Origin of the sequence: Paenibacillus sp. FSL H8-0283, assembly GCF_045040675.1 — a bacterium.
GTDB lineage: Bacteria > Bacillota > Bacilli > Paenibacillales > Paenibacillaceae > Paenibacillus > Paenibacillus amylolyticus.
This window is the reverse complement of record NZ_CP150295.1, coordinates 5014027-5129369: the sequence shown is the minus strand read 5'-3', so window position 1 is coordinate 5129369 and position 115343 is coordinate 5014027. Positions and strand designations below refer to the sequence as shown.

The following is a 115343-nucleotide window of genomic DNA, read 5'->3' as shown; positions in this document are numbered from 1 at the left end:
TAGACTGCATCAGCAGATGAAACACGAAGTCAGCGTAGCTAAGCGACAGTTGCAACCCATCATCCAATCCGCAGCCACAGTCATGTTGCTGAGGGTAGAAGCGTTTGGTTATCGATATCTGGGGGGGAATTCACACGGGGTATCACACTTGTTATATGAACAGCTTGGATTAACACTGCCGCAAGCACTGGATTCAGGTACAGCATGGTTTAACCCATGTTCGCTTGAACTACTCACACAAGCCAATCCCGATTATCTGTTTGTGGAGAAGCGGATCATGCAGCACTTCAGCGCTGAAGAGAATATGAGGAAACTATGGGAGAGTCCGCAATGGAATGACCTCAAGGCTGTGAAAAATAATCGGGTATTTTACGTAGATACTCACCTGTGGGTAGACGGTCACGGAATTACGGGTCACACTCTGATTCTTAATCAGATCATTCGCCATCTTACGGAATCTCTTCATGAGAGAGCACAATAATCCAACTGAATACGCACGATATGCTATGGAAGCAACACTTCTTATTTGATACTATTTGATAATAATTATCATTATCAATATACATAAGGGGCGAAGTATATCATGTCACGAAGATTTAAAGGGTTTGGTATCATGCTGTTGGTGATTAGTGTAATGCTGGCGGCATGTTCCGGTGGAACCAAGGAAGAGAACGCAACAGCTGGAACAGCAGGCGCTCCAACTGAAGGAGTAGCGAGTACTGCAAAAGAAACAGCGACTGAAAGTGGGACTAAGGTGGTGAAGGATCAGTTTGGAGAAGTAACGATTCCAACTCATCCTCAAAATCTGGTTGTGTTTGATTCGATCTATGCCGAGTATCTGATTGAGATGGGTGTTACACCCCAAATCGTTTTGTTAACTCCAGAAGTTGAAGCGGAATACCGCCCTGATTATTTGAAAGAACATGGAGTCCAGATCATTGAAGTCGAGCAATATCAATATAACTATGAGCAGTTACTTGCATTGTCACCGGATATGATCCTTGCAGCTGGCGAAGGTATGGAACAGGGCGTATATGACGAGTTGTCCAAAATCGCTCCAACGGTGGCACTGGATGCCAACAGTGAAATGAAACGTGCTATGCCAAAGCTGGCTGCCATATTTGACAAGAATGAAGAATCTGCCAAAGTACTGGCTGAATTCGATGAGAAAGCCTCACAAGCGAAAGAGAAAATCGCGGCAGCCCTGGGAGAAAAGACCGTATTGGTTCTCCGGGTTGAGCACAATCGTTACCGTTTCATGGGTCCCAAAGGAGGAAGTAGCAGTGTTTTCTTCTATGATATTCTTGGTCTGAATAGTCCTGAAGCGATCAAAGACTCTACAGATTGGTTTAGCCAGTTCTCCCTGGAATTCTTGCCTGAGATGAATCCGGATTATATTTTCCTGGAAGACAGAACCCTCGTAGGTTATGACACGAAGAAATCCATGGAAGATCTGAAAGCAAGTCAAGTGTGGTCGAATCTGGAGGCTGTGAAGAATGATCATGTCTTCCCGTTGAAGACAAGCCAATTTGTATCAGGTGTAGGTCCGATTGGCTCTGTAAAATTGATGGACTATGTTGTTGGAAAGTTGGTGCCTTAAATGACTGTAGAGCCTCAACTGGATATTTATGATATTACCATCGTTGGTGGGGGACCTGCTGGAATGTACGCCTCCTTTTATAGTGGCATGAGAGCCATGCGTACCAAAATCATTGAAGCCAAACAGGAACTGGGTGGATTCATGCGTACGTACCCGGAGAAGCTGATCTGGGATGTGGGCGGGGTTGATCCGATTCGCTGTGAGAAGCTGATTGAATCGCTGGAGAGACAAGCGAGAACGTTCGATCCAACGATTGTGTTTGGGCAGGAAATAGCCGAGCTTGAACGACGTGAAGATGGTGTATTTGTACTCATGTCTAAAACAGGGGAGCGCCATTACACACGTACCATCCTATTATGTGCGGGTAGAGGCATGACTCAGGTGCAAAAGCTGGATGTCGAGGGTGCTAATCGGTATGAGCTGTCAAATCTGCACTATACGATAACCGACTTGTCCCGATTTGCCGGGAAGCGTGTTCTGATCTCGGGTGGTGGCGATTCCGCAGTTGACTGGGCGAATGAAATGGGCAAGATCGCAAGTGAAGTTACGGTAGCACACAGACGTCATGAGTTTACTGGACACGAGTCGCCAGTTGCTCAGATGAAAGCTCAAGCCAACGTCATGACGCTATTTAGCATCTCACGCTTATACGGTACAGGTGACAAAATCGATCGTGTTGAGCTAGCCCATGTAGAAACTGGTGAGATCACATATGTTGAAGTGGATGAAGTTGTCGTAAGCCATGGGTATGATCGTGATTTCGGTAACCTTGTGCAATGGGGACTGGCGCGTGAAGATTACGGCGTATCCGTTGATCAGCGCATGCGTACCAACATTCCAGGCATATTCGGAGCGGGTGATTTCATCACTTATGGAAGCAAAGTTCGACTGATTGCAGGTGCTTTTAACGATGCGGTGCTCGCAGTCAACAGTGCCAAGACGTATCTGGAACCTGCTGCTTCCGATATGGCGGGTGTCTCTTCCCATAATGCCCGTTTTTATGAGAAAAACAAAGCTCTCTCTCCAATACGTAGATAGGTTTGCACGGAGGGAAGGCAATCTGAAGAGCCCGACACAATTTCGAGATCTCCTCGAAATTGTTCGGGCTTTTTTCAATAGAATGATGAAGTAAGGAAATGAAATACAAGTTGAAGAAATGATATAATCATAACAAAGAAATATGAAAGATCACTATGGGAGGTAGCAGATGAAAAAGATAAACAAATTTATATCTTCTCCTCTTGAATTTGAGGTCTTGGAGCATGACCAGGTGATTGCCAAAGTGAAGTTGGATTATAGCAATCAAACGGTTGATGTATGGCAAGATCACAATGTATCGCCTGTGTTTCTTCCTTTTCCAAACAAGTCCAAGGTGACCGTAGGGGATGTACTAGATTATTTCGAATCAAGATGTTTCCCTCGCACCAGACATCATGCCGATAAAATTTTGCAATCATTAGGTCTGAATGATTATGTAGCTTCGGAGATCGTAAAACAAACACATGGTGTGTTATATGATGATTATGTCTGGATTAGATTTTCTAATGAGGAGTTGTCTTGTGCTGATGTCCATCCCCGTTTTGCAGGTGAGCAAGGATTCTCGTAAGACTTTTGTCAGTAGTAGCAAGATTTTGAGATAGTTGCTCAAATTTTAAGATCCCAGATTCGAAAGTATGAACACTTATTTGTGTAACTAGATAAAATATGTTGACGTATCCATATTGAAAATAGCGACATATTCATACCAAATAAAACAGCGCCACCTGAATCGTTCTGGTGGGCGCTGTTTGTGTAACCTTTTTTGAGCTGGATAAAAACTTGAATCCCAGATTGCCGATCTTGGCGAATGGATAGATGATTTTCTAAGGAACTCAGGACATCTTATTTGGCCTTCAGCTCCTCTTCTTAAATTCTAAGGAACCTCAGACACGTTATCTACCAAAATGCCCTTATAAAAACACTGAAAACGGCTTGTTAATCGGATATAGAGTGTCTCAAGTTCCTTAGATTTCTGCACGCGCTTCAAATCGTTGAATAAGACGCCTCAGATTCGTTAGCGCTCGCTCCATATTTTGATCTAACCGGCGGCGAGCCGAGAGAACGACCCTGAATCCCGCCCAAAGCGAAGCTTTTCATTGTAAGGAAGAAAATCTGCTTTCACGACGTCTTGATCGCTTGCTCGTACTTGAAGGGCACGTTCTCATACATTCAGGATTCAGTGCGCTTGCCTACGCTGAACACGTTCAGGTTCGGTTTCGGGTCTCACTAGATTTGAAAACTCGCGCTAATTCAGCTCAGTCTGTCCACTTGCGAGTCGATCTGCGATCTCTTCGGCTTGTAGAATGGAGGTATAGGGATCAGCAGTGAAATATTTATGAATATCCAGTTTGTAGATATGGTCGTTCTGCACCGCAGGCAGATTGTCCCAGACGGTAGGCAACAGGGAGTGATCTTTCGTGCCTTCTGTAACCATCATCAGCAGGTAATCACCTACATACTCTCCAAAGACCTCCGCGCTAGCTTCCAGATTTTCTTTGCCTTGGTCCAGAAGATCTGATTTTACCTTGGGTGCCGGAGTTAGTCCAAGCAATTCATAGGCTGCTCTTTCACCACGATTGGCGCTGTTGCCGATAATGGCTGGGTTCTTCAAAAAGTTAAAATCGGCAACGGTGAAGGTGGCACCGTCCGGAATGACACCTTTAATTTTGGCCTGAGCTACTGCGATCCGTTGTTTAAATGATTCGTTCCAAGTTATAGCTTCTGCTTCGCGGTTCAGAATCTCGCCCATGGCTGTCACTTCTGCTTCCATGGAATCATACTGATCGGGTACGAATACGACAGTCGGAGCGATTTTGGAATAGGTCTGAAATTTCTCCTGGTCCCATGTGATAATCAGATCCGGTTCCAGCTCTACCATTTTCTCAAGTGAAACCTCACTATGGTTACCCAAATCGGCGCTATCGACAAGTTTGTCACGCAGGAAAATTCCATAATCCAGCAGGCTGCTTGGCACACCAACGGGTGTTACGCCGACAGCCAGAACATGTCCTATATTCCAGTCAACGACAACCCGCTCCGGGTTGAGGGGGACTGTAACGTCTCCCATCATCGTGGAGATTGTTCTTGTCTGTGGTGTGGTGTTTCCTGTTTCTGTTGCCCCAGGTTTCACCGTCTCTTTCTGGTTACAACCACTAATGAAAATGGCCATGATCAGCAAAGCAGGCAGGACGATACGATACCAAGCTTTCTTAGACAACATGACGAACCCTCTTTCTAATTGATAATGATTTTCATTTAATATAACTCTAGAGGCAATCTGACGATTGCACAATAACCGATTCGGAAGCGGAAGCATAACCATTTCAGAACTCAATCGACAGGTTGAACTGAGAATGATTATCATATATGATGAGGCGAAGCTTTGGATGTGGTAACGAGGAAACACAAAGAAAGGTCCATGACGATGAACATAGAAGAATACGGGGCATTATGGGAGCATATAACAATCCGATTACTGGATATTCGAATCATTACCGTTAACATCAGTGAAGATCCTAATACGTGGACGCTTCCCTCGAATGCTTTTTTATTAATAACGAATGGCAAGGGGCAGATCTGGCTTGGGCAGGTGATGCATCAGATTAAAGGGACATATATTCTGCACGCCTCCAAAGGAACGAGCCTGGATTGTCTGGCTAAGAAGCCGATGGAAATACATATGTTGTCTTATTCGTCACCAGAGTCAGAGAAGCCAAATACTGAAAGATCCCAAACATATACTGGGTCGGAGTCTTTGCAAGTAAGTTTTGGTTTTGAACCAGCATATCCATTGCCATTAATTGAGATCATGCAGTTGATATACAGACAATGGAATGAACTACAGTCAGCAGGCCGGATTCAAACCAAGGCGCTGTTCTACCAATGGCTCGCCGAGATGCTGAAACAAATGCAGGAGCAGAGGTTTAACGATGCTAAGCTGGATCGGGTAGATCAGGCGGTGCATTATATGAAACGTCACTACGGGGAACCACTCAAGATAGAACAGGTAGCTGAAATGCTGAATTGTAGTCCAAGGTATCTGAACCAATTGTTTCAGCTTCAATTAAATACGAGTCCCAGTCGTGTGCTGTCACAGATTCGGATGGAACAGGCATTAAAACTAATGGTGAGCACAAATGGGACCTTACAGGAAATCGCGGAGAGAGTAGGCTATGAGAACGGCTACACGCTAAGTCGTTATTTCAAGAAACATTATGGTGTATCTCCTGAGTTTTACAGAAAGCGTCGAGAGTGCAGTGCTCCAGATGTAGCCCTGCAAACATCCCCACCACATGCCCTTCTGGAAAGTCATTATTCGGGATGGAGCGAACGAACGGTACCTATAGTTGAAGCTGACAAAAACCAGCCAAAACAGAAGATTATAGATTTGAAAAGAGTCCAAGAGTGGAAATCCTCGGCAGCCGCGTTGCCAAGAGCCAGAACTCGGATACTTGCCACAAGCATGGGCGAGATTACGATACCTAACAAGCCTAGCCGTGTTGTCGTCGACTGGAATTTGGGAGAAGTGCTGGCATTGGGAGTGACGCCTCTCGGAGCGCCGCATTCACTCATTGAAAGTAACCAAATGCTGGAGCCTTATATCTATAATCAAGTACAGGATATCGGCAATCATAATTTTATCTCGCTCGAAAAAGTGCTTGAACTGGAGCCCGATTTGATTATCACCTGGAATCCTGCTGCCTACGCTTCGTATGCCCGGATTGCGCCTACGGTGGTCTATGGAGGGAGTGGTTACGGCTCTGTAGCAGAGGGGATTCGAGAGATGGGACGTATTCTGAATCGCCAGACAGAAGCCGAAACATGGATTAAGGAATACGGGCGGAGAGTACATTCTTTGCAGCAAACGATCCCGGGCAAGGTCTCGACAGAGAAGACATTTACCGTCATTGATCCGAACTGGGGAGAACATATTACCCTTGTGGGAAATACGGGAACTCGTGGAGGTAAGGCAGCCTACGGGTTACTGAACTTGAGGCCAGCAGGCAAGGTTCGCCAGGAACTATTGGAGCCGGGCCTGGAATACCTGGATATTGCGCGGAGTGCGGTAGGTGGGTACCTGGAGGACTACCTGTTGGTGTTGGATAATGGTCCAAGACACGGACTTGATCAAGCTTCAGGCAAACCATGGCAGAAGTCCATCGAGACAGATCACTGCCGGATTATTAGCCTTGACTGGAATAGATATTTCCTCTCCGACCCGTTGTCTGTGGTACTTCAAGCCGAGGAAATGGCAGACCGGATTATGGCATATTAATTGTCGCTCACGCAATGAGCAGTAAGACTTATCGACCAGATATCATATATGCATATCCCGAAATGAGCCAACCATATATGTGAATATCTGGTGAATTTCTCGATGTTTAAGTCCATCATAGTTTATTCTCTATTATACTTAATGAAAACGGACGAGGAGATGGACTCCAAATGAAGAAACAAATGTGGATCATTGCAAGTGTTGCAGTTGTAATTGTAATCGGAACCTATCTGTTTGCAAGCAATACGGGTAAGGATAAGGCGGGCACAGCCAGTGCGCCCAACATCCGAAAATTGGTGGAAGATATCAGCACAGGAAAAGAAACACCGGAATCTGCCTCCATTAATGCCAAACAGTTAATCGTCACCGATCAAGATGAAAAAACCATTACATATGATTTGCCTGAGAACGAATTTTTCCTTTCCATTGCACCCTATGTGGACCAGACCCATCCCTGTACAATTCATAGCTTGACCGGTTGTCAGGGGGAAATGATTAATAAGGAATTCAGTGTTACCATTCACGATTCTCAAGGCAACACTTTTATGAAAGATGAAGTGATGAAGTCTGGTGCAAACGGATTTATGGATTTTTGGGTGCCTAGAGACAGAACCTATTTGATTCGTATTGTTGGAGATGGAAAGGTTGCAGAAACGCAATTGTCTACATATGAAAATGATAATACATGCATCACTACGATGCAGTTGAGTTAACAGCAATCAATAGAAGGGAAGGATGGCTTTTGAGCTATCCTTTCCTTTTTTATTTGATAAAAGAATGGGAATAAGGTACTTTCCATTGACAAAAATCCATTCCTACGGCATAATCCAATAGTGATAATGATAATTGTTATCATATAAATACATATTAACAGGGGAGAAAAGAGATATGAAAAAAGGGTTGAATGGACTGTTGATTATGCTGGCCTTTGTGCTGGTTTTGGCGGGTTGTGGTAAAACCACGACTACAACAGATACAAGTCAAGGTAGTGACTCGGGTAGTGCTCCGGCTGAAGAGACAGCAGGTCCTGTTACCGTGAAGCATAAACGTGGAGAGCTTAAGCTGGACAAGCCAGCAGAGCGTGTCGTTACGCTTGAATGGACATATACGGAAGATGTTGTTGCCCTGGGTGTTCAACCAGTAGGTAATGCAGATAACGCTAACTATAAAGTGTGGGTAACTTCCGAAGCAGCACTGGATGACAGTGTAACGGATATCGGAACACGCAGTGAACCAAATCTGGAAGCTATTGCTGCATTGAAGCCAGATCTCATCATTGCTAATGCAGATAATAACACGGCGGTTTACGATCAGCTTAACGCTATTGCTCCAACGATTGAATATGATCCGTATGATGGTGACGGCTATGATTATGACAAAATGACAGAGATCTTTAATAACATTGCAACAGCTCTCGGTAAAGAAGACAAAGCAAAAGAAGTTCTGAGTGATCTCGATCAGCACTATGTAGAAGCCAAAGAAAAACTGGCTGCTGCGGGGAAAGAAAACTTCAACTTTGCACTGACACAAGCGTTCACATATCAAAATGCAGTCAGCCTGCGTATGTTTACCGATAACTCGGTTGTGATTGGTACCTTGGACAAAATCGGACTGGTTAACGATTGGCAGCCGGACAAAGTTGAAAACTATGGCTTCTCTACAGTAGGCATTGAATCCTTGACCGATGTGAAGGACAGTAACTTCATTTATATTACACAACCAAACGATGACGTCTTTGGCACAGCTATGAAAGATAACTCGGTATGGAACGGACTGAACTTTGTGAAGGAAAAACGCACATATCAACTCGATAGCACAACATGGACATTTGGTGGACCGATCTCCTCCAAAGTATTGGTTGATGGGGTAGTCGAGGCGATTACCAAATGAGTTCGGTTCAAGGATCTAAGCCAGCTATGAATTGGCGCTCAATTAGCATATATGGGGGCGGTCTAACCGCTCTCATCGTGCTTTTTTTTGTAAGTCTGTGTTATGGAGAAGCTTCCATTCCTTTGCATGTCGTTTGGGACGCTCTTACAGGCAGACAGGATTCATTAGAGCACAATATGGTCTGGGACTTGCGCATGCCGCGTACAGTGATTGGTATTCTTGCGGGTGGCGCACTGGCTGTTGCGGGCGCTTTGCTGCAAACGATTACTCGTAATCCATTGGCTGCTTCAGATACGCTGGGCATTAATGCAGGAGCGTACTTTGTGGTGGTGCTGGGAGCTATCGCTTTTCCAGGTCTATTAAGTCAGTCGCCTTTTCTTTTCGCAGCACTAGGTGGTTTGCTGGCAGCATTTGCGGCTTATTTCATGGGCGGCGGACGAACATCAAGCCCGGTTCGACTTGCGTTGTCCGGTATGATTGTATCAATGGTGCTTGGTTCATTTACAAGTGCATTACATATTTTTTTCTCCATGGAGACACAAGGGTTGTTCCTTTGGGGCTCCGGAACACTTGTCCAGAATGACTGGAGTGGTGTGTTTTATGCTTTGCCTTGGGTGGTTGGTATTACCCTTCTCGCGTTAATCCTGTCCAGACAGTGGGATATGCTGGAGTTGGATGAATCAACGGCTTCTTCCTTGGGACAAAAGGTTACATTGGCTCGTGCAGTAGGGTTAATTCTTGCTGTATTGCTGGCCGCTGTGATTGTCAGTGTAATTGGGCCGATTGGCTTCGTGGGACTGGTCGCACCACATCTGGTTCGATTGAGTGGTGTACGTTCTAACCGATTACTTTTACCCGGTGTGTTCATATGGGGCGCAGCGCTCCTGGTTGGAGCAGATGTCCTCGCCAAGATGGTGCATAACTCCAGCATGGAACTGCCAACGGGTGCTGTTATGGCGATCATTGGTGCGCCGTGGCTCATCTGGCTTGTTCTTACACGCATGAAGGCTGCGAACGGATCAGGCATGTCTACTTCAATGAGCACAGGAGGAGCTACGCGTCGTTTTGCATTTGGCCCGATGGCTGTATTATTCTCAGTCATAACGGTCGTGCTTATCTTGCTCAGTACGATGTTTGGCGGTATGCGAATTCCTCTGGCCGATTGGTTACCAAGTCTGTTCCAATCGGATGGACTGTTCTCCGCGCTGATTCAGCTTCGGATTCCGCGTACACTTGTTGCCGCAGGTGCAGGAGCTGCACTGGCAATCAGTGGTGTACTCATTCAGATGGCGGTACGTAACCCGCTGGCAGATGCTTCAATTGTTGGTGTGTCCTCAGGTGCAGGGCTTGGAGCGATGATGGTCATCATCTTATGGCCGGGTCTTCCGATATACTTGCTGCCAATTGCGGCAATCATCGGTGCAGCCATTGCTGCAGTGGTGGTGTTCTCCCTCGCCTGGAAGAAAGGACTGAACCCTTCGGCGGTTGTGTTGCTGGGGATCGCGATGTCTGCCATTGCTGGAGCAGGTATTCAGATTCTGATTGTCCGTGGTGCGGTATACGGTAGCAGCGGATATATCTGGCTGACAGGAAGCACCTATGCTCGTACCTGGGAACAGGTGAGGGTTATCGGATTATTTTTAGTTATTTTGGTACCGGTGGCTTGGTGGCTGGCACGCAGATTCGAACTGCTGGTATTTGACGACAACAGTGCATCCGGGCTTGGTCTCGGAGTACGTCGTACACGATTATTGGCCATGACAGTGGGTGTATTACTTGCAGCAGGTGCGGTTGCTTGTGTAGGAACCGTTGGTTTTATCGGTCTGATTGCACCACATATGGTACGGCTACTGACGGGGAATAAGTTAAGACGATCCATGTTCCTATCCGCATTAGCGGGTGCAGTCATGCTGGTGCTCGCCGATACAATCGGCAGAACCGTTATGGCGCCGACAGAGATTCCATCAGGCATACTCATTGCGATCATCGGAACGCCGTACTTCCTGTATCTGATGTATCGTTCCAACTGGCGCAAGTCTGTGTAAAAAAGTTCAAACCTGAAGCCTGCTCCCCGAGCAGGCTTTTTGCTGTCACGGTATGCCCTCCAGCCATGATCTTATGTTCCTGTTTAACCCGGTTGCATAGATATTGGATCATTGGACCTGACGTGGTACCCACAGATAACCTTACCCGATGAATGGCTAGTTCATCTGCAAATGACAAAATCCCCTCACGTCTACAAGAAGTAGAGACCACGTTATCAAACGTGAAACTCTTACTCTCTGTGGACCTTGAGGGGACTTTTTGCTTGAGCACATTCGAATCGTACTCCCGTTAGCTGGATTTCAGAATCCCGCTGTCATCGACGGATTGTACCGCTTGTTGCAATATTTCATTATCCTGAACGAGGGCGAAGCGAACGTAACCTTTGCCTGAAGGACCAAAGGCACTGCCTGGGGTTGCGATGACTCCTGCATGTGTAACCAGATCCATGGCAAATTGCTCCGAGCTGTCGTAGTGCGCCGGAATCCGGCTCCAGACGAACATCGTTGCTTCAGGTTTAGCGATGGGCCAACCGAGATTGCTGAATCCATCACAGAGGATGTCTCTTCGCTGTTCATAGATTGCTCTGACCCGTTCAACCTCGGATTGATCACCGGTAATGGCGGCAATTGCTGCTTTTTGGATCGGTAGGAACATCCCGTAATCCATATTGGATTTTAGCTTTTTCAGCATGGAGACCATGGTTGTATTGCCCACACAGAAGCCGATTCGTGCTCCGGCCAGTCCGTATGTTTTTGACAGGGAATTGAATTCCACACCAACGTCCATGGCGCCAGGGAATGCGAGGAAGCTTCCACATGACTTTCCGTCAAATACGAGCTCGCTGTACGCGTTATCGTGAAGCACGATAATATCATACTTCTTCGCAAAGGCAATCAGGTCAACATAGAACTGATCCGGTGCCATCGCAGTTGTTGGATTGTTAGGATAGGAGACCAGCATGAATTTTGCCCGATGAGCGATATCTTCCGGTATATCCTGAAGTTGAATAACATACCCGTTTTCTTCTTTTTGCGGCATATAATAGAGTTCTGCACCTGCCAGTAACGGTCCATCCGCGAAGACGGGATAGCAGGGGTCAGGGACCAGCACCAGATCACCTTCATCGACAATGGAGAGGGATATATGTGCCAGTCCTTCCTGTGAACCGAGCAAGGAACAGATCTGTGTTGCCGGGTCTAACTCGACCTGATAGCGCTGCTTGTACCAATCGCTTGTAGCTTGCAGCAATTCACTCTGATCATTCACAGCATATATATAATTAGCCGGATCAGCTGCGGCCTCGCATAGTGCAGTTATAATATGCTGCGCAGGTGGGATATTCGGCGTACCCACACTGAGATCAATAACGGGCTGACCGTTCTCCAGTCTGCGGCGTTTGATCTCCAGCAACCTGGTGAAAATTCCTTCGTTGAAATGATCCATTCGTTTGGCAAAGTTCATGATGATGATTCAGCCTCCAATCCTCTTCGTACGCATATTCATTAATAATAAATGGACAGCGACTAAAAGAGAAGAGCAGGGGAAAGCTTGCGGATCATGACTTTACTTTAAACTGACTTAGTTCGTCTTGCAGTTTGCCAGATAGCTGGTTCAACTGTTTCGACAGATCCGCTACCTGTTCGATACTATCCAGCTGATCCTGCGTGCTGGCGCTTACTTCTTCCGTCGATGCCGAGTTCTCCTCTGTGGTGGAGGAGATAATCTCCAGTGCCTGGAATATCTCATCTTTGTGTTTGTGTACATTGGCGGTATTAGTGGTAATCTGCATCATACGTTGCTGCAGATCTTTCAAGTCTTTGTTAATACTGAAGAAAACATGTTTGGTATCTTCTACGGATTTGGCATTCTCCTCTGCAATCTTCATACCGCGCATGGTATGTTCAACCGACAGGGTTGTTTTCTCTTCAATAACATTCACCTTTTTGTTGATTTCCTCTGTTGCCTGAGCCGTCTGTTCTGCAAGTTTGCGGACCTCTTCGGCAACGACGGCAAATCCTCTTCCATGTTCGCCAGCACGTGCAGCCTCAATAGAGGCATTCAGGGCGAGTAGGTTCGTTTGAGAGGCAATCTGTTTGACTGTATCCACAAAACTGGATATTTCATTCCGACTCAGGTCAATCTCCTGGATAATAGAGGACATTGCTTGGGTGGACTGGTGGTTTTCGTCGGACCATTTCGATAATTGTTCCACGACCGCAAGTCCTTGGCTGCTTTGATCAGCAGATGTCTGCACGACCGTTCCCATAGCCTGCGCATCGGTAGCAATTTCATCAATTTGGCTGGATAATGAGCCTGTTTTGCGTAAGATATTTTCCGTTTCGATGGACTGATAATTCGTTGCATTGGCAATCTCGTTGATGGCTGTTGATGTGTCATTCATGGTCACAGCCGTTCGTGAGGAGATGGCCTGCAGATCATTCGACGACTGGTTCAGGATTTGCGCCGAGCTGCCGACCATTTGCAGCATGCCCTGAATTTTCTGCACCATGGAATTCAAGCCTGTGGCGATCTGTCCAATTTCATTATTAGATTTGATATCCAGTTTGACAGTCAGGTCACCTTGTTCAATCTGTTTAATCTTGGCCAGCAGCTGTGGTATGGAGCGTAACAGACGGCGAAGGGTAATATAACAGATAATCACAAGCAGAAGGGTGGCTGCAGCAAAACCGCCAAGCGTAATCCACGTGAATGTTTTTAATTCCGCAAGAACTTCTTCTTCGGATATGGTCAGACCAACGGACCATCCCGTATCTTTGCTGGTAGCGTAGCCGATATATCGACGTTCCCCATTGTCGTTCATAAGTTGTACGCCGTTTTCACCGGCAAGCATTTTCTTGCCGATGTCTCCCATGTCCCCCGTACTGTTCAGGATGTTCTTCTTCAATACCTTCTCTTGATCCGGATGGTACAGAATTTCCCCGCTCTTGGATAGCAACATAGAATAACCTGTGCTTCCAAGGGAATAACTCTCCATAATCGCCGGGATATCCTTGAATGCAATATCCGCTGCGGCAAAGCCGATCGTGTTGTTGTTTTCGTCTTTGATCGGATAGAAGATACCCATGAGTACATCGCCTGCTGCAATATCAATGTACGGATCGGAGAAATAAAGTCCGTCTGCGTCGGTAACCGGCTTGTAGTATGGACGTGACTGGATATCAAAGTCCGGTGCAGATACGACACCATCATTTTGAATCCAAAAGCCTTTTCCATCCAGGCCCGCGACCCATGCATCGGCAAACGAAGGCTCTGCCTTAACGATAGCGGCGAGTGTCGCCTGTGTTTCCGCAGCGTAGGTTGAACTTTTCGCATCCGCAGCAGATGCTGTTGTTTCTATGTATTGCTGAAATAATGTGTTGGTGGACATTTGCTTGACCAGTGCACCTTTTTCCTTGAATAGTGCATCAAATTCACTAACAATGGCTTGTGTCTTGGTCTGGAGCATGGATTCCTGCTGTTTCACCAGAATGTTTCGTGTGCTTGCAAACATAAATGTTCCCAGCACGGCAAAGACAACTACGATAATGATGAGCAGCACAATGGACAACGTATTTGCCATACTGGATGTCCGTGCTCCCGTTTTCCCCCACTTGTTCAACATGTTCGACATATTCCATCTCCCCAGATGATTAATAAAAAGCTCAAAACGCCTAAGTTATATGTCGGCTTAATCTATAGTTTTATGTAGATTTCTGTCGAATAATCCTGAAAGCGACGGAAAGGAAAGGCATGAGTATGAGAAGGATGAAAGGGGAGGGATGAAAAAAGAGGAAAGGAATGAAAAAACGGGATCGGTAGTGGTTCATCCAGGCGATCTTGTTTATAATGGAATGAATTGGAACTATGGATGGAAAAGGGGGATTATTTGTGAGTGAGTTATGGCATGCTTCAATACAGGGGGTTCCATGGAATGCCGAAAAGATGCACCAGGCGGTGCATCTGTTGCGTCGCAGAGCAACGGTTCATTTTCGCGTTGACGCGGATACATACGAGGACCTTGCCGAGCTCGATGCCAAAGTATTCTTTGCCCGGCCGGATCTGATTCTACACATATCACATATGGACCCTAAAGGGGTATATTCATCCGGATTTTTGGGGCGACTGGCACAGTTGAAACATGTGTCTGCCTTGCAGCTTGATCTTTCGCAGGCTCAGGATTTGACGATACTGGGTGCGATGGAGCAACTGCAGTTTCTAAGATTGAATTCACCTGCAAAGGCAACCGTGCTCGATTTTATTAAACACTACAAACGATTGACCTTTCTTGAACTGCGTGGCAAATTCAACGGATTTGCTTCCATTGCGGCATGTCTCCAACTGCATACGCTCATTCTGAACTGCACGATCGAAAGTGCTGATGTGTTAGCGGAACTGCCTATGCTTCAGTATCTATCCCTGGATCACTGTGAGTTAAAAGGGGGACTAGATGTATTGACACAGTCGACCATCTCGATGTTGAAGCTCAGCTCTGTTCGCAAACTGACGAGTATTCAGGGACTCGAACAGATGCGCGGGCTGGAATATCTGCATCTGTCCTTGCCCAAGCTGGAGCAGTTATGCGACTTTTCCCTTCTGACCTCTCTCAGACAGCTCGAACTGGACTATATGAAATCGTTGCGGGATACCACACATCTATGGACAGCCCGTGCTTTGGAGTCTATTGAACTGAAAGAGATGAATACGGCGCTCAAGGCGGATTCGTTTGCTGGACTGACCGGGCTGGAGCATTTGCGCCAAATCGATTTTCGTTTCATTGATGTTAACAAAGGACGAATTGCAGCTATGCGTGATCACCTGGACAAGGCCGGAAAATCCCATTTGTTATATGAAAATATCCCTGAGCATGAACGCCTGAATTCCGCAGGTATTGCGCACTTATCGCATGTATTAATGTAAACGGGCTTCTGTCCAGCGTGTGTATACAGAGCGCACTCCGGTGAACGGACCGATTGAGGCGTGTAGATGTCATTGCTATCTAGGTGTTCGTATCCGTTAATGCGGGCATGTTGATCTCTTTCACGCAGGCCGCTTTGGACAAGCTGATGATACATCGAACGATGGAGACCATATCCTGCAGGGGAATGCGGGTCCCATCATACTCGGCCAGTGCACGTTCCATCCCGTCTTCATACGGAATTTCTGCCGCCAGTTCTCCCGGGTTGATGCATGTCACCGCGATGCGGTCATTCCTCGTATGTTCTCTTAGAGCTTCCGTAATACCCCGTATGGCAAATTTGGAGGCGACAAAAGAAACCTGGTTGCTGCCTGCATTGCTCAAACCGGCTGTTGAACCAATCAGGATGATCTTGCCTGCTTCAGACTGGCGGAGCTGAGGCAGTAAAGCCTGTATACATACAATTGTAGAAGTCACATTCACATGGATCAGCTGACTGATATCTGCGGGTTCATCCTTATCAAACGTGTAGTGCTCTTCAAATCCTTCCTTTTCCCAGATCCCCACGTTATAAATAAGCACATCCAACGTCTCGCCTTGAAGCTGGCTGGCAACTTGCTCTGCGGCCTGAAGCTCGGAAAGATCAGCCTGAATCCATATTCGCTCGACGCCATCCTCCACGGACAGACTTTCCGGCTTGCTGCGGGAGACCACCCAGACCTTATCACCGGATTGTGGCACACCTCTGACAAATGCATCGCCCAATCCCTTGCTTGCACCAAAGACAATTATATTTTTCAATTAAAGCCCTCCTTATCGATTAGAAATTAATAATATTTACATTAATCTATATCTTACTATAAAGGTGATATATGGAACATGAAGTTTACATGAGGTATGCTTCATCCTTATCAAGAAAAACCACCTCTGCCCCGCAAGGACGGGAGAGAGATGGTTGGAGAGATCATGATGACATTAATGGTAAAGTTTTAACTCGGCGATGGACCACCACCACTCGGGAGTGTCCGCGGTCAAGGCAATTTTGATGTATCGCGCCGTTTGTCTGGAGAACGTATGTGAGATGACAGGTCCTGTTCCCAGTGCTTCCGTAACCCCTTCCCAACGTTCGCCATCCTCAGAAGTGAAAAACTGGAAGTTGCGAGCATAATCGTTGCTGCTGCTGCCTGAGTCCATTGTCAAGCGGCTGAAGCTCTGCTTGCTTCCCAGATCAATCTGGACCCATTGATTGGCATATTGACCAGATGAAGAGGTCCAGCGTGAATTCAGATCGTCATCGAGCATCGCCGCAACATCTTCAGAGGTGGAGGCAGTCGCTGTCCATGATGTTCGATCCAGTTCAGCAGGTAACAGATGATCCTGTTCCCCGGATATCCAAGGTGTCTGATCAGCGGTATAGACCTCTAATTCAGCCACGGACCACCAATGAGAATCGGTGCCTGTCTGTACGACCTTAATATAACGTGCCTCATGCGGTGTAAAAGCGATAGAAAGTAGCGCATCTGATCCTTCACCCGAAGCCAAGGCTTTTCCCCAATGCTCTCCATCCAGAGAAGTATATATTTCATAGCCGCGAGCAAAGTCTTCCCGGCTGTGCGCGCTGTCCAGCACAATCCGATTCACTGGCTGCGAGGCTCCCAGATCAAGCTGAATCCATTCGCCGCCTGTTTGAGTCTGACCGGAGGTCCAGCGTGTTTGGTCCGAGCCGTCGAGTATAGCCACTGCATCGTCTCCGGAGGAAGCTGTCACGGACCAGCCATCTGGCAGCAGCCTCTTTTGTTTGCCCGTTCCATTATGATGAACAAACAACTCGGAGATCGTCCACCATTGATCGGAATCCCCGATCTGCACCATTTTCACATAACGTGCTTGCTGTTCAGGGAAAGTGATGGACATGCGTCCAGGCGTGCCTTCGCCGCCCGCAATGGATGTGCCCCAGTGTTCACCGTCATCCGAGACATAAATCCGATACTGTCTCGGATAGTCTTCTTTCGCATGGCCCGGGTCCAATTCTATGGCATCGAAAAAACTCTTTTGGCCGAGGTCAATGGTAATCCATTGTCCTTTGGTTTGCTTCCTACCGTTTGTCCATAGTGTATCTGAACTTCCGTCCAGCATGTTGGCTGTAACATCTGCTCCTTGAGTAGAGGAGGCGGTTACGATCCATGAAGAGCGATCTGGAGGCGCTACGGGCTGTGGGAGCTCTGGTGTTGCTTCAAGTTTGCCAAATCGGGCAAGCTTGAGTTCAGAGATCGACCACCAGCTGTCTGCAGAGGAAGTCAATACAATTTTGACATAACGGGCGGTTTGCATGCCCAAATCAACGGACAGACTTGGAGATGTTCCTGCTCCCTCTGCGATAGGCTCGCTCCAGTTCTCGTTATCTTTGGATACGTAGATTTCGTACCCGTGAGCATAATCACCGCCGTTGTTGCCGGAGTTCATGAATACCGTATCCATAAACTGTTCGCCACCCAGATCGATATGCAGCCAATCGCCAGGCTTCTGAATCTGTCCGGATGACCAGCGTGTAGTCAGATCACCGTCCACCATGCGCTCTACCGGCTCCGAACTGGAGGATGCCGTAATGGTCCATTGGCTCCGATCGAGATAGACTACACCCTGAGAGGCATCCGGCTGTTTAACGACGGAATGTTCCAGCGGGTTAACCTTTACTTGCGCTTTGGCATACACGGTAGCCGAACCCAAAGCGCCATGGGCATTGTAGAAATGAACTGTTTTGACAGTGTCGGACGGATTCCAGATTTGCGCTGTATAGACGCCGTCCTTTTCATACACGGTTGCTGCCGGATCATCTGCCCATATATCCATCGTGCGTGTTCCCGTAGAAGCCATGCTGTGCATGAACCAGTACGCGTTAAAGACTTCATTTTGCTGCATCTCACTCGTATTCCATTTGGCTAGAGCACCTTGCGGGTCTCCAATGGACTGGAATGGCCAGATAATATGCTGCCATGTGCGCTCCTGCTGAACACCCAGGTCCTTAATGAGACCATTGTAGAGAGCCTTAGTATTCTGCGGATCACGTCCATAATAGGTCATCCATTCCGCTGGCGGCAGCCAGTGAATACCGTAAATATGCTCCGCCTCATTAGAGAAGTACGTTCCATACAGGTAGGCGCTGCCGTACACATGACCTACCGTAGCGTGTTGGTAATCCTCCAGCCAGTTATCCCCGTCATAGTTAAACCAGTATTGCTCGGCAGCTTTCTCTTCGGTCATGAAGCCCCAGATCCCGGTGTCGCGATAGGCTTTGTTGCCTGTCACCTCACCCCACATATATTGGCCGACCCAACTAAAGAGCGCTTCTCCTGCGGCCTCCTGGTTATTCCCACTGCGATTATCGGCGTAACCACCTGCCCAGGAGTGACCAGCGTACGGGTCAAAATTGCGAAGCCATGGAAACTGATCATCTGTCTGTGAAGGATTGGCATAGTCCCGAATCAGAAGCTCAACCATGTCGCCGTAATCTTGCAAGAATGTTTTGTCATATGTGGCCAGTACAGCCGATGCAAAAACGTAATAACCGTAGGTGAAATGATGATCTGTCAATCCGGTATTAACACCAAATCCGCTACCGTAAGGGAAGATGGTTCCCCATTCATCCGAATAATAAAAATAATACGAGTGCAAAGGTTCGTCCGGCGAATAGGTATACCAATCTGTCAAAATGGTTCGAAGCAGGGACAGATAGTTTTCTCGTCGTACCGTATCTCCTATCTGGTCGCTGATGAGCACACCCAGCGCAAGCGGATGAAGCTTTTTCCCTTGCCAGTAAGGATCCTCGCTCATCAGATTGCCTGCCGTATCCGCGTCAAGCTGATCCAGATAGCTGATTAATTGTGCACGCGAGTAGGTTGGATCATCTGGCTCCACAAATTGCGGAATAATTCCATAGAATCGATCTTGTGTCGTAAACGTATTGCCTTCACTTACTTTCATCATGCCGCGAATGGAAGGGTAAGCAAGCTCCGTAACCGGAGTAGTCGCTAGTTTCCATTGGTGCGGCAACAAGGCCATCACTGTCTCGGATGAAAAGCCTGCCCGCTTCGTCCGGGTTACCGAGTTGAAGGTAGTCGTTACCAGTGAAGTGCTCTCATTATAATTGTAGTCCACTGTTGTATCGGTTACAAAGGCGTAGGCATGCCGGTAATAATAAGACAGTTCTGCCGCGGACGGCAGGGTAGCCAGTGACAGATAGTCTTCGCTCTGGCCCAGCTTGATTTTGAGCGTATTGCCAAGTTTCATAAATACGGTTCCTTCAGGTGCAAAGATCCCGTAGTTTCTTGTAAAGGTCTGAGGCGTGGGCGCTCTGTCCTGATTGGTTACTTCAACACCGATATGATCGGCCGTCAGCGATTCTCCATCATTCAGAACAATTTCACGGTTCTGATCATCGAAGAGACGTGTGATGTTGGGAGAACGAACAATAATGGTATCCGGGTTATCGAAGGTGTTGTACAGGAAAGGGGAACCTTTCACAAACGTGGTATTCATTTTGGCTGTGTCATCATCGCTCATGATGATCGTTGCGGAATAATCCCCATATCCCGCCACCTTGGTATTTACCTCCGCCGGGTTCATATTGCTGGTGCTCATGATCAGATCCGGTTCACCGTCAGCGTCCATAGAACCGCCATCAGCCGAAACGTAACCAGCTCCGGGATTCAGAAGTTGAAGTCCTTGTTTGGTATATCTACTTTTAAGCGGAAGTGTGACCAGACTGTTGCCATCCCCCAGATCGGATACAAGAATAGACTGCCACCAGTCATTGGAAGGGAGGGGCGCTGTGATGTCAGCCGTGCGATTTTTCGGGTTTTTCGGCTGCAGCATGGTGATGTCATTTACAGCGTAACTCCCGGAACCTACCTTTACCGAGGACGGTTCAGGGATATTCGGAATTGTATGCACAGGTTTGGCATCGCCTTCGATATACTCGTAGACATCGAATGCGTACAGGGAGTATCCGTTGGTTGTTCCTCTGCCAAGTCCGGCTAATTTCACATATCGTGCTTCGGCGTATACCGGAATCTCATCCCGTCCACCGTCGCTGTGCAGTTCCCGGTATAATGTAGTCCACTGGTCTGCATCATTTGATACTTGAATATCGTATGCACGTCCAAAAGCGTTTTCCCATTGTAGGGATACGTTCCCGATCTCCCGGATTAGTCCAAGGTCTACAACAATCCATTCCTGATCCTTGTAGATGGAAGACCAGCGTGTATCCGGACGGCCATCCGTTACATTCCGTGCTTCGTAATTCCCTTTTTCCATTTTGGCTTTATCCTCGGCTGAACGGCTGGGCTCATCAATTTCTTCCGAAGACGCTGTAACCAGTTGTCCTAGTGCAAGGTTCATTGCTAATGGTTTGGGAGGTGGATTTGCTCCGCCCGTCCCATATACATTGAATTCGTATACAGAGACGCCATAGGCTGGCTGTGCTCTTTGATGACTGAACAAGCGCACATATCGTGCCTCCGCTGTGACCTCAATTTCTGTCAGGCCGCCTTGCCCCTTTGTTGTCGAGTAAACAGACTGCCAGTTGACCTCGTCGTTGGATACTTCCAGATCAAAGGCGGAAGCATACGCATTTTCCCACTGGATGGAGATGCCCGAGATGGAGGCCACCGTGCCTAAGTCAACATAGATCCACTGCGGATCTTGCTGCCATATGCTTTCCCAGCGGCTGTTTTTGTTGCCGTCAACTACAAGATCTGCCGTATTGCCGCCCAGAGATGAGGAACTGTACACAGGCCGGTTCAGGGATAACAGATGATGTTCCTCATCTGCGGCGTTCACTTTTGAGACCGGCCACAGCGGGATGCTGCTAATCAACAACAGAACAGATAACAGCAAGTTCATGTAGATGTTGCGTGTTTTTCCTCTTTGACTCGTTCGTACCTTCATATGACTACTCCTTTGTTAGCCCTTGCCATCTCACCAGGCAGAGCTTCTCTTCTTCTCTTACTCGCGACCGTATGTATCATTTTGTTTCCCGTGTTGCTTTTGTGAGATGTGAATCCAATGCTCAACACGGGATATTCAGGTGTCCCATTTTGTATATCGATCATTTTGTCTGGAATATAAAGGTTTTTTAATCGTTTTCGTGGAAAAAGAGACATATGTCCTACATAATGTATGGGGAATGTGCAACTGTGAAATCAAGATACGGAATCGTTGTTCTCCAACAATACGATATCTTCGCCCCGTTGTTGCCTGAGAGCAATATTGTCCCTCCCCCAAGCACACATGACATCCACGATGGTGTTGGCGGTAACGCCATATTCTGTAAGTCCATATTCAATTAAAGAAACCAACACCCTGGATGGGAAGAAAGGAACTTATGATGAAAACACTTGTTATTCTGGCACATCCCGATATCGAAAGTTCAAGAGTCAATCGTCGCTGGAAGGAGGAGTTGTTGCAGCATACAGATGATATTGTTCTTCACGAATTATATTCGGCCTATCCCGATTGGAAGATTGATGTTTGCCGAGAACAAGAGTTGCTGGAGACGCATGATCATATGATGTTGCAGTTCCCGTTATATTGGTACAGTTACCCACCGTTGCTAAAGAAATGGTTTGATGACGTGTTTACCCATGGATGGGCGTACGGATCGAAAGGTAATCGATTGAAGGGAAAGCGGATGGGTCTGGCCATGTCCATAGGGGATAAGCAGGAGAATTATGCGAAAGATGGTTCCATCGGTTACAGCGTAGAGGAACTTGTTGCACCCTTCGTAGCAAGCATGAATCATGTAGGGGTTCAGGCGCTGCCGCATTATGCAGTCTATGGTGCCTCGTTCCAGGCTACGGATGAAGAGATTAACCGAAGTGCTGAAGAATACATGCGTTATATAAAGCAGTTCCGGGATTTTTGAAGTTAAAAGGTGAAGCTCTTCATAGAAAATGTACTGAAAAGGACCTGACTCCACACATGGTGAAGTCCAGGTCCTGATCAATAAACGAAACATTAATAACCGAATAAAACTACATTTATTCTACGCGGAAATAATCGAAATCTGCATATCCTCCGGTAGACTTCGTTGCATAATTGAATAGTGCAAACCGATATCCCATAAAGTGTGGCAGGGTGTAAGACATTTGAAGTGTATTGCCAATGGTTGTCCAGTTGCTGCCATTCAGGCTATAAGCAAAGTAGGCTTTGTCGGTTTGGTTCGTAAAATCACAGATGACGCGGAGATAGATTCTGTTCTGGTTGAATGGCACAGTTGCTACTTCAGTCATGGTGCCAGAACTGGCATTAGCCATAACGATGGATTTGGTGCTGCCCGTCATTTTTACGCCGACAAAACCATATTTCGCCTGAAAAGCAGCAAGTCCAGCATAATCACCATCCTTCATGCCGGCTGTATCCAAAGCGGTCATCCCCGTGCTTTTTGGACCAAAGGTTCGTTGTGTCAGGGTGTTGCGGGCTTCTAACAGGTTTTTGCTGATTTTGCCTGCGGTTAACCGCATGAAACCGGGCCGCTGGAGCAGGGACCAGTTGGCAGCATCAGGGTTATGATTCCACTGCCAGAAAGTACCGAGACTGGATGTACCAGAAGATGAATTGCTCGTCAGGGAGACGTCATCTACATAAAACGCCATCAAATCATTGGTCGGGTCCGGATTCGAGTTATACGGTGTTTCCACAAAAATAAAGCTTTGGGACAGGTCTGCATTCGACGGAACGGTATACGTACCTTGAATGGTACCCCACTGTCCACGGGTTAACGTCGCACTGCCCATAATGGTAATTCCGGTATAACTTGCACCGTTCTGGATGCTAAGATTGAACGTTTTGGTTGCAGGACCAGTAGTGTATTTGATCTTTGCCGAAAAAGAGTATGTTCCTCCCGGTACTAACTTCCCTGTAACCATCTGTTTGGCTCCGCCTGCTGTCTGCTGTCTGCCGCTGACGAGCAGGCTTTTTGTACCGCTGAATGCTTCGGCATTTGTTACGGTGATGTTCGCAGTATTGTTGCTGGTCCACGGCTGAATGCTGCTTTCCTCAAAGCCGCCGTTCACTAACAGTTGCGTTACTGAGGGTGTGCCTGATGTGGTTGCGTTGAACTCATCGGACCCGTAGATTTTGGCAGCAGGCTGACCTTCAACGGGCATATTCATGTTAAGGGGAACCTTGCCGTTCACCCCAAACACAGGCCAGTTATCAGACCACGTCACAGGAACGAGATAGGGGATGCGTCCAATGGCCCCGCTATCACGAAACAGCAAGCCGTACCAAGCGCCGGATGCGGTATCCACGATGCCTCCTTGGGCGATTCCCGAGTCTCTGAGTACAACTTTACCTGTGTATGGACCTGTCAATGTGTTTGCACGATAGGCAAGCTGAATGCGACCATCACCCGAAGGCCAGGCAATCAGGAATACATAGTACATACCATTGATCTTCTGAATGTGTGCTCCTTCTGCCTTTACAATCATGTTGGAGCCGGCAACACTGCTTGCGTTTGGAATCAGGACCTGATTGAGCCCGCCGGATTTAACGGCTTTGGCATCAGGTGTCAGCTCAACGATACTGATGTTATCACTGCCATGAACAAGAAAGGTTCGATTCCCGTCAAACAAAAGGGAGGGGTCATGGTAATAACTGTTCAATGTGTAAGGTGTCCATGGTCCTGTTTCAATATTGCTGGTTTGGTAAATATACGTCTTGCCCGTGGAAAGCGATCCAAAGGCCACATAATATATACCGTTGTTGTACCGCAAACTGCTCGCCCAGGAACCACGCCCATACTCGTTTTGTCCATTGTTCAGATTCTGTATATCCCCGTTTCCAAGCGTATCGTATACATAGTTTACGATGCTCCAGTTGACCAGATCATAAGACTTCATGACCGGGACTCCCGGATTCATATGCATCGTTGTGCTTGTCATATAAAATGCATTGCCTACCCGAATGACGTCACTGTCAGGAACATCCGCGTAAATAACCGGATTGCTGAACGTTGCGGCCGAAGATGCCGGACTTGTCAAAGGGAATGATGTTATAAGCAAAGGAAGAGCGAGTAGAAGAGCACTGATTTTTTTCCACATATTCTATCCTCCCAATTGATCATGTCCTAGGAATTAAAGCGAGTACTCCAGATAATCAATGTAAGCATCCCAAGTGCCATTATCCGTTGTTACGACCAGCTTGATTTCCTGATTGCCTGTACCGTGAGTGATGCCGGTGAGGGTTTGAACGGTCGGCTCCGTTCCCGTGAAGTAGAAAGAACCAGCGGTTACACCCCCGATGACCAGATCAACACGGGCTGTATTATTATTGTTGGAAGCGCCGCGGACAGAGAATTGATGGGTTGGGAATGCAAAATATTGATTGTATGCTGCATAATCATTGTTCCCGTAAAGAGCGACTCCATTAAAAGGGGAACTGACTACGCCAGCGTATTGACCGCCAAGCGTCATATTCTCGGCTTCGTAACGGGTAACGTTTGGATTGGGATTAGGATTTGGGTTAGGGTTGCCGCCCGAACCGGATGTGAACTGCCAGTAGTCCAGTTTGAACAGATTTCCATTGCCCGAGCCTGTAAACACCAGATACAAACGATGTACCCCTGTAGCATTGGTAACATTGGTCTCCATCTCGCGCCAAGTTTGCGAACCGCCAGTTGAACTTACGTTAAGTGTTCCAGCTAGTGGGCCTGTCGGACTGTCCAGTCGAACCTCGATGTTGCCATTTCCGGTAGAAGCGACATTGGCCTTGAACTTGGAGGCTCCAGCTGAGCCAAAATCAACATTGCCGACCGCGATCCAATCCCCGTTATGAATATTAGTGACATTCTGATTGGCTACAGGTCCACCGCTCGCTTGACTCGGTTCAGTGTTAATTCCTGCTTGCCAGCCAATGGTTTCGGCTTCCACGCGGACATACGGGTTGAGGTTAGTGGTCTGAGGTACACCTGTCATATTCCCCTGAACTTCCTGGATTGTTCCATCCGCATTATGTGTCAGTTTGTTGATATGTGTGGAACGGTACCCTTTACCATCACCGAGGAATGCCTTGCTTACCGTTTGCGCATGGTACGCCACATACCATTCGTTGTTGAATTGGAACACGGCATGGTGGTTATTGCCGCCTACACCGAAGAACGTGCCGGGATTTTTCAGAAAGTGTCCTTTATACGTGAAAGGCCCCATCGGGCTGTCGCTGACCATGTATCCGATCTCACCTTTTGGATATGCAGTGGGGTGTGTTCCCGCGAAGTTGATGCAGTAGGAGTAATAATATTTGCCGTTATACTTGTGGATGCCAGAATCTTCGAACATATAAGGAGAATCAATAGTCACAGCACTGCCCACCACACTGGTCATGTCGGCACCGAGACGAATGACCCGAGCTGTTTTGGGATTGGCAATGGAAGCAGCATTGGTATCGTTCGGGATGCCGCCTCCAGCATACAAGTAAGCAGAGCCATCATCATCGACAAGTACAGCCGGATCAAAGAGCCATGTTACGCCGGACATACCCGGTGTACCGTGAGTCAGGAGGGCACGACCAATTGGATCGGACCACGGTCCAATGGGGGAATCAGCCGTGAGTACGCCAATACCTCCACCCGAGTTGGCAAAGTACAGGAAAAACTTTTCTTTGCCAGCAATGGTTTTCTTCGCCATGGCAGGAGCCCAGGACTGAGTAGCCCATTTGGCAATTCCTTGTCCATTATTGGCATTATTCGCACCTGCTACCGGGATGGAACCATGGTCTGTCCAGTTCACCATGTCAGCTGAGGAGATGACGTTAATTTTCCCGATCGTGCTGTACTGGTTCTCTCGGACAGAGCCGTCACTGTTGTACAGATATGCATCACCTGTCATGTAGACATAGACCCGATTGTTATGGACGAGCACATAAGGATCGGCTCCCAGTTTATGATCGATGAGGGGATTAGAGTTTCCAGGAAGTTTGGCAACGGCTGCATTGGCTGCATGGCTCGATTCAACGGGCAGGGTGACAAAGATTAGCAGACACGACAACAACAAAACTAGCGGTTTACGAATCATACGTTTCGCCTCCATGAGATTGGATTAGTTGGTGAGCTGAAATTCAGGATAGCTGAGATGATGAAATGCCGAAAAAACGAAAAGATTTTCCTCATGTCACCCCCTTCTTGAAATAATGGTTAGGTTGGCTGTTAGGATAAGTCTTCATGTTGTCATGTATGGTTTAAGCCAGACAACCTGTGCACCGGGTACGTGGTCACGGCAGCAAGGGGAGTGGCTATAACCCGAAGTAAGCCTGCATCTGTGGGTGCGATTAGAAAAACTATAATCTGTCAGGTTTCTTTTTGTAATCGCTTTCAATAAAATGGGCTAGAACACTGAAATTTGGCGAAGAAAGAGGTTTGGCCACATTTAAATGTAATTATCTTTCATATTTTCATTTAAATGTTTATTAACTTGACGATATCATATCACAATTTTAAGATAATACAATCTTTTTCTATTTTTTAGTAGAGGATGAAGAAAATGATTATTCTATGTGTTTAACATTGGGCTTGATGGTAAAATACGATCTCATATTCTATAAAACTACACTTTCAAGCATAGCTTTACCCGGCCAACAATTAGATACGAGAAAAAGACGTCTTAAGCTGTGACCGTTTCCCTGGAATCTACCAGAGGAACGGTTATTTTCGTTTTTTTCTGGAATCGATCCTGGTTATATAACAAAATCTACTCTTACTTGCTGACCAACTTTGACATTGCATAATTTCTTCTCTTTGTTGTACATATCCAGTTTTTGTATAGCCAAAGCCCTGTGCGTAAAAGGTTGTTAAGTGATAATGGTGGGTTGCCCCCTGTGTTTTGTCCACACCGTTGATTGAGTGTTTGAATATTACTATCGAGTGAGCTTATGCCAAATACTGCTAGAGTCAGAGGTTCATAAAGGTGGGATGGGAAAAATGGCTATTTTGTCAACTGGGCCGATTGAAAACAATCCGGTTTCCGGGGTTAGACCGACCCAACAGGTAACGATTAGATTGGTAAGTCGGGCTGAGGTGGATTCTGTAACAGTATCCATTCAGGGGTATGTGCTAAGCACAACAAGAACGCTGTATGTGAGTGAAGTAATCAGTATTGCTCCTAATGAAGCAGTGACCAGAACTTATTTTGCAGATTTAGCTGCTTTTGAGTTTGTTTTTGGAACAGACGTGGAAGGTGTGGAGGAAGTAGGGATTTCAGTGTGGGGCAAACAAGCCTCTGGGCAATTGGTAGATGCACACCGGGTGGTGGAGCACGAAAAAACAGTTAATGACATCTAGGAGATCAGAAATCCCCAAAAGAGGAGATGTAGCGATGAGCTTTTTATCAACAGGGCCAATAGAAAATAATGCTGTTAGCGGTGTAAGGCCGACTCAGACAGTTACAGTTAAAATTGATAACCGTAGTGATGTGAGTACCTCAACCATACAAATACAAGGGTATTACATGAGTGGTGGAATGAGGGTTCTGTATGTCAGTGAGTCTTTTGACATCGCACCTAATCAAATAGTAACCAACAACTATTTTGCCAATCTGGATGCCTTCGAGTTTACTTTTACAACAACAGCGACGGTTAATGATCCTGTTCAAGTATCCGTATGGGGTAAGAGCAACACAGGCGCATTGGTAACAGCCCATCGTTTGGTTTCTTCCGAATTGCTGGGTGAAACCCCAAGCATCAACGGAGCTACAGGCGCAACTGGGGCTACGGGGGCGACAGGCACACCAGGGACAGCTGGAGTGACAGGTGCAACAGGAGCACAAGGCACAGCAGGTACAACGGGAGTAACCGGAGCAACAGGCACAGCAGGTACAACGGGAGTAACCGGAGCAACAGGCACAGCAGGTACAACGGGAGTAACCGGAGCAACAGGCACGGCAGGTACAACAGGTGTAACAGGAGCGACAGGCACAGCAGGTACAACCGGAGTAACAGGAGCGACAGGCACAGCAGGTACAACGGGTGTAACAGGAGCGACAGGCGCATCAGGTACAACCGGAGTAACAGGAGCGACAGGCACAGCAGGTACAACGGGAGTAACGGGAGCGACAGGCACAGCAGGTACAACGGGAGTAACGGGAGCGACAGGCACAGCAGGTACAACGGGTGTAACCGGAGCGACAGGCACAGCAGGTACAACAGGAGCAACAGGAGAAACAGGCGCACCAGGTACAACGGGAGTAACCGGAGCAACAGGCACAGCAGGTACAACCGGAGTAACGGGAGCAACAGGCACAGCAGGTACGACCGGAGTAACGGGAGCAACAGGCGCATCAGGTACAACGGGAGTAACCGGAGCAACAGGAACAACAGGTACAACAGGTACAACCGGGGCTACGGGTGCGAGTGGTTCTGGAACAATTATTCCTTATGCATCAGGACTTCCTGTTGTGTTGACTACAGTTTTGGGTGGACTTTTGAATACTTCCAGTTTAGTTGGTTTTGGTAACAGTTCTACCGGAGTAAGTGTTAACGGAGGAATTATTGATCTCACAGGCGCTGCAGGCACGTTGCTTAACTTTGCTTTCTCAGCATCGCGTGCAGGAACGATTACTTCACTGGCCGCTTATTTCAGCACAACAGCCGGACTAAGTTTGGTTGGATCTACAGTAACCTTAACTGCACAATTATTCCGATCCACTACACCTAATAACTCCTTTACAGCTGTACCAGGTGCATTGGTAACCTTAGCTCCTCCACTGACCGGCATTTTGGCACTGGGCACAATATCCAGCGGGGTGACTACAGGACTGAGTATTCCGGTATCTGCCGGTGACCGCCTGCTTATGGTGTTCTCAGCATCAGTAACAGCCGGAATTGATGTGGCTACAACGGTAGCGGGATATGCAAGTGGCGGCCTTACCATCACTTAACGGAAAATGGGCTATATAACAAGTTTAAAGACAGGGACTCTTGCCAACATGGTGAGAGGTCCCTGTTTATGTGTGTGCTTTTGTTTTCAAACTCTCTTCAAATGAAAGATAAGGACTATACAAAAACATAAAAAGACGAGGATTGCTCCTCGCCTCGTACATACCGTGGCCTACTCAATTTCACTCTGTTTTGGTTAGGCTGTCTACGACAAATTTAAGTTGGGCTTCCAACGAAATTGGGTCACTAAACACGAAGCCACGGCTTTCCTCGCGATAAACGTGATTATTCTGGACAGCAGGGAGGTTATCCCAGATAGGACCTTCAAAAACGGAATCTCCACTCTCATCACCTGTCCATCCACTTACAAAGATATAATCTCCTGCATATTGTGGTAACAATTCAAGTGATAACTTGGCCCAACCTTTGCCGCTATCGATGGCTTCCTTCTGAATGATCGGCGGTGCCTTCAGGCCAAACTCTCCATAAATAATATCTCCACCTCTACCAAAGCTCCCGTAGGCATAAAATTCTTTGGCACTTCCCGTATCAAAAATCGAAACCGTGCGATCACCTACCGCTTGCTCCACGAGTGGTTTATATTCAGCGATCTTAGCATCCCACTCTGCGATCCAGGCCTTCGCTTGCTCTTCTCTACCAGTCATCTTGCCAAAATCCATCAATTGCTCCCGTAGAGGTATTCCATATTCAACAGCGACGGTCGGCGCAATTTTGGACAGCTTTTCGATCGTTTCAGGGTCATTCCAAACGACAATTAAATCCGGTTGCAACTCCATGATTTTCTCGTAGGGTACATCGTTACCGATGTTGACAACGTCATCGAGCTTTCCTTCTGTATAACTGTTAAAGGACTCATCACCAGTTCCAACAGGCTTAAGGCCAAGAGCTAGCAAATGACCGGTAAAGGCTCCTGCAACCATTACTACCCTTTGAGGTTTTTTGGGGATTTGTACTTCACCGTTAACCGCAGAATAGGTTACCATCTCCGAGCTTCCGTTTGTGGTGTTACTGATATTACTCTCTGCACCTACAGTTGGACTTTGCGTACTGCCAGTGCTTCCATTCGTGTTTGCTGGCCTGGAACATGCGCTAACCAATAGAGTTAGGCACAACAGTAGGGTAATTCCTACAGGTAGTTTGCTTCTATACATCCGTAAATCTCCTTTTTCGCTATGTTGATAATGATTATCATCTCTGATATCAATATAACGACGGAGTTTACGCGGAGCAATGGATGATCGAAGCCTAAGGATAGGACGATAAGAACCTTTTGTCACTTGTCCGGACTTATCCTTGAATTGCTTTGGTGTGACTCCCGTATGTTTTTTGAACATTCTTATAAAATAGGATACATCAGCATATCCGACGCTTGCAGCGACTTCTTGCAGAGATAACTCGGTCTTTTGCAACAGCGTTACTGCTTTGTTCATCCTAATACCGATTAAGTAATCGATTAGACTTGCGCCAGTTTCACGTCGGAAGTACTTGGACAGATAAGGGACGCTGTAATGGAATGTATGAGCGAGGGTTTCCCGCGTCAGCGGCTTGGCGTAGTGCTCCTGCATATAGCGAATAAGCTGAGAAGCAAGGTTAGGCCTAACAATGCTTACCTGCTGTTGATCCATTTGTCTGAGCAATTCATATACAAATTGATAGAATAGTGTTTTGGTATGGAGTCGCTCCAAGCGTCCCGGTTTATTCCACTCGCCCAGCATTCGCTCAGTGATTTCGTAGAGGATGGCAGGATGATATGGAATAAAACCGTACTGGAGGTGGAATGGCAATGGTTGATCCGGTTGTTGAAGTGTATGCTGCTTGCCAGGTAGCGGTAAGGAGGCTTTGTAGAAAATCAGGTAATAATGAAAGGATTCGTCCGTTGGGATGATGTCCAGACGGGTGTTTTTGCCCCCATGAAGCATATAAAATGGTTTGGTAGCATGCTCATTTCCGTCTAAGATCAAGGTTGCATTACCATTCGTTACGTACAAAAAGGCGCTGGCAGGGAACAGGTAAGGATGTACGCACTCGTCGGCCTGTATGACAATATGTCGTACATCCATGATTTTGAGCGATGCACAATTCCAGATGAGTATGTGTTCTTGTACATTCAAGGTTGCTTTCAATAGAGAGTTGTCTTCCTTCCATGAGCTGTTGAAGCCAGCCTTTTATGTGGTGAGGTTATTATATAATAATATTAGTGGCTTTTTGTCACTTTCCAGAACGTTCCCCGTTTCCTTTATAGTCTTCCAAAGGCTACGGTCAACGCAAGAACTATAAAAAAGATATTTACGCCGAGCTCCCGGTACTCTTTACGCCGAATATGAAACAGCATTCCAAGCAGTGTAACAACAGCCAAAGCGATTGCGGCGATCGGCGTAAGCACCGGAGTGATGTTCAGCGCCCAAGGCAAAACAAGGCCCAGCGCTCCGAGTAGCTCCGCGATTCCGATCAAAATAACTAGACTTTTTGGCACATCATTGACCCAGGCCCAGGTCTTTTTTGACGACTCGATACGAATGGTTTTCATCCATCCTGAATATATGAAACCTAGCGCCAATATGATTTGTACGATCCATAACGTTACATTCATCTTTTCTTATCCCCTCACTTGCTCGATTTTAATATCTGCCTCTATACTAAAGTGAGAAGGCCCAATCTGGAAGTAGGCACTTAAACCTAACCAGGTAACCAAAAGTATACCCGGATATGGTCAGAAAGTGAGGAATAAGAATGACGGTATATTGCAAATTCGGAACGGCCTTGGATATTCTTACGGGTAAATGGAAATCTTTGATTCTTCTACGACTGCTGAGCAACGGTACAATGCGGTTCAGCGAATTACAAAAAGCCATTCCAGATATTTCGAAAAAAATGCTGACCCAGCAGTTAAAAGAACTGGAGTATCACGATATTGTACATCGCGAAGTATATGCTCAAATTCCCCCTAAGGTCGAATACTCGATTACGGAGTACGGACAGCTCATGAAACCTGTGCTCCAGACAATGAGCGACTGGGGAGCCGGCCATATGCAGCATATGGAGAAGCTGTACAGCGAAGAAGACGAAAAAGGAGCACACCCATCCGAACCTCGGAAAATCGATTCCTTGGGGTGATAGGGTGACAAGGGAGAGTTAGTTTTGAATAAACAAAAAATTGTGATTATTGGTGCAGGGATTGTTGGGGCGTGTATGGCCTATCATCTAGCCAAACGAAATCAAGATGTAACTGTTATTGAGCGGCACTCAGCCGCGGCGCGTGAAGTCACAGAAAAATCATTTGCCTGGATACATACGACGCATAGAGTGGCTCCTGAATACTGGCATTTGTACGATGCAGCTGTGGAAGAATATCACACACTTCAGCAAGAGTTGTCCGAACTGAAAATTCATTGGCATGGTGCGCTAACTTGGGACACTCCGCCTCTAAGGGAGCAACACTTTCAAAAATTAAACCGGGAGCAGCTTGAGGCATTGGAGCCCAATCTGAAGGAATATCCGGATGAAGCCATGTTTGTCAGCGAAGAAGGTGCGGTGGACCCTATTGCGGTAACGGAGCTGTTGTTGAGCAAAGCGCAAGAGTACGGAGCAAAGATTCAGTTCGACACCAACGTTACACAGCTGAAGCAAGAGGGTTCCCGTCTGGTTGGTGTTCATACATCCAAGGGTTTTGTGGAGTCGGATGTTGTGGTATTGGCTGCAGGAACAGGTACACCCGAACTTTGTAACCCGTTAGGTTGTCACGTGCCGGTAACTTCGTCACCTTCGATTCTGATTCGGATGAAAACTGCTAATAAACGGATACACACATTAATCTCCAATGCGCAATTTGAAGCGCGTCAACTGACAGATTATACGCTACTGGCTGCGGAAGACTATATCGACGAGTCGGAGGCAAATGGACCACAGGCGGTCGGTAAGCGAGCTTACGACACATTGCGTCGCAGTCTCAAGCACGGAAATCAACTGGAACTGGAGAGCATAAAGGTTGGATGGAGACCTATGCCTGAAGACGGTTATCCGATTGTGGGCTTCCATGATCACATGAATGGACTTTATCTGACGCTAATGCACTCTGCAATTACGCTGGCGCCACTGATTGCGCATCTGGCTGCAAGTGAAATTATTGATGGTAAATCAAGAAATGAATTAGACCCTTGCCGCCTCTCACGGTTTTAGATTCACCACACAACGAAAAGGACATCGCTCAAGTGGCGATGTCCTTTTCGTTGTGTATATTTGTTGGAGTCTTCTACACTTCCCCAGTAGCCACCGGATTCTCCTCATAACTGTATTCGCAGCTGCTGGCGATTGGCAATTCCTTGCTAGCTTCATCTACCTGTGAATCTCGCTAGCGGATTTGGCACCTTGACTTTCAAGCCATGGGATCAGTTCGGATGAAAAATTGCGTTTTGCTGTGTCCAGCGGAGTCATTCCATCCCAGCTGGCTGTCCAGTTCAGTTCGGCGCCTTGGTCAAGTAGGTACTCGGCTGCTTCTCTTTGACCTCCATGGCAAGCACACCAGAAGGCAACGGTTACTGCATCGGGAGGAGAAGGGGAGGTGCTTGTTTCCCAAGGATAACGTCCCGGGAGTTGGGCCCCTTTAAAATGTTCTTGTATGGCGTGAATATCTCCAAGGGCTGCCGCATGCCAAAGGGCAAAGATCGCGCCGCGCTCAACCAAGCGCCGTGCTGCATCCCATTGTGCAAAAGCAATAGCATCGTCCAGCGGCGTGCCACCGGTGATCACCGCGCCAGGCGCTTCAATGTTTGCTCCAGCATCAAGAAGGGCATCAAGTACTTGAACGTCATTGGAGCTTGCAGCCCAATGCAAAGGTGTTTCAATATTTGGACCGACAAAAGGAGCGTTCACTTCCGCACCAAACTTGGTCAATACTCGCACGGTATCCGCTCCATTAGGGAAGTGCCCCGGCCAATCCGTCACCACGTGCAGCAGCGTTCGAGAGATACTGGAGTCTGCATCTACGTTGTCAGGCTTTCTTTCTAATACTCTTATGTTTGCCAATCCCGGATTCTCTGCCAGCAGTTGCTCTAACGTTGGAATATCCCCAGTGTGAATGGCTTGAATAACGCTCACTGCAAGTTTTTCATCTTCGTAAATAAATTCCATGCGCCAATCTCCTTCCAGGCTTATATCCATATTCATGAAAGCATCTGAACTGCACATCTGGCATGATACTCTGCAAGCCCTTTAGCGAATTGCTGATCGGGGAATTGTCTGTGAAGCAGTTTCAGTCCTCCTGATATCAAGGACAAATGATGGCAAAATCGATAAAATGTCATCCGCTCCGGGTCGAGATCGTTATTTTTTAAGTAATGATAAAAGTCTCCAAATCGAAACTCCAGAAAGCTATGCTCATGTTCGAGATCGAAGAATCCTGCGCCCTCAATATCAATAAGGCATGGTTGCATAGCATGATCTATCCATATATGATCTGGACCTAACTCTCCATGAATGAAACTATAGAGATCTCTGGGTTGAATTGCTGCTTCCAATTCGCAAAGTTTCTCAAGCAACCTTTCGTCATTTTTCCTTATATCTGTCATGTGTTTGGATGCATAGGATAAGGCTGTTTCGGCATCCAACCGTTGAACTTGGTAGCAAGGCCCAGCTTTTTTACTGTTATCGTTGGCGTTTCCATAAACGTTTCTTTGGATTTTATGCATATTAGACAACATATCCCTGATCCGTTGAAACAACTCATCCCGATCTTTGTGATTTCTATGCTGGAAATACGCTTCGGCTTTCTGTCCATCCACATACTCAACAAGAGCAAAATCATAAGAGTGCCGGTCTCTATCGTTATTTAGATCATACAAGATTGGTGTTCGAATTCCATGTTGAGCGAGAAAGCGAGTATTCAAAGAGAAAAGTTCGCTGCTATAGGAACTGTGGAAAGTGGGTTCATTCAAGATCTCTTCCTGAAAATAGTTGCTGGAAATATCCCAAACGTACAGCATACAAGTGAAACCATTCGTGCAGTCAATTTTGTAAATGACTTTTTGTGCGCCTCCATGTATTCTTGCGATCTGCGTTATGAGGTAACTGGCACCAAATACATTGTGCACATAATCCTGTAATTCTTCATGAGTAAGATGGTTGTTGGACATCATCGACTTAAGCTCCGTTTCAACTGTATTTTGCCGGCCAGCAACCTAAATATATAGAATATTTTCCCAAAAATATAGACTGTTTCTTTTCGATCTGTTAAAGTGTTGATTAAGGTCTGTATATTCATATGTATATTAAAGAAAGGGGTCGGGTACTCACGTTAGTGGGTGATCCGGCCCCTATTTTGCATGCAAGTTGACTCTCTGTTGACTATATATGACCAATGATTTTAAGGAGCTGGGAAGCCATCTTACATTTCAATGAACATCTTTTATTATGGAACAAGGCATCTATTAAAATAATGGATATTCGCCATATAACTATGCAAATGAAGGAGGGACTTCACTCCTACCGATTCCCCCTCGTTTCAAGCGTTAACGAATCTAGCACATCTTAAATGGTGGATTATGAAAGACTACAAGGTTTAACAAACCTCAGTAACGCTATTCCGTCATAAAACGGTGTCAACACCTTGAAAATGGACCGAACTGACGAAATAACGTCTCTGGGATTCGTTAGAATTTAAACCTGTGCTAATGAGAGCAAATAGCGTGTGCTAGATTCATTAAAACAATATAACCCTAACGAAGGTCCTAATCGTTCGATGTGGGCCTCTATGTGGTCTATAAAAATGAAAAAGTACACCAACAAAAGATGAATCTAACTTGTCTTGGTGTTTTATTTATCGTTATTTGACCCGTATAATTGATTAAAATGCACTTCATTCGGAAGGAGGCATCATTCTTTTGAACTATTATTTTCTGGAATCTCAATATCCACGTAGAGGGTTTATTAGTGGCGGAACAACTTTCACTCCCCAATTAGATATGAATTATTTGGCGATAGAGAATCCGTTGCCTGAGGGGACAACGGCAGAGGTTGAGTTAGTGCCTACGGTGCGTAACCTGAACGTAGATTATTTTGAGACGATCACAGGAACGAGACACGTATCAGATCGTTTTAAAACGCTGTTGGAGGAAACGAAAACAAATACACAGTTTATTCCGACAACGGTGTGTTACCAAGATGGTCGTGCGGTTGAAAAAACCTATTGGACTGCACATCAGCTTGATCGTTTGGATATTTTTGATTATGAACGTTCGGAATATGGGCGCAAAGCGGTCATTGCTGCATCTGTACAACAGCCTCCACGTAAGATCGTCAAAGTTGTATCTCAAATCTGCTTTCATGAAGAACGAATTGGCAAGCATGAATTTTTTATGCTGGATTATATAAATATCTTCAAACCCATTGTTTCAAAAGATTTTTACGAAGTATGCCGAAAACATAGGCTGAATCTGAACGTTACAGAGGTCGGAAATGTAAGCATCTAAAATGCTACATGGATATAATGGAAGCACAAAGAAGCCCACGCAAAACGTGGGCTCTTAGTCTTTATTTTTCCCCAGTAGCCACCGGACTTTCTTGTGTATTTTGCTTGGCGCGGGTCAGCTGACTTAGCTCCCTGATCTATGCATCAAGTTTTCCTTTAACGTATAATCCAATTGATATAGTCTTGTATCATTTCTTTGCTTCGTGTTCTATTTATCTTATCCGGCTCTAGATACAAATTGAGAGCCATCCCATTCATAAAGGCATACAGTTTTTCTTGTTCCTTCTCTTCATCGGTTGTACGCAGAAGACCTTCATTTTTCAAGTACATGATGCAGTTCTTGATTGCGTTTTGCAGGTCCTCATAATTGGCGTCGAACCCTTTTTGCGTTTTTCCATAGCTTACAAATGCAAACCAAACCTCCATTTCCAATAATGTTTGTTCATCCGTCGGGACTAGTTCGAGCAAGTATTCAACAATTCTTTCTTGAGGCGCCAGTTCTCTTGCATTCAGATTTTTTATTCGAGTAAGTACCTTTTCCTTAACTAACTCCATTGTAAACGCTAATAGACTCTCTTGTTTTGAAAAGTAATGTCTTAAAGCGCCTTGTGATAATCCGGCCTCCTTCGCAATCGTTCTTGACGTTGCATGATGAATGCCTTTCTCACTAATGATTTTCCAAGTAGCTTCAGCGATAATATTCTTCATCTTCTCATGGTCCACGATTTTTGGCATACACACAGAATATCATATTATTTAACTCAACTGAAATAAATAGACGATGAAGAAGGGATGTGCTAGAATTTATTTAACTCAACTGAATTAAAAAAGAATGGGGCAAACGCAACATGCCACTCAAAGGAGTGCAATTGGAATGAATCAGCAATTCAAAGTAATTCTTCCAGCATGGGGAAAGGCAATCGGCTTATTATGTATGATCATTATATTTGCTGCTGTATTGTGGTTAGTGTGGACCGGAAATTTGAATATAAGGTACACGGCTGATCATGAGGAAGTGATTCCAATATGGCATAGTATGTTACCGGCATTCCTTGGTATTTTTCTAATCTATATGATTCCTTATCAAAGTCATGATTCCTCAATTTTCCAACAAATGGAGAAACAGCACTTGGTCGTTCAATCGATTGTATTATTGCTGTCAGGCGTTTTATTTACGGTTTCTCTGATAACGATAGACCAGCAAGGATTACATTTCCAGCTATATTATTTGGCGTTCAAGTTAACGACATTAATGTTCACTCCGTTGATTTTATTTCTGATTTATCGAAAAATGGCTGGCGGGCATCAAGACATTATATCGGCAAAGCCTCGCTCTCGCGGACACGTCATCGTACCACTAATCGTTATTTTGGTCTGGGGTTATCTAAAGTTCTATTCTCCAATTGCACAACCAGAAGGAGAAATCGTAGCAACCGATATGACAGAATTACTTCTCTTGGTGTTGATTGGTTTTATGATCAATAGCGTATTGGAGGAAGTTTTTTATCGGGTATGGCTGCAAACCCGATTGGAGACGTTGCTTGGAAGATGGCCCGCCATACTACTAGTTTCAATACTATGGTCCATTTGGCATGTCGCCATTCAAGGAAATGGTCATTGGGATATTGATGTGGCAACAGTAATTGCAAATCATGGGGTTACAGGTCTGTTTCTTGGTTATTTATGGGCCCGCTATCGTAAAATATGGGTGATTATCTTGATACATGGACTCATGAATGCTTCTCCTCATTTTCTTTTGCAGATCCTGTTTCATTGAGCGAGAAAGGATTTGGTTGGATCAGTCTTCCCATGAAACATGCCTCTATCTCGCCCATATTCCCGAGTGACGCTCAGGCACTAGAAAATACACCGCCCCAGGCATCAGCCTGCATGGCGGTGTATTTGTCTTTGAGATACTGTAGACCGGTGCTCCGTACCTACTCTTCCCCGGTAGCCACCGGATTTTCCTCATAACTAATTCAGTCAATACAGCTTCCGGAATACAACTTCACGTTTGAGCATCCCGCTTCTTCCAGCGCAATCACGTGCAGACAGGTGATTATGCCTGAACCGGAGTGCAGTAGTATTCCAGCGGCGGTATCGGATACATTAAAGATATACATAATTTCCATGTAACTTAATTTCGTTTGTTCAAATCTCTGAAGGAGAATCCTCAAGTTTGCTAAATGTATTTAAGTTTTACATGACTCAATTGTGGTAATTATACTTACATATCATTTATACTTGTAAGTTTATTCTTAATATTTAGAATTTTAATGTTACATTTGTTAACAAAAAAATATTGTTGTAAATGTATTTATATGTTAGTGTTTATTCATGTTATAAAATATTACATAGTACAGAGGGGGAGCGTAATGTTTATTAACCGAACGATTAGGAAATTTGGGGTTTCAGTAGGGATTATAAGTATGTTTACATTTGCTCTACCTTCAGTGGGTTTTAGTATGCCACTGCAACCAACAACCCTTGATAAGGTAGAAGGTGATTATTATGTAACGTCTGCGATTGAGAACATTCGCTGGGGATCACTGCCTAATCGAGACAGCTCTCCGATTCTTACTGTACCATCAGGAAGTGCTGTAACATTTGATACGGTATCGCATGAGGGAATGATAGAGGATCAAGGGAGAAATCCAGTGGAGTACTTCGGCAAATTCGGTATCTCACCCGATGGAGTGTTGGATGATGCGAAGGTAATTGCGGCTTCTCAGATTAAGCATGATTATGTAAAAGACGGACCTCATATTATCACTGGGCCAGTAGCGGTTGAGGGAGCGGAGCCAGGAGATGTTCTTAAAGTAGAAGTCCTTTCGTTGCAGACTCGAGTTCCATATGGTGTCATTTCTAACCGCCATGGTAAAGGTGCCCTTCCTAACGAATTTCCAGAAAATACAGGCCCACAAGAGGGAGCTAGCGCAACAAAACCGGAATTATATAATAATGTATCTATATTTACGCCTATTGAAGAAATCAACGGCAATTGGTATGGAGTATTACCAACAAAAGCTGGAAAAAATGTACGTTTCCCAATTAACCCGTTTCTAGGTGTTATGGGGGTTGCACCAAATACCAGTGAAGTTGTAAGTTCTATCCCACCTATTGAAACAGGAGGGAATATGGATATTAATGAGTTGGGTGTTGGTGCAACTATTTATTATCCGATTCAAGTTAAAGGCGGGTTATTCTATACTGGAGATCCACACTTTGCTCAAGGAGATGGGGAAGTAGCGTTAACTGCATTGGAAGCTTCCTTAAGGGGGACAGTTCGTTTAACGGTGTTAAAGAAAGGTGATCCATCACTACCACACAGTGGAGAATTTACGCAACCCTTTGCTGAAACAGAAGATTATTGGATTCCAATTGGACTGGACCCTGATTTGGATGAAGCAATGAAAGAATCAGTACGTGAATCGATTCAATTCTTATCTGATAAGCTTGATATGGATAGAAGTGTAGCATATGCGTACCTATCGGCCGCAACGGATTATGAAGTATCTCAGGTCGTAGACCGAACTAAAGGGGTTCATGGACTCATTCGAAAAACCGATTTCCTTGAACATGTTGACGTTGCAATGAACGTAGGTGGTACGTTAATCAAACCGGTTGTCCATAACAATGAGTTCTACGTACCGATTCGAACAATTTCGGAGCTATTGGGCGGTACAGTAGTGTGGGATAATAAGACGCGTACAACGCAAATCAAATTAGGTGCGAAAAATATAAGTGCGCAAATTGGTTCAGATGTGTATTCAATTAACGATAAACTAGTGTTCAATAGTAACGTACCAAAGCTTTTAAATGGCGAAACCGTAGTTCCGGTTTCTGTTATTAATGAAATACTAGGTGCTTATGTCAACTGGACGACGATCGACAAGACGTTAACAGCTAATGTATCGTTAAGTAAAAAACAATAATAGATTTCATTATTCAACCGCGGTGGACAGATATCCATCACGGTTTTTTTCGTTATCATGAATCAAAAAAAGCTACCACTTGATGTCTACTTCTGTGTGCTTTTAAATACTTACTGGGTTGTGTTGTTGAATTGATGTTGACTCCGAACATAGAAAAATACATCGCCGGGGCAGATAAGCCACCTAGCGATGTATTCCTCTTTGAGATAATGTGCACCCTCGCTACATTCTTAATTTTCCCCGGTAGCCACCGGATTCTCATCATAACTGATCCAGTCGCTCCAACTTCCAGAATACAACTTCACATTTGTATATCCCGCTTCTTCCAGTGCAATCACGTTCGGGCAGGCTGATACGCCGGAGCCGCAATAAACGATAATCGCACCATCCTTGTCCAGCTTACTGAAACGCTCTTCTAACACCCCAGTATCTGTCCAACGTCCATCCCAATCCAACACATCTTTCCAAAAATAATTCACCGCACCCGGAATATGTCCGGCCTTGGCATCAATCGGTTCCTCCAGACCTGCATAGCGGCGAGCATCACGGGAGTCAATTAGCACGACACTGCCACTTGCCGAAGCCTGCTGAACATCTTCAACACTTGCCAGCATGGCTGGCTGCACATTCACCTCAAAGGAAGATGGGATCTGAACCGGTACATCCGTAGTCACCGGGAATTTGGCGTTTTTCCAAGCGGAGAAACCTTCGTCCATGATATACACTTGTTCATGACCGATATAGCGAAGCAGCCACCATAGCCGAGATGCATTCATCCCGCCTTGATCGTCATAAGCAACAATACGACTATTGGAGCCGATGCCAGCTTTGGAGAGACGACTTGCGAGCGCAGCTGGATCAGGAAGCGGATGACGTCCTCCGTGCGCAGACACAGGAGAAGACAGATCTTTTTCCAAATCGAGATAGACAGCTCCTGGAATATGTCCAGCTTCATAGGATTGTCTTCCGGCCTCTGGCTGACCGAGCAAGAATCGGCAATCTGCAATAACTACATCCGGTTCATACATTCTGGCGAGCAGCCAGCGCATGGATACAATATTTTTCATCAAATACACCGCCTTATGAGAGTGGTAGAGTCGTTTATTACTATGCATTAAGAAAAAATACGTTATACCGTGGTAGGTTCAACAGGCCCTTTGCCAGCGATAGGAGCATCAGCAGGAATGGGTTGAGGTTTGGTTTTGCCATATCGAATGAAAATCCATACCCCGAATATAATGACCACCCCGGCAGACATCTGTAATGCACTGAGGGATTCGCCGAGCAGCATCCAGGCCAGTAATGAAGAGAATACGGGTTCCCCAAGTACGCCCATGGATACCGTCGTGGCATTCATATATTGAAGCAGCCAGTTGAAGAGATAATGTCCAAAGATCGTTGGCACAATGGCGAGCAGCAGGAAGATTCCCCACTCTGACGCAGCGTAACCTCCGAACGGATGGCCCATGATCAGATTATATACCGCCAGCGTGCAAGCAGCTACGAAGAAAACCCAGAAGTTATACGAAAATGCACTAAGTCCCGCTCGCAAAAATTGACCCAGCAGCATATGAACGGCGACTGCGATTGTGCCAAGTAAAGACAGGACATCACCTTGCAGGGCAGTACCTGCCAACTGGAAATCTCCTGCGCCAATGACGATTGATCCAAGCAGGGCGATGCCCATGCCGATGATCATCATGCGGTTAATTTTGGCTTTGAACAGCCATACCGAACCGGCAAGAATCAGTATAGGCTCCAGCGCGAGAATAACTGTGGAACTGGCAACACTGGTGAGCCGCAGCGAACCCATCCAGAGCAGGAAATGAAGGGCCAGCATCACACCGGATGCAAGCAGCAAGCCCCACTGCCGTAAGCTCAGACGCATCATCTCATGTCTGTATTTCCAGACAAACGGGAGCATTAGCAGATTGGTCAGAAATAGACGGTACATGGCAATGACCGCAACATCTGCGGTAGACCAGCGTACAAAGATCGAAGAGAAAGAAATGGCGATAATGCCGACAAAGAATAACAGATAGATGGATCTGCCGGCACGGTTCAAGCTTGTCATGGGTGTAGCTCCTTCTTGAAGTCTGATAGCGTAAATCACTTCATTATACAGGAGAAGGTAACCGTAGGAAAGATAAAGAGAACGAAGAGATAAGTAGATTGTAACCGGGCTTGTAACTATTCTGTCATTCTCCCGATCCATTTTTCTATTAATCTTCTATATAGAGACATGAAACGAGATAATATACCAATAATCGGGAAAAAATGAAAGTAAGGAAGTGGCATGACAGTGAGAGTTCAACAAGAGAGAGCGGGAGAGCGTGGCAGTATTCCGCCTAGCACAAGTCGCACGAAAACACATAAACGAAGAAAAATCCGGTATGGAAGGGTAATCATAGCTCTAATGCTCTTGGTACTGTTCGTTACCGGTATTACATATGTATTCTTTGGCATGACGCATTGGATCAAAAGCGTTGTGGCGCCGCCTCCGATTACTGTAATCGAACAGCCAGCCAAGCTCGGCATGATACAAGTTACTCCGGATGCGAAGGAGGAGCCGGCACGGTTCCAGGGCCAGGTTCGCAAATTGGCATACATAACGTTTGATGATGGGCCAACTGAATATACGGAACAACTGCTGGATATATTGAAGCAGCATGAGGCGAAAGCTACCTTTTTTATGATCGGACGTCAGTTGAATCAGCATCCAGAAGCAGTGAAACGGCTGTTGAAGGAAGGCAGTTATCCTGGACTTCACAGCATGACGCATAACTATAAAAAGCTGTATAAGAGCGGCAACTCGGCAAACTTTGTGAAAGAGTTCAAGAAAGAGCAGAAGATGGTGCAGGACCTGATTGGTTTTACGCCTCATCTGATTCGTGCACCTTATGGCAGCAGTCCACAGATCGGTGAAAAGTTCAGAGGTGACATTGCGGCGGCCGGATTCAAAATGTGGGACTGGACGACAGATTCACTCGATTGGAATCTTCCCGGTCAGCCGGACAAGATTGTGGCCCGGGTGAGCAAAAGTGTACATCGGGATAAGGAAGTGATTCTGATGCATGAGCGGGAGCAGACGGTGCAGGCTTTACCACGCATTCTGAAGTTACTCGAAGATCGGGGTTACGAGTTCGAAGTATACGATCCGGATGCACACTGGGTAGCCAATTTTAGCGGAGATACCCGCTTGTAATATAACAACAAGATGATGCAAGAGAGGAAGGACTTTGGTGCTAACGAGTAAAAAAGTGGCGCTTGCGGCAGTTAGTGTATTGCTAATTCTGCTGGCGAGTGGTTGTGGAGATCCGCAGGAGCCTGCGGCAAATCAGATAAACCAATTGGTGCTCAGCGGTCAGGAGATCGATCAGAGTTTGAAGACGCTGACCAGTCATGAGCAGGAAGATATGAAGTTATACAAGTCTATTTTAGACAAAGGCAAGAACAAAAACAGTGATCTCGAAGCACTGCTGGATCAGGCAGCAGATCATATCCATGAACGAAGAACGTTGTTGAAAAAGGCGGAAGAGGCCATGGAACAGACCAACGAGAAGACGGTGGCCCTGCGCGGTTCATTGAAAGAACTATCATTTGAAAAAGAAGAAACGTTGGCACAGGCTGAAAAGGTGCTGGATCAATATGAAGCAAGAGCACGTGCATTGGAAAATTTTGTTGCTTCGTATCAGTTGAGTCTGAGTGCCGATGAGCAGTTGTATGATCTGATGAGAGAAAGTGCAGAACCTAATCTGGTTAAGATTAAGCGAGCCATTCGGGTACGGAATAGCGAATATGCGAAGCTTGCTGAATTCCGAAAGAAATTTAACCTCCAGACCAAAGCGTTTAACGGAGCCAATGCCAAACTGGTACAGATGGATCAGGCCAGCTGAGCAGAGGATCTGAGCAACGATTCAGATATTTTGCATGATTGAGCTGCCTGTCTCCCGTGTAAGTACTAGTATACAGCCAAGCCAATGGATGAGAAGCAACATGGACAAGCATCATTGCGTATAAGCTAACGGAGGTGTTCATATGCGAAAAGGAAATACAATGAAAGTCAGTACATCACTCCTGGTTTTACTTATGGGATTCTCGCTTGTGGCCTGTGGGAACAGTAATCCTGCTGCACAGCCACCAGTGAATAATACGGAAGAACAGTCACCAGCACCGGAGCAACAACCAAATGAAAGTGCTGCAATAGAAGCAGAAGGTATCCTGACTGGATGGGCTGATCCGCATACCGTTGAGATTCGAGTGAATGAGAAGCCGATGTCATTCCAGGTGAGCGAAGATCTGCAGAAGTCTCTGGATGATATCGATGACGAAGATTCCGTTCGTTTCAAATATGTAGAGAAAACAATTGATGCAACAACGAAACAGTTGGTACTTACAGAGATTGCAAAGATTGAATCTAGTGATGACAATAACGGTTCCAATGCAGGCGGTACAGTAACGTCCGATCGTCCGAAGACATCAGAGCTGGAAGTGACGGTAGAAGGAATGACCGAGAAACGTCCAGTGACATTGGCACAAGCGAAAGGTTATTCACTTTATGTGTTTGAACCGATGGCTTTTGACGCCGAAGACCATGAATTAACAATGAAGATTGATCCGGATTATGAGGTAGAGATTGAGAAGCTGCCGGCGAATTACAATCTGGATGCGCTGAAGATGGATGCCAAGGAAGAGTTGTCCGAGACCGGAGAAGTGAAGCAGTTAACGGCTGAACAACTCAGCAACGGCCCGATGAAGGATGCAAGATTATACATGATGTCCCAGAATGATAAGAAAACAGAGTACTTTATTGTCAAAGAACTGGACGGCAATGGTTTCATTTTCCACATCCAAGCACCTATTGGTGAACCTTCGGAAGGTTTCCTGCCCATGGCATATGCATCCCTCAATTCCATTATGAATGAGTAGAAAAGGGATGAGCTACAAGGCTGAGCCAAACGATGTATTAAATTAAAAAGATTCCCCAAACAGCGTGTTTCCTTGAGAGAGGAGATACGCTGTTTTATTAACGTTACTACAATATAGATAGATGTACCGTGCCGTGCCACGCCGTGCATAGACAAATAGCCGGAAGGAGCGATGCAACTGCATAGGTTCCTCCCGGCTTCTTGGCCGTGCTTCTATTCAGTTTGCAGGATCAAACCCATGCCCTGATCCGTTACTCAGGTTAGTATGGTCGATTCCTTGCGCCCTTTGAGTTCCTGATAACGGGCGATTACATTCTGATGAACGGGATGTTCGTCGGGAATTCCCATGCGTTCACGTATGAAGGCGGAGACGCCATCTTCGCGAATCATGTGTTGTAGCTTCATGGCTTCCTCGTCGCGCTTGTAATTGAACAGCATTGCGGCCGCCATGGCAGAAGTTAAATGAGGAATTTCAATTCCGAATTCACTGGCCTGCATCGCTGGGCGAACAAGCCGATCATGAGGCGAAAGCTTGCGAAGGGGGGAACGTCCGACCCGGGTGACCTGATCCGTCAGGTTGGGATTGGCGAAGCGTTCCAGTATGGTATCGATATATTTGTTATGCTTCTGAGCGTTGAATCCGTGCTTCTGGATAAGCATCTGACCGGTCTCTTCCATAACATGGCGCACTTTGGCCCGCAGGGTGGAATTACTCATCACCTGTCGGATCGTCTTGAATCCTTCGAGATAGCCGAAGTATGCGGCGACACAATGGCCTGTATTGACCGTAAACATTTTACGCTCGATATAAGGTTCAAGCGAATCCACATAGTGGACGCCATCTATTTTCTTAAATCCATCCAGAAGTGCTGGACGATGAACGACCCATTCGTAAAAAGGTTCAACAGTGACCTGCAGCGGGTCTTTGTGGTTTTGAGCCGGAACAATCCGGTCCACAGCTGCATTGGGGAAAGAAACATAACGTTCGGCTTTTTTGCGAGTTTGTTCATCCAAAAATGGATAAATGCGTTTCTTCAGCCTGGTGCTACCACCGATGGCATTTTCGCAAGCGATAATATGCAGTGGAGCCTGATTATTGTTTTTCATGCGAAGTTGAATGCCTTTGGCGATCGGTTCGGCGATATCTCCGAGTGCAGATACCCCCACCGCGGTTGTGATCACATCGGCTGAAGCAATCTCTTCAGCAACCAAATTCTGCTCACTCACATTGATAGCCGTCACGTTGTTGACAATCGTGGTGTCCTGATCTCTATTGGCAAGTGTAATCGGATATTCCTGCCTCTCTTGAAGCATGGAGATTTTCTTCGGGTTACGTGCGACAAAGCAGACTTCGTAGTTGGAAGCGGACAACATATGACCGATAAAACCGCGGCCTATATTGCCCGCACCAAAATGTACAGCTTTCATGTGTGAACTCCCCCTTTAAGGATTGAATCGCGAAATTCGTGCAGACCTTAGACGGTAGTGACGAGTGGCTTCGAAATCAAATCATTAAATGTAAGGTCGGTCAAGCAAGATAACCGTTGGTGAGGCATATCGAATTCCAGTGTTCCTGTGATGGTATTCGAGATGACTACGCAGTGCATACCAGCCGCAGCAGCTGCACGCGCGCCGTTAGGTGAATCCTCAATCGCTACGGCTTCGTCTGCAGTTACTCCAAGGGCTTCAAGCGCTTGAATATAGAGTTCCGGGTCAGGCTTCACATTTGCAACATCATCTGCCGTACGAATGACTTCAAAATAATCTTTCAGTTTCAGTTGTTCCAGATGTTGTTCAACCCACTCCCGTTTGGAGCTGGATGCTACAGCCAGTTTCAGTCCAGCTTCACGTGCTTGTTCAAGATATTCCTGAATACCAGGACGCACCTTTTCTTTGTTCATCAATGCAGCGTGCTGCAACTGAACGGATTCCCTGAACGCTTCCCGATCGATCGGAAGATTCAAATCTGTGATGAGGTACTCATACGGATTAAATGTTTTCAGACTGGTACCGATGCATTGTGAATACATCTCCAGGGTTAAATCTACGCCGTGTTCCTTGTAAGCATCACGAAAAGCAATATACCATGCTGTCTCTGTATCAATAATCGTTCCGTCGAAATCAAACACCAGTGCCTTAATCATAAATTTGTTCCTCCTGTTTCAGAATTAGTTTGGGGATAAAACGAAAAATGAAAATTTTCTGCAAATTCATTCCCTGTATTCATTAACCTGCGGGATATTAGTTGACGCAACAAACCGAAAATGAATATTAATTTGGGAAAAAATATGCGTTTGAAGCTAATAAAACCGTAACATAGGACAAACCGAAGGGTCAAGCGCGTCATGATTGTTTACATTGAAAATTTTCACATGTATGATTTGTTTTCAGAAAATGATGAACGTTGCAAACCGTTAACCCTTTTGCATGTAAGCGGTGTACTGAATAAACTGTTTTTACAGCTCGAAAAAATAAAACTTTTTTTATGAAAATTGGATAGTCTGGCCGTTCAACAGCTCTCGACACTTTTATAATAGAAGAAATGGAGCTGAATTTATTGGATTTTATTAGCTTTACGCCAGATCAGGCCCTGTGGGAGAATGGAAGAAAGATTCTGAAAGTATATGGAGTAAGGGAGGAAGACAAGCATGTTGCAAAAGGACCGTTTCAATGGCTGCTTCATCGGGCTTGCAGCGGGTGATGCGTTGGGAACTACCGTGGAATTCAGCAGCCCGGGCACATTTGAACCCGTAACGGATATCGTGGGTGGAGGTGTATTTGGGCTGGAGGCAGGGCAGTGGACAGATGATACATCCATGGCTCTGTGTCTGGCAGAAAGTTTGGTACGTAAAGCAGACTTTGATCCTGCGGATCAGATGCGCAGATACACCAATTGGTACAAGGTCGGGTATATGAGCAGCACAGGCGATTGCTTCGATATCGGCGGGGCCACACGAAGTGCCTTGGAGAGGTTTGAGATAACTGGAGAAGCCTACAGCGGATCAACTGACCCGATGACGGCGGGCAATGGCTCTATCATGAGGCTTGCACCTGTCGCGATGGCTTATGCTAATCAACCAAACGAGGCGGTTCGTTATGCCGGGCTGAGCTCCCGGACAACACATGCTGCAACAGAAAGCGTGGAAGCATGTGAAGTGCTAGCCGCCATAATTGTTGCCGGTCTGCGCGGAGCGGACAAGAGCGTCATGCTGATGCCGGAGACATGCAGACAGTGGAGGGAAGAACCTACTTTTTCGCCTGCAATTGAAGAGGTTGTGATGGGTTCTTATCAGAGCAAAGAACCTCCCGAAATTAAGGGCAGTGGTTATGTGGTTCGTTCACTTGAAGCAGCACTATGGGCGTTTCATAAGTCATCAAGCTTTGAAGAAGGCGCGTTGTTAGCTGTTAATCTGGGTGATGATGCGGACACTACAGGTGCGGTGTATGGGCAGATCGCAGGTGCTTATTATGGATTGAGTGGTATTCCGGCACACTGGCGGGACAAGCTGGCTATGCGTGAAACGTTCGAACAACTAACAGATGCCTTGTGGTTGAAGGCGACAGAAAATCGTTGATTAGAGACAGGAGAAGAGAACATCTATGAGCACCACAGGACACACAACAGAACCACAGGCTTCGCAGTCAGGTAAACGAGGGGCGTTTCCATTATCCCTGTTATGCCTGACGATAGGGGCTTTTGCGATTGGTATGACTGAATTTATTATTATGGGCCTGCTGCCCAATGTGGCAACAGATCTGAATGTAAGTATTCCGCAGGCGGGACAACTCATTACGGGATATGCGCTTGGTGTAGCGGTAGGTGCGCCGATATTGACCGTATTTACACACAAGATTCCGCAGAAAAAACTGCTGGTACTGCTGATGTGCATTTTCATTATCGGGAACGCATTGTCCGTTATTGCTCCCACCTATGGGTTGTTAATCTCAGCACGGATATTAACGGCATTTGCCCATGGCACGTTCCTCGGTGTAGGTTCAATCATGGCGACGCGGCTTGTTGCGCCCGAGAGAAGGGCAGGAGCGGTATCGGTTGTTCTCGCGGGGCTAACGATTGCCAACATTATTGGCGTTCCGTTTGGTACGTTTATCGGGCAACAGCTTGGATGGCGGTCATCTTTCGGGGCGATTACGATCTTGGGCATCATTTCGTTGATTGGTATCATTCGTTTCATTCCCGTCCTCCCGCAAGGAGCACCAGCAAACCTCGGACAGCAATTTCGGAATCTGGTTCGTCCACAAGTGTTGCTGGTTCTGCTTATTGGGGCGTTGGGGTGCGGAAGTTTGTTTACAGTCTTCACCTATATTACGCCGATGCTTGTGGATATTAGCGGCTTTGCAGAGCAAAGTGTGACCTGGATTCTGGTGTTGTTTGGCTTCGGTGTAACCTTGGGCAATTTGGTTGGCGGCCGTCTGGCAGACTGGAAGCTGATGCCTTCGTTAATCGTCAACTTTGGGATCTTAGCTGTTCTGTTAGCTGCACTTACGATTACACTAGAGAATCCTTATCTCGCGGTAATCACCATATTCTTCTGGGGTGTAGCCGCGTTTGGTATTATGCCGGGACTTCAGATTCGGATTATGAATATGACCCGCGAAGCGCCGCTGCTGGCGACAACCTCAAGTCATTCGGCATTTAACCTGGGAAATGCCGCTGGTGCCTATATGGGTGGGTATGCAATTACGCATACAGGACTTATCTCAGTGCCTTTGTATGCTGCAGTAATTGCTGCACTGGGTTTGCTGGGTTTGTTCATCAGTCTGTTGATGAAAGACAGACTGGCTTCACCCGAGGGTGCAGAGGTAGTTAATCCAGTATCCGTACACTAAACAGATGTCAAGAAAGCCTCAGCCATCCTGTGTAACCAAGGGCTGAGGCTTTTTGGGTATGCTGTTTTAATAGATTTCAAGCTCATTGATTCGCACATAGGTTGGCTGATGGGAAGGACCTTTACTCGCTACGACACGGATCTTGGAGGTACTGACTGCTGAAAATGTGTGTGAACGCGTTAACTCTTGATTGCCTGTAATCTGTACAAGATTCACCCAATTTGAGCCATTCCAGTATTGCAGATCATAATTGGCAAGCGGGTATCCCTGGGTGGTGTACAGATCAATTCGCTGGATTGAACTCGATGCCGGCAAATCAATGACGACATATTGGGGAAGTGAGGAATTACGGTTATTGGCCCAGCTATAACTTTCCCCCAAGGCCGTGTTACGATCTCCGTCATTGATTCGGGCTGCTGAATACCCGGGATAGGTGGAAGTTACCGTTATGGCAGCATTTCGTGCCAGGTTCTGTCCGGTTCCCGGATTGGTAGGGGTTTTCACCAGATTCACCAAATTCCAGCGCAGCTCGAAGAGTTTGAAGGACTTATTAAATACAGCTCCTTCTCCTTTGACGAGAGCATCAATCTTTAGAGACATGGTACTGGGTACATTATTGCTGCTTGTCCATTTCCCTGTGCCTTCAATGCCGGCAAAAACACTTACCTCAAGTATTTTTTTGCCGGCAATTTTCAGACCGACTTCCGCTTTGGCTCCTGCCCAAGCAGTGATCTGTCCTTCAATTTTATGGGTTACCGTAAGATATCTGTTCACACTGCTGTAAGGCTGGATCTTCACGGGAATAAAGACACGTGTTTTCCCTTTGACTCCCGCGGTAACCGTGTATCCCTGATCGACCTGAAATTCAAAGGTGACGTTGCCGTCAATACCAATGACCAGAAAAACGCCGACAGATACGGCTCCAAGATTGCCAGCACCAATGTTGAAGCCCATGATTGGAACTTTGACTTCTTTTTTGAACTTGGCATCACCTTTGATATAGATGTTGGCTTTTTCACCAGCGGTAAATTTCAGATCATATTTTCCCCAAAATCCGTATTTCCCCGTAACTTTGGGTGCAATCAAGGTGAGCTTGCCACCTGCTTCAACGAACACTTTGTTACCGTTTGCATTTTGTTGATTTACAAGTACCTTCTTGAAATCACAGACAAACTCATTGCCGGATTTTTTGCAATTGGCAAAATCACCTGCTCCAGCAGCACGAATCACATCATTCAGATCCGTTGAATTAATATCAGTTAATTCCGTGGAGTTTATTTCATTCAGATCCATATCATTTGTATCATTCATGTCCATGGAGTTCACATCATTCAGATCCATGGGTGCGATATCCGTGGAAGCGATATCCATTGTTTCTGCATCCGCAACAGTGTCCATATTTGCATCTAAATCATTTTGAATCGTGTTGTCGATGTTGAACTGTCGCATTTCAGCATCGTCAGTTATATCGGTCTCTAACAAGGAAGGGGTTTCCTGAACAAGCCATTCCTTGCTATCCAATACCATCTCAGGATCAGGCATGACGATATTACGCTCTTCGAACGAGACCTCCTGCTCGGGAATATCATAGTAATCGAACAATTCCTCCACACCCGGAGTGGTGTAATCTACCCGCATACCACCAGAGCTTCTATTGACGCTTGTAACTTTGATAGCCCGGGCAGAGGACTGATCGAGAAAGATCTGACCAGGAGCTAGGTTATTACCGATCTGGGCAGCCTCTTGGGTGCTAAGTTCTATAGAACCTTTCTCTTCCACCGTTTCAAAGACGGCATTTACCACGGGAAGTCTCTTCACCATGGAAGCAGGCATGGGTTGGGTTGGTTTTAACTGATAATCGACTTGCTCGAATTGACCTGAAGAAGAAATGGGGTTGCTAACAGCCAGTCCATCTTCGGAGACGTTAAATGAGATTCGAAAATATGCTTCTGAAACTGGAGCATTCACATTGGTCTTGCCTGCCCAGATCCAGCGTGCACTGGTCTCCTCAGGCATGCCACTAATCTGTTTCCAAGGATCACTGCCATACCGTCCGAAGTCAGTAGCACGTGACCATGACGAATCATCGAATTTGGGTTGCTCCCAACCTTCGATATATCGTTCAGATACTTTCCAGTTGAAATCCGTAACCAGATTCTCATCTCCGTAGCTAAGGTCTGCCAGCAGTCCCGCATAGAGGCCTATATCCTTCGCTTGAACTGCAATCACATTGATGCCAGATTGAATGGGCACAGGGAACGTATAGGCTTTGGCCCAGTCGGTGCCTTTTCCCGTCTGTCTGCCGTTTATAAAAAGTGTGAACTCATCATCTGCGGTTATAGATATTTTTCCTTCATTGTTAGATGCAGCATAGACATTGGATGGCCATAATCCTACAAGTAAAGGCAGCAATAATGTAATAACCAGGAATGAAGCCCATGCTTTTTTGATCGACAAGCGTACATTGAACATCATCATTTTCCTCCCAGAAAATAAAGTAGTTGCAAAAGATATTGGCGGCCGAAACGTTGAAACTTTTTCGTAAGCATATCTCAGAAGAAAAATATTATGAATCTATTGAAATTGTTCATAGACACCCCCCTATGGAAGCTATAATAAGGTAAAATATTCAATTTAACAACATTATTTTACAATTTTAAATTATGATTCGAGAATAAAGAAGAAAGAAGAAAAACTCTGATGCTCTAAGATCATTGAATTGAATCGCTAGAAATGAAAATATTGTTGCAAAAAATGGATAAATAAGTTTAAATATACTATATAAGTAATTCTATGTCGGAAAAACAGAGTGAAATCTACAGGTTCAGTGTTTTCTGAAGGGAAGGGAGGTGATCTAACCTGTTTATTGTAAGGGCTTTCAATTTTGGGTTGAGAGGAAGCTTGCTTCACCGCGTTAGAAAAAAGTTGAACTTCAGCATCAAGCGTAATCCAGTGAAACTTCGAGAAACGCATACTTAAGTTTGACAAAATTGAGAGGAGAAATTGAGATGAAAAAACGTATTACAATCCTTTTAAGTCTTTCGATGATCGTTGCCATGATTGCCCCAACAATGGCTTTTGCTACGGATTCCAGTGAGGTTGGTGCTCAGAACACAGCGTATGAATCTATGAATGTATCCAGCAATGACGCTAACAATGCTCTGGCTAATACTCCGGTGGTGCCGGCACCACCGGGTTTTGATGGCTATCGAAACAATATTCCGCACGGAAATACCAATCTGATATCCTATTACTCCACAACGGTGGGCAATACACGGAAAGCGACGGTGTATACACCGCCAGGATATTCTCCGAATAAAAAGTATAACGTCTTGTATCTCCTGCACGGCATCGGCGGGGATGAGCATGAGTGGGTCAATGCAATGAAACCCAAGAACATTTTGGACAACCTGTATTCGGAAGGCAAGCTGTCCCAGATGATCGTTGTCATGCCGAATGGCCGTGCCATGAAGGACGACCGTCCAGTCGGTGACATTTTTGCTCCGGACAAAGTGGCTGCGTTTGAACGGTTTGAGCAAGACCTGCTCAAGGATCTGATTCCTCATATCGAGGCCAATTATCCGGTATACAAAGACAAGAATAGCCGTGCGTTGGCCGGTCTGTCCATGGGTGGTGGGCAGTCGCTTAACTTCGGATTGAAAAATCTGAATACCTTCGCTTGGGTAGGGGCCTTCTCGGCTGCACCGAATACGCAATCTGTATCACAGCTGGTTTCCAACCCGGGACAAGTAGCCAGCCAACTCAAATTGTTGTGGATCTCCTGTGGATCAAGTGACGGTCTGTTATGGGTCAGCCAGAACTTCAAAAACGGCTTGAGCAGCATGAATATTCCGCATACCTTTTATCTGGATGTAGGTGGACACGAACCATCTGTCTGGAACAGCGGCCTGTATCAGTTCTCACAACGAATCTTCAAATAATTTAATTTGAATTAGCTTCTTGAAGCAATCGACAGGAGAAACAGGAATTCATATCGATATGCAGCCTCAGTTCTGTTCTGCACAGGGCTGGGGCTTTATGTTGGTTAGTGTGCGAATATGACATGATGAATGAGAGAGAATATGTTAGCATGAAGGAAGCAGATCCACATGGAGCGGGTAGTTAATTACATAGGTAGATACATGAAGGAGAGAAATAGGATGTTCTATTACAAAGGTGCATTCCGGGAAACGGACAATGTGATTTATTTCAAAAGCGATGTTTCATTAGCCCAGAATGATGTTGTCCTATTTGGTGAAAAGAAGTATTTTATCGAAAGTGTGGAAAAAGAATTTCTCCTGCTTCAGCGGGTGGGCTCCATAGTTTCTGTGAGTCTGTGAAATCTTCGCAAGATCATCCCCTTTTTCAAGTGTACGTGCACTTCTGGGCCTCTGCCTACATACAATAGATCGACCCTGTTCCCACATGTGCTCAGGCCAGATCGTTGTAAAACTGCAGGAGGTGTCATCTGTGCCCGGATTGTTTACCGCAATTGCTCTATTCATTAAAGAGTTAACGTTACTCGTCTCGTATGTCAAAAATAATGCCTTCCCCCAGCCACTGGCTGAGGGTGATGAAGCCAAACATTTGCGCCTTATGGCTGAAGGCAATGCTCACTCTCGCAATCTGCTCATTGAACACAATCTGCGCCTCGTCGCGCATATCGTCAAGAAGTTCGACAATACGGGTGAAGATCAGGAAGACCTGATTTCCATCGGAACCATTGGTTTGATCAAAGCGATCGAAAGTTTTCAACAAGGCAAAGGTACAAAGCTTGCCACATTTGCGGCGAGGTGTATTGAAAACGAAATTTTGATGCATCTCCGTTCCCTGAAGAAAACACGCAAAGACGTATCCCTGCACGACCCCATTGGTACGGACAAAGAAGGCAATGAAATTACATTAATCGATATCCTTGGCACAGAAGCTGATGATGTTGTAGATCGAGTACAGCTTAAGATTGAAAAAAGCAAAATTTATCGCAATCTAGATATCCTTGATGACCGGGAGAAGGAAGTTGTAATTGGTCGATTTGGCCTGGAAGCAGGCGGGGAGGAACGAACTCAACGCGAAATTGCGAAGGAACTGGGCATCTCACGTTCTTATGTATCAAGGATTGAGAAGCGAGCGTTAATGAAGTTGTACCACGAGTTTTATAAGCAAAAGTAGTTGTTGGATAGACCAGAGGGCGCCTTTATCGGGAGCCCTTTTTACTGTGAAGATACTTAAATTGGATCTAAATAGTATTAATTATTTGGGGTTATGACCTAAATAAAGGAATTTTCATTCCTGATGAAGAATATCTTATACACAGACCAATTTAATATTTAAGGAGTACATCATAATGAAGCAGCTTTTTCGGAAAACTCCACTGTGGTTTTTGTTAATCTGGATCGTAGGATTTATGATGATTGTTTTCAACTCGTTTCAATCGTATTCGAGTGTTATTAACTTTATTGCGTTATTGATGATTAGTGTTGCTAATGCTATTCGAATTTGGCGAACCGAACGTTCATTAGCGATTACCTTTTTAGTCGTTGCTGCTCTATGCTTGGCTTTTATTTTAAAATACTTCTATAGATATGTATTATCAGCATAACGTGGCATGAGAATAACAAAGGAATGTACATAGGCTGATGATAGTATGGATCGGATGCAACTTAAGATTAATAAAAGCCAAGGGCATGAAATAGGAGCATATGAAGTGGTCACCTCTTACAAAGGTGGCCTCTTTGCTGTGCAAAAAAATATATAAAAGAGGATATGTATTCTGGACAGATTATTTTATATGATGAGTAATAATATTTTGCATCGTAGAGAGCATGTACAGAAAGAGAGTAGTGGTTGATCATGCAGCAAGAAACGTTAACAAGGGGATTAAAGAACCGACATGTGCAGTTGTTGGCGATCGGAGGTGCGATCGGTACAGGTCTGTTTCTTGGAGCAGGCAAAACGATCCAACTGACAGGGCCGTCCATCTTGCTGGCCTACATCATTACGGGGGTTGTATTATTCCGTGATCATGCGTGCATTGGGGGAGCTGCTGTTAAGCAACTTGCAGTATCATTCCTTTTTCGATGCTTCTAAGTGTTCCATCTTTGCCTCCAGTGTCCATTCACGTTTCAACGGTTGACCTGAATTGGTTCTGTATATATCCTTCTACGTCTGCTTCATGATACGAGGCAGGCCAACGTTTTCCACAAGAACGGTTACGCTCTGAACTAATTTATTTGACATCTAAACGCTTTTGGGAATTTCATTTGGATCCTAAATATTCCATTTTATTTAAATGCATCGGTGTATGTAACCGGCTAAGCATTGAAGCCTAACATAATCATATTAACCCTAATATTACCATATAGAACTAGTGTATCTCTGGTGTTAGAATGAGGATTATATTTATTTTTAATTTTGTTAAAATGTTGGTTCTAATCAAATAAATGGAATAACCCTTTAAAGGAGTGAATTCGTGAATAAAAAAGAGCTTCCTATACAATATCCATTAGTATCTAATTACCCACAGCATGCCTATTATTTTTCGATAATATCAAATAATGAGAATTGTTTTCCGTGGATTTATAGTAATTATTTAAATATGTGTTTGATGCAATCTGGGGAAGATTGTTTTTTAGACTATTATGCACAATCCCCTGAACATCATTTTCACCCTTGCTTTACACATACTCAACGGATGTTAAGATCGACGGTATTGAAATTCATGCCAAATATAGTTGAATTCTTAAAAGAACAAATCCAACAAGACAATTACATATGGCTTCATGTAAATGAATATTACATTCCAGGTTCGCCAGCGTATCAAAAGTTCTCATTTCCACATGCCATATTTATATATGGATTTGATGATCTTGAGAGACGATTTAATATTTCTGGTTTTTTAGAAAACAGAAAGTATACAACTGCCTTCGTTTCGTATTCAGATCTAGATAAGTCATTTCATGATTTTGGAAAAAAACATATTGATAATGATGTTACTCAACATGTTAACTATATGCACTTGCTAAAATTACATCCGAAACATCATCAAGGATTGCCATATCTATTTGATATGAAATTTGTTGCAGAACAAATCAAAGATTATTATGAATCAAAAAATCTATCCTTAAATTATCAATCCTTTTATAGTCATAAATCATATTCAGAGTGGACTTACGGAATAGACATTTTACCTAAGTTAACAGAATATTATTCTTCACACTTGGAGCACAGCGCTCAGTTCGATGTGAGACCACTGTACACGCTATATGATTATAAAAAACTCATGGTATCAAGAATTAAATATATAGAAGAAAACAAACTTTATGATCTTAACCCTGTGTTCTTGGAGGGATTCATTAAGATTAGGGATAAAAGTCAGAATATACTCAATCTATATATAAAATATGCATTAACACAAGATAAGCAAGTCCCTCCTAAATTGATAAGTCTCTTTAATGAATTGTATCTTAATGAACAAGTGCTTCTAGAACAATTGCTTAATGATTTCTCTAAGAACTCTCTATTGTGAAATTACTTGACCTTTATAAGCTATTCAAATGATTAGCGTGTTTTTGTATCAGCGATATGTTGAAGATATCTCTGTATGGTCCGAATGTTTAACGTCCAATCTTTAATTGGTCATAGCTCTGTTAAGTAGCGAATAAAAAAGTGTTCTATTAAACGGCGACTTTTTCCCGGAATTTAATCGGGGAAAGTCGCTGAGTTTGTCTTGAAAACGTTCCTCGTTATAAAACTAAATATAATTCATAATTTGGATCCTTGCTTGCTCCATATGTTGAGGTTTTTCCGATTAGTACTCCTCGGTTTTTAAATGGTAAAAGAACGATTCAATAAAAGTGTTGTAGAATCAATTTTCACGGCAAGAAAGGCTTCCTGTCATCTTTTTTCTTCAACAGGTTTAGCATAGGGGCGGATGATTACTGAAGTCCCTGATCTAAATGGAGAAAATATGGTCGCTTTTAACGGCTTCACCGAATCCTTCAAGAGTTTCAAGTCATTCTGTTCCGAAAGTGTTCCGAAGACACAATCTCATTGTTATCGTGATACGTACGAAGTCGGGGAATCCTTAGAAGCTTGCTTCCATATCCGCTCGCGCACTGTTCGCTTCTCTCTACAGGCAGTGTTCTTAGCTCGCTTAATCTACAGTGAGATTTCAGTAATTCTACACAGTCATACTACGCGGCCCACGTGCATATTTCTCGTATGGACCGGCACCGGGCTTATAAATCCGGCTTCCCTCTCCGTGCTAGTTCGGATTGAGCTTTTTTTAGATATTCTACCTGTCCTTTTAGATAAACATTTTCTTCTTCGGCACTGCTAAAATTTTTCTTTGTACAAGCGTCCCGGGTAACCCTTAAAACACACACTCCGTTTTAGCTTTTGCGTCCCCATGAGATATCTGGCTGGCATTTTTAAACTTCCCTATGATCCGGCTTTATGCCTAACCTTCCTCACTCGCAGAAGAATAGCCTCTTTCTTCGTTTCTTCAATGTATCGATTAGAAGCCTATCTTTTCTTTGCAAGCATAGCAAATATATCCTCCATTTTTCAGTATTTAGATCATTCCAACATGCTTTTTTCATCCCCTACCTTGAGGCGGTGAGACCAACACCGTTCAATTTCACAAATCTTTTGTTTATCGTAGGGCACTGCTGCAATGGGAGGCGATGTGTACTGAGCTGGTCCGCCGCAGTGTGGTTGTAAGCCAGATCAAGGTCGCGCCCGAAAAGGCAGGGTCATGACTGGCATTGGGATTATGATCGTTGGAACTGTACTTGTGATCCGGGCTCTTATTTTGTCGGACGGCGGGATTATACTCATCCTTCTCTCACAAATAACTTAAGATTATAAAAGCCAAGAGCATGAAATACGGGTGTATCAAGTGGTCGCCTCTTACAAAGGTGGCCTCTTTGCTGTGCAAAAAAATATATAAAAGAGGGATATGTATTCTGGGCAGATTATTATATGATGAGTAATAATATTTTGCATCGTAGAGAGCATTTGCAGAAAGAGAGTGGTGGTTGATCATGCAGCAAGAAACGTTAACAAGGGGATTAAAGAACAGGCATGTACAGTTGATGGCGATCGGAGGTGCGATCGGTACAGGTCTGTTTCTCGGGGCAGGCAAAACGATCCAGCTGACAGGGCCATCCATCTTGCTGGCCTACATCATTACGGGTGTTGTGTTGTTCCTGATCATGCGTGCATTGGGGGAACTGCTGTTAAGCAACTTGCAGTATCATTCCTTTATCGATTTTGTGCGTGATTACCTGGGAAATATGGCGGCATTTATTACAGGCTGGACCTATTGGTTCTGCTGGATATCCATTGCCATGGCTGATATTACGGCCGTTGGTTTGTATACGCAGTTTTGGTTTCCGAATGTACCTCAGTGGATGCCAGGGTTAATTGCGTTAGTCATTTTGCTAATCATGAACTTGGCAACGGTCAAGTTGTTTGGGGAGATGGAATTCTGGTTTGCCCTGATTAAAGTCGTGGCCATTCTGGCACTCATTGTTGTAGGTTTATATATGATATTCAAAGGTTTTACCACGGATCAGGGTCCAGCGAGCTTCACCAATCTGTGGAGTCATGGGGGATGGTTCCCGAATGGACTGCATGGATTCATCATATCGTTCCAGATGGTGGTGTTCGCCTTTGTAGGCATGGAACTGGTGGGACTCACAGCAGGGGAAACGGAGAACCCGGAGAAGGTTATTCCGAGAGCAATTAACCAGATTCCGATCCGGGTACTGCTCTTCTATGTTGGCGCACTGCTGATTATTATGAGTATTTATCCGTGGAACGCCATTGTGCCTACTGAAAGTCCGTTTGTACAAGTGTTTGCCGCTGTGGGTATTGCAGCAGCTGCGGGCATTGTGAACTTTGTGGTACTGACTTCCGCAGCGTCAGCGTGTAACAGTGCCATTTTCAGTACAAGCCGTATGGTGTTCTCCATGGCAAAGGATCACAACGCACCCGAATCGTTTGCACGACTGAATAACAGGAAGGTTCCTTCCAACGCGCTGTTTTTCTCCACGATTGTTATTTTGATCGCGATTCTGCTGAACTATATCATGCCAGAAGGCGTATTTACGCTGATCACGAGTGTGTCGACCGTGTGTTTCATCTTTGTCTGGGCCATCATGGTGATCTGTCATCTCAGATATCGTCGTACTCAGCCGGAACTGGCGAGTCGTAGCCGCTTCAAACTGCCACTATATCCGTTTTCGAACTACTTAATCCTGGCGTTTCTGGCGTTTGTGCTAGTGGTATTGGCATTGGCCGAAGATACGCGTGTTGCACTGTTTGTCACGCCAGTGTGGTTTATTCTTGTTGCGGAGATCTACCTTCTCAAAAAGAAAAATTTGAGTAATAACAGACAGTAGTCTTACCATCGTTGCCAAATAAAGCAGCCCAATGATATTGGGCGGTTATTCGTATTTATATTCTTGCAGCCTCTTTGCCTTCACGAATGCCTGCGTAGACGGCATCACAGATATCGGTGGTATACTGGCCCGACATCCCTTCAAGTGCCGTTTTGGTGAATGCTGCAACACTAAGTTCTTCTTTTGGATCAACAAACCAGGAATGACCGTAAGTTCCACCCATCCGCCACGTACCCGGGGATTCCGGTGTACCGGCTGCGACAGGATCTTTAAGTACGGTAAAACCAAGGCAAAACCCTCTGCCTGGCCAGTATGGCATCACGAGATCACCGATTTGATTGGTAGACATCTCAGCCGCAACGGCTTCTGTAAGGAGAGGCTGTCCTCCTTGTCGCAATGCTTCAAGTAAAGTAAGAAAATCTCCGGTAGTTCCAACCATACCCGCTCCGCCCGACAAGTAAGCAGAAGTACGATTCGCACGATTGGGTGACAGTCGGAAGCCAGCAGTACCCTCAATAAAAGGAATCAGCTCCAACTCCTTATGAAGGAGACGCGGTTCTTCAGAACCATTAGCGTATGCGGCTGTTAATCGTTCCGAATCCACCGCAACAAAGTCAGTGTCGGTCATGTGGAGTGGATGAGTAACCAGCGTCTGAACGGCTTCTCGTAGTGACATCCCAGTTACCTTTTCGATAACGGCACCAAGTACATCAGTCGCAATGGAATATCTCCACATGTTGCCTGGCTCATACAGAAGAGGAGCAGAAGCCAGCCTCTGCAGATTCTCCTCCAGACTCATTTCAGACCAATCCATTCCGTCCGTTACTCCTGCAAGCTCATAGGTTCCCTGATCTTCTTGGAAGAAACGGTATGTCAAGCCTGCGGTGTGTGTCATCAACTGATGTACTGATATTAAAGCGTCCTGACCATTGGCAAGTTTGGGCCGGAATGCAGGAAGCCAGCGTGTCACCGGATCATGTAGACTCAGCTTTCCTTGTGAGATTAATGCCAGAGCTGCTGTCGAGACAATAGGTTTGGTTACGGAAGCAAGTCGAAACAGAGCGTTTTCCGACATGGTGCGTTTTTGCTCCCTGTCTGCGAAACCAGCAGCCCGGCTATATACCAGTTCCCCTCCTAATGCAACCTGTACAACTGTTCCTACGATTCTTTTTTCGCTTAGAGCGCGGTCAATGGCTTCATCCACATAATTATGCAATGTCGTCATGTCTTTTTTTCTCATGCTTATCTTCCTCTCACCAACTGATGTATTTGATTTCTCGTGATAACTGTGTTTTATTATATAAATGATTGATCTTGTATTATATGGTTTGTTAAAGGCATTATAATTAATTGGCGAATATACTTAAGGTAATTTCTGAATATATCTTATGTATTTAAAGGAGTGGATCACATGGACGAAATAGATCAGCATATTCTGTATCACTTGGAGAATCAGGCGAGATTATCCATGACCGAACTCGGCAAACTGGTGGGGTTATCTCAGCCCGCCGTTACTGAACGAGTCAAACGAATGGAAGAAAAGGGAATTATCGAGGAATATCGAACCGTAATCTCCCCATCCAAATTGGGCAAGCAGAGCACAGCCTATGTTCTTTTTCGTACGCGGGATTGTTATCCTTTCCTGGATTTCTGTCGTGCGTCACCTGAAGTTGTGGAATGTTATCGGATAAGCGGAGAGTACAATTACTTGCTGAAAATCCTCACAGATACCATTCAGGGACTCGAGGAGTTTCAGAACAAGTGTGATCCGTACGGTACTTACATGACTTTAATCACCATGTCTTCTCCAATTGCACATAAGAATCTAGTGGAAGGACCAAATCTGTTGGCACAGGCAGAATAAGATTCTGGTCTTTAAAATGAAAAACAGAAGAGGAGTCCACATCAAGTGAACTCCTCTTTTCTCCTGCGTGTAACTCATGCAAAATGCCTTCCTGTTATTTTACTTACTTAGGAAATCCATATTTATAAGCACGCATAGCTACAAGCAACGCAGGAATGAGCAAGATAAACAGTGCCCCAGAAAGGTATCCTGCTCCAAATACTTCAAGAAGAATGGCCCCGATGATGCCTCCTCCACCAATTGCCAGATTCCATGCTGTAACCAGCATCGATTGGGCGACATCTGTGCTTTTGCCTCCGGCTTGAGCGATGGCAGTCTGTAACAGTGTCGCGGCCCCGCCAAACGTAAGTCCCCAGATCATGACGCCAAGGATAATAATCACAGGTTGATGAGTAGCGATTCCCATCGCGACAGAGGCCAGAGCGAATGATCCCAAGCTAATGATTACTAATCTCCTCAAAAATCGGTCAATGAGCATTCCGGTTAACCAAATTCCAACAATGGAAGTAATACCGAAAATGAGCAAAATCAAGTCGACTCTGTTAGCAAATGCGGTCTGGGCAAGGTAGGGAGAAATATAGGTATATAGGATGTTATGGGCAAGCATCCAGGCCAGAACAACAAACAGAATAGGCCTAACTCCCGGAATTAAAAACACCTTATGCAGCGGAAGACGTTCACCAGCTGGCTCTCCGGCAAAATCCGGCATTCTCCAGAGAACCCATACGATTAAAGCCACGGTTAGAAGAGATACCATCCCGAAGATGAGGCGCCAGCCGACATAAGAACTGAGAAAACTACCGATTGGAACACCCAGGGCTAATGCTAACGGTGTGCCGACCATAGCCACAGCCATGGCTTTACCTTTTAGCGAATCCGGGACCATCCGACGTGCATAACCTGCAGTCATGCCCCATAACACACCCGCAGAGACTCCAGCCATGAAACGAGCAGCAAGTGTCAGGATATAATCCGAAGATAAGGCGGTAACGGTGTTAAAGACAAGAAAACCACTAATGCATACTAACAGTAGAGGTCGGCGTCTCCATCCGCGTGTAGCAGCAGTCAAGGGAATGGCAGCAACAAGTGATCCAATGGCATAAAGAGTCACTAATTGTCCGGTGAGGGCTTCTGTGATCCCCAAGTCTTTTGCGATTTGCGGCAACAGTCCCGCAGGCAGGCTTTCAGTGAGGATGCAAATAAAACCCGCCATGGCTAATGCAAGAAGCCCAGCCCACGGAAGGCGTTTTGAAGATATGGAAGGAATCTCCCCTTGGTTTGAGAGGGATGTGTGAGCGGTCATGAATAAAACCTCATTTCTTATATTTTAATCCTATCCAGAACTATGCATATAAGCTTATCTAAAAAAAATAAACTTTTGCATACAGGATTAAAGGTAAGAAGGGGGTCTTAACATGGTATTTATTTTATTTTGTGAGTTTTTCCGTTAATTCAAAGGGGAGATGTCTGTTCACCCATCCAAGGATGATATCGACAGGTTCCATGTACCGTTGGCCTACCAGCAAACCCGTATGGGTTGTATCCCACAGTCCGGCATATTCAGCATCCAGCTGTTTGGCAGTTAACTTGCCTCTCTGATCTTCGTCTTCACATGAAACAGCCTTAATCACCAAGCTGGGGCAATGGATCAGGTCGCCATTAATGGATATTCCATCAGCTCCACAAAGAACTGAAAAGGTAGCAAATGCCTTCGCGGACTCCGTTTGCAGATATTTACGCTGAAAAGCAATGTCTTCTGCCGTCTCATCTATACTGGTTAGTTCATCACGGACAGGTGCAGGCATGATAATTCCAGGTGTGATACGATTGCTTTCCGGGTAGGGAATTAGCTCATGCACTTCCTTGCTCAGACTGGCGTCGATCACAACCAGGCCTGCCAGAGTAACGGTTTCCGCAATCTTTTGACTGAGAATCCCACCCATGCTAAAGCCAATGAGGACGGGAGGCTCGTTGAACTTGACTAACACTTCACGAATATCCTCTAAATAATCGTCAAACGTAATCATCGTCATATCCATGACCCGACTCTTGTAGTGACTTCTCAGGTTCATGACATAACAGGTCCAACCGTGCTGGACAAAGTGGGGGATATATTTGCTCCACATCCAGCTGCCTGTGTATGCACCGTGAACGAACAGTAGTGGGGGCTTCTTGGTCGTTGTTTTTTCGTCAAGAGGCGGGGTTCCTGCGAATATCTCCAAGTGTAAATCATGTTCTCCGATCTTCTTTACCTCATGTTCCGGTAACAATTGAGTGTAGTCCATCATACCAAAAACCTCCTCTAAACTATTAGTTTGATATAAAACTATTTCTCCAAAAAAAATTAGAAGTTGCTATGGATTTTCATTAAAATTCGCAGCAGTTCTTTTTTCTCCGCTTCCGTAACGTCCGCATAGAACACGTCCAGCATGCGCTGCGATATCTCTTCGAACACAGGCTTTAATTCTTCTCCTTTTGCAGTCAAAGCCACATGAACAACTCGTGAATCTGTTGCATCACGCTCCTTAACGACGTATCCTGTCCGCACCAATTTGTCCACAAGTGCAGTCACCGTGGATTTATCCTTGCCAATTTTTTTGGCGATTTCAGCCATAGTCATCCTGTGATTATTGTACAGGGCATAGATAATATCCCCATGGGACGTAGCGAGATCCTGGATTCCCTGCTCAGCCATCTCGGCCAGGATAAAGCGGTTGACCTTCTCTTTAATTTTGGATATGAGTGAAATAGCGTCTCTTGTTTTCATACGTGTAATATAGTTTGTTATCAAACTAATGTCAAGCTTTGATCCATCGTTTATTGCATGCGCGGTATAAAAAAAGAGCAGTGAGAATGTCTTCTCCTGCTCATTGGCTCAAGTTATTACTTGATTGGATTTGCTTTCATTTCCTGTCCCATTTTCTCAATGCCATCCAGAATTTGATATCCATAACCCCAGAACTGGCTGAAATCTGTGACATAGATCTGTTTGTTTTTGATTGCGTTCATACTTTGCAGGGCAGGGTTGGCATACAGATTTTGAATCAGTTTATCGATATCCGGTGAACCGGCATACGCGGACAAGAGCAGGTAGTCCGGGTTCGCTGTGATCAGTTGCTCAACACTTACCTCACCTTGCACACCATCAAACGTATTTTTCAGCCTCAACAGGCCAAGTGCATCAAGCTGATACGTATCATTTTGCATGCTGCTTACCGTAATGGTGTCTTCCGTAGCGGGTACGATATAGGCAAAACTATGCTCAGGCTGATCGGCTACACTTGCCTTAATAGCTTCAACACGAGTCTTCAGACTTTCGGTGAATGTTGCGGCATTATCCTGAACGTCGAAGATCTTTCCAAGTTGTGCAATATCGCTATAGAGGGTTTCGAGTGTGCCTTTGTGATTCGTCGTTTGCAGGAACGTACGGATATTCATGTCATTCAATCCATCGACGGTACCCACGCCCCAGTCTGCATCAGCGAAAAGGTCGCCCCGTCCGAGTACCAGATCCGGGCTTGCGCCTACAACCAGCTCTTTACCTACATAATCCTTGGACAATACCGGAATTTTGGCGAAATCATCAGCCACATCGGGTGTAACGGAACCGTATAGAGCAGCAACACCGACCATTTTATCGGTCAGACCTAATTTGATGAGCATCTCAGCCGCAGATTGGGTATTCGCAACAACACGTTCAGGTGCTTTATCGAATACTTGCACTTTGGGTTTCCACTCGCCGCCCTCACCCGAGATCGTGAAATTCTCAATGGTGAGCGGGTACGTCGTTTTATTTGTATTCTCAGCAGGAGCTGAAGTTTCTGTCGTGTTAGTAGTTGAAGTTGTTTCTTCGGCAGGGGAAGAAGTTGAAGCGTTCGAACAGGCTGCAAGTAGCAGTAACAGGAGACTTAGAGCAGCGATGCCAATGGTTCTGGATGTGAATTTCATTAAATGACGAACCCCTTTTCTAAGTGTTATAAATTGACAAAGATAATCATTCTCAATTATAATCCGAGAAAACATATTGTAAATAGCTAAATTTAATTTGTTCTACATTTTACGCGAATTAATGGGGGAAGAGATGGCACAGACGGTTCAGGTTCAGACACAGCGTATGGGGAAAAGAGAGTCTCTGATTCATAGTAAATCCGGGTTTGCTTTACTGATTGCAGCTTTAATCATGATTACGCTTATATCCGTAGGTATTGCAGTTTCCATTGGACAGGTACAAATTCCACTGGCGGAGTCATATCGTATTCTTTTATACAAATTAACGGGATTTCAGTGGGGGACAACACCGATTGAGACAGGTTCCTTTACCGATATCATTTGGCAGATTCGTTTCCCGCGTGTGCTGATGGCGATGTTTATCGGTGCAGGCTTGGCCTTGTGCGGTGCTGTTATGCAGGCTGCTGTGCAGAATCCGCTCGCTGATCCTTACATACTGGGTATATCCTCAGGCGCTTCACTTGGAGCAACCTTTGCAATTCTTATTGGGTTCGGTGCGATTGGGTGGCTTGGTCAGACGGGGGTGGCTTTCTGGGCCTTTGCCGGTGCGATGGGTGCGTCCTTACTGGTCCTGACTTTGGCAGGGATTCGGGGGAAAATGACGTCGGTCAAGCTGGTGCTTGCCGGAATGGTGATTAACGCGTTATGTAGCGCTTTTTCGAACTTTATTATTTATTTTGCCAACAATGCTGAAGGCATCAAAACGGTGACGTTCTGGACCATGGGCAGCCTGGCGGCTTCCGGATGGAACAAGCTTCCGCTCGTAGGTATCGTCGTGCTGGTGGCGATTCTATTTTTCCTTTTACAGTCCAGAGTTCTTAATACGATGTTGTTGGGGGATGAAGCAGCTGTTACGCTGGGCATTAATCTGAGTGTGTATCGCAGACTGTACATGCTGTTAACCGCTTTGGTGACAGGCGTTATGGTGGCGAGCTGTGGCATGATTGGTTTTGTTGGACTCATTATTCCGCATATTGTCAGAGGTCTCGTGGGTTCCGACCATCGTAAAGTGATGCCTGTATCCGTGCTGTTTGGAGCCATTTTCCTCATCTGGACGGATGTTATTGCACGATCCCTCATATCCAGCGTGGAGTTGCCAATCGGTATTATTACGGCCATGATTGGCGCACCAATGTTTATGTATATGCTGGTCAAAAAAGGCTACGGTTTTGGAGGAAATTAAACATGAAGCTGAACGTAGAAAATGTATCCATCTCTGTGCTGAACACGGACATCATCAAGGATATTTCATTACAGGTGAACGGCAAACAGTTCGTTGGGCTGATCGGACCCAATGGTTGTGGCAAGTCAACGCTGCTCAAGAGCATTTATAAAGTGATCAAACCGCAGCAAGGTAAGGTTTTTCTGGATAATACCGATATTCTCAAATCCAGTCCAAAGCTTGTTTCCAGACACATGGGCGTTGTTGGCCAGTTTAATGAATTGAGTTTTGATTTTACAGTACGTGAGATGGTCATGATGGGCCGTACCCCGCACAAAAAAATGCTGGAGACGGATAATGAACGGGATCACGAAATCGTGGAGCAGGCTCTGGAAAAAGTACATCTGACTGGACATGCAGACCGCAATTACGTGTCTCTGTCTGGTGGGGAGAAACAGCGTGTCGTATTGGCGCGTGTCTTGGCACAGCAACCCCAATTCCTGATCCTGGACGAGCCAACGAACCATTTGGACATCAAATACCAACTTCAGATTCTAAATATTGTCCGTGGACTCGGCATTGGCATATTGGCAGCGCTGCATGATCTCGAACTCGCCGCAGCATATTGCGATTATCTCTATGTGGTGAAAAAGGGTCAGATTGTGGTCCATGGTAAACCGGCTGATATTCTGACTCGCGAGATGATTGGTGAGGTGTTCGATGTCGATTGTGAAATCTATACAAATCCGGTTACGGGCGGCTTAGGCATTGCTTACCTGAGTACACGTTGATTGGGACTATATCTTCGTTTGGAGACCTGGAGCAATCTTTCGAAATAATCAATTGAAATGAACATAGACCGTACCTGTTGGAGCGATGTTATTGCATGCTCGCAGGGCCGGTCTTTTGTTTTTAGGTGGGGTAGGGATTAACTATTGAAGCTTAGGATCAACGGGATGAGCATGAGCACCTTTGCTGACTTCTTGAAAAATATCTGAGGAATTATCGCTATGCGTTGAAGACTTGCTGCTGTTGTCTTGTTGGGGGTGTTCTCCCGTTGCTGGACTACTACCTGTAATCGCATAACTTCGTAGGATCTCTTCCAGATCTCCAATCGTTACAGGACGAGCATGTCGTTTCAGGACATAACCAAGTTGACCATTGGGTTCCACCGTCGCCGTCTCCAGATCATCTACACTTGTAATTCCGTGCTGTCGCATATGCATCTCAAGCTGATCCATCGTATAACGCATACGTTTCAGATTCGGGATAATGACCTTTCCGTCCTCTACCACGATTTTGGAACTGCCACTCATTAACCGTTCAAAAATATTAAATTTCAATTGCAGTTGTTCCACTACAAGCAATGTCAAAATGAAGACCGATGCTGATCCAATCGCTTTGCCAAGCTCATGATTTGCGATGGGTTGTACAATCGTTGTTCCGATGGAGATCATGATGACCGTTGTGGCGACACTCATCTGTGAGATCGACTTGCGTCCTGCAATTCGCAGCAGAATCATGCCGATAAGTACAAGTAAAACGGATTTCCATATCCAGTCCATACGTATATTCCTTTCTATTCCAGTATGCGCTTTGTTTCTTAGGCTGTTCTGGAGTTGGAGGAATTATGCAGATGGCTAAATCCATAGCTTTCATTCCGCCCACCAGATCGTTTACAATAGGGTATTGATGAAGTGAACAAAGGAGCGGGTCACAGTGGCAAAACAGAAATATTATGTTGTCTGGGAAGGCAAGAAGCCGGGTGTGTATAACACATGGGCAGATTGCAAAGCGCAGACGGATCATTATACTGGAGCAAAATATAAATCCTATGAGTCCAAAGTAGCCGCAGAAGAAGCGTATCGTGCTGGCTGGAAAGGGAACTGGGGTTCAAGTGCAGGCGGAGCGTCGAAGAAAAATTCAGCTGGTAGCGGAAGAAGTGCTGGCATGGAAACGTCAGAGGAAGTGGATTACGACAGCGTCTCTGTTGATGTGGGCACACGTGGTAACCCCGGACCTGTAGAATACAAAGGAGTAGACACCCGCACCGGTGAGGTTATTTTCTCCGTCGGACCGATCTCCAAAGGCACGAACAATCTGGGCGAATTTTTAGCCATTGTACATGCCCTCGCACATCTTAAGAAAGAAGCCAGTACCAAAACGGTGTATACCGACTCGGTCAATGCCATGAAATGGCTAAAGCAGAAAAAAGTAGCCACAACGTTGCCAAGAGACAACTCCACGGAAGAGATCTGGTTGATGATTGATCGTGCGGAGCAGTGGCTCCAGACGAATACGTACAGCAATAAAGTGCTAAAATGGCAGACCAAGCAGTGGGGCGAAATCAAGGCAGATTACGGCCGGAAGTAGGTATTTATCCGTATTAATTTCATAATACCTTTCGCTGCTTCAATCAAGGCTAGATATAGATAAATACGGTTTAATTTGTCTATATCTAGTTACAAAAATACATTTTTAGTGAGTTATGAAATTGATTTTTCCAAAGGATGCCTCCTTAATTTCTGGTCTATTAGAATCGTTATTTACAATTTCCAGTTTCCGCTCTATAATCATCTGAATATGATTAGTTAAACATATGGAGGAGCCTGTCATCTGCAGGCCCTCTTTATCTTTTTGGTCCATTGATTAGCAAGTCCATTCAATAGAATGGGGTATTTGAGTATATATTGCAGGAGGCAGACATGAGTTCCATTTATAGAAGTGAAGAAGGCAAGAGCAGCATACTTGAAGAGTATGAGATTTATTTGAACGAGTTGGGTGAGGAATTTACTCGGGAGTATGTAGAGACGCGTTTTGGAAAGACACATGTTTTACTGACGGGTCCTCTAGATGGCAAGCCGTTATTTATTCTCCAAGGCGGTAATTGTGTGAATCCGATGACGTTGTCCTGGTTCTCTTCTTTATTTAAAGAATACCGGATTATTGCTCCTGATACGATTGGTCATCCTGGTTATAGTGAGGAAGCGAGTATCTCGACACGGTTTGATAGTTTGGCATTATGGGTATCGGATCTGCTGGATCACTATGATATCGAAAAGAGTGCATTTATCGGCCCATCGTTTGGAGGAGGCATTATTCTCAGACTGGCTACCTATATTCCGGAACGCATCTCGTGTGCTGTATTGGTTGCTCCTGCGGGTCTTGCGGTCAATTCCAAAATTAAAACAGCTCAGGATATCACGTTGCCACTCGTCAAGTATCGTATGACGTCTTCACCATCTTCTTTGCAAAAAATTACGGACAACATGTCGTGCAACTGCATGAAAGAAATGGATAAAAACATTATCGGCAAACTTTTTAAATACGTCAGCATAGATCAGGATCTGCCCAAGCTTACGGAGCGGGAAGAACTGGTGAATTATACGTCACCAACCTTGTTATTGGTAGGAGAGAAGGATGTCTTTTTCCCAGCTGATAAGTGTATTGAGCGAGCTCAAAAGATTATTACGAATGTAGAAGCCATCAAGTATGATACAGGACATTTCCCTTCACAGGACGTATTGGTTCAGATGAACGAGGAAATCGGGCGTTTTTTACAGAATAATTATTAATAAAAACTGTTAATGAAGGATGAGAAATGTTTTTCTCCAGTTTAATAAAGTAATTACATCCATCTGTCGATACTCTATATAAGAGAATGCTTTTCTTCTATAGAATAGTGTGGATAGGGATTAGCAGTAGAACGAAGAAGGCTTGATATCATTAATATTTAAATATTTCGCGTGAAGGTGTTTCAAATTGCATCATTTGGTTTATATGTATAGTTGGCGATGAATTGCTGACTGGTTAAACCAAGTGATGCATTTACGCGGAAAGTCTTCCGATCGACAAGGTTGAAAAGAGGTCTGTTATGAGAAAAGACAATTGTAAAATGACATTGCAGCGCAATGTGATTATAAATGATACATATCAGGTAAGACAGGTATTGGCCAGCAGTGAGTTGGCTATTGTATATGCAGGGCGAGATCGTAACACAGGTGCCAAAGTAGCCATTAAGGAATTTTTCCCACAGAGAATGGCTGAACGGCAGGCAGACAAGCGAGGGGTGTTCTGCTCTTCACGAGGATATGGTGGGCAATATCAGGAGTTACTGGCTGCATTTCTGCTCGAAGGTGAACTATTATCGAAACTGGATCATCCCCATATTGTATCGTATATGGATCATTTTGAAGCAAATGGTACGGGGTATCTGGTTATGGAATACTGCACGGGAATAACATTGACCGAGTATTTGAATGAACATAATCATGCTCTTGATGCTACTTTCATAACGGAGACGCTGCTTCCACTGGTGGATACATTGGATTACATACATAAGCAAGGCATTCTTCACCGGGATGTGAAACCTTCCAACATTATGGTTATGGAGGATGGTACACCCAAACTTCTGGACTTTGGCTCAGCTACCCGTTGGCCTATGCAATCCGGAGAGAAACAGGTGATATTTACATCGGCAGGTTATTCTCCACTGGAGTTTTATTCAGAGAAATCCAGTCAGGGACCGATGTCGGACATCTATAGTTTGGCGGCTCTGCTCCATTATTGGACATGCGGGCAACCCCCTATGGACGTGAAACAGCGGTTGTTCCAGGATGAATTGCCATCTGTTCGCTCACATAATGAGTATGTGAATCCTTGGCTCGCTCGTGTTATTCATTGGGGGTTGACGGTTCGTTCTGAGAAACGCTGTGCTTCCTTAGCTTGGGTCAGAAGCTCGCTGCGAGTTCAAGCCTGGGTATGGAAAGTGCGCAAGCCAGGTACAGTGGAATGGTCTTTAGCCGAGAATCAACATACGCAGGTCTATGAAGTGGAGCCGAAAAAGCAACATGAGACGGCGTAAGCAGTCATGACCTATGTTACTAAAGTAGATAGGCTTAAATGCAAGCATAACCGTTAAATAGGTGTAAAATAGAAACAAGCCAGTTCTTACCCGTACATATGGGGCGAACTGGCTTGTTTCTATTATATTTTCAGAGAGAACATACATCAGCGTGCTTCATTTCCACGTAGTTAACACGTAGTTTACTGTGGATCTCTCTTTTGTCCTACATAGATATTGGTACTTGGTTTGATGGCTTTGTAACGAATTTCGATCTCCGTAACACCATCCTCAAACGTGATATACAACTTTTCATTGTACTCCATAGCTTCCGTGTGTCTGCGTTTCACTGGCGTTCGGCCTCGGACAACCGTACAATTCGTATCGTGCCGTACCAATAACGTTTCTTTTTTACCCGCTTCCAGCCAGATTCGTCCCGCTTCTAGTACTTTGACCCCGATGTCCATGCGATCAAACAGTTCACTGAGACTTACTTTTCGGCGTTCCAATGAAGTGAGAGGCCAATTGGTCACTGGTATATCCTCGCCGTTCGCTGTCGCTAGAAAGTATCCTTCCAGTCTTCCCCGGAATACGGGTTTTGGCTTCATTACGAACCAATACAGTGCGAAAATACCACCAGCAAGAAGCAGGCCCAATCCTGTATATAGCAGTACCTTTTCACGTAAAGAATGAATTTGCAACGAAATGTCTGTAGTTATACTTGCTCCCTCAGAATCCGTTGCTGTCACCTTGATCGTTGAACTTCCGGTGTGTAGAGATGACCATCGCAACAGGTTGCCTTCAATGATGGCATCTCCAAGTTTGCGCTCACTTTCACCGTCTGCAAGGACATACGTTAATGGATCATTATTGGCATCCTTGAAGTAGTTGTTCAGGTCGACATCTGTATTGCTGTCGTCTTTGGATAACACCATGGATTCGCCGGTGGCTACGGGTGCTTGATTCGTAATGTCTACTTCAACCGGAGTAATTTCCCGATAAAAGTCCGGACCGTCGATTCGTAGTCCCCATGTGTACAAATCCGACTTGGGAAAAGTGTATTTTCCCGTAAATCCGCTACCTGTATTGGTCAAAGGGATACGTTCTGTTTTTCCATCAGATGGAGTTACAATGAGTTCCGCTTCCAGTCCCTTGTACACATCCAAGTCCTTAATGGGTTTAGGGTCCACAGCCTGATCGTAGAGTGATGCCTCAAATGTGATGCTCTTCCCCTTGACTGGCTGCTCCGTTGCCATATTTGCGACCGCAGAGACGTTGTAGTTCCCTAATAGGTTAATCTTCACCAGATCACCGCTACGGCCCTTGAATTTCAGTTTAAACTGTCCTTTGACCGGACGAATGATCTTCATCAGAGCATATTTATCAGACCGTATGAAGCTGACATTGCTCGATTGATAATAGAGCTGAGCTTCCGAGACAGCATGATCAGATAGCATGATAATGTTGGCATCCGCCATGCTGGAGTTAGGAATATCCACGGTTACTTCCTGCATTGCTCCTGTTGCAGTTACAGCCGCTACAGATACAAGAACGGATTGAATCTGATCTGCAAAAATCCGATTGAAGATTTCAGGCAGATCGTCCGCACTTCCGGTGATAAAGGAAGAACCACCCGTTTCTTTGGCGATACGCTCCAGTTCTGCCGGGTTAACGGTACCGTCGCGGTTTAGTCCCACAGTATAGATGGGATAACCAGCTTGTTGTGCCATCTCAATAACTTTGTCCACATCTTTGGAGGAGTCAGCAGGTGTTCTGCTCGTCGATCCTCGCAAATCCGTTTCTCCGTCAGAGAGCAAAATCATAAATGGTTTACGTTTGTCCGTCTGCGATTGTTCGAGCAGGCTAGCCCCTCGGCGTAAGCCAAGTCCGAGATCTGTATATCCCGAACGTTTTAAGCCATCCACACGGCTACGAAGATTATTGCGAGCTCCAGAGGATGAAATCTCCATCAGTGGTACGGATGAAGTGATCTTGTCATTATAAGCTACGAATCCCAATCGGGTCTTAGGTCCACTACTCATATCCATAAACATATGTATAACTTCTTCGGCAATGCGATCTTTGTCGGTCTCATTCATGGAGTAGCTAACATCCAGGACAAACATGGCATCAAGGCCTTCATACGTCTGGGTCTTGACGGATGATTCAGCGTATATGCTCCCCATGTCCCATGCTGGAATTAAAAAGCTGATTACCAAGATAGAAAAAAATGTTTTTTTGAATTTTGTTAATATCATACGATGCTTTGAATCTCCTTTCTGTTTTGGGCACTGCAATTGTTTTTAGAGGTCAAACTGATTTTTGTTAAAAAACTTTTGTTTCTACTCGACAAAACCCCGTTATGCGAGTTTTGATAAGCGAAGAATATTGCAACACCGCATACGTTAAGGCGATTTCCTCTTGATTAGGGGGAAAACTCCACTAGTTTTAAATCATTGAACATCATCCAGATTATAGGATATTCTTTATCATCGGCATGATTCGATGGGAAGTGAAGCGGAAATCGGAAATTAGTTCTATAGGTATATCGAAGTCACAAAAATGAGCTTTTAGACCTATATAGGGTAATATTGACAAAACATATCACTGATGATTAAGATGAATTCCATAAATCTCCAAAGCAAACGGCATAATCTGGTACATAAGTTCCAGTCATATGTTGACAGCTCGTTCTATTGGACTTGTGATCGCCTGAGAAGATGATTCTCTTAGATCATGACCAAAGACTGATAGAGCGTGCGGAGTGTCAAAAATTGATGGAGGGGGGGAAGCATTCGCCCGAATGAACCATCATTAGGGGGATGTTGCCTGAATGGATATTATTAATCAAACGAACCGAACGATGCTTTTCGAAGAGATCAATCCTGAGAAAATGGATTTGATTACGATTGTCGGTGACGTAAAAGGGATCGACAGTCTGAATGATGACAAGATCAAGGAGATCAATGAACACCTGCTTGTACGAAGCTTCGATGAGTTTTTGGACAAGTTTTCTCCCAGTGTGTATTCCTTTTTCAATGCGGTAAACCAGAAAGTCATGTATACGCTCAAAAAGCCCGAAGGGATTCCGGATGAAGCAATCTCTGAGATCAAAATTGATCATAGCAATGACTTCCTGAGAATGCTCTTTACCCTGATCGATACCAAACGTAGTCAGGGGATTACGAATGTAGATTTCAAGTTTGAAAATTTGCTGGATATGATTTCACCGAAAAAGGTTATGGATGACATTCGGCAGGTACGAAAAGAAATTCATTACATGTACGGCCAGCATGAGAAGCTGGATGACGGGGACCCGAAGAAGTTGGATATCGGGGATAAACTTAATGTCATGTTTGAAGATGCTAGCCGGAACTATAACAATGTTATGGCAATGCTGCCACTGGCCATCGAAGATATCAAAACCCGCTTGTTGCTGGGCCGTGCTCAAGAAGAAACTTCTTCCGAAGCGATTCAGGTAGGACAACTCACAATTGGTGAGAGCGGAGAATTGAAAATTATCGAAGCTCCAAAGAGTGATAACAACGAGTTGATGCTCCTGGATGAGTCGACAAGCACAGATTTGACTCAGGTGTTTGCCGAAGATTATGATTCACTCTCCGAGGCACCTTCACCGTATGTACAGGATCTGGTCGTTCGTACATTCTGCCCACTGCCTGCAGTTCAGACGGATGTTGATACGGCAGTTGAAGTACAGAATTACAATACATACCTGGAATTTTACAAGAACGCCAAGGATGACTTTGTAAAAACCGTAAAACCGCTGGTAGAGAAAATTTTGGGTGTCAAAATGTTCTTTGATCAATATGCGACCAAAAACAAAGGCATGCTTCCTTCCATGCTGATTGCCAATGCCAAGCTGGATATGCTTGTTAAGAGCAGTAATATTCCGCGGCTGGAGACCTATCTCAACACAGTCAATGCGAAGAATGATTTTACCGACACCATTTGGTTCGGAATTGTTCCTTCCGTTGAACTGGAGAATACGGGACAAGTTCAAGTCAGTCGAGCCCGTTTCCGTGGTAACGAGAAAGTGGTTAAACAAGACGGAAACAGTATGGAATCCCTGTCCATGCTTCTGCAAGTCGTTAAAGACTACAAAGTACAAGTATTCTTTAGCTTTGAATCTGGAGAAGAGACTACATTCAGCAGCATGGCTACTGCGGGCATCGATAAATATATTGATAAATGCGCGGTATTAACTCGCAAAGACTACAGCGAATTCGCCATTCCAAGTGCTCCGAATTTCACCATCATTCCGAAAGAGAAATCGGGTGTCGTTATCGACAGTCGTATGCTCCAGACGGAGAATGGTGTGGAGCTTTCCAAGGAGAAAGAAGACGTTCTGAAGCTGTGGATTGAAGGTGTGTATGTCGGTGCGTCTTATGTATCTGCCGGAATTGTGGCTGCATATCAGTGCCCCGAGTATCTACGAGGCGCATTCAAAACCGTGAACCGGGATTATCCAGGTGTGCGTTTTGATATTGAGGCAGGCGATAACAGTCTGCGTGTAGTGACTACGATGACCAAAGAAATTTCCGGATTCACGAACACCATCAAGGATTCGATTAACCGCAAAAACTTTGGATTTATTTTCTCATCGGAGAATGCCCAAATCCAGGATAGCGACATCAAGCGGATCACGGTATACAAAGCGAGAAGCATGGCGATGTCCGAAGATGGTTTTGATTCCTTGTATAAGACACTCGTAAGTACTTACATTGAGCGCTTGCTCCGTTTCCAGACGGGTGATTTCAAGCATGAAAATATCGTCAAATTCTTCAGCAACAATCCGAGCAGTCAGAAGAGCCGGTGGCTGGGAACCCGAGGGTCGATCAATTCGATCATTCAAGAAGGTGACGACATGAGCTTTATCATCGATGAGAAGAGCAATATGTGCCACATTGACCTGGTATTCAACGGCAACGTGAAGAACCTGGAGGTCATGATTACTAAAGGCACCAGCGCGATGAAGGTGTAAGAAACTGGAGTGGGTACAAGTTTTAGAAATGTCTATAATTCTTCAAACAACGAATTATAGAAATTGATTTTGGTGTTAGAGGCGGCCTTTATTGGCTGACCTTATACATATATTTCGGTACCTCTCCTCAAATGGAGAGCATGCCGGGCACATTGTTTTTTAATCTTAAGGAGGTTTTTATTAATGGGTTTTGTATTGAAAGTAGAAGGCGCAGAAACAATCGAATTGGGAATGGATAATATCCGCACAGTAGTGTATGACACAGATACACCGGATGATTCCAACGCTAGATCCACAGATGTAGGTGCAACACTTCGCATCAGTGGCAAAATTATTACAGCAACAGACGGTGACAATGCAGATGACACGATGAAACTTGCTCTGTGGTCCCTCGTTCCAGCTGAAAAAGCAGATTGCTACCGTAAAGTGACCCTTGAAGTGGTTGCGGCGGATCAAGTGGTACGCAAAATTTACATGCCTAACGCGTTCGTTGTGGATTACACAGAACGTTTCGGAGATACCGAAGGCGTAGGTGAATTCAGCCTGTTCATCAAACAGAAAAAAGACAAAACGGAATTCACTAAAATTGAAGGCGGCTTCCCTGTATAAAGGGAGAAGCTGATGTTCCGGGTCAGTTATGGCTGGCCCAGAATAATTCTGTCAAGTTAAGGGGCCTTGGTGCCCCTTAATCTTTATTTACGCCCGAATACGGCAGGGAGGCAGGTACGAATACCATGAATGATTATTATGCCGTGCTTGGTGTGGAACGTGAAGCTTCTCCGGAGCAGATCAAGAAGGCTTATCGTCAATTGGCAAAGAAATTTCACCCGGATGTTAATGGGGGAGATGCGCAGGCAGAAATGCGTTTCAAGCAAGTCCATGAGGCCTACAGTACACTCGGAAATCCCGAGTTAAGGGCTGCATACAATCAACAACCTCGATCTACAGGGAACCCAGGAGGGGCAAATGGAGCAACATCCAGTACTGCACGAGAAAAGAGTGGACAAGCCCAAAATGGACCTATGAATACCGAGAAGGTATGGTCTGATCCATCACGAATGCAGGAACAATTTGAACAATTTTTTGGCTATCGCCCCAAAGGCAAGGACAGCTCAAACAGTGGCAAAGCCGATCCCAACAAAGGAATGGATATGTCCGCCATGTTTGACCGATATTTCGGAGTTCGAAAAAAGTAAGCCGGTGGCCTGTAATGGATCGTGCCGGTTCAGGCGGAGGTTATGGAAGTGAAACGAGGAAGGTCGGTAATGACGATAGGGGTTGACGCATGCGTCGCCATGATTTCGTTAGCCGTGCTGTATTACATATTCATCATTAACCGGGACATGAGTGCCCAGTGGATAACTGGAATTATTGTGGTCCTCTCCGGGGGAGCATACTTGTTTTTTAAATACTTACCTGCCAGCAAGAGGGAAAAGAAGAAGTTGTCTTCACGTGTTGTGAAACTCGTACTGTTGGACGATGACGGTACAAGTGTGAAGGAATGGTACATTCAGGGTGAGACAAGTGTATTGATCGGAAAAAGTTCGAAGAACAGTGAGGCGGACATTGATTTGTCCGATACTCCATATGCTTCCCTCATCAGTCCGCAACATGCTGTGCTGAACAAAGCCTCGGGCCAATGGTTTATCGAGGATATTGACTCCGCCAGCGGCGTGGGTGTACGTAAGGGAAATCAAAGCAGATCATCCAAATTGGAAATCGAAGAACCCAGCCTGATTGAGGCAGGAGACTTAATTTATATTGCCAATACCCGCATTTTGGTGAAATAACGTTGGCATACCATCATACAAGCTTACGGGGGAATGAAAAGAAATGAGTCTTACAAGATGTGGAAACGGACATATGTTCAGCACGAGACGGCACGGAAACACCTGTCCATATTGTAATCTGGCCGTCGAGTCACCGCCTTCCGGCAATAGTGAAGCAGGGGGAGCAATCCCACGCGCGCCTCGCACGTCAGAGGATGACAGAACGATGCCATACCTGGGAGAAACGACAGGAATTGAACCGGTAACGGGATGGATGGTGTGTATCGAAGGTCCACAGATGGGCCAGGATTATCGGATTATGGCTGAAAAGAACTTTATTGGACGTTCGGAAGAGATGCATGTTCGAATCCTTGGGGATAACACGATTTCAAGGCGCAATCATGCGGTGATTGTATATGATCCCAAAAAACGGAATTTCTATCTGCTGCCCGGCGATGCTTCCGGCCTTGCCTACCATAACAACGAAGCGGTCTATTCTCCGGTGGAACTGGCTGCCTACGACGTCATTCAATTGGGACGCAGTAAATTTATTTTCATCCCATTATGTGGTGTGCATTTTGAATGGGAGCAACAGTGAATACCTTCATGATCTTGTGGAACGACAAGGAGCTAACGCCTTATTGGGTTCTGGCAGCAGGCTGTTTGTCGATCTGGTTGTTGTTATTCGTCCGAAGCCGGATTCCGGTAAGGCAACGTGACGATAGGCCGGTTGGCGTTCAGATCGGGAATGGACAGACCATTGGTGCTCGCAGTGAACAGGATGATTATTTTGCCTGTGCCGTGGAGCCTTATGGTGTGCTTGCGGTACTTGCCGATGGAATTAGCGGATTATCTGGTGGGAAAGTAGCCAGTACCACTGCGGTAGAAACATTTATCCGTGAGTTTGAAGAGTTGGAGCGGTTTCCTGATCCGGAAGAGTTTTGGGATGCTTCTTCCCATGCAGCAAACCAGGCGATTCTTCGTAACTTGCTTGGCGTTCCGGGTGGAACAACGTTGGTATCGGCCATGATCAAAGGCAGAGAGTTATATTGGGGCGCGGTAGGAGACAGTATTTTGGCCGTATTTCGTAAAGGAGAGCTGCTTGCTATCAATCATAAACATACACTGGAAACCCAACTGGAAGAACAGTATATGTCTGGAGAAATATCGGAGCAGGAGGCGTTGGATAATCCGCAGCGCAAAAGGCTGGTCAACTATTTGGGGTACGACCATTTTAAACAAATGGAAATCGCGGACGAGCCGTTTGCACTGCAGCCGGCGGACAAGATTGTGTTATGCAGTGACGGGGTATACAACTCTCTTACTGAGATGGAACTGGAAACTATACTTGCGAAAGACATGTCGCCATTTGATGCAGCTCAGACCATCATTGATTTGATTGAAGAAAAACAGCTCGTGCATCAGGATAATGCCACGATTATCATTTTGGAGCAAGGATGGTAACGGATCAGGCAACGCACAGGGAAGGGAAATGGGGAGACGGATGAGGAAGGAGAACAGTGAATTCAAGACGGCTTTTGTCTCGGAAGCGGGATCTTTCCTGAAAAATCGGGATTTCTACGGCTGCGTTGAGCTGGAAGATTGGGCCTGTTATGTCATTGCAGATGGCCTGGATACAGATACGGAAGTGAATAGCGCACAGATCACAGTGCAGACCATTCTGGAATCCTTTTTGGAAAAGCCAACCATGTCCAAACGCAGACTAACGGAGTATATCAAGATTGCCCATGAATGGTTGCAGTATGAAAGCCGCCGAGTCAGGCTCAAAGCGGGATTCGTCATTGTTGTGACAGATTATACACGTATGGTGTGGGCATCTGCCGGACACAGCCGGTTGTATCATTTTCGTGGAAATCGGCTTGCACTAAAAAGCAAAGATCATAGCGTTGCTGCTCAGTTGGCAGCCGAAGGCCAGATTGCAGAAGATCGTGTGGATCAGCATGATGAACGCGGCAATCTGAACGAATACGCGGGCAAACCTGGCATGATCAGACCGTATGTATCGGATAAGATCAAGCTGGCCGATGGCGATGTGCTTGTGCTCTGCACCCCTGGATTATGGGAAGGGGTTCAGGATGCCGAGATGATCGATGCGGTTGAAGGCGCCAATGACCCGCAGACACTGGCGGATACGCTTGAAGAAGTAATGCTTAGCAAGCAGCGTGCCCGTATCGAGAATTATAGTGCGGCAGCCATATATGTGAACAAGATTTTTCATGAAGAGCCCAAGAACCGTAAGAAATGGATTAAGCGGATTGCCATCATGCTGGTCATGCTCCTGATTTTTGGTGGAGCCGGCATATTCTACGCGGTGAAAAGTGCAGCCAAAAAAGCTGAATTGGTCGTAGATATGCTGCAATATGAACAGACCGCAGACCAGTACGTCAAGGAACAAGAGTATACCAAGGCGGTCTCGGACTACAGCCTTGCACGCAATAATTCCATCAAAATCAAGGACCCGATACATAAAAAGCTGTTGACCGCGAAGATGGCTGCTGCTCAGACGCTGGTTGATGGGGAAGCTCACCTGAAAGAAGGCGACATTACCAAAGCAACCGCGAGTTACACCAAAGCATTGGAATTGTCTGAATCCTATACCATGTTCAACCGGGAAGTTATTCAGGAGCGACTGGAGCAGATGACCACTTTCCAGCAAGTGCAAGACTGGATCACCGAGGGCGATCTGAAACTCCAGAACGGAGATTACAGTGGAGCAATCATTTTGTATAAACGGGCCAGAACGGCCGCTACGGAGACAGCTTACAAAGATGCGTTGAAGGAGATTGCTACGCAACTGGAGACGGCCGAGACCAAACGTGCAGATATCAAGCGACAATCCCGGCAGCTTCAGGCAGATACGCTGGAACAGAAGGGTGACCGCTTCAATGAAGCCGGAGACTACAGCGGAGCCATGGATGCCTATGCTTCGGCACAGGGAATTTATCAAGAGATCGATATGCTGGAACGTGTGCTGGCCATGGAGCGGAAAATAAACAAACTGGATGAGAAATTAAACCCACCGGTACCGGCGGCTGATCTTACGCAGGATACGGCAGGATCAGACTCACCAAATACCTCGGGCATAACCTCGGATATGACCGGGAGTACAGGAAGTGTGAATACAGGCAATACAGTAGGGAACGGTTCTTCCACTGCTAATGGCACCTCGGCTGGAAATGGCAATGCGGATGCTTCCGGCTCAGGTACTTCTCCTGGAAAAACGACAAGTAATGCTGGCAGCAATTCTGCCTCCAAGGCTGACGGAAGCACCGATACCACGGAGGCTGACGTGAACGAACAGGAATCATCGGAAGGAGGAGATTCATGATGAAAGACATGATTCGTGACCGTCTTAACAAGATGGAGGATCTCGAACAACGCCGCATGCTCAAAGATCTCATGACAGGCGTTTTTCTTAATCTTGTGGAGTATCAGGAGACGCTGAACAAACAGATTGAGCAACGGGTTTTTGATGAGGTGTTGCCGCAGGAGGAACGTCATGATGTATATGTCACATTATGTGCGCGGGAAGATCTGGATCCCATTCATGAATTTCTGTACCCGATCATTCCTGAGGATGCTGAATCACAGTCCGTCTATTTGAGTGAGGCTTCAGAGGCACTGGCGCGTCAGGAAGAGATGAAATTATTCACGTTCTACATGGAATGTGGGCAACAGGAACTCCAATCTCTACTGAACAGTAATCGGACATTTCGCGGGGAGATAGTAACCAGTGGAGGCAGGCATGCCATAACGGTTCGGTTGAAATCAAGTGCAGCGTATATCTCCAAAGTTGAAGAATTGTACCGGGTCTTTCGTAAGAACAGTCTGCCATGGAAATCGATCAATGCACCCTATGTGTACAAATTCATTGATTGTGTTCTGGTCAGTTCGGACGATGGAGAAGCATGGGACAAACAACATGCTGTCAAGGAACTTTCCATCCATCTCGAAGAGTTTGAGTCTTATAAAAGAACCAATATGATTCCGCTGTGGAACATTCAGAAGCTGGATATGAAAACGGGTGGATTCCCTGTTCCGGCTTCGGACCGAATCAATTATGAACATGTGTTGCCACTCCGCAAAACCGGAACGGAACACGGATATCTGGTGGATGGAGACGAATCGCATATTCGGTATATCAAAAGATCGGAAGAAGATATCACCATCGTATCACCACTGGAAAAATCCGATTCATGGACGGTGCTGAAAATAGCGGGTCCCGTCGCAACCCGCATTGGCAGGATGGACTATCCGCTGTTTTCCAATAACAAGCGGGAAGGGTTTGCCGGTAAATATGCTCGCCAGGAAGGACGTTCTGTACGATCCAAAGGAGAGATTTCCCGCATGGTTCACGCTTTTCAGGCAGCAGAGGGGTTGGAACTGGAAGATGTGCAAGTGGTGGCGCCAGGACCCGCTTTGGGCATTACGTATCCACTTAATGCATTTGTTAGCGATCATGTCCGTGTTGAAACAGATAAACATCGAATGATTTTAAGGTTCAGCAGACACGGAAAGCAGCCGGGACAGGCCATTTTTCTGGATGATCTGCTGAGCTTTCTGGTATCCGAAATCCAGCTGGCTTTCCCGGAATACTGCTGCGAAGGGGAATGGGTGTGAGTACAGCATGAATTACATCTGGGATCTGATTATTCGGGCCAAGCGTAATGGAACCGATCTGCGCGACGTAACCTTTGTGCCAGCACGTGTATATTCGCCTTACATGGAACTTAGCCAGACAAACCTGAATGCTTCAGGCGTGGAAGGCACGGTTGAAGTCAATCCGTATTATCGCTTTTTTGATATTTTCCGGGACCTCTTCGATATCAATAATGAAGAGCAGGTGGAGTTGCGGGAAGCGCTCTTTGATCTGGTTATTCATTTTCTGGCGGATATGGATTTGATGCAGGGGATGAACAAGAGGGAGTATTATATTCGCTTCATTCTGAAGGATATGCATTCGGGTGTATACGGGGATCGGGTTCGGCGGCGACTGGAGCTGTTCGGACAGGAGGAGCAGGAAGTGATCGCCTGCAATATGCTCCGTTTGTATGATACGGGAGAGGCGGTTCATCTGCTGAGGGATACCCTTGTTCGAATGTTCCCGCGTTCAACCCTATATGCCAATTGTGAAGAAAAGGATGAATTGCTTTTGTATATTGGTCAGGTAGAGCGTACGGAAGCGAAGGAGAAGCTGGAACTGATTCTTGAACTCTTTCTGCCGGTTCGTTTCGACACGGAAATATACTGGAGGCATCATTTTGGCATTCTGGATGTGGATTATACGATGATACAGGACGGGATTGCCCTATATTAAGCAGCACCAGCAGTTGTAAGGAGGAAGTATAGATGAACGGCTATTCATACCGATTGTATCCTGATGCCACGAGCAGGGAACGTTCCAGAGGAACCATGCGTTATACGCGTGAAGAATTGATGGACATGACCACGTTCCAATTACGGAACATTTGCTACAAGGAACGGTTAATCGAGGGATTGGGCCCTCGGACGGAGCGGGAAGAACTGATTCGGATTATTTTAAAATTTCTGGGAGCGGACGATATATTGTGGATCAATCAGTCTGTTGAAGGTGGATTCGAGCGGATACAAAAGGCTATTTCTCGTCATATGACGGCGCCCATGAGCAGTGATGGAGGCATTAGTGTACCTGCGCGACTGATTCTGTACGAAGGATTGAACGTGGACAAGCTGGATCGATATGTGGTTACGGCACCGGGGGGACTAACCGAATCCAACGTACTTTTAGTCAATGAAAGCATGGAGCTGTGCGGCATCTTCAACCTGGTTAAGGACGACTCCGTATCGGGAACCTTTTATTTGACCGCAGGAAGTGGGGCGACCTGGAAGAGATCTGGAAACAGACAGTATAGTCTTCTCTTTTTCCGTAAACGCGACTCGGAGTACCTATATCAGACCTATTATTCCAGCAGACCGCTTCCACCGGTTCATATTCAATATACTCAAATCCCACTGGCAGATCTGGACATCCGGGAGCTTGAACCGACAGAAGCAGTGCTTGCAATTGATTTTGGCACCTCCAATACGACGGCAGGCGCCTATTTGCATAACGGTTATATTCAGGCGCCGAGCAGCCAGGATTTGCTGAATGGGCGAGTCCGTATGGATGCCATCAACTACGTTTCTTTTCCCGATCCTACATACAAAGATACGGATTGGATCGAGGTCTTGCCTACGGCCATTGGGGTGGCGGAGTGTTCGGATCCAGCGAACATTCGTTACGAGTTCGGCTATGAAGCGCTGCGAAGTATGCGTCGGGGAGGATACAGTAGCCGGGCGAGTGTCTTCCGCAGCATGAAGCGATGGGTGAACAATTACAACAAAATGGAAGAAATCGTCGATGTTCATGGCAATGCGGCCATCGTTTCTCGTATGGATCTGCTGCGTGCGTACATGAATTACATCATCCGAACGGCAGAGCATCAGTTCAAGTGCAAGTTTCGCCATGTGCATTTTACCAGTCCCGTGAAGATGAAAACACAGTTTTTGCAGATGTTCGGCGAGATGCTTCCGGATTATCGGATTGAGCAGACGTATGCGCTGGATGAGGGAATGGCTGTACTCTATAACACCCTTGCTGACGGGATGGAACGTGGTGCTTTCATGGAAGGGCAGACGTATCATGCGCTCGTGATTGATTGTGGCGGTGGAACGACGGATTTATCTTCCTGTGCCTTTACGATCGAGGATGGACATATGGCGTACAAGCTCGATATTCATACTACCTACGAAAATGGGGATACGAACTTCGGAGGTCACAACATTACCTATCGTATTATGCAATTCATGAAAATTGTATTCGCCGACTACTATAGCGGACGCCGTCAGGTGACGGATATTGATAGCCTGATTGAGGCACCTGGTGCGGATGTGTTCCGTCAGGTGGACGAAGAGGGTGTGAAGTCCGTTTATCAGAAGCTGGAGCAGCGATATGATGAGGCAGAACACATCATCCCTACCGCGTTTGCGCGCCGAGAGAATCGTTCTCGGGACGAGTATTTGCGGGTAAGAGGCAACTTCTACTTTCTGTGGGAAATCGCAGAAGAGATGAAGCAGCAATTTTTCCGCAAAACCGGCATATTGCGTAACCGATTCCACTCGGAGATGGAGGACGACGGGGACAGTGATCTGCAAATAACGACCATGGAGCGTTGGTTCCTCTCGGTAGAACGGAATGGGGAGTTGAAGGATGAATATGAGTTCCCCGATGTGGTGTTCAATATCAAGGAAATTACCCAGCTGATTAAGGCCGATATCTATGAGGTGGTTCGCAAGTTTTTGGATGATTTCTATCATCAAGGGCGGATGAACCAGTACTCGATTATCAAGTTGACAGGTCAGTCCTGCCGCATTGATGTATTTCGGGAAGCACTGAAGGAGTTCGTTCCAGGCAGAAGCATTGAGTTTCGGCAAAAACCTGCGGAAGGGCGTGTGCCTGATCTTAAACTTGCCTGCCTTCGAGGGGCAATTCGTTATCTGAGTGCCCGCAAAACAGGAAGCGTTCAAGCTGACATCACGCATGATGCCGCTGTAATTCCGTATACCGTAAGTGCCTACACGCATAATGGACGTGAAAAAATGCTGATCAGCAGTCTGGATCGGAGTGATGGTATTCCTGGCAGCATTTCCCGTCCATTCGAGACGGCAGAAGTGGAGTTGTATCTTAGCGGAAGCGATGGCCAGCTGAGACAAAAATTCGTATATGCGAACCGCCCGGATTTCTATAAAGAGGTGCTCTACGAAGACATTCGAGATCGATATGGAGATAAAATTCCGCAAGATGATACGGATTCCATCGTGAATGGAGAGACGAAGTTTTTTGTGTTTCCGGATGATCGTCATTGGGGCTTCCATGTGTTGCCTGTAGCTCGCAGAAATGAACGGATGTATCTGGGATCTCAGAAGCTACTTCCGTTTGAAACAGACTTGTCGGAACTGGACTTCTTTGACGGAATGAAGTGAGGATCACGAGCAGAAAGGGGGAACAACGCTCATGTTCACATATTCGTATCCGCATTTTAACAAGGGAAGAATTCTGAAAACATCCATGTTGGAGGGGCTACGTGATTACCCCAGAGACTTCATCGAACTGTACTATCGCGGTTATGCAGATGGCATTCTTGCAGGTGCAGAGGTAGAAGTGTTCCCGGACAAATTGGTCGTCGCTCCTGGGATGGTGCTGCATAATGGAAGGCTTTATATGCTGACAGAGCCTATGGAACTGGCATACCAAGCTACGGGACGGGTCAATGTGCTGAAGCTTCAGTTTACCGAGGAGGAGACCGTGAGTGACATGACGATAAGCCATTCAGAGCTGCTCTTGGATGAAGAGACAACGTGCACATCGAGAGAGTTGGAGCTGGCTCGATTCAAGCTGAAGGAAGGGGCCCGGCTGCGGCGTGACTACCAGACCTTTGCCGACTTGGCAACGGAGTTCAACACCCTGCATGTCATTCATGTCCCTTATGCAGCCGAGGGGGCAAGCACCTTATCTCCTGTTGTCATGAAGGATTATGCCGAGAGGTTGCTTCGAACGGGGACCTCTGATCCCCAGGATCTGGTCTTCGCCATGATGTGTCTCAATGAAGGAACGGTTGCGCGTAGCGTCATTTTGCATCACATTGCTAGTCGATTAGGGCTGGAGTACAGAGAATATGATAATGCGCAGATTCATCGATATCTGGATCGCATACTGGCGAATGCAGGTCGGGGAACGGGACGTTCGGGTATGCCGGTGGGCGGACCACATCGTATGATTGTGGATTGATTCAGCACAAGGAAAGGAAGTTGTTCTTGATATGGAATATCTCGATCGAAAAGTAATTCCCATATTATATAACCATCGTGAAAATGAAGAGAATGGTCAGAACAGTGAAGTAGAAAAGGCGGTTAAATCAGCACATAAATCCCAGGCTGTTGATTCAGCAGAGCTGCCAGCGAGGCTCCGTATTGGAAAGGAAAGCGTATTTCTAAAACGAACCGAGCTGTACGATAGTAGGGTAGCCATATCCCTTCCACGTTCATTGCGTTTAATTTCAGAGAAGGAAGCGAGCATGAAGTATCCTTCGTCTCATCGGCCGGAATGGATATATACCAATGATTCAGGGACAGTCAATTTTACGTTTAACAGACTGGAGCATCGAATTTCGGAAGAGGAGCTGACTTCCTTTACTGAAACGATGGCCAATGTCATTCGTGGAACGCAGCCAATCAGACAATGGGAGAAACATGGCGTTCGAATTACTGGAACGGGACAGTTCACGGGATACTGTCAGTTTTCCGTTCAGGGGTTGAATAATCAGATTTATAACCATATCGGTTTTTCGATTTTAGACCAGTCAGTTCTTGTTTACGGATTTAATTGCACGGATGAAGAAAAGCGCGATTGGCTGGAGCCTGGCGAGACGATTCTAAATTCACTTGCGATCCATTGAAGTTGAAAGGAGATGAGAAACATGAGCCTGACTTATGAGAATCTGATTATTGAACCATATGAACTGGTGCATTTGCAAGAACTGACGATCCGGAAAAAAATGAATGAACACACTCGGCTCGTGTTTAAGGGCATGGTGTCTGAGGAATGGAAGGATCGCTATGTCGATGTTACGGATCAAAATACCCCAATTGAAGTGTGGCAAAAAGATGAGGATGGCAATAAGAAGCCTCTGTTCAAAGGCATTCCACTATCTGTTGAAGTGCAGGTTGTCAGAGGCGTATATACGCTCCACGTGGAGGCCATTTCACATACATACCGGATGGACATTACAAAACGAACGCGTACATTTCAAAATGTCAAAATGAAGTTACCCGATTTGTTAAAGAAACTGGATCAGGATTATCCGGGGCTGGACGTGATTGATGAGGGAACAGGGGGGGCCAAGATCGGGAAGGTTGCCGTGCAATATCAAGAAACGGATTGGGCATTTCTCAGGAGACTTGCTTCTCGCTTTCACACCAGCTTGATGCCGGCCGCTCAGTTTGACAGCCCCAAATTTTATTTTGGCGTCTTTGAGCACGGAAACTCAATCGATCTGGACAATACACGTTATACAATCCGCAAAAACATGGCACCATTCATGTACTTTACCGAAAACGATACGTTAAAGGTTAACGAATCAGATTTCATTATATATGAAATCGAGACAGATCAGGTGATGGAGCTTGGACATCATATTACCTTCCGAGGCAGAAGCCTATATGTGACTGAGGCATATACCGAGCTTGTGGGAGGAATAGTGAAGCACCAATATGTACTTAGCCTTCATAGAGGACTAAGACAAAAGACATATTACAATTCGATAATTGCCGGAAGCTCATTACTTGGTCGCATCCTTTCAGTGCATGGTGGTCATGTAAGAGTTCAGCTGGACTGTGATGAAAAACAGGAGGAAGAGGAAGCGTTGTGGTTGTTGTATCAGTCTCCATACATCGCAGAGGGGCAGACAGGTTGGTATGTCATGCCTGAAGTGGGTGATCCGGTGGCCGTATATTTTCCTACGCAAAACGAAGAAGAAGCCTATGCGACAGGAGCACCCCGTCTGGATAACAAGGTAACTGGAACGAACCAATTGAACAAACCGGATCATAAAATTTTCCGTACGCCTTATGGCAAAGAAATCAGACTGACCCCAGATTCCATCTCCATTAGCAGCAAAGAGGGCGAGGTGTTCATTCGTCTCAGCGGGGACGAGGGCATTCAGATCATCGGAAGCCAGCAGATTCGGATGTCTGCCGGGGGCAATATCTCGCTCAAAGCCGGGAAGAAAATAACGTTGTCTGCCGATTCACAATTGTTGCTGGAAGGCGGGGGAGGGACATTCAAATTGGATGGACAGGCAAAAATGAGTGGATCAGAAGTGAAAGCCAACTAGCATGATACGTGACGTATGGGCAGGAGGGATAATTTCCAATGGATCGCAAGGAATCTATGTTGCATTTTTATACCCATCAGGTAAAACCTGCGCGGGCCAAACTTATGGATGATTTGCAGCATACGTTGCATACAAGGTATACGGAATTGACAGCCGAGTTCCTAAGTCATTTCAGGTTGATGATTCAGGAAGTCAGCGACGCCCAAAAGCGTGGGGCGAAAGGGCCGATCGCATACATTCAATATTCTATGTTGCGAACAGAACTTCTTGGAGGGGCGATGAATGTCCTGGTCGAGGCATATGATGCTTCATGGTTGCTGGATCGAACACCCATCCGTTCATTCTATTCTTCCCACTGGGCCTATGAGTGTCTTGAACGGATGCTCAATGGATTAAGAGAAGAACTTCCTCACTATCAAGGAACCGTTACAGCGGTAGAACTGGACCGAATCATGTTACAGGAAGCGGCGTTGGTGAATCGATATCTTGTACATTTTATACGCCGTAGCTGTCGCGCGCTGGAGGACTTCGAATGGAACTCTCTTATGGATCTGGAACAGATATTCGAAGTACGTGTAGGAGAATACTTGGATGCTAGTGAGTGCGTATTTCGTCTTGATCGAAGGAATAGGAGCATTGAGGAGATTGGTGAAGCATTGGAAGAAAGTGATGGTCTTGAGGTCGTGTACGCGCACTTTCAGGGACTGGATATGAGCGAAATGGAATGTAGCGATCTGGATTTTCGTTACAGCCGTTTTGATCGTATCGATCTGCATTCTACCGATTTTCAACGCTGTATCTTGATAGGGACACGTTGGCGCAATTGTAGTCTGGAGAATACCGATTTCACCGGAAGCATTCTATATGGGGCAGATTTCAGCGGGTGTTCTCTGGAAAGAGCTGTTTTCAGGGAGATCATAGGGGAGGTAGGACATCCGGAAGGACTCGCTCAGGGTCCAGAATACGATGCGCTTAACTTCGAGAATTCAAACCTTTCAGGTGCTGACTTCCGAGGGGCACACCTTCGTGGAGCCATATTCTGTGGAGCTAATCTAACAGATACGTTATGGGAGGGTGCTGATGTGGAGGGTGCGATTTTTGACGATGACGAGAGGAGGCGAGGGTTATCCGATACTTTCGTCTAATGGCCGATCCCAGATGGATACACCGCGTAGAGACTGAGCCTGTCGGTGAACTGCAACGCAGGACCTGGAATCAGGCTTTTCATGATTCGGGCAGTGAGCATACAGCCATTAACCTTTATGTGCGAAGCGGATTCCATGTCGATTATACCGATTATTTGGAACAGCCGGTTCCCTTAGTTTCAGATCAATTGCTTGAAACACTTATTTTGTATTGTCCTCAGCTCAAGCGAAGGGCTACCGTATTAACGGACAAGGAGCGAATGACCCAAGAGACGTATTGGGCCATTCATCCTCCTGCACTGGCAAACGTATTATCTCCTCATACCCGTCGGCGCATGGATGGAAGTCTGGAGCGGATCGTACTGAAGCGAGATTTCCCGGATGTACCCCTGTTCCAATTGATGGAGCTGCGCGAAACCGTGATCATTGTCAATCTGGCGTTGTCGGAGAGCATTCTGCGGCGAGATGTGGCAGGAGTACAATTCATTCCGTTGGACTTGGAACAAACGAATTAGAAGGGAGAGGTTATGATGGTGCGAAGTCAAGATCATGATGCCCAGATTCATACGGCTGGAGAAGCCTCTAAAAGCTATGTCGTTGCAGGAGCAATACTTAAATGCAATTGCGGGACGCAGCGTACACGATTGAAGATACCATTCAGTCATGGCGTATATATCAAGGGGAAGGCGAAGATGACTGTCGAGGATTATGTTCCAGGTATTCATATTGGATCATTCGGTAACTGTTCCAATCCAGCTAATCCAGCAGTAGCGGCAAGCACGATGGTTGACATCTATGGGGTTAAGAAAGCGCCTTGTGTTCCCGTGCTGACCATGCCTTGGCTTCATGGAAAGGGAGATACCAAGGTGGAAGGGAAAGCTGCACTGCTCAGTCACTGTACGCACAAGTGTCTGTATGGCGGAGATATCGTCATAGAGAATGACGGACAGCAATTGGACTTTTGACGATGAATGAAATTACGGAGAAGAAACTCGACCAGATCGGCTATGAGCAAATACGTCTATATTGGCCTTATCGTGCACAGTCGTTAGAAGGCGTGCAAATTACCCGCCAAGTGAACGAGCATGCGAAACTCTACGTCAGCGGTATAATTCCGGAAGAGGATGGGCCGGGCATTCTTCAAGTTCAGGCTGAAGGGGAATCTATCGTACTCAGACAAGTCGATGAAAATGGTAGATCAGTGAGGAGACTCTTCCATGGCGTAATGACATCGCTCTCGGTTCATTTGTCGGGAGGGGTCTATCGATTCGAACTGGAAGCCTTGTCCAACTCCTATCAAATGGATATGCGAATTGAGGAACGAGCCTTTCAAAACAGAGGGTGGACGTTCAAGGAACTCATTCAATTCATTATGAATTCTTACCGCTATTCGGATGTCATGGATCAGGTTACCGGAAATACCTCATTGAGCGGACTTGTATTACAATATAAAGAGACCGATTGGATGTTCCTACGCAGGCTTGCCTCGCGATTCGGTACAGTGCTGGTCCCGGAAATCACAGCGGCATCACCCAAACTGTATATCGGTTTGCCCGCAGGTAAGTTGTGGAAATGGCCAGAAGACCAACCTTATCAGGTTCGTAAGCAGCTGGCCGGAATTGATTGGCTTAGCTCCGGAACGGAAGATCGATATATCATTCAGGGTCCCAAGGGCACGCAAGGCGAATTGCAGTATACGCTGGAAAGTGCCGAGACCTATGCACTTGGAGACAAAGTTGAACTTCCGGATGGCAGAGAGTTGACCGTGGTGTATGCCCATTCGCGATTGGAATCCGGGCTGCTCATGACGACCTACCGCATGGTACTCGAAGACCACATTCATGTACCTAGATGCAACCTATCGGACTTGATCGGGTTATCGCTGTACGGTGAGGTGGTCCGCGTGATTCATGATCACATTCAGATCAAATTGCCCATGGACGAGGGCCCGATGACGCAAGGTTCCGCCTGCCCCTATCCGGTCGCGCCAGTTTATGCTGCGGAAGGGCATAGCGGATTATACATGATGCCTGAGATCGGGGATCAGGTGGAATTATATTTTCCAAGTAGTCTGGAATCCGGAGCGTACATTCGTCATTCCATCTCTGAGGGTAAACGTTCCACTAACGGAGGGACAGACCATAAAGTCTGGGGGCATCCTGCCGGGAGCTCTATCGGGATGTCGCCTGAGGAGGTTACACTGCAAGCCGGATCGGGGTTAACGATTACCTTGAATGATCAGGGGATCGTATTGAGTAGTCCAGGCAATCTGTCCATTCAAGGCAGCAATATCCTGCTTGCGGCCGGACAGATCGAAGCTACAGCACCAGAAGCGATTTGGCTGCTTGGCGGGGGTGGTAGCTTCATTTTGGATGGGGAGACCAACGTACGAGCAGGTCTATTGCAACAGGAGGGCAGCAACAAAGCGCCTGTTCATGTGGCGGATCTGCCTCCGGAGCCAGAGCCACCGCTGATGCCGATTGAGGAGTACGAAGCGGCTCAGGCCGCAACAGCCGCAGAGGCTGCTGCAGTGACGCAGGCATCAACGACGAACCCGAAAGATGGATCGTTGGCTGGAGCTGCATTGGCCATCACTGCTATGATTCCGATCCTGGGAGCTCTAGGGGGGATTGCTGCCCAGACAGCCATCGGCGTAGGCATTGCTGCCGTTGCCACGGGTCTCATCGCGAGCGTGCCGAAGATAGGCTCCTTCAAGCCTTCGGCTCTGAATTTGCTGGACCGATTTACGAATGGTTTTGCTGAGCTCCAACAGCAGGAGAACGAAGCGAAATGGACGATGCTGGGTAAAATGTTGACGGCCGCCAAAGAGTTGACTACAGCGACTTCCCCCATTGATCTACTCAAGAAGTTGCATCAGCAACATCAGGAAATTAGTGCCACATACTATGATATTCCAGCTTATATTCGAGAGAAATGGACGAAACAACAGGCGGATCAGGAACTGAAAAGTTCGCTGGATTATTACAATAAAGTGATGGAAAACCCGGAGGAATACGATATTCTTTTCGTAGGGCCTCATTTTGCGAATATTACCTTCGATATTGGCAGGCCTCATATCACTGTAGAGGAACTAGGGAGTTATGATTATTGGAAGGCACAAGGGCTAAGCCTTGAGGAGATGAAGTATCTATCATGGAGGCTAAAGGCCCCTATGAGCGATGAAGCCTTTGCTGAACTATGGGATGGATATTACCAACATGACGCAATGCAAAAAGGTCTAGATACGGAATTTAATTTTAAGGGCAGGGGAGGTTCGGCAAGCGGTTTTGTAAGCCCGGTCAGGTCTATCCCGCAGGCAAGTGGAACAACGCCGCCCAAAGTGAGCAAAAGCCCGCCTTCGCCCATAGTGCCCAAAGTCAAGACATTTGTCCGAAAGTATTGGGAAGAAAGTCAGAAGATGCGAATCGCATCTGGTGGAGGAAGTCATTGGAGCAACAGTAAGACGAACAAAACGGGTGAGGCTGCTTCTGGAGGCGGTAAGACAGCAAACAGTGGGACGGAATCGACCTCTAAACCTGGGGAGAACCCGTCGAAACCGAAACAAAATTCGGATAGTACACCTTCTTCGAAAAAGAATGAAGGAAATTCAACGACAACGTCGAAACCAAGCACGACATCGAAGACGAAACCAGAAAAAAATGAAACGCCGAATGAAGTGAATACCTGGAAGCCGCCAACGAAGAAAAAGGACAAAGGTAAACCGCAAGCTGATACGAAACCACCAAAATCATCTGAACCGAAGAAACCAGAGGAGAATACAAATAAACCGAAGGAGAGTTCGAAAGGTACTGAGGGAACGGGGAAAGGTAAGAAGTTAGAACTGTCAGATTTTACTAAAGAAATAATGGAAACTAAACCGATGAATTCACCTGTTCCACATAAATGGTATAATAAGGGTGGTTACATCTCAATAGATAAGAATGGAACTTGGACATATACTAATAAGAAAGGGCAATCTGTGAGTTATCCAGATGGCTACCCCGACTTTTCAGAGTATTATCATCCTACTGTTAAACCAGTAACAATTGAAGTAACTGTGCCTAAAAATCCACAAGAAGACTTTAAAAAAGCAAATTTAGAAGCAAAGCTTAATAAGGATTCTGATCCACCCGTGCCAGCAAGTAATAAACCTCCTGAGGGTTATACATGGCATCATCATGAAGATGGAAAGACGATGATCCTTGTCGATGAAGATATTCATAGGGAGTTTAGACATATCGGTGGTCAGTCTACAGTCAATGGAAAAAATAAAAAAGGAGAATAGTTATGGCGAATATGGATCGAGGAAACGAGAAAATAACTATAAATGAAATTAATGAATTTGAAGGTAAGTATGATCTTAAGCTTCCTGAGCAGTATGTTGATTTTTTGCTTAAATATAATGGCGGGTATCCTCAAGAATCTACATTTAAAATTTCTGATGAAGAGGGTGAAAGTGTTGTAAATAAATTTTATGGGATCGGTGATATGAAGGGGAATCTGTCTAAGGTATTTGAGGTTTTAGATGGTGAGCTGCCTGAGGGATTTATTTCGATTGCTAGTGATCCAGGGGGGAACGAGATCTGTATTGGAACTAGTGAGAAATACTTAGGAAAAGTATACCTTTGGATGCATGACATGGAGTCAAATAAAGAAATGGATAATATGTTCTTATTAAATAACAGTTTTAATGAATTTTTTGATAAGTTATATTAAAGGCTAGCATTGCCCGTAATAAGACACTTAGTATGAACTTATTTACAAGCCCAACAACAAAATCGTACAATACAACCAACAAACCAAACACAAAATGATTCAAACACTGGATAAACTTTCAAAAGCTCTTTCCCACTTGGACCTTTAGTAGGAATGAGCTTTTTTGCATGCCGAAAATAAAGTAGCTTGATCATAAATCGCTGGTTGATCTCGATATGCCATTGTGGTAATGCTCAATGAAAAAAGCTGTTACAAAACACTTTAAACTTACTATTTATATAATAAGAATGTTGACAGGAATCGCCCCTGTCCGCTTTAGTTCGGTCGGTAAGTAAGCTGATATAATGGGTGCCAATTGGAAGCCTGATTGCTACATTTTTCATTATCCTGTTTAAGATTACAACTTAGGGGACGGGAAATGATGGTTCAAATGTAAGTTAGGGTAAAGTATTTCCTACTAGACTGCTTGATCCGAAAAAGGAGGCGCATATTCTTGATAGAGTAGGGGAATTAAGAAGCAAGCTTTCTAATAGGCTTAAAGATGAGCTTAATTTTGCATATCCCGTAGTAGACATAACAGGAATAGACAAAAAGGAGTTTTATGCACATAGTAGTTTGAATAGAGATAACAAGGCAAAAGACTATGCTGATTTCTCGTTAAAGCCACCTAAACCAAAGTATGAGGCCACTCTTGCACTAGATAGGGGTGGAAATACAAGAAAAAGAGATAACACCTTCTTCGAAAACGAATGAACCTAATGTACCGACAACGCCGAAAAATAGCACGACATCGAAGACGAAACCAGAAAAAAATGAAACGCCGAATGAAGTGAATACGCGGAAGCCAGCTCCATCTAAGAAAAAGGACAAAGGTAAACCGCAAGCCGATATGAAACCACCTAAATCATCCGAACCGGAGAAACCAGAGGAGAATCCTAAAACAAACAAAACGAAGGATAATCCGGAAGGCACTGAGGGGACGGGACAAGCTGTTAAACCGGCACCAGTAGTCTATGAAACAGTTAAGTATGGTGATCATTTTACAAGAAAGAATAGAAAAAAAGTTTTAAAACCAAATATAGAATACACATCACCAGATGGTTATAATTATCGTACGGACAGTCAAGGGCGTATTATTGAATGTGAAGGAGCACTTGTACTTGGTAAAGGAGACCGTAGTGAATATGCCCAGAGGACGGTAGGAAAAGGGCAAGGTAGGTTACCTGATGACGATGGTGGACACTTGATAGGGGCACAGTTTAAAGGACCAAAGGATATCGATAACTTAGTGCCACAGAATAGCCAAATTAATCGAAGTGGCGGAAAATGGTATGAAATGGAAACTGAATGGGCGAATGCTCTGAATGAAGTACCACCTAAAAAAGTTACTGTGAAAATTGAACCAGTCTATTCAGGAAGTTCAATGAGACCACATTCATTCGAAGTAACTTACCAAATAGGGAAGAAAAAAGAAGTTACTATTACAATACAGAATCAACCGGGAGGTTAGTAGAATGGAACAGCAGATGAATGATTTATATAGAGAGATAGCAGAAACAATAAATGAATTGATACCTGAAGATTGGGAAAATTTTTATTTTAATGGCGAGGTAGAAAATGGAGAAGGGGGTGTTTTCTTTTTCTTCAAACCAATAAATAAACATGATTATGTTTATTGCCGAGATATTTTGAAGAATTACAATATTAATTCAGAAATATATAAAAAAACTATGAGAAAGTTGTTGAAAGTTACCAATGATCTAAAAAATATATTTATAGAAGATGGACAAGAGCCTTGGTTTTCAATAACCATGAAACTTACATCTGAAGGAAAATTAAATATAATATACGACTATACAAAATGGGGAGAATCCAATTTTGGCCCTTCAGACAGGTTAGAATATTGGGAAAGTAAATATCTGAATAATATTCCACAAGAAGAGAATGACAGAATAAAGATCGAAAAAATGAAGCAGTTTGAAGAAGCGAATTAAATGCCATTTTTCTTTGGTAGGACTACCCAGTGCCGATTACATCCATCATTCGACCAATAACACAACTAACCCATGTAATACCCGTATAAAGATTTCATCATTTCGGTTGTACGCAAATCAATTGCTTTAATTTTATAATTTAAATAACGCTATTCCTATACATCAAACAGGTTAATTATGGTCAGATACCACCATGATTGACCTCTTTTTTATTACCTTCGTTTTCTCACAACTTTTAAATAAGCTGATGATCAGTCAAGACAACGGAGTAAGGTATTCAATCAATCAACTGGATACTCCAGATGATATAAGTAGTAAATTTGATTTATCCAGTGTAGAAGGGTATGAGCGAAAAATCGATAATACAAAATATTATGATCATGATAAGGGTGATTTTGGCGAGGAAGTTGCGAAAAAAATCGCAATAAACAACAATCTGGGTAAGGATATTTCCGATCAATTTCAAGTTGGTAGGAACGGCATAGATGGAGCCTTTTTGTCCAAAGGTCCGCCTCCTAAATTAACCATGATTGAGGCTAAGACTTCCGAGTGGGGAAATTTCAATTATTCAACAGAGCAAAAACTGGGTGGTGCTAAATATTTTGAAGTGATGTCAAGCCGTAAAAATAAAAGTTTTGCGGATTTTAAAGCAAAGTACAAGAAACTTTTAAAAGATAACCCAGGGTTGGAGTTTGAGTATATCAGAGTAGAGGTTGATATTTCGAAAACTTCGGTTGGTTTTGGAGTAGATGTTGTAAAAGTAAAAGATTGGAGTAAGGAGATAAAATAAAACTTAAGGAGAACACAATGGTTAATTCAAAAAAAATGCATTTGGCCTACAAAAGGTATGTCAAAAACTTTTTTGGTAGTAATGCCGTAAATGAATACGAAGAAGGTAAAAATGAGATTGTTGAAATCATCGATATTAATGATACAGAGAGAGATCACATTCTATTAATTGATATGGATAATATATCTTCCTTTTGGTTAGATGTGTGGAAAAATGACGTATTGATTAAAAACGGTCGAAATGTAAGTGCGCTAAAAAAAAACCAACAAATAAAATTTTATCAGTGCATGGGTAGTCATATTTATAAAGATCGTTATCCGAATATGAAATTGATTGATTATTCTTTTGAGTATAGCATCATTGCATTAGTGCACTTCAATTTATACGGATGGGTAAAAGAGGAAAAGATATTTTTTGATTTTATAGTCAAATATCTTGGAGATAATTTAATGGAAGCAAATGATTGGAATCAACATATCTGGTTTTTAGTAGAGTTGTATCTACAACACACCAATCAAACAATAGAAGGAACTAATAAAAATGTTCACTTGACTGTGAAGTCCGCATTAGCAGATAAGGGACAGCCATGTGATTTGATTCCAGAAGAACTTGGAATCTACAGAGAAGTATTGGAACAATGGAATACGCCTGATTTGGATGAAATTACGCGTTTGCTTGGAAGAATGTCCGAACATCATTCCATGCTCGCTGCAGAGTTAGGGAAATCGCTTGAGTTTGGTAATTATGATTACGCTTTTTATCCTTATGAAATTTTGTATTTGCTTCATGTGAGAAAAAAACAAGGTCTGCCTAATCCAAGTCATTTTGATGATTTCCTGATGAACTCACCGGAGGCTAAAATGAACATTCAAGATCCTGAACCGTATCCAGAGTGGGATCCCGTTTTACGAATGATTGATGACTTCTATCGCAAAAACTATCCAGAGTATATCCCAAACCACCATGGAGTTCTGTTTGAATAGGAGAGGAGGAAGACTGCATGGCAGATGAAGATTTGGTGCCGTTAATTTTCGATGATACAGAGGATATCGACATAATTTTGAATGATCCGGATGAATCACTGGCGTATTATAGTATGCTGAATCATGGCTTAGCGACCAAACGGTTTTTATTTCTGGACTACAAAGGAGAAGTGGATCAGGAAATCGTCAATTACATCTTAGACTATGAGTATGCCTATGATATCGAATTGGGAACTGCAGATCAGCTAGAAGAGTTGGGAGAGTTTGACTACAAATATCTCCCTGAGAAAATTAGGGAGGTAAACAAGCTGATTTCTCGAAAAGGATATGGTTTATTCTCCTATCCGACAGCAGGAGACTTCTATGCATTGTTCATCGCCGAACTTAAGCATGAGGGTGCGCTAACCGAAGTGGATTTACTAGAAGATGAAGATATTCCTGAAAAAGAGCGTCATATCCAGTTGTATATTTAGTTCAGAGATAAGTCAGACAGGCTCCAGTTATTTGACTGGGGCTTATTTGTTTTGAGGTTTTTTAGAAAGGGTTAATCTTGCGTTTTAAAAGTCAAAACTCTGATCAACTATATGATCCATAAAGTCTTAAGAATTAAATTCAGTGAAACATAATAAGAAAAATGACTAAAGATTTGGATAAACAGTATGGAGTCCGGGTTGCTCATGACTGCACATCGTATGATGCTAGAAGATCATCATATGCGAAAACCACGATCTATCTGCTCTTGATGCCAGAGCTTGGTGACACGGTGAAACTGTACATTCCCGGAAGTCGCGAGTCCAAGGCTTATATTCGTCATGCAGTCCCCGAAAGCAAGCGTTCGGTTTCCAGTGGAACGCAACACAAACTGTGGGGCCATCCTGACGGACCATCTATTGGTATGTCATCGGATGAGATGACCGTACAGGCTGGAGCTGGATTAATCATCACACTGAATGACCAAGGTGTAATGATGCAGAGTGCAGGTAACATCTCGATTCAGGGTGGCAGTCTATCACTTAAAGCAGGTCAGATTAAAGCAACCGCCCCTGAAGCAATTTGGCTTCTTGGCGGAGGAAGCAGCTTTATATTGGATGGACAAGCTGATGTTCGTGCTGGACTGCTCCAACAGGAAGGCAGCCATAAGGCACCGGTCGTGGTAGCTGATTTGCCGCCGGAGCCGCCCCTTATTCCGCTTGAACAATATGAGGCAGCTCAAGCAGCAAATGCAGCCGAAGCAGCTGCTATGCAGCCTTCCGTGGTTAACATGAAGGAGGTCTCCCTGTTTGGTGCAGCGGTCGCCATGGCGGGCATGATCCCCGTTTTGGGTATGCTTGGAGGTGCACCAGCCATTGCGGCACAGGCCGTTGTCGTTGGCGCTGCAGCAATCGGCTTGATCGGGAACATCCCAAGTGTAGGATCCTTTAAGCCTTCGGCCCTACAACTTCTGAATCATCTGAATGGTGATTTCGTGGGCAAGATGCAGCAACAAGAGGCTTATAAGCACCAATTATTTGGTAAAGTTGTCTCAGCAGCACGAGAGTTAAGCACGGCTACTTCCTTTATGGATTTTGTGAAGAAACTGCATCAGCAGGAAAAGGAAGTTAGCCAGATGTATTATCAGATTCCAGGCAATACGAGGGAGCATTGGGCGCATCAACAGGTTGACCAAGAGTTGAAGGAAGCACTCGTGTATTATGGGGATGTGAAGCAGAATGACATTAAATATGAACTCTTTTTTGGCCCTTATCATAACGGCATTGCTCGAGATATCGGAAGAATAGACATCACCGCCGAGGAAATGGGTGACTATAATTACTGGCAGAAACAGAATCTGACGGTCGAACAGAAGAAGTATCTTGCCCGGCGAATTATGGCTCCCATGAGCGAAGAAGAATTATCTACCCTGATGGGTGAATTCGAGCAACACGAGATGACTATGAAAGGATTGGACGGGGAGTTCAATGGATTTACGGGCAGAGTAAGCACGAAAAAGGGTTCTTCAGGTGTACCCGAACCCTCAGACCATCCAGGAACAACAGGTTCTCCAAGTGCTGCTTCTAAAGGAACAACGACGACAGACAAACCGGCTACAAGTAAAACAAAGACATTTGTGAAAAAGTCAAAAGATGTGATGGTTAAAGCCGTCAGCGATTATTATAAAGAGAGCCAGGTCATCCGGTTTCAGCCTTGGGGCAACTTGGGAAAAAACAAGCCCAAAGAGTCGGGGAATGCCGGGGAAGTGGGTTCCGGAGGGAAAACAAGCTCGAACGCTGGGAATAAGTCAAGTGACGGGGCAGGAACAAGTTCCTCCAGCAATGGCAAGAAACCGAATCAGACCCCGAGCAGCAGTAAGAAGTCTTCATCGTCAGGTGAAACGGATGCTACTGCATCGAGTCCAGGTATAGGGAAGAAGTCTGGCGACGGTGAAGGCACAAACTCACCAAGCAGTGGCAAGAAAACGGGTCAGACACCGAGCACTAGTAAGAAGTCCAAATCTAGCGGTGAAACGGATAGTACGGGTTCAAGTTCAGGTACAGGGAAGAAGCCTGGCGATGATGAAGAAACAGGATCATCAAGTGGTGGAAAGATAGAGGATCCAACTCCGAATACCAGTAAGAAGACCCAAACAACCGGAGAAGCGGATACTACAGGATCGAATACAGGTACAGGGAAAAAGTCGAGTGAAGGTGAAGGAACAAGCTCATCTAGCGCTAACAAAAAAGATAATCAGACTCCCAACAGTCATAATCAGTGGAAACAGGATTCATCTAAGAAAAAAGGAAAAGGTAAAGATGATAAAAAGAAAAAAGAGGAGGAGAAAAGTAAAAGGGAAGAGGAAGAAAGACAAAAAAGTGAATCAGAGGCTGAGGGGACGGGAAAAGATACGAAGAGGTATGGTGATCCTCCCGAGGAAGAATTTAAATTTAAGATTGAAATTGCTGCTGAAAAGAAAGCTGAAGAAATAAGAAGTACAGGATTGAAAGATATAGAGGATTTTGCTAAGAATACAGGTTTGGAGTTACAGGATGCAATTGATTTAAAATCACATCTGTTTCTTAATAAATATGATCTTCCAGCTTACGATGAGAAAGGTTTATACTTTTATAAAACTAGATTAACACCTGATCCCGAAGTAATATATGCTTATCACAAAGTTCTGGATGGAGAACTGACTCCTGATCAGAAAAAATGGTTTCAACAGTTAAAAGCACATGAATTAGATGAAAAAGCCCGAATGGATTCTGGGGAAGAATACTATAGGCATCCAGGTTCTTGGGATTTCGAGTCGAAAACCTGGAAATCAAAGCCTCCTGGTGCACATGATAATGCTGTACCACAACCTGAATTTGGAACATTTCCTGGATATAAGTAGGAAAGTTCGAGATTTTATAAAATCAAAAAAGGTGATGAATATGAGATTGTCTTTTAGTAGTGCGGTGAAAAAAATAAATGAAATAGACTGGAATACAGGAGAAAAGCCCAAAGAATCACATTCAGCTCTGTTAGCTGAATACTTGAGAAGAATTGCTGTCTTTACAAGTTCTTATACTTCTAATCAAAGCCCAATAGGAAGTCCAGTTAGAGTCCTAAATATTGAAAACAATGATTTGCTGCTAGAAATTGATAGGATTGTGGATGAAAGTTTGCCTGACATTAACAACCCTATACACTATAAAATATGTAGAAATTATTTAGAAACAGCATATGTTGTTGAAAAAGGCTTATCGGAAGTCTTAAAAGTAGCAACTATTTATGAACCAATTATTAAGTTTTTTGAAAGAGGTGGGAAACTAAGATTCGATAGCGACAGGGCTTTGAGTTGTGGTAGTGCTGCTTTTGTTCTTGAAAATTGGATTGATTTTCATAGCAGTAGGCTAGAAACCGATATAAGTGACTCTAATTTGGAGAGAATTGATCTTAATAATAATGATGTTTAGTTAATCTCGATATCGTACCTCGAACGGGTCAATTATGGTCAGATATTACCATGATTGACCGTTTTTTTGATTTGTACCTCCAACATCCATGCGCACCATGCACGGCCAATTAAGGAGCAGGAGATAACGAGTCAAGTATATTACCGCAACTGACTTTTTTTCTTTCTTAGCTTTATTACGTTTCTTAAATTTACTCACTACTGTAGATGAACTGAATTTTGCATATTCAGAAGTGAATATCGAAGGTATAAACAAAAAGGAATTTTATGCACATAGTGGATCGAATCGTGATAACAAGGCAAAAGACTATGCTGATTATTCAATAAAGCTACCTAAACCTAAGTATGAGGCTACTCATGCGCCGGATAGAGGAGGAGGTGTAAGATTTGGAGATAATGATACAGATATAAGATCCTAAATGATTTAGCTGCTAGACTGGATAAATTAAATGATCCTTCACAAGCCCATGGGAAAATAAAATTATTTACTGAAATTAATACTTATACAAGTAGTGAGCAGAGTTATTAAGAAATTCCACGAAGATTATCCAAATATTGATATTGAAGTAATCCACAATGGTGACAAATTAGTTGAGTTTTAATAAAGGAGATAAGCAGATGAAACGAAATTATGAAGCTTTATTTGGTGCTTTTTATGAAAGGTATTTTGATTATAAAAGCGAGAGAATGAGTAAATGCTGAAGCACTTGCTTGTACCACTGAGGCATACTTCGGTATACAAAAAAGAGGCGAAAGGGAGAAATCAGTAATATTAATTGCAGAAGGAAGAATTTATTTAACACATTCAAGTATATTCATAAAATCAAAACAGAGGATAGTTGAGGGATTAAATTCTTTAGATTTAAACAAGTTGCAACTTGAAACGACTCCGGATGAGTACCAGGACATATTAGAACGAAGAGATATGGTGCTTGATAGAATCGAAAGTATACATGCGGAATATATTCCATATTCAAGATTGTACTGCTATTAAATGGAGAATGAAGTTAAAAATTACTTTGGGAATATCATTAATGACATGAAAGATACGAGTGGGCTCGTTGAGCAAATAATGGAGCGTTTCGATCGTGAATGTAGGAGTACACTTAGTGAGAAAATTGTTGTTAAAACAACACTTGCAGAACTACTTATCCGTGAATTTGTGAAAATAAAAAGCGAATTCGAGAAATTCGATATGAATGAAGTGGATGAACAATTAACAGAAGCTGAGCAATCAGATCTTTCTATACGAATCAAGGAAGTATTAACTAAGCTTCAAAATTATAAATCATGAGTACCATATCGTAAAATTGAATCATAAAATCTAATAGAAGGTATGATTGGAAAAACACCTAACGAGGGGGCTCATGATCTTGCACCTCCTCCGCAAAAGTATTTCCCATATTTTAATTCGGATGACACTATCTTATAATTTAACTAATATAATTAAATTTTAGGAGGGCAGCTAGTTGAATCAGATATTTGAAGATGCCAGAACCATTATAAGAAACATTAATTGGGAGAATGAAGAACCTAACAAACCTTCACATGGAATATTATTATATGAGTTTTTAAGGAGAGGTTCTCATTTTTATGATTTTATAGATCAAGAACCTAACAAGAGACTTGCAGTGTTTAGTGCAGCAGATATCTGTGATATAAAGTTGCCAATTGAAATATATGGATACTGTGATGAATTAAACGAAATTAAGGATGAGTGGTTAGTCAAATCAGTTTGTAAAAGCTATTTGAAATGGGCATATTTATCTGGTGAAAACGAGTCGATAGCACTTGAATTCCAAGGACTCTATACTCCAATTATAAAGTTGTTTAGTAGAGGCGGGAGGATAAGATACCATAATGGAGAGTTAACCTATGGAAGGGCTGCACGTTCTCGAATTGTTTTTGTAGAAATGAGCACGGTTGAACCAATGGATATTAGTGAAAATAGTCTGGATAAACTGGACAAAAATTGGGATGAGAAAATAAAGTAATCGTAAAGTGGTTTTAGAAGACTAATCAGTTCAAAAGTTATTATTTTTTGGAGTAGGTCCGGGATACGCTGATAAGACAGTATATAAGTGGGATCGGAAAAAGAAATGTAAACAAAGTAGATATAGGCATAAATAAAACAGATCGATCCTGGTCAAAGAGCCAATGGTGTCGATCTGTTTTGTAATAGATTTTTATAAATTACGAAAAAGTGTACAGGGAGGTGCTGATTTAACAGGTAAACAAAGAAAACTGATTAGAAATAAAGCTGCGGAATTAAAGCTTATACCAAAAATTGAAGTGAAAGAAAGTAGAAGGTATTTGTTTCGGCTTTGCTGATTTCGAGGGGCTGGTGTATTAGTGCACACAGATTACCTTCCAAAAGATTTGTGGAAAAAAGGTGACACAGAGCAGTTTCACTGGCTGAATAAAATTTACCGGAAGACATAATGAAATCGGTTAACGATGGACCTTATACATGGCATCACAGAAGTACCGGGGAAAATGCAATTAGTTCCCTTTGGTATACACAACATTACTACTCATAATGGTGGTAGATCAACCGGAATATGGGCAGATGCACCGAGATAAGGGAGGAAAAAAATTGTGGAAACGAGAGCAAAATCTATTATCTATCCATTACCAACTGATCAGGTATTGTCAAAAGAAGAAGGTTTTTGGAGGGTAGTATTGCCTTCAGACTATAAAGAATTTGTTAAGATAAACAACAGAGGCATTCCAGAAAGATGTTCTTTTAGTTGTAATAGTCATAATTACTTAATTACTAGATTTTTGTGCATTCTTGAAGATCCAACCGACAATGGATTTGGAATATTTGATATTGATGCCACAAAATCTCAACTTGATGAGAGATTAATTGATGATGAGGACTTAATAGGAGTTTCCTTGTTACCAGTAGCTGTTCTATTTTCTGGTGACTTTATATGCTTAGATTTTCGTGAATCTAGAAATTCTCCTAATGTTTGTGTCTGGGATCACGCAAATTCTGGTGAATTCGATCCAGTGAGTTATTTTTTGGCGGAAAGTTTTTAAAGATTTTTTGGCATTGTTAACTTAATAAACAAAACAATATACTTAGGCCTGTTAATGTTACACAAATATTTACAACAGATCGTACAATACAACCAGCAGATAGAACACTAAACGATTCAAACAGGAAATGTTTTAAGAGCTAAAGGAGGTATAAAGAAGTATGCCATCTATTCCGAATTTCGTTTTTGAGAAAGAAATACCTATAAGCATTATCGAGAAATACAGATCGAGAATTCCTGTTGAACTAATTGAAGTATGGAAGGAATATGGACTGGGTAGTCTTTCCAATGGATATCTGAAAATTATTAATCCTGATCAGTATTTAGAATTATTACAAGATACCTACAGTCGAGCAAAATTAGCAATTCCTCTATTTACAACAGCAATGGGAGATATATTGATTTGGGAAGATGGATACTTAATGGCGCTTAACTTCAGAAAGCATGAAGTAAATGTTATAGGGAAAAATTTTAAGTACTTTTTTGGGGACATAAGTGATGAATATTTTTTGAATAAAGCTCTTGACTGGTCTCCCTATCTTGAAGCGTTTGAAAAATATGGAGAGCCTGCTTACGATGAATGTTTTGGCTATGTGCCTCTTTTAGGATTAGGTGGAGCAGAGAAAGTTGAGAATTTAAAAAAAGTTAAATTTATTGAGCATATATATATAATCAATCATTTTATGGGACCAATGGAATGAAAATAAAAAATGGAGACCGATATAAATGTTTAAAAGTATGGATTATTTTCTATAAGGGGCATCTATAGGAGGTATATAAAAGCTAATTGGAGAGTAAGCAATGGGAATAATTTGGGAACGTACGGTTGGAGATATTAGTGAAGATATAATTAATAAGGTTGAAAAAAAATATGGTATACAATTTCCTGATGACTATAGAGAATGTGTTAAAAACTATAATGGTGGGCATCCTGTACCAAATATATTTTCCTATGATGATGGAGGAGAGGGAGTTTTTGACCATTTACTAAGCTTTACAAGTGAGCCTAATATTGTTTTAGTTTATGAATTTATAAGTGATTTCATGCCAAAAGAGATATTTCCATTTGGAACAGATCCTTTTGGCAATCAGCTTTGCTTTGATTACCGAAAAAGTAAAAATTCACCTTCAGTTGTTTTTCTTAACAATGAAGAATTTGGTGAGGACTCCATTACTGAGGTATGTAACAGTTTTTCTGAGCTCTTAGAAACATTACATGAGGCCAGCGATGAATATTATTGACTTTCTTAATAGGTGGGTGGATAAGTATGAATATAGATGAAAATATTATTAAAAGTTCATATCCTCCTGTAAGTCTTCAGGAGATTGAGATAGTCGAGAAGAAGTATAATATGATTTTCCCTGATGATTATAAGAAATTTTTAATGTTAAAGAATGGTGGAAAAACTGGTACTAGAAGGAGATTTACTACAAATGATGACCAAAAAGAAGGTGAAATAGAGTCTTCTATTTTGATGTTTTTTCCTTTGTCTAATAATTTAAATAATAATTCAGAACAAAAGTATCGTCTGTACACAGAAGCAAATATTTTATCGAGAATTTATTATCCAATAGGTGAGACACCGAGGAATAATTTAGTTTGTATTGTAGTAGAAGGACCTAATAAAGGGAGTGTGTATCGTTTCGATATGGATTATGACAATTATATTGAAAAGAAACTTCCTCTAGAGGAAGAACATATCAGACTGATCACAGAAAGTTTCACTGACCTTTTGGATAGTTTATTTGTTTCTCAGACGTAGGAATAATCGTGAATAATTTCAAAAATTAGAAGTTAAAATTATAAGGCCTATTTCATCAGTATTATTCAGGTGGAATGGGTCTTTTTGTGAGAAAAGATTTCTAAATAAAATGAATGAACCTAATGCACCGACAACGCCGAAAAATAGCACCAAATCGAATACGAAACCAGAAAAAAATGAAACGCCGAATGAAGTGAATACGTGGAAGCCATCTCCATCTAAAAAAAAGGCGAAGGTAAACGGCAAGTCGATGCGAAACCGTCTAAATCATCCGAACCGAAGAAACCAAAGGTAGAATAGGATACAAACAATCCGAAGGAAAATACGGAAGGCACTGTGGAGACGGGTAAAGGTAAGAAGTTAGAACTGTCGGATATGACTTAAGAAGTAATGGAAACGAAGCCTATGAATTCACCTGTCCCTAAAAATGGTAGGATAAAGGTGGACATATATTAACAAAAGTGGAATATCGGTTATTTATCCTAATGGGTATCCTGACTTTTCAGCATATTACCATCCAACTATTAAACTAGCAGTAACAATAGAAATTACTATTACTAAAAACCCTCAGGCGGACTCTAAGACGGCGAACTTAGAAGCAGGACTAAATAAGGATTCTGATCCACCAGTTTCTGAACTAAAAAAACCTCCAACAGGGTACACTTGGCATCATCATGAAGATGGAAAGACAATGGTTCTTGTTCAGAAGGATATCCATAGGGACTTTAGGCATATAGGTGGTCAGTCTACATTTAAGGGAAAAAATGATTATAAAGGAGAATAAACATGGCAACGATTTATAACACAAATGAAAAAATTAAATTAAAAAATATTGAGGAATTTGAAGCAAAATATGATGTCGTGCTTCCGGTTCAATATCGCGATTTTTTGCTTGAGTATAACGGTGGTAATGTAAAGCCAAATGTTTTCAAAATTTCAGATGATGAAGGAGAGACTGCTCTCAACACACTTTATGGGCTAGATATCAATGAATCCTACGATGAGTTATCGAGTGTGTTTGACTCATTATATGGCGAAATCCCAAACGAATTTATATCTATAGGTGATGATTCTGGAGGAAATCAAATTTGTCTGGGAACTAGCGAAGAGTATGCGGGGAAAATATATATTTTCCTTCATGATATAGAACCTACTGAAAAGATAAGCAATATGTTTCTTATATCTGATTCTTTTGATAGCTTTCTAGATAGTTTATATGAAGTTTAATCTTTAGAAAATGACGGATGCAGAAAAGCTAATTTCAACTTGAGTTATAAGTCGAAATTGGCTTTTTCATTTGTCTGATCCCTGGTCTTTCACCATTAGCTAAAGCATAAGTGCAAATTGAGTATATGTTATGTGGAAAGGGCACATACGGAGGAGCGGCGAGAAGATTTAATTTTGCTCAATCAGATCAAAGGTTAGCTGAACAACTTAATAATTCTCCTGAAATAGCACGCCAATTTGGTATGGAGTCTGGTGAAATTACTGCTAAAGATATAAAGATTTATCGAGATGGAAATAAACTAACATGGCACGAATTAAAATGATGTTAAAGCAATGCAGTTAGTACCTACAAAGATGAATAGTACTTTTGGGCATCTTGGAGGTGTGGGAGAAATGAATGCAGGAGCGTTTGAACCTGGGGGATTTCTAATAAACAATAAAGAGGGGAGTACACAATGATAAAAAATGATCCTGTTTTTGGAGGGCTCGAATATAACTATGGTTGGACTAGGAAGACTATGTTTCAATTATTCGGAGGAGAACTTGAAATTACATTGATGATTGATGGAGATGAAGATGGAAGATTTGATGAAAAACAATATTCGGCATATCAATCATTGATACAAGATTGGAAACAAGTGCAATTTAACTTATTACAACCTATTTTGGATTATTACATACAAAAAAGAAGTGAATTGGGTTATGATGTTGCGTTTAATGAGAATTATCCATTAGTTGAAACAACAACTCAACTGATGAAGATGATTACTTTAGAGGGGATTGTTGTTCCGTATGGAGACATTAATGAAGAACGTGACATTGGAGTTCTTTTTAGTTGTACATGGGATTCAGAGAATGGTTTAGGGTTGCGTTTATTAGATGAAGAAATAGCTGATGTAGGATACCAAGATGTTGCAATTTGATACCAGGCTAATTAAATCGTATAGCACAACCATATCCAACGAACCCAACATTAAATGATTCAAACATTTGATTAACATTCAAAAGCTCTTTCTTACTTGATTTATGAGTTAGAGAGCTTTTTGCGTGTCGAAAATAACTAATGGTTGCTTGGTGGGGTGGTAGCTTCATTTTGGACGGGGAGGCCAACGTACGAGCAGGTCTATTGCAACAGGAGTGCAGCAACAAAGCACCTGTTCATGTGGCGGATCTGCCTGCGGAGCCGGAGCCACCGCTGATGCCGATTGAGGAGTACGAAGCGGCTCAGGCCGCAGCAGCCGCAGAGGCTGCTGGAGTGACGCAGGCATCAACGACGAACCCGAAAGATGGATCGTTGGCTGGAGCTGCATTGGCCATCACTGCTATGATTCCGATCCTGGGAGCTCTAGGGGGGATTGCTGCCCAGACAGCCATCGGCGTAGGCATTGCTGCCGTTGCCACGGGTCTCATCGCGAGCGTGCCGAAGATAGGCTCCTTCAAGCCTTCGGCTCTGAATTTGCTGGACCGATTTACGAATGGTTTTGCTGAGCTGCAACAGCAGGAGAACGAAGCAAAATGGACGATGTTGGGTAAAATGCTGACGGCCGCCAAAGAGTTGACTACATCGACTTCGGTGACCGATTTCTTTAAGAAGTTGGAACAACAGAACAAGGAGATTAGCCTTGCTTATGAGCAGATTCCGAGTTACTTCCGTGAGAAGTGGGCGCATGAAAAAGCCCAACGTGACCTGCAGGTGTCGCTGGAATTTTTCAAGAGTGTGGAGAAAGACGATGTTCAACATCAAACCTTCTTTTCGCCCTATTACCAAGAAATTTCATGGGCATTAGACAGGGCGGGCATATATCATAATATTACCGTCGAGGAAGTAAAAGATTACGATTTTTGGTTGCGTCAGGACCTGACATTGGAACAGATGAAATATCTGACACAGTTGATTTACAATCCGATTAGCGATGAGAAATTCGTAGAGATGATCTACGATTATGAAATGCATCGCGATTTAATAGAGAACGGAACGATGATTGGTGGTAATCTAAGGGTCAGGACGCCAGACATTGAAGGAAAGGTCATGCAAGTTGTTGGTAACGGATTAAAAACAGCAGCGACATTTGCAAAGAAGAAATGGACAGACGGTCAGAAAATGAGGATCGTTTCTGGTGGAGGAAGCGATTGGAGCGGGGATAAGTCGAAAAAAACGGGACAAGCAAGTTCTGGTGGTAAAACAGAAGCTGAAACTGAAACGAGTCCTAACTCTGGGAACCCTCCCAAGACTGCAGCTGAATCTTCGAAGCAGACTGTAAAAACCGGTTCATCTGGAAATAACAAGCCAGCAAACTCAAAACCAAGTTCTTCAAGTACAGGGACTAAACAAAATGGTTCAAGTACGAAACTCAAAGATGCAAGAACAAAGCCAGAAAGTTCGAATTCAGTTAACAATAAAACACCGAATGAAGTGAACACTTGGAAACCGTCTACAACCACGAAGAAGGACGAGGGCAGCCCTAGCGAACAAACGAAGAAACCAAATGATACAAAAGAACCAAATACTAATGACAATCTGAAAAAGAAAAAAGGAAAGAGTCAAAAGCAAATCCAACAAGAACTTGACGATCTGGATCAGAAAATTAAAATTAAGGAAAAAGTAGGGGCCAGTGAAGAAGAAATTAAGAAGTTAAAACGAGAACGAAGTAAGCTGGCCAATCAACTAGATACTCCAGATGATATAAGTAGTAAATTTGATTTATCCGGTGTAGAAGGGTATGAGCGAAAAATCGATAATAAAAAATATTATGATCATGATAAGGGTGACTTTGGCGAGGAAGTTGCGAAAAAAATCGCAATAAACAACAATCTGGGTAAGGATATTTCCGATCAATTTCAAGTTGGTAGGAACGGAATAGATGGAGCCTTTTTGTCCAAGGGTCCGCCTCCTAAATTAACCATGATTGAGGCTAAGACTTCCGAGTGGGGAAATTTCAACTATCCAACAGAGCAAAAACTCGGTGGTCCAAAATATTTTGAAGTGATGTCAAGCCGTAAAAATAAAAGTTTTTCTGTTTTTCAAGAGAAACTTCAAAAGCTAATTGACGATTATCCTGGATTGAAATTTGATTATATTAGGGTTGAAGTGGATATTTCTAAAACATCCGTAGGTTTTGGGGTAGATGTCGTCAAAGTAAAAGATTGGAGTAAGGAAATAAATTGAAAATTAGGGGGACTATAAATGAATGTGAAAAAAATGAAAATGGCATACAAGCGCTATGTCAAAAACTTTGATGACGGTTTGAATGATGTTCAAGCTAAATATGATGAAGCTAAACTTGAGATTGTTTCTTTGGTAGAAAGTAATGCAGTAGATCAAGATCACAAATTGTTGAATAGAATGTACAAAATATCTTCTTATTGGTTGGAAGTATGGAAAAATGAAGTGTTAATTAAAGAAGGGGTAAATCCTATGGGGTTGAAACACATACAGCAAGTAACTTTTTATCAATGTATGTGCAGGCACATTTATAAAGATCGTTATCCTGAGATGAAAGTAATTGATTATTCTTTTCAAAATAGCATCGTATCATTAGTTCACTTCAATTTATTTGGATGGGCGAAGGAGGAACAGATATTTTTTGATTTTATAGTCAAATATCTTGGAGATAATTTAATGGAAGCCAATGATTGGAATCAACATATCTGGTTTTTACTAGAGTTATATCTCCAACATACCAAGCAAGAAATTGAAGGAACTAATAAATATGTTCACTTGGCTGTGAAATCCGCATTAACAGATCGGGAACAGCCATGTGGCTTGATTCCAGAAGAACTTGGAATCTACAGAGAAGTATTGGAACAATGGAATACGCCTGAATTGGATGAAATTACACGTTTAATTGGAAGAATGTCCGAACATCATTCCATGCTTGCATCGGAGTTAGGGAAATCGCTTGAATTTGGTAATTATGATTACGCTTTCTATCCTTATGAAATTTTGTATTTGCTTCATGTGAGAAAAAAACAAGGTCTGCCCAATCCAAGTCATTTTGATGATTTCCTGATGAACTCACCGGAGGCTAAAATGAATATTCAAGATCCTGAACCGTATCCAGAGTGGGACCCCGTTCTACGAATGATTGATGATTTTTATCGGAAAAACTATCCTGAGTATATCCCGAACCACCATGGAGTTCTGTTTGAGTAGGAGAGGAGGAAGATTGCATGGCAGATGAAGATTTGGTGCCGTTAATATTTGATAATACAGAGGATATCGACATGATTTTGAATGATCCGGATGAATCACTGGCGTATTATAGTATGCTGAATCATGGCTTAGCGACCAAACGGTTTTTATTTCTGGACTACAAAGGAGAAGTGGATCAGGAAATCGTCAATTACATTTTAGACTATGAGTATGCCTATGATATCGAATTGGGAACTGCAGATCAGCTAGAAGAGTTAGGAGAGTTTGACTACAAATATCTCCCTGAGAAAATAAGGGAAGTGAACAAGTTAATTTCTCGAAAAGGATATGGTTTATTCTCCTATCCGACAGCAGGAGACTTCTATGCATTGTTCATCGCTGAACTTAAGCATGAGGGTGCGCTAACTCAAGTGGATTTATTAGAAGATGAAGATATTCCTGAAAAAGAGCGTCATATCCAGTTGTATATTTAGTTCAAAGATAAAACAAATAAGCTCCAGTTATTTGTCTGGAGCTTATTTGTTTTGAGGTTTTTTAGAAAGGGTTAATCTTGCGTTTTAAAAGTCAAAACTTTGATCAACCATATGATACATAAAGTCATTAAGAATTATATGAAAAATGACAAAAAAATTGGATGAACAGCTAGGAGTCCGGGTTTCTCATGACTACATATCGTATGATGTGAAAGATAAAATGATGCGATGCAAAAGAGGCCTGGATACGGAAT

97 protein-coding genes and 3 pseudogenes (1 of these 100 running past the window's edge) are annotated in these 115343 nt (G+C 44.4%); 76 read left to right on the top strand and 24 right to left on the bottom strand.

Features of this window, described 5'->3' with window-relative positions; translation table 11 throughout:
• The 4 genes from MHI52_RS22735 to MHI52_RS22720 form a co-directional block, all read left to right on the top strand.
• Positions 1–481, top strand: partial view of a helix-turn-helix domain-containing protein gene (locus MHI52_RS22735; protein WP_405157678.1) — the end only. It extends 1145 nt beyond the left edge of the window; the window shows 481 of its 1626 coding nt (coding positions 1146–1626); its start codon lies off the left edge, out of view; the stop codon is at positions 479–481.
• Between the two features lie 102 nt (positions 482–583).
• Positions 584–1600, top strand: coding sequence for an ABC transporter substrate-binding protein (locus MHI52_RS22730; RefSeq protein WP_405157677.1), 1017 nt, complete (start codon positions 584–586; stop codon positions 1598–1600).
• Positions 1601–2638 (top strand): NAD(P)/FAD-dependent oxidoreductase, encoded by a 1038-nt coding sequence (locus tag MHI52_RS22725; protein ID WP_405157676.1) that lies wholly within the window; start codon positions 1601–1603, stop codon positions 2636–2638.
• A 169-nt stretch (positions 2639–2807) separates the two neighbouring features.
• Positions 2808–3206, top strand: coding sequence for a hypothetical protein (locus tag MHI52_RS22720; RefSeq protein ID WP_405157675.1), 399 nt, complete (start codon positions 2808–2810; stop codon positions 3204–3206).
• Between the two features lie 678 nt (positions 3207–3884).
• On the opposite strand, the gene MHI52_RS22715 is transcribed toward MHI52_RS22720, so the two are convergent.
• On the bottom strand, positions 3885–4859 hold the full coding sequence (locus MHI52_RS22715; RefSeq protein WP_405157674.1) for an ABC transporter substrate-binding protein: 975 nt from the start codon (positions 4857–4859) through the stop codon (positions 3885–3887).
• 198 nt (positions 4860–5057) lie between these two features.
• On the opposite strand from MHI52_RS22715, the gene MHI52_RS22710 reads away from it, so the two are divergent.
• From MHI52_RS22710 to MHI52_RS22695, 4 genes are all read left to right on the top strand, one after another.
• Positions 5058–6914 carry a helix-turn-helix domain-containing protein gene (locus MHI52_RS22710; RefSeq protein ID WP_405157673.1) on the top strand — a complete coding sequence of 619 codons (1857 nt, stop codon included), beginning with the start codon at positions 5058–5060 and terminating at the stop codon, positions 6912–6914.
• A 170-nt stretch (positions 6915–7084) separates the two neighbouring features.
• Positions 7085–7627 (top strand): CueP family metal-binding protein, encoded by a 543-nt coding sequence (locus MHI52_RS22705; protein WP_405157672.1) that lies wholly within the window; start codon positions 7085–7087, stop codon positions 7625–7627.
• Positions 7628–7802: 175 nt separating this feature from the next.
• Positions 7803–8804: an ABC transporter substrate-binding protein gene (locus tag MHI52_RS22700; protein WP_405157671.1), complete on the top strand. Its 1002-nt coding sequence runs from the start codon at positions 7803–7805 to the stop codon at positions 8802–8804.
• Positions 8801–10849 (top strand): iron ABC transporter permease, encoded by a 2049-nt coding sequence (locus tag MHI52_RS22695; protein ID WP_405157670.1) that lies wholly within the window; start codon positions 8801–8803, stop codon positions 10847–10849. Before MHI52_RS22700 ends, MHI52_RS22695 begins: the two co-directional genes overlap by 4 nt.
• Before the next feature lie 289 nt (positions 10850–11138).
• Here the strand turns inward: MHI52_RS22695 and MHI52_RS22690 are convergent, their stop codons facing one another.
• Together MHI52_RS22690 and MHI52_RS22685 are read right to left on the bottom strand one after the other, a co-directional pair.
• On the bottom strand, positions 11139–12311 hold the full coding sequence (locus tag MHI52_RS22690; protein ID WP_405157669.1) for an aminotransferase class I/II-fold pyridoxal phosphate-dependent enzyme: 1173 nt from the start codon (positions 12309–12311) through the stop codon (positions 11139–11141).
• 94 nt (positions 12312–12405) lie between these two features.
• The gene (locus MHI52_RS22685) at positions 12406–14481 is read right to left on the bottom strand and encodes a methyl-accepting chemotaxis protein (RefSeq protein ID WP_405157668.1); all 2076 of its coding nucleotides are present in this window, start codon (positions 14479–14481) and stop codon (positions 12406–12408) included.
• Positions 14482–14738: 257 nt separating this feature from the next.
• On the opposite strand from MHI52_RS22685, the gene MHI52_RS22680 reads away from it, so the two are divergent.
• Positions 14739–15767, top strand: a complete 1029-nt coding sequence (locus tag MHI52_RS22680) for a hypothetical protein (protein WP_036617478.1) — start codon at positions 14739–14741, stop codon at positions 15765–15767.
• A gap of 79 nt (positions 15768–15846) precedes the next feature.
• Here the strand turns inward: MHI52_RS22680 and MHI52_RS22675 are convergent, their stop codons facing one another.
• Positions 15847–16566, bottom strand: coding sequence for an SDR family oxidoreductase (locus MHI52_RS22675; protein ID WP_076328170.1), 720 nt, complete (start codon positions 16564–16566; stop codon positions 15847–15849).
• A gap of 174 nt (positions 16567–16740) precedes the next feature.
• Positions 16741–21711: a discoidin domain-containing protein gene (locus MHI52_RS22670; protein ID WP_405157667.1), complete on the bottom strand. Its 4971-nt coding sequence runs from the start codon at positions 21709–21711 to the stop codon at positions 16741–16743.
• A 439-nt stretch (positions 21712–22150) separates the two neighbouring features.
• Between MHI52_RS22670 and MHI52_RS22665 the strand changes: the two genes are divergently transcribed.
• Positions 22151–22687 (top strand): NAD(P)H-dependent oxidoreductase, encoded by a 537-nt coding sequence (locus MHI52_RS22665; RefSeq protein WP_036617635.1) that lies wholly within the window; start codon positions 22151–22153, stop codon positions 22685–22687.
• Positions 22688–22802: 115 nt separating this feature from the next.
• On the opposite strand, the gene MHI52_RS22660 is transcribed toward MHI52_RS22665, so the two are convergent.
• The gene (locus tag MHI52_RS22660; RefSeq protein ID WP_076328168.1) at positions 22803–24866 is read right to left on the bottom strand and encodes a family 43 glycosylhydrolase; all 2064 of its coding nucleotides are present in this window, start codon (positions 24864–24866) and stop codon (positions 22803–22805) included.
• A gap of 33 nt (positions 24867–24899) precedes the next feature.
• Positions 24900–26834 (bottom strand): carbohydrate-binding protein, encoded by a 1935-nt coding sequence (locus tag MHI52_RS22655; protein ID WP_405157666.1) that lies wholly within the window; start codon positions 26832–26834, stop codon positions 24900–24902.
• 902 nt (positions 26835–27736) lie between these two features.
• On the opposite strand from MHI52_RS22655, the gene MHI52_RS22650 reads away from it, so the two are divergent.
• Positions 27737–28096 (top strand): hypothetical protein, encoded by a 360-nt coding sequence (locus tag MHI52_RS22650; protein WP_036617491.1) that lies wholly within the window; start codon positions 27737–27739, stop codon positions 28094–28096.
• A 34-nt stretch (positions 28097–28130) separates the two neighbouring features.
• A complete protein-coding gene (locus MHI52_RS22645) occupies positions 28131–29690 on the top strand; it encodes an exosporium glycoprotein BclB-related protein (RefSeq protein ID WP_405157665.1) in 1560 nt (519 codons plus the stop codon).
• A 180-nt stretch (positions 29691–29870) separates the two neighbouring features.
• Here the strand turns inward: MHI52_RS22645 and MHI52_RS22640 are convergent, their stop codons facing one another.
• On the bottom strand, positions 29871–31820 hold the full coding sequence (locus MHI52_RS22640) for an AraC family transcriptional regulator (RefSeq protein WP_405157664.1): 1950 nt from the start codon (positions 31818–31820) through the stop codon (positions 29871–29873).
• A gap of 125 nt (positions 31821–31945) precedes the next feature.
• Complete coding sequence (locus MHI52_RS22635) at positions 31946–32299, bottom strand: DoxX family protein (protein ID WP_405157663.1); 354 nt, start codon at positions 32297–32299, stop codon at positions 31946–31948.
• Between the two features lie 140 nt (positions 32300–32439).
• On the opposite strand from MHI52_RS22635, the gene MHI52_RS22630 reads away from it, so the two are divergent.
• Both MHI52_RS22630 and MHI52_RS22625 read left to right on the top strand, forming a co-directional pair.
• Positions 32440–32823: a helix-turn-helix domain-containing protein gene (locus MHI52_RS22630; RefSeq protein ID WP_076254337.1), complete on the top strand. Its 384-nt coding sequence runs from the start codon at positions 32440–32442 to the stop codon at positions 32821–32823.
• 24 nt (positions 32824–32847) lie between these two features.
• Complete coding sequence (locus MHI52_RS22625; RefSeq protein ID WP_405157662.1) at positions 32848–33885, top strand: NAD(P)/FAD-dependent oxidoreductase; 1038 nt, start codon at positions 32848–32850, stop codon at positions 33883–33885.
• A gap of 156 nt (positions 33886–34041) precedes the next feature.
• Here MHI52_RS22625 and MHI52_RS22620 read toward each other — a convergent pair whose 3' ends face one another.
• Together MHI52_RS22620 and MHI52_RS22615 are read right to left on the bottom strand one after the other, a co-directional pair.
• Positions 34042–34803, bottom strand: a complete 762-nt coding sequence (locus tag MHI52_RS22620) for an ankyrin repeat domain-containing protein (protein ID WP_405157661.1) — start codon at positions 34801–34803, stop codon at positions 34042–34044.
• Positions 34804–34868: 65 nt separating this feature from the next.
• Positions 34869–35840 carry a phosphotransferase gene (locus MHI52_RS22615; RefSeq protein ID WP_405157660.1) on the bottom strand — a complete coding sequence of 324 codons (972 nt, stop codon included), beginning with the start codon at positions 35838–35840 and terminating at the stop codon, positions 34869–34871.
• A 744-nt stretch (positions 35841–36584) separates the two neighbouring features.
• On the opposite strand from MHI52_RS22615, the gene MHI52_RS22610 reads away from it, so the two are divergent.
• Positions 36585–37172: an imm11 family protein gene (locus MHI52_RS22610; RefSeq protein ID WP_405157659.1), complete on the top strand. Its 588-nt coding sequence runs from the start codon at positions 36585–36587 to the stop codon at positions 37170–37172.
• Positions 37173–37327: 155 nt separating this feature from the next.
• On the opposite strand, the gene MHI52_RS22605 is transcribed toward MHI52_RS22610, so the two are convergent.
• Positions 37328–37906 (bottom strand): TetR/AcrR family transcriptional regulator, encoded by a 579-nt coding sequence (locus MHI52_RS22605; protein WP_127544902.1) that lies wholly within the window; start codon positions 37904–37906, stop codon positions 37328–37330.
• 139 nt (positions 37907–38045) lie between these two features.
• Between MHI52_RS22605 and MHI52_RS22600 the strand changes: the two genes are divergently transcribed.
• The gene (locus MHI52_RS22600; protein ID WP_405157658.1) at positions 38046–38948 is read left to right on the top strand and encodes a CPBP family intramembrane glutamic endopeptidase; all 903 of its coding nucleotides are present in this window, start codon (positions 38046–38048) and stop codon (positions 38946–38948) included.
• Between the two features lie 598 nt (positions 38949–39546).
• Complete coding sequence (locus MHI52_RS22595) at positions 39547–41106, top strand: acetamidase/formamidase family protein (protein ID WP_405157657.1); 1560 nt, start codon at positions 39547–39549, stop codon at positions 41104–41106.
• Between the two features lie 230 nt (positions 41107–41336).
• On the opposite strand, the gene MHI52_RS22590 is transcribed toward MHI52_RS22595, so the two are convergent.
• Together MHI52_RS22590 and MHI52_RS22585 are read right to left on the bottom strand one after the other, a co-directional pair.
• Entirely contained in the window at positions 41337–42173 is an 837-nt protein-coding gene (locus tag MHI52_RS22590; RefSeq protein ID WP_405157656.1) for a sulfurtransferase, read from the bottom strand.
• Between the two features lie 62 nt (positions 42174–42235).
• Positions 42236–43180: a DMT family transporter gene (locus tag MHI52_RS22585; protein ID WP_076318813.1), complete on the bottom strand. Its 945-nt coding sequence runs from the start codon at positions 43178–43180 to the stop codon at positions 42236–42238.
• Between the two features lie 228 nt (positions 43181–43408).
• Between MHI52_RS22585 and MHI52_RS22580 the strand changes: the two genes are divergently transcribed.
• The 3 genes from MHI52_RS22580 (at position 43409) to MHI52_RS22570 (ending at position 46035) form a co-directional block, all read left to right on the top strand.
• Positions 43409–44311, top strand: coding sequence for a polysaccharide deacetylase family protein (locus MHI52_RS22580; RefSeq protein ID WP_235431597.1), 903 nt, complete (start codon positions 43409–43411; stop codon positions 44309–44311).
• A 37-nt stretch (positions 44312–44348) separates the two neighbouring features.
• The gene (locus MHI52_RS22575) at positions 44349–45002 is read left to right on the top strand and encodes a YkyA family protein (protein ID WP_100529005.1); all 654 of its coding nucleotides are present in this window, start codon (positions 44349–44351) and stop codon (positions 45000–45002) included.
• 142 nt (positions 45003–45144) lie between these two features.
• The gene (locus MHI52_RS22570) at positions 45145–46035 is read left to right on the top strand and encodes a hypothetical protein (RefSeq protein ID WP_405157655.1); all 891 of its coding nucleotides are present in this window, start codon (positions 45145–45147) and stop codon (positions 46033–46035) included.
• A 254-nt stretch (positions 46036–46289) separates the two neighbouring features.
• Here the strand turns inward: MHI52_RS22570 and MHI52_RS22565 are convergent, their stop codons facing one another.
• Together MHI52_RS22565 and MHI52_RS22560 are read right to left on the bottom strand one after the other, a co-directional pair.
• Entirely contained in the window at positions 46290–47462 is a 1173-nt protein-coding gene (locus MHI52_RS22565; protein ID WP_405157654.1) for a mannitol-1-phosphate 5-dehydrogenase, read from the bottom strand.
• 47 nt (positions 47463–47509) lie between these two features.
• Positions 47510–48178, bottom strand: coding sequence for an HAD family phosphatase (locus MHI52_RS22560; RefSeq protein WP_036668502.1), 669 nt, complete (start codon positions 48176–48178; stop codon positions 47510–47512).
• A 504-nt stretch (positions 48179–48682) separates the two neighbouring features.
• On the opposite strand from MHI52_RS22560, the gene MHI52_RS22555 reads away from it, so the two are divergent.
• Together MHI52_RS22555 and MHI52_RS22550 are read left to right on the top strand one after the other, a co-directional pair.
• On the top strand, positions 48683–49609 hold the full coding sequence (locus tag MHI52_RS22555; RefSeq protein WP_405157653.1) for an ADP-ribosylglycohydrolase family protein: 927 nt from the start codon (positions 48683–48685) through the stop codon (positions 49607–49609).
• A gap of 25 nt (positions 49610–49634) precedes the next feature.
• On the top strand, positions 49635–50882 hold the full coding sequence (locus MHI52_RS22550) for an MFS transporter (RefSeq protein WP_340984578.1): 1248 nt from the start codon (positions 49635–49637) through the stop codon (positions 50880–50882).
• A 66-nt stretch (positions 50883–50948) separates the two neighbouring features.
• On the opposite strand, the gene MHI52_RS22545 is transcribed toward MHI52_RS22550, so the two are convergent.
• A complete protein-coding gene (locus MHI52_RS22545) occupies positions 50949–53339 on the bottom strand; it encodes a hypothetical protein (protein WP_405157652.1) in 2391 nt (796 codons plus the stop codon).
• Between the two features lie 671 nt (positions 53340–54010).
• Between MHI52_RS22545 and MHI52_RS22540 the strand changes: the two genes are divergently transcribed.
• The 6 genes and pseudogenes from MHI52_RS22540 (at position 54011) to MHI52_RS22515 (ending at position 61288) form a co-directional block, all read left to right on the top strand.
• On the top strand, positions 54011–54823 hold the full coding sequence (locus MHI52_RS22540; protein WP_405159413.1) for an alpha/beta hydrolase: 813 nt from the start codon (positions 54011–54013) through the stop codon (positions 54821–54823).
• Positions 54824–55042: 219 nt separating this feature from the next.
• Positions 55043–55222, top strand: coding sequence for a hypothetical protein (locus tag MHI52_RS22535; protein WP_036615241.1), 180 nt, complete (start codon positions 55043–55045; stop codon positions 55220–55222).
• A gap of 130 nt (positions 55223–55352) precedes the next feature.
• On the top strand, positions 55353–56051 hold the full coding sequence (gene sigK, locus MHI52_RS22530) for an RNA polymerase sporulation sigma factor SigK (protein ID WP_017687130.1): 699 nt from the start codon (positions 55353–55355) through the stop codon (positions 56049–56051).
• 681 nt (positions 56052–56732) lie between these two features.
• Positions 56733–56961, top strand: a pseudogene (locus MHI52_RS22525) (amino acid permease); the annotation flags it as partial.
• Between the two features lie 390 nt (positions 56962–57351).
• Positions 57352–58407 carry a hypothetical protein gene (locus tag MHI52_RS22520; RefSeq protein WP_340984581.1) on the top strand — a complete coding sequence of 352 codons (1056 nt, stop codon included), beginning with the start codon at positions 57352–57354 and terminating at the stop codon, positions 58405–58407.
• A gap of 1519 nt (positions 58408–59926) precedes the next feature.
• A complete protein-coding gene (locus tag MHI52_RS22515) occupies positions 59927–61288 on the top strand; it encodes an amino acid permease (RefSeq protein ID WP_340984582.1) in 1362 nt (453 codons plus the stop codon).
• Positions 61289–61343: 55 nt separating this feature from the next.
• On the opposite strand, the gene MHI52_RS22510 is transcribed toward MHI52_RS22515, so the two are convergent.
• The gene (locus MHI52_RS22510) at positions 61344–62528 is read right to left on the bottom strand and encodes a serine hydrolase domain-containing protein (RefSeq protein WP_340984583.1); all 1185 of its coding nucleotides are present in this window, start codon (positions 62526–62528) and stop codon (positions 61344–61346) included.
• A gap of 171 nt (positions 62529–62699) precedes the next feature.
• On the opposite strand from MHI52_RS22510, the gene MHI52_RS22505 reads away from it, so the two are divergent.
• Positions 62700–63152 carry an Lrp/AsnC family transcriptional regulator gene (locus tag MHI52_RS22505; RefSeq protein WP_017687134.1) on the top strand — a complete coding sequence of 151 codons (453 nt, stop codon included), beginning with the start codon at positions 62700–62702 and terminating at the stop codon, positions 63150–63152.
• Positions 63153–63255: 103 nt separating this feature from the next.
• Here the strand turns inward: MHI52_RS22505 and MHI52_RS22500 are convergent, their stop codons facing one another.
• From MHI52_RS22500 to MHI52_RS22485, 4 genes are all read right to left on the bottom strand, one after another.
• Positions 63256–64455, bottom strand: coding sequence for an MFS transporter (locus tag MHI52_RS22500; RefSeq protein ID WP_405157651.1), 1200 nt, complete (start codon positions 64453–64455; stop codon positions 63256–63258).
• A gap of 124 nt (positions 64456–64579) precedes the next feature.
• Positions 64580–65440 carry an alpha/beta hydrolase gene (locus MHI52_RS22495; RefSeq protein ID WP_405157650.1) on the bottom strand — a complete coding sequence of 287 codons (861 nt, stop codon included), beginning with the start codon at positions 65438–65440 and terminating at the stop codon, positions 64580–64582.
• 56 nt (positions 65441–65496) lie between these two features.
• Positions 65497–65919, bottom strand: coding sequence for a MarR family winged helix-turn-helix transcriptional regulator (locus tag MHI52_RS22490; RefSeq protein ID WP_405157649.1), 423 nt, complete (start codon positions 65917–65919; stop codon positions 65497–65499).
• 116 nt (positions 65920–66035) lie between these two features.
• Positions 66036–67100 (bottom strand): ABC transporter substrate-binding protein, encoded by a 1065-nt coding sequence (locus MHI52_RS22485; protein ID WP_405157648.1) that lies wholly within the window; start codon positions 67098–67100, stop codon positions 66036–66038.
• A 166-nt stretch (positions 67101–67266) separates the two neighbouring features.
• Between MHI52_RS22485 and MHI52_RS22480 the strand changes: the two genes are divergently transcribed.
• Both MHI52_RS22480 and MHI52_RS22475 read left to right on the top strand, forming a co-directional pair.
• On the top strand, positions 67267–68343 hold the full coding sequence (locus MHI52_RS22480; protein ID WP_405159412.1) for a FecCD family ABC transporter permease: 1077 nt from the start codon (positions 67267–67269) through the stop codon (positions 68341–68343).
• Positions 68344–68345: 2 nt separating this feature from the next.
• Complete coding sequence (locus MHI52_RS22475; RefSeq protein ID WP_127545022.1) at positions 68346–69113, top strand: ABC transporter ATP-binding protein; 768 nt, start codon at positions 68346–68348, stop codon at positions 69111–69113.
• A 141-nt stretch (positions 69114–69254) separates the two neighbouring features.
• On the opposite strand, the gene MHI52_RS22470 is transcribed toward MHI52_RS22475, so the two are convergent.
• A complete protein-coding gene (locus MHI52_RS22470) occupies positions 69255–69887 on the bottom strand; it encodes a DUF421 domain-containing protein (RefSeq protein WP_282320634.1) in 633 nt (210 codons plus the stop codon).
• A gap of 154 nt (positions 69888–70041) precedes the next feature.
• On the opposite strand from MHI52_RS22470, the gene rnhA reads away from it, so the two are divergent.
• From rnhA to MHI52_RS22455, 3 genes are all read left to right on the top strand, one after another.
• Complete coding sequence (gene rnhA / locus MHI52_RS22465; protein WP_340984588.1) at positions 70042–70695, top strand: ribonuclease H; 654 nt, start codon at positions 70042–70044, stop codon at positions 70693–70695.
• Positions 70696–71027: 332 nt separating this feature from the next.
• On the top strand, positions 71028–71897 hold the full coding sequence (locus tag MHI52_RS22460; RefSeq protein ID WP_036615225.1) for an alpha/beta fold hydrolase: 870 nt from the start codon (positions 71028–71030) through the stop codon (positions 71895–71897).
• Between the two features lie 299 nt (positions 71898–72196).
• Positions 72197–73186 (top strand): serine/threonine-protein kinase, encoded by a 990-nt coding sequence (locus MHI52_RS22455; RefSeq protein ID WP_340018018.1) that lies wholly within the window; start codon positions 72197–72199, stop codon positions 73184–73186.
• A 182-nt stretch (positions 73187–73368) separates the two neighbouring features.
• Here the strand turns inward: MHI52_RS22455 and MHI52_RS22450 are convergent, their stop codons facing one another.
• Positions 73369–75351: a vWA domain-containing protein gene (locus tag MHI52_RS22450; protein WP_405157647.1), complete on the bottom strand. Its 1983-nt coding sequence runs from the start codon at positions 75349–75351 to the stop codon at positions 73369–73371.
• 647 nt (positions 75352–75998) lie between these two features.
• Here MHI52_RS22450 and MHI52_RS22445 point away from each other — a divergent pair.
• The 42 genes and pseudogenes from MHI52_RS22445 (at position 75999) to MHI52_RS22240 (ending at position 115089) form a co-directional block, all read left to right on the top strand.
• Positions 75999–78167, top strand: a complete 2169-nt coding sequence (locus tag MHI52_RS22445; protein ID WP_405157646.1) for a transcriptional regulator — start codon at positions 75999–76001, stop codon at positions 78165–78167.
• Between the two features lie 183 nt (positions 78168–78350).
• Positions 78351–78776, top strand: a complete 426-nt coding sequence (locus tag MHI52_RS22440; protein WP_056695746.1) for a hypothetical protein — start codon at positions 78351–78353, stop codon at positions 78774–78776.
• A 125-nt stretch (positions 78777–78901) separates the two neighbouring features.
• Positions 78902–79363, top strand: coding sequence for a J domain-containing protein (locus MHI52_RS22435; protein WP_100528544.1), 462 nt, complete (start codon positions 78902–78904; stop codon positions 79361–79363).
• 42 nt (positions 79364–79405) lie between these two features.
• Complete coding sequence (locus MHI52_RS22430; RefSeq protein ID WP_127545040.1) at positions 79406–79957, top strand: FHA domain-containing protein; 552 nt, start codon at positions 79406–79408, stop codon at positions 79955–79957.
• A 43-nt stretch (positions 79958–80000) separates the two neighbouring features.
• Complete coding sequence (locus MHI52_RS22425; protein ID WP_405157645.1) at positions 80001–80534, top strand: FHA domain-containing protein; 534 nt, start codon at positions 80001–80003, stop codon at positions 80532–80534.
• Entirely contained in the window at positions 80519–81400 is an 882-nt protein-coding gene (locus tag MHI52_RS22420) for a PP2C family serine/threonine-protein phosphatase (protein ID WP_228469530.1), read from the top strand. The genes MHI52_RS22425 and MHI52_RS22420 overlap by 16 nt, the downstream gene beginning before the upstream one ends.
• A gap of 40 nt (positions 81401–81440) precedes the next feature.
• Entirely contained in the window at positions 81441–83285 is a 1845-nt protein-coding gene (locus tag MHI52_RS22415; protein WP_253502197.1) for a SpoIIE family protein phosphatase, read from the top strand.
• Positions 83285–84577 carry a normocyte-binding protein gene (locus MHI52_RS22410; RefSeq protein ID WP_221824770.1) on the top strand — a complete coding sequence of 431 codons (1293 nt, stop codon included), beginning with the start codon at positions 83285–83287 and terminating at the stop codon, positions 84575–84577. Before MHI52_RS22415 ends, MHI52_RS22410 begins: the two co-directional genes overlap by 1 nt.
• A 7-nt stretch (positions 84578–84584) precedes the next feature.
• On the top strand, positions 84585–85274 hold the full coding sequence (locus MHI52_RS22405) for an iron-dependent peroxidase (RefSeq protein ID WP_127545047.1): 690 nt from the start codon (positions 84585–84587) through the stop codon (positions 85272–85274).
• 32 nt (positions 85275–85306) lie between these two features.
• The gene (locus tag MHI52_RS22400) at positions 85307–87958 is read left to right on the top strand and encodes a molecular chaperone (RefSeq protein ID WP_340984591.1); all 2652 of its coding nucleotides are present in this window, start codon (positions 85307–85309) and stop codon (positions 87956–87958) included.
• 31 nt (positions 87959–87989) lie between these two features.
• Positions 87990–88763: a DNA and RNA helicase gene (locus MHI52_RS22395; protein WP_340984592.1), complete on the top strand. Its 774-nt coding sequence runs from the start codon at positions 87990–87992 to the stop codon at positions 88761–88763.
• Between the two features lie 31 nt (positions 88764–88794).
• Entirely contained in the window at positions 88795–89430 is a 636-nt protein-coding gene (locus MHI52_RS22390) for a hypothetical protein (RefSeq protein ID WP_405157644.1), read from the top strand.
• A gap of 21 nt (positions 89431–89451) precedes the next feature.
• On the top strand, positions 89452–90867 hold the full coding sequence (locus MHI52_RS22385) for a phage baseplate assembly protein V (RefSeq protein ID WP_340906188.1): 1416 nt from the start codon (positions 89452–89454) through the stop codon (positions 90865–90867).
• 38 nt (positions 90868–90905) lie between these two features.
• Positions 90906–92012, top strand: a complete 1107-nt coding sequence (locus tag MHI52_RS22380) for a pentapeptide repeat-containing protein (RefSeq protein ID WP_340906187.1) — start codon at positions 90906–90908, stop codon at positions 92010–92012.
• On the top strand, positions 92012–92527 hold the full coding sequence (locus MHI52_RS22375) for a hypothetical protein (protein ID WP_340906186.1): 516 nt from the start codon (positions 92012–92014) through the stop codon (positions 92525–92527). The genes MHI52_RS22380 and MHI52_RS22375 overlap by 1 nt, the downstream gene beginning before the upstream one ends.
• 15 nt (positions 92528–92542) lie before the next feature.
• Positions 92543–92977, top strand: a complete 435-nt coding sequence (locus MHI52_RS22370) for a DUF4280 domain-containing protein (protein WP_307543034.1) — start codon at positions 92543–92545, stop codon at positions 92975–92977.
• Between the two features lie 2 nt (positions 92978–92979).
• Positions 92980–96297, top strand: a complete 3318-nt coding sequence (locus tag MHI52_RS22365) for an HNH endonuclease (RefSeq protein WP_405157643.1) — start codon at positions 92980–92982, stop codon at positions 96295–96297.
• Positions 96298–96299: 2 nt separating this feature from the next.
• Positions 96300–96728 (top strand): SMI1/KNR4 family protein, encoded by a 429-nt coding sequence (locus MHI52_RS22360; RefSeq protein ID WP_127545071.1) that lies wholly within the window; start codon positions 96300–96302, stop codon positions 96726–96728.
• A gap of 462 nt (positions 96729–97190) precedes the next feature.
• Positions 97191–97481, top strand: coding sequence for a deaminase domain-containing protein (locus MHI52_RS22355; RefSeq protein WP_405159411.1), 291 nt, complete (start codon positions 97191–97193; stop codon positions 97479–97481).
• Complete coding sequence (locus MHI52_RS22350) at positions 97435–98238, top strand: DNA/RNA non-specific endonuclease (RefSeq protein ID WP_405157642.1); 804 nt, start codon at positions 97435–97437, stop codon at positions 98236–98238. The genes MHI52_RS22355 and MHI52_RS22350 overlap by 47 nt, the downstream gene beginning before the upstream one ends.
• A gap of 4 nt (positions 98239–98242) precedes the next feature.
• Positions 98243–98722: an immunity protein YezG family protein gene (locus MHI52_RS22345; protein WP_154897029.1), complete on the top strand. Its 480-nt coding sequence runs from the start codon at positions 98243–98245 to the stop codon at positions 98720–98722.
• Positions 98723–98915: 193 nt separating this feature from the next.
• Positions 98916–99512 (top strand): hypothetical protein, encoded by a 597-nt coding sequence (locus MHI52_RS22340; RefSeq protein ID WP_221821881.1) that lies wholly within the window; start codon positions 98916–98918, stop codon positions 99510–99512.
• A 17-nt stretch (positions 99513–99529) separates the two neighbouring features.
• On the top strand, positions 99530–100495 hold the full coding sequence (locus MHI52_RS22335; protein WP_405157641.1) for a hypothetical protein: 966 nt from the start codon (positions 99530–99532) through the stop codon (positions 100493–100495).
• 17 nt (positions 100496–100512) lie between these two features.
• A complete protein-coding gene (locus MHI52_RS22330) occupies positions 100513–100968 on the top strand; it encodes a hypothetical protein (RefSeq protein WP_221821884.1) in 456 nt (151 codons plus the stop codon).
• A 161-nt stretch (positions 100969–101129) separates the two neighbouring features.
• Positions 101130–103865 carry a hypothetical protein gene (locus MHI52_RS22325; protein ID WP_405157640.1) on the top strand — a complete coding sequence of 912 codons (2736 nt, stop codon included), beginning with the start codon at positions 101130–101132 and terminating at the stop codon, positions 103863–103865.
• A 64-nt stretch (positions 103866–103929) separates the two neighbouring features.
• Positions 103930–104430, top strand: coding sequence for a hypothetical protein (locus MHI52_RS22320; RefSeq protein ID WP_405157639.1), 501 nt, complete (start codon positions 103930–103932; stop codon positions 104428–104430).
• Positions 104431–105135: 705 nt separating this feature from the next.
• A pseudogene (locus tag MHI52_RS22315) lies at positions 105136–105423 on the top strand (Imm3 family immunity protein); the annotation flags it as partial.
• Entirely contained in the window at positions 105424–105723 is a 300-nt protein-coding gene (locus MHI52_RS22310) for an Imm3 family immunity protein (protein ID WP_221821893.1), read from the top strand.
• Between the two features lie 175 nt (positions 105724–105898).
• Positions 105899–106423 (top strand): hypothetical protein, encoded by a 525-nt coding sequence (locus MHI52_RS22305; protein WP_253502169.1) that lies wholly within the window; start codon positions 105899–105901, stop codon positions 106421–106423.
• A 463-nt stretch (positions 106424–106886) separates the two neighbouring features.
• On the top strand, positions 106887–107012 hold the full coding sequence (locus MHI52_RS22300; protein ID WP_339283613.1) for an HNH endonuclease: 126 nt from the start codon (positions 106887–106889) through the stop codon (positions 107010–107012).
• A 15-nt stretch (positions 107013–107027) separates the two neighbouring features.
• Positions 107028–107474: an SMI1/KNR4 family protein gene (locus MHI52_RS22295; RefSeq protein WP_253502166.1), complete on the top strand. Its 447-nt coding sequence runs from the start codon at positions 107028–107030 to the stop codon at positions 107472–107474.
• Between the two features lie 160 nt (positions 107475–107634).
• Positions 107635–108174 carry a T6SS immunity protein Tdi1 domain-containing protein gene (locus MHI52_RS22290; protein WP_253502149.1) on the top strand — a complete coding sequence of 180 codons (540 nt, stop codon included), beginning with the start codon at positions 107635–107637 and terminating at the stop codon, positions 108172–108174.
• Positions 108175–108274: 100 nt separating this feature from the next.
• A complete protein-coding gene (locus tag MHI52_RS22285) occupies positions 108275–108715 on the top strand; it encodes an SMI1/KNR4 family protein (protein WP_253502147.1) in 441 nt (146 codons plus the stop codon).
• A gap of 26 nt (positions 108716–108741) precedes the next feature.
• Positions 108742–109236: an SMI1/KNR4 family protein gene (locus MHI52_RS22280; protein WP_405157638.1), complete on the top strand. Its 495-nt coding sequence runs from the start codon at positions 108742–108744 to the stop codon at positions 109234–109236.
• Positions 109237–109345: 109 nt separating this feature from the next.
• Positions 109346–109531: a hypothetical protein gene (locus tag MHI52_RS22275; RefSeq protein WP_405157637.1), complete on the top strand. Its 186-nt coding sequence runs from the start codon at positions 109346–109348 to the stop codon at positions 109529–109531.
• 156 nt (positions 109532–109687) lie between these two features.
• The gene (locus tag MHI52_RS22270; protein WP_339287240.1) at positions 109688–110020 is read left to right on the top strand and encodes an HNH endonuclease; all 333 of its coding nucleotides are present in this window, start codon (positions 109688–109690) and stop codon (positions 110018–110020) included.
• 2 nt (positions 110021–110022) lie between these two features.
• A complete protein-coding gene (locus MHI52_RS22265; protein ID WP_339283608.1) occupies positions 110023–110463 on the top strand; it encodes an SMI1/KNR4 family protein in 441 nt (146 codons plus the stop codon).
• A gap of 77 nt (positions 110464–110540) precedes the next feature.
• Positions 110541–110922: pseudogene (locus MHI52_RS22260) on the top strand (HNH endonuclease); the annotation flags it as partial.
• Entirely contained in the window at positions 110919–111386 is a 468-nt protein-coding gene (locus MHI52_RS22255; RefSeq protein WP_253502141.1) for a DUF6985 domain-containing protein, read from the top strand. The pseudogene MHI52_RS22260 and the gene MHI52_RS22255, both read left to right, overlap by 4 nt.
• Positions 111387–111526: 140 nt before the next feature.
• A complete protein-coding gene (locus MHI52_RS22250; RefSeq protein WP_253502138.1) occupies positions 111527–113629 on the top strand; it encodes a hypothetical protein in 2103 nt (700 codons plus the stop codon).
• A gap of 18 nt (positions 113630–113647) precedes the next feature.
• On the top strand, positions 113648–114616 hold the full coding sequence (locus MHI52_RS22245; protein ID WP_253502134.1) for a hypothetical protein: 969 nt from the start codon (positions 113648–113650) through the stop codon (positions 114614–114616).
• A gap of 17 nt (positions 114617–114633) precedes the next feature.
• The gene (locus MHI52_RS22240) at positions 114634–115089 is read left to right on the top strand and encodes a hypothetical protein (protein WP_100528555.1); all 456 of its coding nucleotides are present in this window, start codon (positions 114634–114636) and stop codon (positions 115087–115089) included.
• Positions 115090–115343: the final 254 nt, after the last annotated feature.

Bases quoted from the DNA above. Each gene is read 5' to 3' on its own strand.
- MHI52_RS22730 (WP_405157677.1), top strand. From the start codon at position 584: ATGTCACGAAGATTTAAAGGGTTTGGTATCATGCTGTTGGTGATTAGT.
- MHI52_RS22725 (WP_405157676.1), top strand. From the start codon at position 1,601: ATGACTGTAGAGCCTCAACTGGATATTTATGATATTACCATCGTTGGT.
- MHI52_RS22720 (WP_405157675.1), top strand. From the start codon at position 2,808: ATGAAAAAGATAAACAAATTTATATCTTCTCCTCTTGAATTTGAGGTC.
- MHI52_RS22715 (WP_405157674.1), bottom strand. From the start codon at position 4,859: ATGTTGTCTAAGAAAGCTTGGTATCGTATCGTCCTGCCTGCTTTGCTG.
- MHI52_RS22710 (WP_405157673.1), top strand. From the start codon at position 5,058: ATGACGATGAACATAGAAGAATACGGGGCATTATGGGAGCATATAACA.
- MHI52_RS22705 (WP_405157672.1), top strand. From the start codon at position 7,085: ATGAAGAAACAAATGTGGATCATTGCAAGTGTTGCAGTTGTAATTGTA.
- MHI52_RS22700 (WP_405157671.1), top strand. From the start codon at position 7,803: ATGAAAAAAGGGTTGAATGGACTGTTGATTATGCTGGCCTTTGTGCTG.
- MHI52_RS22695 (WP_405157670.1), top strand. From the start codon at position 8,801: ATGAGTTCGGTTCAAGGATCTAAGCCAGCTATGAATTGGCGCTCAATT.
- MHI52_RS22690 (WP_405157669.1), bottom strand. From the start codon at position 12,311: ATGAACTTTGCCAAACGAATGGATCATTTCAACGAAGGAATTTTCACC.
- MHI52_RS22685 (WP_405157668.1), bottom strand. From the start codon at position 14,481: ATGTCGAACATGTTGAACAAGTGGGGGAAAACGGGAGCACGGACATCC.
- MHI52_RS22670 (WP_405157667.1), bottom strand. From the start codon at position 21,711: ATGAAGGTACGAACGAGTCAAAGAGGAAAAACACGCAACATCTACATG.
- MHI52_RS22665 (WP_036617635.1), top strand. From the start codon at position 22,151: ATGAAAACACTTGTTATTCTGGCACATCCCGATATCGAAAGTTCAAGA.
- MHI52_RS22660 (WP_076328168.1), bottom strand. From the start codon at position 24,866: ATGTGGAAAAAAATCAGTGCTCTTCTACTCGCTCTTCCTTTGCTTATA.
- MHI52_RS22655 (WP_405157666.1), bottom strand. From the start codon at position 26,834: ATGATTCGTAAACCGCTAGTTTTGTTGTTGTCGTGTCTGCTAATCTTT.
- MHI52_RS22650 (WP_036617491.1), top strand. From the start codon at position 27,737: ATGGCTATTTTGTCAACTGGGCCGATTGAAAACAATCCGGTTTCCGGG.
- MHI52_RS22645 (WP_405157665.1), top strand. From the start codon at position 28,131: ATGAGCTTTTTATCAACAGGGCCAATAGAAAATAATGCTGTTAGCGGT.
- MHI52_RS22635 (WP_405157663.1), bottom strand. From the start codon at position 32,299: ATGAATGTAACGTTATGGATCGTACAAATCATATTGGCGCTAGGTTTC.
- MHI52_RS22630 (WP_076254337.1), top strand. From the start codon at position 32,440: ATGACGGTATATTGCAAATTCGGAACGGCCTTGGATATTCTTACGGGT.
- MHI52_RS22615 (WP_405157660.1), bottom strand. From the start codon at position 35,840: ATGATGTCCAACAACCATCTTACTCATGAAGAATTACAGGATTATGTG.
- MHI52_RS22605 (WP_127544902.1), bottom strand. From the start codon at position 37,906: ATGCCAAAAATCGTGGACCATGAGAAGATGAAGAATATTATCGCTGAA.
- MHI52_RS22600 (WP_405157658.1), top strand. From the start codon at position 38,046: ATGAATCAGCAATTCAAAGTAATTCTTCCAGCATGGGGAAAGGCAATC.
- MHI52_RS22595 (WP_405157657.1), top strand. From the start codon at position 39,547: ATGTTTATTAACCGAACGATTAGGAAATTTGGGGTTTCAGTAGGGATT.
- MHI52_RS22590 (WP_405157656.1), bottom strand. From the start codon at position 42,173: ATGAAAAATATTGTATCCATGCGCTGGCTGCTCGCCAGAATGTATGAA.
- MHI52_RS22585 (WP_076318813.1), bottom strand. From the start codon at position 43,180: ATGACAAGCTTGAACCGTGCCGGCAGATCCATCTATCTGTTATTCTTT.
- MHI52_RS22570 (WP_405157655.1), top strand. From the start codon at position 45,145: ATGCGAAAAGGAAATACAATGAAAGTCAGTACATCACTCCTGGTTTTA.
- MHI52_RS22565 (WP_405157654.1), bottom strand. From the start codon at position 47,462: ATGAAAGCTGTACATTTTGGTGCGGGCAATATAGGCCGCGGTTTTATC.
- MHI52_RS22560 (WP_036668502.1), bottom strand. From the start codon at position 48,178: ATGATTAAGGCACTGGTGTTTGATTTCGACGGAACGATTATTGATACA.
- MHI52_RS22555 (WP_405157653.1), top strand. From the start codon at position 48,683: ATGTTGCAAAAGGACCGTTTCAATGGCTGCTTCATCGGGCTTGCAGCG.
- MHI52_RS22550 (WP_340984578.1), top strand. From the start codon at position 49,635: ATGAGCACCACAGGACACACAACAGAACCACAGGCTTCGCAGTCAGGT.
- MHI52_RS22540 (WP_405159413.1), top strand. From the start codon at position 54,011: ATGAATGTATCCAGCAATGACGCTAACAATGCTCTGGCTAATACTCCG.
- MHI52_RS22535 (WP_036615241.1), top strand. From the start codon at position 55,043: ATGTTCTATTACAAAGGTGCATTCCGGGAAACGGACAATGTGATTTAT.
- MHI52_RS22515 (WP_340984582.1), top strand. From the start codon at position 59,927: ATGCAGCAAGAAACGTTAACAAGGGGATTAAAGAACAGGCATGTACAG.
- MHI52_RS22510 (WP_340984583.1), bottom strand. From the start codon at position 62,528: ATGAGAAAAAAAGACATGACGACATTGCATAATTATGTGGATGAAGCC.
- MHI52_RS22505 (WP_017687134.1), top strand. From the start codon at position 62,700: ATGGACGAAATAGATCAGCATATTCTGTATCACTTGGAGAATCAGGCG.
- MHI52_RS22500 (WP_405157651.1), bottom strand. From the start codon at position 64,455: ATGACCGCTCACACATCCCTCTCAAACCAAGGGGAGATTCCTTCCATA.
- MHI52_RS22495 (WP_405157650.1), bottom strand. From the start codon at position 65,440: ATGATGGACTACACTCAATTGTTACCGGAACATGAGGTAAAGAAGATC.
- MHI52_RS22490 (WP_405157649.1), bottom strand. From the start codon at position 65,919: ATGAAAACAAGAGACGCTATTTCACTCATATCCAAAATTAAAGAGAAG.
- MHI52_RS22485 (WP_405157648.1), bottom strand. From the start codon at position 67,100: ATGAAATTCACATCCAGAACCATTGGCATCGCTGCTCTAAGTCTCCTG.
- MHI52_RS22480 (WP_405159412.1), top strand. From the start codon at position 67,267: ATGGGGAAAAGAGAGTCTCTGATTCATAGTAAATCCGGGTTTGCTTTA.
- MHI52_RS22475 (WP_127545022.1), top strand. From the start codon at position 68,346: ATGAAGCTGAACGTAGAAAATGTATCCATCTCTGTGCTGAACACGGAC.
- MHI52_RS22470 (WP_282320634.1), bottom strand. From the start codon at position 69,887: ATGGACTGGATATGGAAATCCGTTTTACTTGTACTTATCGGCATGATT.
- MHI52_RS22460 (WP_036615225.1), top strand. From the start codon at position 71,028: ATGAGTTCCATTTATAGAAGTGAAGAAGGCAAGAGCAGCATACTTGAA.
- MHI52_RS22455 (WP_340018018.1), top strand. From the start codon at position 72,197: ATGAGAAAAGACAATTGTAAAATGACATTGCAGCGCAATGTGATTATA.
- MHI52_RS22450 (WP_405157647.1), bottom strand. From the start codon at position 75,351: ATGGGGAGCATATACGCTGAATCATCCGTCAAGACCCAGACGTATGAA.
- MHI52_RS22445 (WP_405157646.1), top strand. From the start codon at position 75,999: ATGGATATTATTAATCAAACGAACCGAACGATGCTTTTCGAAGAGATC.
- MHI52_RS22440 (WP_056695746.1), top strand. From the start codon at position 78,351: ATGGGTTTTGTATTGAAAGTAGAAGGCGCAGAAACAATCGAATTGGGA.
- MHI52_RS22435 (WP_100528544.1), top strand. From the start codon at position 78,902: ATGAATGATTATTATGCCGTGCTTGGTGTGGAACGTGAAGCTTCTCCG.
- MHI52_RS22430 (WP_127545040.1), top strand. From the start codon at position 79,406: ATGGAAGTGAAACGAGGAAGGTCGGTAATGACGATAGGGGTTGACGCA.
- MHI52_RS22425 (WP_405157645.1), top strand. From the start codon at position 80,001: ATGAGTCTTACAAGATGTGGAAACGGACATATGTTCAGCACGAGACGG.
- MHI52_RS22420 (WP_228469530.1), top strand. From the start codon at position 80,519: ATGGGAGCAACAGTGAATACCTTCATGATCTTGTGGAACGACAAGGAG.
- MHI52_RS22415 (WP_253502197.1), top strand. From the start codon at position 81,441: ATGAGGAAGGAGAACAGTGAATTCAAGACGGCTTTTGTCTCGGAAGCG.
- MHI52_RS22410 (WP_221824770.1), top strand. From the start codon at position 83,285: ATGAAAGACATGATTCGTGACCGTCTTAACAAGATGGAGGATCTCGAA.
- MHI52_RS22405 (WP_127545047.1), top strand. From the start codon at position 84,585: ATGAATTACATCTGGGATCTGATTATTCGGGCCAAGCGTAATGGAACC.
- MHI52_RS22400 (WP_340984591.1), top strand. From the start codon at position 85,307: ATGAACGGCTATTCATACCGATTGTATCCTGATGCCACGAGCAGGGAA.
- MHI52_RS22395 (WP_340984592.1), top strand. From the start codon at position 87,990: ATGTTCACATATTCGTATCCGCATTTTAACAAGGGAAGAATTCTGAAA.
- MHI52_RS22390 (WP_405157644.1), top strand. From the start codon at position 88,795: ATGGAATATCTCGATCGAAAAGTAATTCCCATATTATATAACCATCGT.
- MHI52_RS22385 (WP_340906188.1), top strand. From the start codon at position 89,452: ATGAGCCTGACTTATGAGAATCTGATTATTGAACCATATGAACTGGTG.
- MHI52_RS22380 (WP_340906187.1), top strand. From the start codon at position 90,906: ATGGATCGCAAGGAATCTATGTTGCATTTTTATACCCATCAGGTAAAA.
- MHI52_RS22375 (WP_340906186.1), top strand. From the start codon at position 92,012: ATGGCCGATCCCAGATGGATACACCGCGTAGAGACTGAGCCTGTCGGT.
- MHI52_RS22370 (WP_307543034.1), top strand. From the start codon at position 92,543: ATGGTGCGAAGTCAAGATCATGATGCCCAGATTCATACGGCTGGAGAA.
- MHI52_RS22365 (WP_405157643.1), top strand. From the start codon at position 92,980: ATGAATGAAATTACGGAGAAGAAACTCGACCAGATCGGCTATGAGCAA.
- MHI52_RS22360 (WP_127545071.1), top strand. From the start codon at position 96,300: ATGGCGAATATGGATCGAGGAAACGAGAAAATAACTATAAATGAAATT.
- MHI52_RS22345 (WP_154897029.1), top strand. From the start codon at position 98,243: ATGGAACAGCAGATGAATGATTTATATAGAGAGATAGCAGAAACAATA.
- MHI52_RS22340 (WP_221821881.1), top strand. From the start codon at position 98,916: ATGATTGACCTCTTTTTTATTACCTTCGTTTTCTCACAACTTTTAAAT.
- MHI52_RS22335 (WP_405157641.1), top strand. From the start codon at position 99,530: ATGGTTAATTCAAAAAAAATGCATTTGGCCTACAAAAGGTATGTCAAA.
- MHI52_RS22330 (WP_221821884.1), top strand. From the start codon at position 100,513: ATGGCAGATGAAGATTTGGTGCCGTTAATTTTCGATGATACAGAGGAT.
- MHI52_RS22325 (WP_405157640.1), top strand. From the start codon at position 101,130: ATGACTAAAGATTTGGATAAACAGTATGGAGTCCGGGTTGCTCATGAC.
- MHI52_RS22310 (WP_221821893.1), top strand. From the start codon at position 105,424: ATGGAGAATGAAGTTAAAAATTACTTTGGGAATATCATTAATGACATG.
- MHI52_RS22300 (WP_339283613.1), top strand. From the start codon at position 106,887: ATGGACCTTATACATGGCATCACAGAAGTACCGGGGAAAATGCAATTA.
- MHI52_RS22290 (WP_253502149.1), top strand. From the start codon at position 107,635: ATGCCATCTATTCCGAATTTCGTTTTTGAGAAAGAAATACCTATAAGC.
- MHI52_RS22285 (WP_253502147.1), top strand. From the start codon at position 108,275: ATGGGAATAATTTGGGAACGTACGGTTGGAGATATTAGTGAAGATATA.
- MHI52_RS22280 (WP_405157638.1), top strand. From the start codon at position 108,742: ATGAATATAGATGAAAATATTATTAAAAGTTCATATCCTCCTGTAAGT.
- MHI52_RS22275 (WP_405157637.1), top strand. From the start codon at position 109,346: ATGAATGAACCTAATGCACCGACAACGCCGAAAAATAGCACCAAATCG.
- MHI52_RS22265 (WP_339283608.1), top strand. From the start codon at position 110,023: ATGGCAACGATTTATAACACAAATGAAAAAATTAAATTAAAAAATATT.
- MHI52_RS22255 (WP_253502141.1), top strand. From the start codon at position 110,919: ATGATAAAAAATGATCCTGTTTTTGGAGGGCTCGAATATAACTATGGT.
- MHI52_RS22250 (WP_253502138.1), top strand. From the start codon at position 111,527: ATGGTTGCTTGGTGGGGTGGTAGCTTCATTTTGGACGGGGAGGCCAAC.
- MHI52_RS22245 (WP_253502134.1), top strand. From the start codon at position 113,648: ATGAATGTGAAAAAAATGAAAATGGCATACAAGCGCTATGTCAAAAAC.
- MHI52_RS22240 (WP_100528555.1), top strand. From the start codon at position 114,634: ATGGCAGATGAAGATTTGGTGCCGTTAATATTTGATAATACAGAGGAT.